Raw genomic sequence first — 115,343 nt, 5'->3', positions numbered from 1 at the left:
CACTGCTGCCTGCATTTATCAATCGGCTACGCCTGATCCTGGTGGATGTGCTCAGCTTTGCATTCTGCGCCTTCTTTTGCTGGAAATCGTGGACTTTGTTCCATGAGGCCTGGGTGGACGGGCAAACTACGTCTTCCACCTTCGCACCGCCATTGTGGATACCGTACGCAATGATGGCGCTCGGCATGACATTGTTGTCTGTACAGATACTGGTGCAGGTTGCTGCTGCGATCACGGCCAGCAGCGCGGCATCCAAGGCAAGGGGGCACGCATGAATCCGCTGACCCTTGGTGTCTTGTATGGCATCGTCACCCTGATCGTGATGTTTTCCGGCATGCCCATCGCGTTTGCGCTGGGTGCGGTTGCCACCGGCTTCATGTACTTCTTCATGCCTGCAGCCTCACTGGATACCATCACGCAAAACGTGTATGAAGAGATGGCCTCTATTACCTTGCTGTCGATTCCGCTGTTTATCCTGAAGGGGGCCGCAATAGGTAAATCGCCGGCCGGACGCGACCTGTATTCCGCCATTCATGCATGGCTGCATAAGGTACCGGGCGGCCTGGGAATAGCAAACGTATTTGCCTGCGCGATGTTTGCGGCGATGGCGGGTTCTTCTCCTGCGACTTGCTCGGCGATCGGCTCTGCCGGCATTCCGGAAATGCGCAGGCGTGGATATTCGCCCGGATTCGCGGCAGGTATTATTGCGGCCGGCGGTACCCTGGGTATTTTGCTGCCGCCGTCCATCACGATGATCCTTTACGCAGTCGCTGCCGAGCAATCGCTAGGGCGCTTGTTCCTGGCGGGTATCGGGCCAGGGATTTTGCTGGTGCTGCTGTTTTCCGGCTATGCGGTTTACCGGGCACGGCGCGAATATAAAATCGCCTATGCGGCATATCAGCAGGGTGGTGAAAAATCGGCCTACCTGGACGACGAGCATTTCAATTTTTCTCAAAAAGTGGAAATGCTGCCGCGCGTATTACCTTTTGTGACCTTGCTGATCGGTGTCATGGTTGCCTTGTACGGCGGTTATGCAACGCCTTCGGAAACTGCAGGCCTGGGCGCATTGCTGGCCATGGTATTGATCGCGATTGTTTACGGCGTATGGCGTCCCAAGCAGATTTCGCCTTTCATTACGTCGACCATCAAGGAATCAACGATGCTGCTGTTTATCATCGGCATGTCCTTGCTGTATTCGTATGTGATGAGTTATCTGCATATCAGCCAGTCGGCCGCGCAATGGGTGGTAGATCTGCACTTGTCCAAATGGATGCTGTTGTCGGTGATTTTGTTGATGGTAATCGTCTTCGGTTTTTTCCTGCCGCCGGTGTCCATCATCCTGATGATGTGCCCCATTATCCTGCCGCCGTTGAAGGTTGCCGGTTTTGACCTGATCTGGTTCGGCGTGGTGATGACGATAGTGATGGAAATGGGCCTGATACATCCGCCTGTGGGCTTGAATATCTTTGTGATCAAGAATATTGCACCGGATATTTCCCTGAAAGAAATCGTCTGGGGCGTGTTTCCTTTCCTGCTGTTGATGCTGGCTGCTGTCATCCTGCTGTGCATCTTTCCGCAGATTGCCACCGCCTTTCCTGACATGTTAATGGGAGTGAAATAAATGAATGCGCCTGCAATCTGGGATACCCTGCAGCAGAACAGGGCAGTACGTCTGAAGAAAGCGCAGCAGCAGTTGGGCGATGGCTTGTCCGGGAAAATATTCCCGGCGGGACGTATCGCCGACCTGCTGCATGCTGTGCTGGAACCGGGCGACCGCGTCTGTCTAGAGGGTAATAACCAGAAGCAGGCGGATTTTCTTGCCAAGGCTTTGGCCGGGCTGGATAGCACGAGAATACATGATCTGCATATCCTGCAATCCGTGCTGGCCTTGCCCGAGCATCTGGACATATTTGAGAAAGGCATAGCCTCCAGGCTGGACTTTTCGTTCTCCGGCCCACAATCTGGACGGCTGGCAAAGCTGGCATCTGCCGGTAAACTCAATATAGGCGCGATACATACCTACCTGGAGTTGTATGCCCGTTATTTCGTTGACCTGACCCCAAGGGTTGCGCTGGTTGCTGCCCAGGCGGCAGACCGGCAGGGCAATCTTTACACCGGCCCGAATACCGAGGATACGCCCACCATCATAGAGGCAACCGCCTTCAAGGGCGGTATCGTGATCGCGCAGGTAAATGAAATCGTCGACAAGCTGCCTCGCGTCGATATTCCTTCAGATTGGGTAGATTTTGTGGTGCAGGCACCCACGCCGCATTACATAGAACCCTTGTTCACCCGCGATCCGGCGCTGATTTCCGAGATACAGATATTGATGGCCATGATGGCGATCAAGGGCATCTACGCTGAATACCAAGTGGAGCGGCTGAACCACGGTATCGGTTTTGATACCGCGGCCATAGAGTTGTTGTTGCCTACCTATGCTGCATCACTGGGGCTGAAAGGCAAGATTGCCCGTTACTGGGCGTTGAACCCGCACCCGGCCCTGATACCTGCAATAGAGGCGGGTTTTGTCGAATCCATCCATTCTTTTGGCTCGGAACTGGGTATGGAAGACTATATCCGCGCACGGCCAGATATTTTCTTCGTTGGCGCGGACGGCTCCATGCGCAGTAACCGTGCCTTGAGCCAGGCCGCTGGCCACTACGCCTGCGACATGTTCATCGGCTCCACCCTGCAGATCGATTTACAGGGGAATTCGTCGACGGCAACGCTGGGTCGTATCGCCGGATTCGGCGGCGCGCCTAACATGGGTGCGGACGCTCGCGGACGCAGGCACGCCAGTGCGGCATGGCTGAAGGCAGGGCAGCAGGCTCGCGCCGGCAAGAACCAGATTCCCCGGGGGCAAAAACTGGTGGTACAGGTCGTGGAGACTTTCCGTGAGCATATGCAACCGGCTTTCGTAGAAACCCTGGACGCCTGGAAGCTGGCGGAACAGGCCAATATGGCCATCCCTCCGGTCATGATCTATGGCGATGATGTGACCCACATACTGACCGAAGAAGGCATCGCCAATCTGCTGCTGTGCCGCAGCGACGAAGAGCGCGAGCAGGCAATACGCGGCGTCGCTGGCTATACGCCGGTAGGGCTGGCGCGGGATAGACGCATGGTGGAAAACCTGCGCGACCGCGGCATTATCCAGCGTGCCGAGGACCTGGGCATAGACAAGCGCAGCGCAACACGCGATTTGCTTGCGGCAAAAAGCATGAAAGACCTGGTACGTGCATCGGGTGGCTTGTACCAGCCGCCGAAGCGCTTCAGGAACTGGTAGTACCAGTAGTAATAGGTTTTGCCGGAAATACGTCAGCAAGTATGGGAGTCATAAGATGGAAAGTCTGCTATTTAGGTTTGAACAAGGGCAGCGCAAAATAGCGCAGGCCTCGCAATTGGTTGGTGTCGTCAGCTCAGGCAATCTGGAAGTGTTGATCGGTCCGGCGGATCTGAACTCCGGTTGCGAAATTTCCGTGCAAACCGCCGCTCTGGGTTTTTCTTCAATCTGGCAAGCCGTAATGGAAGATTTTCAGTCACGCTGGCAACTGGCTGACATACGCATAGAAATCAACGACATGGGTGCAACCCCAGCCGTGGTCAGCCTGAGGTTGGACCAGGCAGTGGAAGCCTATCTGGAGCATGGCAAATGAACGCCTCATCTCATAGCTACCTGGAAGCGACAGCCAGACAGCGTGTCCACGCCTTGCTGGACAGCTTCGAAGAATTCTTGCCGCCATCCCAAAAACTGATCAGTCCACATCTGGCGCAATTGAATGCGCCGGCCTCGTTTGACGACGGCGTGGTGATTGGCGAGGGTCGGCTGCAAGGGAAAACTGTGTACGCGGCGGCCCAGGAAGGCGGCTTCATGGGCGGCGCCGTCGGTGAGGTCCACGGCGCCAAGCTGGTAGGGCTGATGCGGCGCGCAATAGTGCAGCGCCCGGATGCAGTATTGATGCTGCTGGATACTGGAGGCGTACGCCTGCATGAAGCCAATGCGGGCCTGATTGCTGTATCCGAAGTCATGCGCGCGGTGCTGGACGTGCGCGCAGCGGGCATTCCTGTCATCGTGCTGGTAGGCGGCAGCAACGGCTGTTTCGGCGGTATGGGTATTGTTGCCCGTTGCACCAATGCGATCATCATGTCTGAAGAAGCACGGCTGGCGATGTCGGGACCGGAAGTCATAGAAACGGCAAACGGGGTAGAAGAATTCGATTCGCGTGACCAGGCACTGGTATGGCGCACCACTGGCGGCAAACACCGCTTCTTGTTGGGCGACTGCCAGATGCTGGTAGCCGATGATATCAATGCGTTCAGGCAGGCAGCGCTGGACGTGCTGGACAAACTCGCGCATGCCAGCGTTGAATTGAGCCTGGATGAGCTGTCTCAGGAACAGGCGATGCTGGAGCAGCGGCTGGAAAACTACGGGGCATTGCACGAACCCATGGAGATCTGGGCTGCCATGGGTGTGCCGGCTCCGCAGCAGCTTGCGATGCTGGAAGCGGATGCCTTCATGGCCATGGCAAGTCAATACGGGCAAGGGAGGCCGCTATGAACTGGAATACTCTTGCCACACTGATGTTTCCGCAAGGATTTGAGATCACCGAGCGCAATAATTTTCTATCCGGCACTGCCCAGGTGGATGGAGCGACCGTGGCAGTCATCGGTACCACGGAACATACTCCGATAGGGATAGAGATTGCCCTGGCGCAGGCGCAGGCGGTGCTCAAGACCGTGCGCGAGCACCCGCAGAGACCTATCGTCATCATGGTGGATACTCAGGGGCAGCGCTTGCGGCACAGGGATGAGATGCTGGGTATCAATAGCTACATGGCGCATCTGGGGAAATGCATACAACTGGCGCGCAACCAGGGCCATATCGTGATCGGCCTGGTTTATGACCAGGCGCTTTCGGGCGGTTTTATTACTAGCGGCTTGATGGCGGACGCCTGCTATGCATTGCCGGATGCAACTATACGCGTCATGGGCTTGCCTGCCATGGCACGCATTACCAAGGTGCCGGAAGAACTGCTGATTGAGCTGGCCAAAGAGAATCCGGTATTCGCTCCCGGCCCTGAAAATTATGTGCGCATGGGCGGCCTGCATGCGATCTGGGATAAGGATTATGCGTCACAGCTGGCACAGGCCATACGCGACGCCGGCAGCGTGGACCAGCGTGCCGCACTGGGCTTGCAGCGCGGCGGCCGCAAGTGGGCACAAAGAGTGATGGACGCCATCGTGGATGGGCATGATGTTGCAGAGGCATGACCTGGTTTATTTGTCCGGTGATGGCTGGCAGCAACTAGCCATGCGGGCTAGCGAAGCCGACTTGCCGGTGATACGGCGGTGGCAGGGGGCGGACTGGCCTGTCATTGTACGGCGCCACGAGGCGTCTCAGCGGGAAGAGGGTAGTCTAGCGCCGGACCATAAAATCAGCCTGGGACTGGCGTTGCCGCCGGACCCGATAGACGGCAGCAAACGAAGAATGGCACTCAGCATTGGGGCGCAGCATGTCGCCAGGCGGCAAAGACCTTTATCCCTGCTGGATGCGGCTCCCTCCGCGCCAGAACGCTGGAGGGAGGCCCTGGCTCTGCTGGATGCGGCGGCTAAAGAAAGAGGCTTTTGCCTGCAGGTGTTTGGTTCGCTGGCTATGCAGCGCCTGACCGGCATGCAATATCTGACACCCCGCTCGGATATCGATATCTTGTTCCGCCCAGACTCTTCCGAGCAGTTGCAGGCGGGATTGGATTTGCTGGCCGACCTCAGCAATCGCCTGCCTTTGGATGGCGAAGTGATTTTCCCTGGTGAGCAGGCGGTTTCCTGGAAGGAGGTGGCCGCAGGAATTGCCGCTACGGGAGTAAATGGCACTCGTGTTTTGTCCAAATGCCTGAATAGGGTAAGCCTGCAGCCCCTGTCATCACTGCTGTTAAACCTTGACGGAGGCTAAGGTGCAAATCTCTGCAATGCACAAGGCTTTATTCGTGATGCCGGAAGCAGCGGCATTACCGCGTAAGTTATTTAAATCCAGACGGCTACAGAACTTGCGCACTGACCGGACTTTCGCCGGGCAAGTGTCCCGGGTTGCATTGCGCAGCTTGCATGCCGAGCTGCTGCTGTATCCAAAGCCCGGGCTGGTGTCTCCGATTGACAATGGCAGCCATCTGGATATGACGGCGGCAACTTTCGTGCGCAGCCTGTTTTCCTTGCGGCGCTATTTCGCCGACGTCACCCTGGCAGGAATGCAGGCCCGGGACTTTGAAGAATTGAAGCTGCTCGGCATCCAGGCCGAAAGGCGTATGCTGCGGGCGACCGCAGGCATCAATACTCACCGTGGCGCAATATTTTCTTTGGGCATGCTGGCGGCGGCGATTGGCAGTTGCAAGGCGCAAGGCATCACGCTGACTGCAGCAGCGGTCAGAGCAGTGCTATTGATACAGTGGGGCGAAGCGCTCGCCGCGCACACCGAGCCTGTGACCTCCGAGTCGCATGGTCGCGCGGCTGCAGAGCGGTATGCCGCAAGCGGTGCCAGGGAAGAAGCTGCAATGGGCTTTCCTTCCATCTTTGAAGTTGCATTGCCGCGCCTGCATGCAGCAATCGATGCTGGACGCGGCATGGAGGAGGCGCAGATGGACGTGCTATTTGCGCTGATCGCCCATATCAGCGATACCAATCTATACCATCGCGGCGGCCTCGCCGGTGCAGTTCTGGCCAAGGCTGCGGCACAGGAATTTCTGGACCAGGGGGCGACAAGCAATCCGCAATGGCGGGAGACCGCGCTACAGGTGCACAAGCTGTTTGTGCAGCATCGCCTGTCGCCCGGCGGAGCGGCTGATTTGCTGGCGGCCACCTGCATGCTGCAGCAATGCATCTCGCAAGCGGTGGCGGACTAATGTCCCGGCTGGCCATATTGTGTCCCGGGCAGGGAGCGCAATATCCACTGATGTTTGAACTGGCCCGCCAGGACGAACAAGCCCGGTCCTTATTGCAAGAGTGGGATTTGCAGCAATACCTGGACCTGCCGCTGCAGGAAATTTTGGCGGACGACAAGCTGATATTCCAGAATACCTATGCGCAGCCTTTGATTGTTGCCGCAAGCCTCGCCGCGTGGTCCGCATTGAAGAACAAATTGCCCGCGCCCAGGCTCGTGATGGGCTACAGCGTAGGCGAGCTGAGCGCATACGCTGTAGCCGGCTCCTTGTCTGTCAATGACGCTTTGGCACTGGCTACAGTGCGGGCAAAGCTGATGGATAATGCAAGGGCGCAGACAGGTGCGCAGCACATGCTGTCGGTGGGCGGGCTGGCATTTGGCAGCCTGGCAGAGACATTGCAGCGGCATGGCTTGTATGTCGCCATTATCGTCGGAGATGCCAGTTTTATCATTGGAGGGCTGACGGCATCCATCATGCAAGCCATTCCCGATTTCCATGAGCTTGGCGCGGAGACCTCCCTGATTCCGGTGGAAATTGCATCGCATACGCCGCTAATGCAGGCCGCTGTTCCCGGCTTCCAGAAGGAATTGGAAGCGAGAGTATTTGGTGATCCTGGCATTCCTGTCATGTCCGGCATAGGGGCTGAATTGACATTCAGGCAAGATGCCGCAAAAACTCAACTGCTGAGGCAGTTGACGGAAACCATACGCTGGGCCGATTGCATGGATAGCTGTGCAGAGCAGGGCATTACCGTCGCCCTGGAGCTTGGGCCTGGGGCAGCCTTGTCATCCATGCTGCAAAAGCGACATCCCGGCATTGCCTGCCGCTCGGTGCGGGATTTTCGCAGCCTTGCCGGCCTGCTTGCATGGGTTGACAGGTTTTATCCCTGAACTCCGCGCTGGTAGAGTCTTATTGTCAGGCTAGTCGTAAATTAGCCCTGTAGTCACCTTCAAAAACTCGTACTCCGCGGTTTCCTGCGATATCATAGGCAACGGACAGGCATGGCCTATGACAGAGGAAATTTGTGACCCCTGAACTTCAGATGACTGAGCCTCAGACTTTTTCGCGCAAGCTGCAGCTTAGGCTGGTTGCCGGAGTAGTTATTATCAATCTGCTTGTCTTTTGCCTGGCGGGATTTTCGCTCTATCAAAGCTGGGACCAATTCCAGCAACGGGCAATCATAGAATCCAATAGCCACCTGCAAATCCTGGAGCGGGATATTACCAGTTCGCTGGATAGGGTGGACTTTGCCTTTCTGTCCGTATCTGATCAATTCGTGCAGCAAAGCGGCAATGCTTCTTACGACCAATCTGAATTAAGCAAAACGATTGCCCGTATATTTGCCAGGCAGCCAGACCTGGAGGCGCTCAGGATTGCGAATGAAAAAGGCGATGTTCTGGTCGGCAGCGGCAAGCTGAGTACCCAGGCTTTCAATGTCGCCGATCGCGACTACTTCAAGCAGCTACGCGACAATCCTCAGGCAGGGCTGGTGATTACCAAGCCGTTACGCGGAAAAGTCGGCGGCAAATGGGGAGTGATACTGGCGCGGCGGCTACACCATCCTGACGGCAGTTTTGGTGGTGTCGTCTATGTTGGATTCCTGCTAGAGCGTTTTCAGCAAATTTCAGCGGGAACGGCGCCGGCCAATAACGCGGTACTCAGCATCTATGACGATAATCTTGGATTGATGATCCGCCGTGAAAATGGCAAGGAAAGCGAAATCCAGATTGGCAATAAAGCCGATGCGGCATTGTTAAGCGATCAATTCTCAAAGCAGGCAGGACAAGGGGTGTTCTTTGCGCAGCACGATGCAAAGGAAAGCCTGAATGCCTACCGCAAACTGGCTAAATATCCGTTTTACCTGCGTCTGGAAACAAAAAGTGAAGACTATTTGCGTGACTGGTATAGCCAGGCACGATGGGCATTTGCTGTCATATTTGCTTTTTTTGTGGTGACCAGCGTGTTTTGCTGGCTGCTGTCCAGGCTCTGGGTGCAGCGGGAGCAAGTGATGCAGGACCTCAGTATTGCGAAGACTCAGGCCGATAGCGCCAGTCGCGCCAAGAGCGAATTTGTCGCCAACATGAGCCATGAAATACGCACTCCGATGAACGCAGTGCTGGGCATGGCGCATTTGCTATCCCAGACGCCGCTGAATGCCGGCCAGAAAAAATATCTGGATATGATCAGCGCGTCGGGACAGTCCTTGCTGACTATCCTGAACGATATCCTGGATTTTTCAAAGATAGAGGCAGGCCGGCTTGACCTTTCCAACGCCAGCTTCGATCTGGGAGACGTGCTGAATATGCTGGCGACCATCATGACCGTCAATGCGGGGGAGAAAGAGCTGGAGCTGGCCATAGGCACAGAACCCGGCGTGCCGAGAACCGTCATCGGCGATGCGCCCAGACTGCAGCAGATACTGATCAACCTGGTGGGCAATGCAGTCAAATTTACACAAAAGGGCGAAGTTTCCCTGCTGGCGCAGAAAGTCTCGGAGCAGGATGACATTATCACGCTGAGATTTTGCATACGCGACACCGGCATAGGCATGACGGCAGAGCAGCAGACCAGATTATTTTCTGCATTTTCACAAGCAGATACCTCTACCACCCGTATTTATGGCGGAACGGGCCTTGGCCTGGCTATATCGAGAAGGTTGGCGGAACTGATGGGCGGCACGATAGAAGTAAGAAGCGAGCAGGGGAAGGGTAGCGAATTCATTGCAACCATTCCTTTTAAACTGGCAAAAAAAATGGCGGCAGAAGGCAGTACTACGAAGCCGGCACTGCGCTTGCTGGTCGTGGATGACAATGCCACCAGCCGCGACTACCTGAGCAAGACGATTCATTCCTGGGGCTGGGAAGTAGATGATGCCGAGTCCGGCGATGAGGCTTTGGACAAGATACGTGCCTGCAAGGCCGAGCAGCGGTATTACGATGTTGTGTTGGCCGATTGGCAAATGCCGCATATGGATGGGCTTGCCACGATGCAGGCGATCAAGCTGGCTTTGCCGGAAGAGCATATGCCTGTCATCATCATGGTCAGCGCCTTCGGCCGCCCCAAGCTGGCGCGTACAGACGCTGTAGTAGAAGCAGATGCAATCCTTATCAAGCCTGTTACCAGTTCCAGCCTGTTTGATATCGTGCATGAGGTATTGACACGCAAAGTGCACAATGGCAAGGCCCCTATTGTGCAAGCCCCCGCCCTCGTAAATGCAGGCAAGCTGGTGGGTGCGAGCCTGCTGCTGGTCGAAGATAACAGCTTGAACCAGATCGTGGCAACAGCCATGCTGGAACAGGAGGGTGCTAACGTAAAGGTCATGCAGGATGGGCAGCAGGCAGTGGACCTGCTACGCACCTCCGCCGGCGACTTTGATCTGGTGCTGATGGACGTGCAAATGCCGGTGATGGACGGTTTCACGGCCACGCGTTTGATACGCGGCGAATTGAAGCTGACTCTTCCTGTGCTGGCCATGACGGCAGGAGTCATGGAGGCAGAGCGGGAGCGCTGCATTGCCTCCGGCATGGATGATTTTATCGCCAAGCCAATAGACCCGGAAAAGATGTTTGCCATCATTTCAGCACATCTTCCTGCGGCGGCGACCAGGCCTGAAGGTATGGCTATTGCAGATGTCACGGCAAAGGATGCAGAGCCGGATAACGTGGAAGACCAGCATCAGCTTGAACAGGTTTCCTATCTCGATCAATTATATGAGATGGTCAAGAATAATCCCGCTCATAGCGAGCAGATGTTGGACGTGATGCGCCGCATATCGGAGCATGGCCCCGGTTCGATGGAGCAGGCCCATCTTGCGTGGATAGACGGCCGGCGTGATGATGTTTTGCGGATATTCCACGCGATGCGAGGCTCAGTAGGGACACTGGGCAACTTCCGTTTTGTTGATGCGGCGCTGGAGCTGGAAGGGGCTATTCGCAGTCAGCAGAATGAAAAGGTCAACAGCTTATTTGCAGTGGTGGAGAAAGAGTTGAGCATGACAATCGACACCGCCAAGGTCTGGCTGGATAAGCATGAAAAGAAAGCCGGATAAGCTTTCTGGGTGTCGGCGTGCAACCTGAAAATTTTACTTGTCCAACTCCGGGTAGTGGCGAAAAATGCCGTCTTCGTTGAAATCTATGCGCCGTTCCGACTGTAAATACGCTGCTATCCTCGGCCGGATGGCGACATCGTCATGCACGGCAATCAAACCCGGATAGTTTTGTTCCAGCTTCGCCATAGTTCGCGGGAATGCGTAACGCAAGCCTTCCACCACCTGGAATATGGACAGGTCTACATAGGACAGGCGCCCACCCACCATATAGCGCCCGCGCCTGGTATTGGCATTTAACACCTGTTCGAAGTAATCCAGGAATTTGGGGATGCGGTATTTCTTGAAATCTCCCGCGCGCTTTACTGCCGCCGCTTTCTGGTCTTCATAGTATAAATTTGTCGCAATGGGGTGGTGGGTATCGTGTACCTCGGTAATCAGATCTGCAATTGTCAGTTGCAACTGATGCGCCCACAGTTTTCCAGCCTCGTCTTTTGGGGCCAGTCTGAGGCGAGAACCGAGGTAGAGCAGGATGTTCGCGGTCTGGCCGATAAGAGCCTCGCCGTGCTTTAGAAACGGCGGAGTGAACATTGAGCGCTCCGTTGCGCTGTCTTCCATAAAGGACATCATGGCCGGTATGCCCATGCCGCCGCGTTTTGGCATGCGAGCGATATCCACATATTCCACTGCGGCCTCTTCCAGCGCCAACCTGATAAATTCTCCGCGCCCTTGGATTCCGGGCCAGTAATATAGTTCAAAGATCATCGCTGTCCTTCCTTTCTTCTGCCGAAAAAGCGGATGCTTTTACAATCGTTTCGAAATTTGACGTCAAGTAAAAAGTAGCCAAGGCATGTAAGTGTGTGTAATTAAAGCTGCGTTGGATCCGCAGGAACCTATTGATATCTTGCTGCCAGCATAGACCAGTTTGCCTGCCAGATATGCGAACTACAGCACATAGCTGCACGAAACAAGGCATTTTTACCGGGCATTATGCCGGCACACATCTGGAAACATCTCTGTACAAAACCACACACCCCAATTTTGTCGAGAGCCTATTATCAAGTCGCTGCCTGCAGGTTTGCATCAGATAAATAGCTCGGGGCTGCTTCAAATTACGCTGGAAGCGTTTGGATCTTTTTGCCGGATTTAATTTGCAGCACCCTCTCTTTGAAAAAGGTTAAATATGATAAACAGTAAAGTACTCGTGTTGTTGGCGGCGACTGCCCTGACTGCGTCGGCATATGCGGAGGATTTGTATGTAGTAGGCTCCGTCGGCCAATCCAAATTTAATGGCGCGAATCAAAGCACTTCCGACGCAATATTGAATAACAGCGGTGGCGTAGTCCAGTCTTCGGATCTGAAGGACACCGATACCGGATTCAAATTGCTGGTAGGGCACCAGTTTACGCCCAATTTTGCGTTAGAAGGCGGCTACGTCGATTTGGGAAAATCCAAGTATAGCGCGGCACTGAGTGATGGCGCAGTGTCAGCCAATTTCAAAAGCTCAGGCGCCGTGATTGACGCTGTTGGCATACTTCCTCTGTCCAATGAATTTTCGCTGTTTGGCAAGGGTGGCCTCTATTATGGCAAGACTTCTCTTGATGTGTCCAATAGTTCTGCCGCCGCAGGAACGGCATACAGCGGTCTGGACAGCACATGGAAAACCTCATTGAATTATGGCGCCGGCTTGTCGTATGCCATCAATAAGAATCTCAGCGTGCGCGGCGAGTACGAACGCTTCGCACGCCTGGGTGACAATATCGAGACTGGGGGCAAGAGCAACGTCAATTTGCTGTCCGTCGGGCTAGTCGCGAAGTTCTAGCAAGTGAAATAAAAGCCGGCAGCCCTGATGTCAGGGGTGCCGGCTTTGATTGGGTGTAAAGAAAAAGGGGGGAGGCAGGTGGCTTAGTTCACCAGCTTCCAGTTGCCGTTTTCTATGGTCAGTAGCACGCGGGCATTGTCTTGCAAGCCGAAATGATCTTTAGGCGTGTACTTGATCAGGCCCTGCGTAATTGCTACGCCGTTGGTAGATTCCAGGGCTTCCTTCAGTGCTGTACGGAAGGCTTGTGTACCTGGTTTTCCTTTTTTCAACGCCAACGGTACGACATGCTGCAACAGCAGGTTGGCATCATAGCCATGGGCTGCGAACTGGTTGCGAGTGCCGGCGCCGAATTGTTTTTCATAGCGCTCAACAAAATCTGTGGCAATTTTTTTGCTCGGATGGTTGTCGGGCAGGGCTTCAGGCATGACTGCCAGGCCGGCCACGACGAAAGAACCTTCCACATCCTTGCCGCCCAGCCGTATCAAATCACGTGATGCAGCACCGTGGGTCTGGTAAATTTTTCCTTTGTAGCCGCGCTCTATCAAGGCCTTGTGCGGCATCGCGGCACCGCTGCCGGAAGCTCCCAGCAGTATCGCATCCGGCTTTGCCGACACCAGTTTTAGTGCCTGCGCCGTGACGGAGGTGTCTGCTCGGGCAAACCGTTCTGTCGCCACCGACTGCAAGCCGGCTTGTTTGGCCAGCGCTCCGAAATCTTTTAACCAGGCTTCGCCGTAGGCATCAGAAAAACCGAGGTAGGCGTAGGTTTTTACGCCGGTTTTTTTCATATGCTCGATAATTGCGCCAGCCATCAGGGTAGTAGATTGCGCTACGCGGAAAGTCCATGCGCCTTTGCCTTCAGCTAGTTCAACCGGCGAGGTGGATATCTGCACCGTCTGGCCTTCCGCTGCAACATCGGATAGTGCGATGGACGCTGGCGTAGCGGTAGAGCCGACGATCACGTCAACTTTATCTTCAGTGATGAAGCGGCGTGCATTCTTGTTGGATTGGGTCACATCCGACGCATCATCCAGGATAATGACTTTCAATTTTTCGCCGGCGATGCTTTCGGGCCACATGCTTATGCCGTTTTTGGTCGGGATGCCGAGGCCGGATGCAGGGCCGGTCAAAGGCAGGCTGACGCCTATGGTAATGTCCGCCAAAGCCGGTAGGCTGGCCAGGCTACCGGCCACAACCAGCAACTGTGCAATCAACCGGGGTTTATTTGATTTTTTCATGCATGTCTCCGTTTCTGTTTTCTGAGGAACAGCTAGATTTGCCGCCATTTCCCCTAAGGGGATATTGTTATTTGTTATGTAGCATAACAGTTATTTACTATAACGGCATACCGCTTGATATGCAAGACGGCATGGCGCATGGAGTAAGTCGGCCCGGTGGACTTAAGCTTATATTGTCTTGCGGAAATCAGGGCTGATCTTCCGATCCTGTGCCGAGCTTGCGGAGCAGGCGGCGCAGTTCTTGTTTTTCCGTCGAATTCAACTTATGTGAAACCTGTTCGTCGTGCGCTTCGACGATCTTCTTGTATCTTTTGATTTCCTTATGCCCGAGCTTTGTCAGATGCAGATTGTAGGATCTGCGGTCTTCCGCAGCCTGCCGCTCTACCAGGCCATTTTTTTCGAATCCATCGATGATGGCGACTACCCCGGAACGGGCAATGCCCATCACTTCAGCCAGTCGGGTCTGGGAAATGCCGGGATTATTTTCTATGATGACCAGCGAAGAAAAGCGTTGCGGCGTAATGTCCTCGGCCGCGAGTGCCCTGGCAAAGTCTTCATAGATAGTGAGCTGGGCCCGGCGCACCGCATAGCCGACCAATTGATTCAGAATGTCATAATGGATGCCTGGAATGCGTGCATTGAAGGATGACATTTCCATTGTTGAAGGGGAAGTAACTTTTTTAAGCATCGTTTTGTTGCTGCGCAAGTTTTTTTCCTTTGTTTGTTCCGGCATGTGCCCGTCCCGATTGGTTGACTCGACGCCATTGTAGCGCTATCACAAGCACAGGATAAATGAAGACTTGTTCAGTGTTGCAAGCAGCTTGCGATTTTTCAATTTTTGTTTCATAGTACAATTGTTCTATCATATAACAATATTTACCAAAAGCTTGTAGGGGACAAACATGAAAGTTGCAATTGCAGGAGCGGGAATTGGCGGCTTGGTATTGGGGCTGATGTTGAAGGAACGAGGCATAGAGGTAGAGATATTTGAAGCTGTCAGCGAGATCAAACCGCTGGGTGTCGGCATCAACCTGCTGCCGCATGCCAGCCAGCAGCTCTGCGAACTAGGGCTGGAAGACTGCTTGTCACAGCAGGGTATACAGACCTCCAGCCTGACGTATTTTAATAAATTTGGACAGCAGATATGGTCCGAGCCTCGCGGCCGGGCCGCAGGCTACAGCTCCCCGCAGTTTTCCATCCATAGGGGCGAATTGCAGATGAGCTTGCTGGAAACAGCAATAGCACGGCTGGGCCGTGAGCATATCCATCAGGGCCATGCGTTTGCATCTTTCATCCAGGATGGACAAAAGGTCATTTCGCGCTGGCTGCGCAAGGATGATAATTCGGCAATTACTGTTGAGTCCGATGTGCTGATCGGTGCGGATGGCATACACTCGGCTGTCAGGAAATTTCTATACCCAACGGGGGACTTGCCACGTTTTTCCGGCCGCATGCTATGGAGGGGGATTACCGAAGCGCCACCTTATCTGGATGGCAGCAGCATGTTCATGGCAGGCTATCAGGATCAGAAGTTCGTTGCCTATCCTATTTCAGAGCCGTTACGGCAACAAGGCCGATCCTTGATCAACTGGATTGCGGAACTGAAGGTGCCGAATGGCGAGTTGCCCAAGACCGATTGGAACCGCAAAGTGGATAAAAGCGTGTTCAGTCCCGCTTTTTTGGATTGGCAATGGGATTGGATAAACATTCCGGCACTTATAGCAGATGCTGCGGAAGTCTATGAATTTCCGCTAGTAGATCGCGATCCCTTGCCGCGCTGGACGTTCGACCGGGTCAGCCTGCTGGGTGATGCTGCGCATCCCATGTATCCAATAGGATCCAATGGCAGTGCCCAGGCGATACTGGATGCTCGCTATCTGGCGGACTGCCTGGCAAACGAAGGCGACATCTTGTTTGCATTGCGTGAGTACGAGGCAGAGCGACTACCGCGTACGACGGGTATCGTTTTGCGCAACCGGATGAATGGGCCGGAACAGGTGATGCAGATGGCGGAGGAGAGGGCTCCAGGGGGATTCCAGCATATCAATGACGTGATTCCCCAGGAAAAGCTGGAAGAAATTTCTATGAAGTACAAGCGTCTTGCCGGGTTTGACAAAGACAGCCTGCGTAATGCGGGTAATGCGGGTAATGCCGCCAAGCCCTGACTCCCAGAAAAACCATCTCGGGTGATCAGGGGAAACGCGGAGAAATTAAAACGTAACAGTCACTGTTACGCTATCGGTGTAGCTGCCGGCAGGCTTCAATTGCAGTGCAGGTATTTTTCCGTATACCGTGTAGTTTTTGCTAAAGAGGCCTGCCACGACAATCGACAGGCTCTCATTGTAAATTGAACTGCCGCCGGTTCCGTCGCCCCAAAGTATGGTGCGGTTGGAGTCCTGATAGAGATTATAGGAGATGCGGGTAGTACCTGCCTTCATCTGCCTGTCCAAAAATGTACCGTTTCCAGCGCTGATGGTAATGGTATAGGTAAGGGTTCCCAAGCCCGAGGCAAGGCAACCGAAAGTAATGGATCCCAGACCGGTCGTATCGACAGCGCTGCTGGGGTCATAGCTGCCGAATGCGACACCGGCGGTGCTGACGCCGCACAGGCTGACGGTGACAATAGCCTGCGCCTGCTGTGCCACCAGACAAGCAATTGACAAAATCGTCAGCCGTGCTGCTCGTATCATTTTTTGTCTTCCTTGCATATATAGGGGCCCAACACCGGAAACCCCTCTGGTGTTTGTTCGGCGTTGATTTCGATGTCACACCTGAATTTGGAGGTGTCGATAGAAACGATGGCTGGAAAACTGGCTTCCGAAATAAAGACCCGCCCGCGCAAGGCAACCAGACTCACCTCTGCGGTCTGGTCCGCGCCTATGATGGTAACAAAAGTACCAGCCGGCAGAGGCTCACCGCTTTCATCCGTCAGGATGATGGTCGCACTGCGATTTTCTTTTGCCTTGAATTTTAATAACACGCCGGATCTGGAAATCGGCATGACGAATCTCTCTTCCAGCTCCAGGGACATTCTCAAGGGCAGGGAGTCGCCTTCAAGATGTATCTTGTTGTCTTCATACGGTATCAGGTTGGGGATGAAACCGACGCCATCCCTGTCGGTACGGGCCACCCAGCGATTATTGGCATAGATGTCGACAGGCTCCTTGATGGGCACCTCCACGACCCCGAAGCTGTCAGTAATCCAGCGTGATGCCCTCAGATGCCCGCCCATAAATGCAAGACCTCCACGCGCCGTGACTTCGACATTATTCTGGCCTGACAAGTGGTTTGCGCTGACGGACACATCACCCAGTTGTCCAAGATAATTAACTCCTATATCGCTGGTGGGATAGTCAAAAAAACCCTTGCGCAGCCGATATCCCCATCCGCCCTCTATCGGTGCCGTACGCTGGTACAGGGTTTCGAAGCCCTGTGTTCCATTTTGCCTGTTGACAGTCATTTGCAGCAGGCGATAGTTTTCCATCGGGATGATATACAGAGCATTTACAGTAAGATCCCGGGTATCCGTCAGCGACTTGATCAAGCCTACATTCAGTATGCTGCCATTATCAAAGTTAACATTAAATCCTGCGTTGAATGTCGCTACATTCGGCCGGTCGCGGTTTTTTTGTTTGAAGTAACCCACGGAAAAAGCCATTCTTCGCGAAAAAGAGATGCTGTCCTGTAATTGCATTTCCAGCGAAGAGGCCAGATCGGTATCGTCCGGCAAGGTTTGCCAATATCTTTTCCCCACCTTCTGCACCCGGACGGAAAAATTGTTGAGCATGTTTTGCTTGTCGTATTGGATGAAAGTCCGGCTGTCGTTACCGGACCTCGCATGGCTGTACCCGAGGCCGGAGCTGACGATGCCGATATCCTTGATCGCATAGGTCAAAGCGAGACCCAGTGTTTGTTTTTCCCGCATTACATTTGCGGTACCTTGCAGGGTCAGTTGGCTGGAGTAGCCGTAACGCATGCTGCCGGACCCGAAAACTCTTCCATAGGAATCGTCCCGTGTTCCAAAGCCGTCATGCAGGGCTCCAACTTCTACGGAATAGTCCTTGACACCGGCGCGCAATAGCTGGGCGCTGTTGATATAGCTTTGCGTATACAACTGCTGCCTGCCCAAGACATCCCTGACGACCATTTGCACGTTTCCCTGGCCGGTAAAAACGGGCAGGTTATTGATCGCGAATGGCCCGGTATCGACATTTTGGCGCAGGCGCAAAACGTTGTCGATGTAGATGTCCACAACGGAGGGGGAGGTCGCCGTGCCGCGCATCAGGGGGAGCGGGATATATTGATAGCCGGGGTTGGTTGCAAACTTGGTTTTCCATTGCAAGCCTCCGAAGTAATACTGGCGCGCGAAAGGACTTGCAGCAGTTACGCTGTCGCCTAATACCAGTACGCTCATTTCTTCCGGGAAGTCCCGGCTGTACTGGCTGTCCAGGCGATACAGGGAATTGCTCCCGTTTTGGCTACGCCCTACAAAACGGCTGGTGAAAGTGCCGGCTCCGTCAAAGGCACCGAGTTCAAAAATGCCCGACAAGCCGTTCCTGCCTGAATTGTTCAGGTAATCAAGGTCATAGTTAAAAAATCCGCCGATGTCAGACGGTGTACTTCCCCGGCGTTGCGAGAGGCTATGCAGGTCGTACGTGGAATTGGTGAAGGCACTGCTGGGAGCCGTGATGCTCAGCGTCTGCGTATCTTGCTCTATCTCTGTATGCAGTGAAGGCACGCCATCCAGAAAATAGTAATTTTCGTTATAGCGCCGCACTTCGCTTAATCCATTGTTGGTTGATGGAATTTTCAACCTGGCTTCCTGAAAAAGACTTTCTGGAGCAAGCAGGCGATGGTCTGTCGTTTGCACGAACCTGATTACACCCGACATCTCCTTATCATTCACCGTTACCGATAGCAATAGTTCCTGTTTTTGATAGTAAGACTCTTCCGCTGCAAAAAGTGGAAATAAGATGAAATAGAGGCTGCCTATAAGAAAAAATTTACTCAGCGCCTTGAACGAGAATTTCCTTTCTCTCTCCATCTTCAGTCTGGATTTCCAATCGATATTTAGCGGAAAGATTCTGTGCTGGTGCGACCGGCCACTCTTTATGCTGGCCTGGAAGTACATAGGTTGGCGTGGATACTTTGAGCAAGGGCTTGGTGCCGTCCTCCGTCAGGCTCACGGCGTTTATCTTGGCGTGGATGTTTCCGTCGTTAGCAGCAACTAGCATCAGGTTTTGACCTTGTTTTTTCAGCTTCCATATAAGCTGTTCATCTTTTTCTTTTGGCGAGAAAAAAACAGGCAGGCTGAAGCGCAACAGGGTACGAAGCCCGTTGGTCGGCGCTTCCGTGGGCACTTCCTCCACTACCAGGCGATAGCATTTTTCGATGTTATGATTGCGGTCGCCGGATGTGCGTAATCCGAAACGTACGTACTGGGTTTTATTGGGAGGGAGCAAAAAGATCGGCGGGTTGACCAGCAGGTCATCGGTGTCGGTCAGAACTTCCTTGTAACCGTCGGTAGTCCAGTCCAGCACATTGATCTGCAAGCGTACGGGCTGATCCGTCGGATTGGATATCTGCATTACTGCGACAGCGTCGCTTGCATTCAACTGGAATTTAACCGGATTGATGTTGAATGCCGCGGCACAGGCCAAGACCGCTTGGCATGCCAAGAGAAAGAGCAGCACATTCAAGAAAAATTTTCGCCCTGACTTCTTCGTTCGGGCATAAAAGGCAATCAGCATAGCCTGGTCATGACGCAGCACGAGTGCCGCCAATACTCTGGACATCATTCTGCTTATACGCATGGATTGAAGTAAGGAGCCCACCAGCATGAACGCACAGCCGCTCAAATCAATAGGTGACGGTGACAACCACAGAGTCGGTAAAAGTACCTATCGCTCCGGGGGATTGGCCAGACGGAATACGTGCGTACACAGTGTTGTTTGCGGTAGCACCCGTTCCGACAATCGATACACCCGTCAGGGCGGTATTGCCCCAGGTGGTAGTGCGGCCAGAATCCTGGTACAGGGAATAGTTCAAGAATACCGGGCTACCGCCGCCGCTGGATAATCGCCTGAGCGGGGTGATATCGGTAGAACCGCCCGCCGCATGGGCACCTTGTCCAAGGGTGATGATGGCGGGCGCCAGCAGGGTGCAACTGGTGGTAACGGTTGCAGTCACGTCTTGATTTGCTGACACGTTCGCGCTGACCGGATCATACGTGGTGGTGAAGCCTGTTGTACTAACTGTGCAACTATTGCTGATGGTTACCGTATTGGTCATTGTTGCTGTGACGGTCGCTGCATTCAAGATCTGACAGGTGGAAAAAATTGCCAGGGCTAGTGTGATTTTTCTTAGTTGTTCCGCCTTCATTTCCATCCTCCATTGTTATGCGAGAAATGTAATGAGTTCATTGAATACACTTTTGATAACTTATGTAACTGTTAATGTTGACAGGACTGAAAGCCAAATTGCTATTTTTCTCCTATAGTGGAAACAGGATAAATGCATCGGCATAATTAACAACAATTTAACGTAAATTGAAAAAATAATAAGGATTTCTTGTTAAAAATATTCTAGTATGGATATAGCGGGATTGTTAATTTGATAAATCTACTTGCGATGGGGGCACAGATGCATAGCTGGCAAGAAGAACAAATACAGTTGTTGCTGGACGCACAAACTGAAGCGGGCTTTCTTAACGCTTTATCGCAAATTGCGGATGAATTGGGCTACGACTACTGTGCGTACGGCATGCGCATGCCTCTGCCCTTGTCCCAGCCGCGCGTCATTATGCTGAGTAGCCAGCCTCAGCAATGGCAAAGGCATTATCTGGACGACTACTATCATTCGGTCGATCATGAAATCCACGACATGCACTCAATCACGCCCTATATCTGGTCGGGGGATGAATATGTCGGTAGTGCCAAGTTCTGGCGAGATGCCCGAACGCATGGACTGGAAGCTGGCTGGGCGCAATCCAGCCACGACGCCAGGGGCATAGTCGGCATGCTGACTTTTGCGCGCTCGCACTCCCATTTATCCTTCAAGGAATTGCGTAACCGGGCATTGCAAAAATCCTGGCTGGCGCAGACCGCGCACGAGGCATTTTCGCGCCTGCTGGTGCCCAGATTCTTGCCTGAGGCCGAGACGCAACTGACAACCCGTGAAGTGGAGGTTTTGCGCTGGAGCGCGGATGGCAAGACCTCAGGCGAGGTTGGCAACATCATGTGCATTTCCGAGCGCACGGTCAATTTCCACGTCAACAATGCCCTGGTCAAACTGGGGGCCAGCAATAAAACAGCAGGCGTCATCAAAGCGGCGATACTGGGTTTCTTGTGACTTTGTAATAAAACTTACATACAGTCGCTATTGTTACGAATATTACGAATGTTACGAATAGATGCACGGGCAGTAAACAGTTTGATACATTTATCCACTGTTGGCGGTACCATGCCTGTCTTGAATTCGTCTTTGCAGCGCTCCATTTAGTAAGCATCCGCAGCTTTCTGACTGCGGGAATAGCTCAAGGAGTGCGGTGATGATCAAGAACACTATTTTTCGTTCCTTTGCTGTAATGGCATTGGCTTCTGCCATGCTGTCTGGCACTGCCATGGCAGCGGATGATCCCACTCTGCATCAGGTTTATCAAGCCGCAGAGTCCGGAAAGATGGCTGAAGCGCAAGAGATGATGCAGAAGGTATTGCGCGACCATCCAAATAGCGGCAAGGCCCATTTTGTCGAAGCAGAACTGCTAGCCAAGCAGGGGCGTTTCTCCAGCGCTGAGACCGAATTGGCTACAGCAGAACGGCTGGACCCAGGCCTGCCTTTTGCCAAGCCCGCTGCAGTACAGGATTTGAAGAGCCTGTTTGCAAAAGCACATACACAACAATCCGGAACGCTGTCGCCGGTGTACACACCATCTCAGGTATCCAGCCAGAATAATGCAGGCACAAGCATGCCTTGGGGCATTATTATCCTGGGCGCCGGCGTGATCGCCTTGATTGTCTTTTTTGTGCGCAGAAATAACGGCAGTCAGCAGGTATATGCAGGTGGCGGCAGATATGGCTCGGTGAATCCCATGCCGCAGCCAGGATATGCCCCCGGTACATATGGTGCTTATCCGCAGCAGGCCACGTCTGGCGGTATAGGTTCCGGCATAGTAGGTGGGCTGGCGACAGGAGCTGCGGTTGGTGCCGGCATCGTAGCGGGTGAAGCCTTGATGCATCACTTCACTGACGGTGACAGAAGCGAGCGTTCGTCAGGAATGGCTAACCAGTATTTGAACAATAACGATACGCCGGTGGACCTGACGCGCAATGATGATATGGGTGGCAACGACTTTGGTGTTTCCGATGCGTCATCCTGGGATGACGGCGACAGCAGTGGAGGCGACTGGGATAACTAAAAATATCCCCGCATCCGCTGTGAGGGAGTAGGCCTCTTTGCAGCGGATAAAACCTCCGCCGCAAAAACAAAAGCGCACTTAAAAAAGTGCGCTTCGTTTTTATTCTGTGGGGTGGCTGATGGGACTCGAACCCACGACAACAGGAATCACAATCCTGGACTCTACCAACTGAGCTACAGCCACCACTGATTTACTGCCAACTTCTTTTCTTGATTTTGCTCCAAGAAAGCAAAGAATTATACGATGCTTTTGCGAATCTGGCAAATGAAAATAGGGAAATAAGTTAATAAATAGAGCGAAAACGGGCTGAAAAATAAGTGCTCGCGAGAATTTGCACAATCCTTAGGCAAATTGCACTGCCTGCACCATTTGCTTGGCGTTTTTCATCTTCAGCAAGTTGTTCAATGCATTGCTCATGTCTGAAGGTGAGCCGGTAGTATATGCGCGCATATCCGCTACACCTTCTGTAGCGGCCAGCCTATCATTGACATGTAATAGCTTCGCCAGTTGGCGAGCTACTGCTTCACCGGTATCGATGATGCAAACAGCGTGCTTTTGCCCGCCGGTGCGCGGGATCATTTGTTCTATTACCCGTTCTATCAATGGCCGTACAAAAGGATAATGCGTGCAACCCAGCACCAGCGTATCGGCACCTTGCTCAATCAGTGGATGAATATAGCCCTGCAAGAGCAGGGCAGTGGCCTGCGACTGTAGCTCGCCTTTTTCTATCTGGTCTGCCAGCCCCACACAGGCCTGTGGTAAAAACTTTACCTGGTGCGCCTCACTTAACTGATCTCGTAGCGCGATAAATTTTTGACTTTCCAGGGTTCGCCTGGTAGCCATGACGCCGATCAGCCCGGTATTGCTCGCGGCGATGGCAGGCTTCAGACCCGGCTCCACGCCAACTACGATCAAAGAGGGATAGGTGTGCCGGATAGCCGCAATTGCCGCAGCGGTCGCGGTATTGCACGCAACTACCAGCGCTTTCACGCCTTGCGCCAGCAGGAATTGCGCGATGCCCAGCGAGCGCTGCACGATCACAGCTTCAGGCTTGTCGCCATACGGCGCAAACGCGGAATCAGCAAAATACAGCAAGGATTCATGCGGTAGCTGCTGGCGGATGTGCTGCAGTACCGACAGGCCACCTACGCCGGAATCAAAAACGCCAACCGGCGCATTTGCATGCAGCGGTTGGCGCACTGGGTCTATTGCTGATGCGGAGCTGGACAACATCAAACCAACATCAAGCGACTGCGACAGGGATCTTGCCTATCTTGGCCTGCCATTCTTTAGGGCCAGTGTTGTGTACTGAAGTACCGGTGGAGTCCACGGCAACGGTGACAGGCATATCAACCACATCGAACTCATAGATGGCTTCCATGCCCAGATCGGCAAAGCCGACGACCTTGGCGGTCTTGATCGCCTTGGAAACCAGGTAGGCGGCGCCGCCGACAGCCATCAGATAGGCCGATTGGTGTTTCCTGATCGATTCAATCGCCACCGGACCGCGTTCCGCCTTGCCTATCATAGAGATCAGTCCGGTTTTTTCCAGCATCATGTCGGTGAATTTATCCATGCGGGTAGCAGTGGTCGGGCCGGCCGGGCCGACTGCTTCATCACGTACCGGATCCACAGGTCCCACGTAGTAGATCACGCGGTTGGTGAAGTCCACCGGCAGGGATTCGCCCTTGGCCAGCATGTCCTGGATACGTTTATGCGCGGCGTCGCGGCCGGTCAGCATCTTGCCGTTCAACAGCAGGGTCTGGCCTGGCTTCCAGGACGCGACTTCTTCCTTGCTCAATGTATTCAGGTCAATGCGCTTGGATTTTTCCGTGTCGGCTACCCAGTTCACATCAGGCCAGTTGGACAATGATGGTGGTTCCATGTAGACAGGGCCCGAACCATCCAGCACAAAGTGGGCATGGCGGGTTGCAGCGCAGTTAGGAATCATGGCGACAGGCTTGGAAGCCGCATGTGTAGGATGCATGCGGATTTTCACGTCCAGCACAGTCGTCAAGCCGCCCAGGCCTTGCGCGCCTATGCCCAGCGCATTGATTTTCTCGCACAGTTCTATGCGCAATTCTTCGGTCTTGTTTTGCGGGCCGCGCTGCAGCAGCTCATACATGTCGATGTCTTCCATCAGCGATTCCTTCGCCATCAACATCGCTTTCTCGGCGGTTCCGCCTATGCCTATGCCCAGCATGCCGGGAGGACACCAGCCGGCGCCCATGGTTGGCACAGTTTTCATGACCCAGTCCACCAGCGAATCGGATGGGTTCAGCATGACGAACTTGGTCTTGTTTTCCGAGCCGCCGCCTTTGGCTGCAACCTGCACGTCAACGGTATTGCCGGGCACCAGCTCCATGTGGATTACAGCCGGTGTGTTGTCCTTGGTGTTCTTGCGCTCAAAGTGCGGGTCCGCCACGATGGAGGCGCGCAAGACGTTGTCAGGGTTCGCATAACCCTGTCGCACGCCTTCATTGACTGCGTCGGTAATGGAGCCACTGCCGAAACCTTCGAAACGTACTTCCATGCCTATTTTAAGGAACACGTTGACGATACCGGTATCCTGGCAGATAGGGCGACGTCCTTCCGCGCACATGCGGGAGTTGGTCAAGATCTGCGCAATTGCATCTTTTGCAGCCGGGCTTTGTTCCGTTTCATAGGCTCGTGCAAGATGGGCAATGTAGTCGGCCGGATGGTAGTAGCTGATGTATTGCAATGCAGCGGCTACAGATTCAATGAGGTCTGCTTTTTTGATGACTGTCATGATAGTGGCTATATGGCTAGGGGTTAAAACTGAATAGTGGGCGGCAATGCGGCTTAGTGGGAGTCGCCAGCCTGCTGGGTTTTGGTAACTATGTAGTCGCAGTAAGCGATTGCCAGTGCAGACAACAGGAAGGCAACGTGAATCACGGTTTGCGCAATCCAGGTGTTGTCGCCCTGGGGGCCGGGATTGATAAAGGTCTTCAGCAAATGAATGGACGAAATGCCGATGATAGCCATTGCGAGCTTCACTTTCAGCACAGACGCGTTCACGTGCGACAGCCATTCGGGCTGATCCGGATGGCCGTCAAGGCCTAGTTTGGAGACGAAGGTTTCATATCCGCCGATGATGACCATGATCAGCAGATTGGAGATCATCACCACGTCGATCAGGCCCAGTACCACCAGCATGATTGTGGTTTCCGTCAGCTTGGTCGGCTTATCGACGAGGTTGGGGAAATTGGAAAGAATGTGCTCCAGCGCTACCTGGTTGCCGAATGCCGCCTTGATCAGATCGATCAGCTCATACCAAAAATGATAGACGTAGACGCCTTGGGCAAGGATTAATCCCAGATACAGTGGCAATTGCAGCCAGCGGCTCAGGAAAATCAGGTTTGCCAGCGGCGACAACTTGGAAAAGGCTACTTTTTCGGACATGGATATGATTTCGGCCGCGAGTCCAACCGATGTCTATTTTGAATCAAGCCGCCATTTTACACGGCTGGAGCCAATTCCTGCAGCAAGACTGTAAACGATAGATGGGAGATAATAAAACCAGGCGGCCATCAAATGCCAAAATTGAAATAAAACGCTGCTTGCTGTATCGTAGTTCTTTGTCGATGGCCTAGCGTAAGGCCTAAGTAAGACTGCCGGAATATGGTAGTGTCAATTTGCACATGCCCGTATTTCACGCAATTTGAAGCAGGTTCAGGCGCATTTGCATTGCTTATTATTAAAACAAGTTGGAGATAATCATGTCAGACCTAGAAACGGCAAAGCAGGAGTCCCGTGTGTTTTCACCACCTGCCGCTTTTGTCGCGAATGCCAATATTTCCGGGATGGATGCCTACAATGCGCTGTGCGCTGAGGCTGAAAAGGATTACGAAGGTTTTTGGGGCAGGCTCGCGCGCGAGAATCTGCAATGGCATAAGCCATTTACCAAGGTACTGGATGAAAGCAATGCGCCAAACTATAAATGGTTTGAAGACGGCTTGCTGAATGTTTCCTACAATTGCCTGGATGTGCACCTGAAAAACGGCAATGCCGACAAAGTCGCATTGATTTTTGAGTCCGATGCCGGCGACGTAAGCAAGATCAGCTACAAGGACTTGCATGAAAAAGTCTGCAAGTTTGCCAATGGCCTGAAATCACGCGGCATCAAAAAAGGCGACCGCGTAGTGATCTATATGCCGATGTCGGTAGAAGGCGTAGTCGCGATGCAGGCTTGCGCACGCATAGGTGCAACGCATTCTGTCGTGTTCGGCGGTTTTTCCGCCAAGTCCCTGCAAGAACGTATTGTGGACGTGGGTGCGGTAGCGGTAATTACAGCCGATGAGCAAGCACGCGGCGGCAAACATTTGCCTTTAAAATCCATCGTTGACGAAGCGCTGGCCCTGGGTGACTGCGAAAAGATCAAGGACGTCATTATCTACAAACGTACAGGCGGCAATATCAATTTTGTCGCCGGCCGCGATTTGTGGATGCACGAGCTGGTTGCCCCGCAATCCAATGTCTGCGAGCCTGAGTGGGTCAGTGCAGAACATCCTTTGTTCATTTTGTACACTTCCGGCTCCACCGGCAAACCTAAAGGCGTGCAGCACTCGTCCGGCGGCTACCTGCTATGGTCACTGCTGACGATGAAATGGACTTTCGACATCAAGCCCACCGATGTGTTCTGGTGTACCGCCGACATAGGCTGGGTGACGGGTCACAGCTATATCACTTACGGACCGCTGGCAGCCGGCGCAACTGAAATCGTATTCGAGGGCATCCCTACGTATCCAAATGCGGGACGCTTCTGGGACATGATACAGAAACATAAAGCAACGATTTTCTACACAGCACCAACGGCCATCCGTTCGCTGATCAAGGCAGCCGATGGCGATGCCAAGATCCATCCTAAGCAATATGACCTGAGCTCGCTGCGTTTGCTGGGTTCGGTGGGCGAGCCTATCAATCCGGAAGCCTGGATGTGGTACTACAAGCATATCGGCGGCGAGAAATGCCCGATTGCAGATACCTTCTGGCAGACGGAAACCGGCGGCCACATGATTTCGCCTTTGCCTGGCGTAACGCCTATGGTACCGGGCTCCTGCACCTTGCCGCTGCCGGGCATCATGACTGCAATTGTGGATGAAACCGGCCATGATTTGCCGAACGGGCAGGGCGGCATCCTGGTGGTGAAAAAACCATGGCCATCGATGATACGTACCATCTGGGGCGATAACGAGCGCTTCAAGAAGAGCTATTTCCCTGACGAGCTGGGCGGCACCATGTATCTTGCCGGTGACGGCGCGATACGTAACAAGGATACTGGCTATTTCACCATTACCGGCCGGATTGACGATGTACTGAATGTATCCGGCCATCGCATGGGTACGATGGAGATTGAATCCGCGCTGGTTGCCAATCCCCTGGTGGCGGAGGCAGCGGTAGTCGGCAAACCGGATGACACCACCGGGGAGGCAATCTGTGCCTTCGTGGTGCTGAAACGCAGCCGCCCGACCGGTGACGAAGCCAAACAGATTGCGACAGAATTGCGTAATTGGGTTGCCAAGGAAATCGGCCCTATTGCTAAACCCAAGGAAATTCGCTTTGGCGACAATCTGCCGAAAACACGCTCCGGCAAGATCATGCGTCGCCTGTTGCGTGTATTGGCCAAGGGTGAAGAAATCACTCAGGATATCTCCACGCTGGAAAATCCGGCCATCCTGGAGCAATTGAAACAGGCGCAATAAATCGCGTGAGTAAGTGAAAAGAGAGGGCATGCCCTCTCTTTTTTATTGCGCAGGATTCTTCTCGGCAGCACCTGCAATATCCTGGGTCTTGACCAGGGTTTCCAGTAGCCAGCTACCCGCCGGCCCCAGGCCGCGGCGACGCGACCACACCGCATCGACCTGCACGCTCTTGGGCCAGCCCATGCCTTTTAGCTCCACCAGGCTATCTGCAGCGAAACGCCGGCGTATCCAGCTCGGCAATTCCACCCATCCAAAACCCAGCTCCGCCATTTCCATCAGCAACAGATAGCTGGAAGAAGACCAGGCTTTTCCACGCCTGCGCTGAATCACATCGCCGGCATAGGTGTTCAGCCTCAGCTCTCTGTGACGATGCAGCGCAGCAGTGCTTAGTTGCGGCTCGGCCGCTAGCGCATGCTGTTTACCCACGTACAGGCCTATGCTGGAGTGCTCGGCAATCGACTGAAAGCCGATATCCGGTGGATAGTCGGCTTGCGCGGCCACCAGCCCCAGATGCGCGCGCCCATCCTGCACCAGCGCAACGACGTCAGTGTGTTCGGCAACCATGCATTCCAGTTCCAGATCCGGATACCGGCGCTCAAAATCCCCCAGCACCAGTTCCAACGGCACCTGGTAGGTATCCGATACTACCAGTGACAGATGCGATTCCAGGCCCTCTGCGAGGCGATTGGCAGCGCGTTCCATCTTGTCATTGGCTTCCATGATTTGCTGCGCATGGACCAGCATTGCCTTGCCATGTTCGGTCAGTGTGGGACGGCGCGTGCTGCGGTCAAACAGACTCAGGCCCAGATCAATTTCCAGGTTTGCGATCGCTTCGCTGACGGTTGATTGCTGCTTTCCGAGTTTGCGCGCGGCGGCGGAAAAGGAGCCAAGGCTGGCGGCTTCGGCAAACATGGTCAGGGACTCTAGGGAGTGGCGCATGGCGGTTTTCGTCTTTAGCTTGAAATATCGGTTTTTCCGATGATAACCAACTTCATCATATCAAAAATATCGTTGAAAATGCTGTCAATCCAATTGAAAGCATAGGAGATAGATATGACAATGCCGTTAAAGACGCCGCAAAATTTCCACAGAAGCATGTGGGAGCGTTCTTTTCACGCAGTGCTGTTTGAGATAAGCGCAATTGCGATCAGCGCGCCCCTGCTAGTCGGCGTGATGGGGATAACGCTGTCGGATGCAGGCATGCTGACCATCTTTGTGTCGCTGATCGCCATGTTATGGAATCTGGTCTTCAATATACTGTTTGACCGCGCACTGCGCCACTGGCAATTGACGCGGAATATGAAGGCGAGGGTAGTGCACGCAACTGCATTTGAACTGGGTCTCTTGCTGATGGTCGTGCCTCTGGCGGCATGGTGGCTCAATTTGAGCCTGTTGGAAGCGTTTGTACTGGATATAGGCTTGATCTTATTCTTTTTACCGTACACGCTGATTTTTAACTGGGCTTACGACAATTTAAGGGCAATATTGCTCAGGCACCGCAGTGCTGCGGTTTTGTGAAAATAAAAAAAGCGCAGCTATAAGCTGCGCTTTTTTCTTTGCGGTCGCTTGTTACAGAGATCAGCGATTCGCGCGCGACATGAATACCAGCCGCTCAAACAGGTGCACGTCCTGTTCATTTTTCAGCAACGCGCCATGCAACGGCGGCACTGCAGCTTTATTGTCTTTGCTACGCAGTGCTTCAGCAGGAATGTCTTCCGCCAGCAACAGCTTCAGCCAGTCTATCAACTCAGACGTGGAAGGTTTTTTCTTCAAGCCGGCAACATCCCGTACTTCATAGAAGGTCTGCAGCGCTTGCGCCAGCAGATCGCTTTTCAGCTTAGGGAAGTGCACGTCAACGATCTTCTCCATCGTATCCTTGTCCGGGAACTTGATGTAATGGAAGAAGCAGCGGCGCAGGAAGGCATCCGGCAATTCTTTTTCGTTATTGGACGTGATGATGACCAGAGGGCGGTGTACCGCCTTCACCATTTCACGGGTTTCATACACATAAAATTCCATGCGATCCAGCTCCCGCAGCAGATCGTTAGGGAATTCAATGTCGGCTTTATCGATTTCGTCGATCAGCAATACCACAGGTTCGTTGGCGGTAAATGCCTGCCACAACACACCCTTGACGATGTAGTTGTGGATATCCTTGACGCGCTCATCACCCAGCTGCGAATCGCGCAAGCGCGAAACCGCATCATATTCATACAGGCCTTGCTGGGCCTTGGTCGTTGACTTGATATGCCATTGCAGCAGCGGCATATTCAAGGCCGCCGCCACTTCTTCGGCCAGCATGGTTTTACCCGTGCCCGGTTCGCCTTTGATCAGCAGGGGGCGTTGCAGCGTCAATGCAGCATTGACGGCCAGTTTCAAATCATCGGTCGCGACATAATTTTGTGCGCCATCAAAGCGGGGAGCCTGAGTCATGGTATGCGGGCAAAAAAAGTAAAGTTATCCGAGTATAAGCGAGAACCGGCAATCTTGTGAACGAGTGTTCTATTTTGACGACGAGATGCAAAGATTGTAGAAAATTTACTGGATCGTGATTCTGCATATTTGTCGTAAAAATCTGCTTTCCACGCCACGAAATTCCAATTTGTATAGCTTTTTTGAGCTGTCAAGCTGCTATTTTTCAACAATTTTAGGTTTAATCAGCTAGAATATTGTGTTGGATCAAATCGCTTCGTTTGCTAATTCTATCCCTGCTACTATGAAAAAATTGCTTGCACTTCTCGCTCTGGCGGGCATTGCCCAAGTCGCTAATGCGGCTGAAATCGTCGGCGACGCCAAGGCTGCTGAAAACAAAATCGCAATGTGTATTGGTTGCCATGCCATTCCAGGTTACAAGGCAAGCTTCCCTGAAGTGTTCCAGGTGCCCATGATTGGCGGTCAATCTGCCAAGTACATCGAAAGTGCATTGAAGGCGTATCAGAAGGGTGACCGCAAAAACCCGTCCATGCGTGGTATTGCAGGCAGCCTGAGCGACCAGGATATTGCCGATCTGGCCGCTTACTACTCACAACAAAAATAAGAAAGGGTGCTGATAATGAAGAAAAATATCTTGTTGGCAGCGTTGTTGTCTGCAACTTCCCTGATGGCGTTTGCAGGTGGCGATATCGAAGCCGGTAAAACTGCAGCAGCGAAATTCAATTGCGCCTCCTGCCATGGCGCGGACTTTAAAACGCCTATCGATCCATCTTATCCAAAGCTGGCTGGCCAGAACCAGGATTACCTGGCGCATGCATTGAAAGCTTATCAACGCGGTTCCGACGGTCCTAACGGCCGCGGCAATGCAATCATGGGTGCACAGGCTAAAGCCCTGAATGACAAGGATATCGAGAATATCGCTGCTTATTTCCATAGCCTGCCAGGCACTCTGGTCTTGAAAAAATAAGCCAAACCGCCTTTGCAAAAAAGCCACGATCATCGTGGCTTTTTTATTTTCCGGAGGGGATCGACCGCTGCCGCGCTAGCTGGCCCTCTGTTTCAGAGACTCTATATAGGCCGCACCATCCGGCGGCAGACCCGTGCGCTGCGAATTCCACAGCATCTCGCCCAGGCATTCCATGATCTGATGGTGTGCTTCATGCTCGGAATTGAATTTATTCGCCAGCTTCTGGAATGCGGCACGCACTCCCGGCGGCTGGTCCACCGATATCTGCTCAGCGATGGTCAGATGCATGGACAAATGCAAAAATGGATTGCTCTGGCCGGCATCAACTGAATAAGTCGCTTCCAGCGCGGCTTCCACATCCTGCAGGTCTCCCTCATATTCCGGATGGTGCAAGATCCAGTCCGAGGCGATCATTTCCATCGGTGTCAGGATTTCTCTGGCCTTGGACTTGCGGTAGGTTTCGCAAAAAAAACGGCGTACGTCGTGTTGGCTGGGTGTAAACATCAAATTTATCTAAAAGGCAGTTCAGCCGGTATTGTAAGGTGATTTGAAGATACAGGCTTGAAGTGTCATCAGCCGGAACAAAGCGGCAACATCAGGTATCATCCGCAGGGTATAAAATTGCAGCACAATTTGTTATGGCATTTATGCCTGAATTCCACTGGAGATATCTATGTTAAGCACTGAACACCTGGGAACCTTGTTTACCAACGCGCGCTCGCATAATGAATGGCTGGACAAGCCCGTCACTGATGCGCAATTGCATCAGATCTATGACCTGATGAAATGGGGACCGACATCCGCCAACTGCTCTCCAGCCCGTATCGTTTTCGTTCGTGGCGATGCAGAAAAAGAAAAGCTGGTTGCCTGTGTATCTGCAGGAAATGCAGACAAGACCCGCGCAGCGCCGGTAACGGCCATCATAGGCATGGACATGGCTTTTTACGACAAGCTGCCGCAACTGTTCCCGCACGCTGATGCGCGCTCGTGGTTCGTCGGCAACCAGCCCATGATAGACGCAACCGCATTCCGCAACTCTTCGCTGCAAGGAGCGTACTTCATGGTCGCCACCCGCGCACTGGGCCTGGATTGCGGCCCCATGTCCGGCTTTGATGCAGAAAAAGTCAATGCTGCCTTTTTCGCCGGCACAACGGTGAAAGCCAATTTCATCTGCAATATCGGCTACGGCAATGCAGAGAAATTGTTCGCACGCTCACCACGCCTGGCTTTTGACGAAGCCTGCAAGATTGTTTAAACGTTCACGGTAATCGCAGCAAGACGCCTGGACAAGTTCAGGCGCCTTTTGGCACCGGCGTTTTCTGCTTGAACTCGCACAGGTCCGCAATCATGCAATTCCAGCATTTGGGCGTGCGTGCCAGGCAGGTGTAACGGCCATGCAGGATCAGCCAGTGATGGGCATCCATCCTGTATTCGGCTGGCACCACCTTCATCAGCTTTTCCTCAACAATCTCCACATTTTTTCCCGGCGCAATTCCGGTGCGGTTCGATACGCGGAAAATGTGCGTGTCCACGGCGATAGTAGGTTCGCCGAATGCCGTATTCATCACGACATTGGCTGTTTTGCGACCCACGCCCGGCAAGGCTTCCAGCGCTTCACGCGTGCGCGGCACCTGTCCATCATGCTCTGCCATCAGTATGCGGCAAGTCTCGATCACATTTTTAGCCTTGGTGCGGAACAGGCCTATGGTCTGGATGTACGGAATCAAGCCGTCCACCCCCAGCGCATAAATGGCCTGTGGCGTATTAGCGACTGGATAGAGCTTGCGCGTGGCTTTGTTTACCGACACATCGGTGGCCTGCGCCGATAGCAGCACCGCAATCAGCAGTTCAAACGGCGTGGTGTACTCCAGTTCCGTGGTTGGATGCGGATTTTGAGCTTTGAGTCGTGCAAAGATGGCCTGTCTGATGCTTGCATTCATTTTTTTTCTTCAGGTTTTGCTAGATTGTCGTTTTCCAGTTTCTTCAGCCGGGCACGTTCTATCGCCGCGGCGATAATGGCTTTCTTGCGCTCTTGCGCCTGGACTTCTTCCGGTGCAAGCGCTGGCTCGGCACTGATAGTCTTCAACTTGGCCGCAGCTTTCGCGGCCAGCCTGTCGTCGTTCTCCTGCTTTTCACGCTTCAGCCTGTCCTGCCTGAAGTGAAATTGCCGGCGTGCCTGGTCTGCCTGCTGCTGCGTCCATGCATCCCAGCCAGTCTTGCCATGCGTAACCTCAACCATGCTGATGCAATCTACAGGGCAGGGCGCCACGCAAAGATCGCAGCCGGTACATAAGTCCGGCAATATCGCATGCATTTGTTTTGGCGCGCCGAGGATGGCATCCACCGGACAAGCCTGGATGCACAGCGTACAGCCTATGCAATAGGCTTCGTCGATTACTGCGACTGGCCGCACGCGCTCATGGCCGTGCGTTATATCCAGAGGAATGACAGGCTTGCCTAAAACATGGGCCAATCGGGCCACGCCTTCCTGGCCGCCAGGAGGGCATTGATTGTAACTGGCACTGCCATCGGCCATTGCTTCTGCATATGGACGACATGCAGGATAGCCGCACTTGGTGCACTGAGTCTGCGGCAGCAGGTTTTCTAGTTGATCGGCGAGTGAGAGAGGCACGAGGTGAGGCTTTGGCGGCTGCTAAAACCGCTATTATCCCTCCAAACCAAGCTTCTGTCCCCTAAGTTCTTGGCGAGGGCCAGCTGAATAACTTCCGTAAAAATTAAAAAGCCGCATGTCTTTGCGAGACTTGCGGCTTTCATGACTAGCAGTTACAGATCAGGAGTGGTCTTTAATGAACTGGCCGATTTTCGGTGCAATCACTTCGCGCCAGCGGCGGCCGGAAAAAATACCGTAGTGCCCGCATTTTGGCGCCACAAAGTCCTGCTTCATATTGGCAGGAATTCCGCTGCACAGATCGTGTGCTGCCTGGGTCTGGCCGGCGCCGGAGATATCGTCCAGCTCGCCCTCGACGGTGAACAGTGCCACGGTCTTGATATCCTGCGGACGCACCAGCTTGCCTTCAACTTTCCATGTACCCTTGGGCAAATCGAAATCCTGGAAGACAGTCTTGATCGTTTCCAGGTAGTAGTCGGCAGGCATGTCCAGCACCGCATTGTATTCATCATAGAACTTGCGATGCTGTTCAGCGGACTCATCATCCCCCTGGATCAGGTGCTCGTAAAAGTCATAGTGGCTCTGCGCATGGCGATCAGGATTCATCGCCACAAAACCCGCGTGCTGTAGGAAGCCCGGATATACCTTGCGGCCATGGCCAGGATAATTGGCGGGGACACTGTAGATCACGGTATTTTCAAACCAGGAAAATTTCTTCTCGGTCGCCAGATTGTTCACTGCGGTAGGCGATTTGCGTGGATCTATCGGCCCACCCATCATCGTCATGGTCTTAGGCAACTTTGGATCCTTGGCCGTGGCCATCAATGAGATCGCAGCCAGTACGGGAACGGTAGGCTGGCACACTGAAATAACGTGTACGTCCGGTCCCAATAAACGGATGAAGTCCTGCACATAGTAAATATAGTCGTGCAGATGGAAATCGCCTTCGCTGAGCGGCACCATGCGACCATCGGTCCAGTCGGTGATATACACATCATGCTGCGGCAGCAGGCCGCGCACTGTATCACGCAACAGCGTCGAATGGTGGCCAGACAAAGGCGCAACCAGCAACACCTTCGGCTGCTTCAGCTTAGACATGTCTTTGCCCGCAAACGTTTTCCTGAAATGCAGCAGTTTGCAGAATGGCTTGACGACAGCCGTGGTCTGTACGATTTCCACGGTTTTGTCATCCACGGTGGTGGATGTAATGCCGAATTCTGGCTTCTCGTAATCCTTGCCCAGGCGGTATACCAACTCATAAGCAGCGGCGATGCGCTGTGAATAGGGGGTATGGGCCAGCGGGGAAACAGGGTTGGAAAACAGCTTGGACGAGGCTTCCGCCCACTGTGTCAGTGGGTTCAGAAATGCACGATTCAGTTCATGTAATTGATAAAGCATATTCGTAACTTTCAGATGGGGTAGCGATCCGATTCGAATGAATTTTCTACCTTGTTGCAATGCATCATAAACCAGATTCATTTTTTTGTCGCAAAGCGACACTACAACATGAATGTCCGTTGTGAAATACTGTTAAATTCCCTGAGGAAATGCTAATGAATTATTAAAATGCAATGAATATGCATTTTTAGCAAGGAACTGAGAAGTGAGTCGGCATTGAGAGGTGCCGTCAGAGCGAAAGCTAGCATGGATGTCCCGGTCTTATATTTTGTATAAATTATATTTTGCCGCTGCAATTCTAATATATCTGGCTTACTTCTTACTTACTTATTATTGCTGTTGAGCCTCGCCTGAAAAATATTCATCGATAGGCGGTTCGAACAAAGAGATACGGCATGAAAAAAAGCGGCGAAAGCCTGGAGGAGGGCGCGGCTTGCCATGAGGGCTAGCCTGAATGTTCGTGCACCTAAATTGCTAAAGTTTTTTTGACCTTCTTGATTTAGCGCCCGCCCCCAAACTCTGAGGAGCGATTCCAAGGAGTGACGAAGCTTGTGGCTAGCGCATATCCATAAAAGCATAACTCAATGCGAGCGCTGGATAAACCATCTTCTCATTTTCACCACACATAAATTCACCTGCCGTGACTATTTTTAGCGATTGCAGTTACATGTTTCTCCGCAAATGCATTCTTTGATACAGTAAGGACATGCGCCTCAGGCAACAACACAAACAGAGTCAGGTTTAACATGCGTGCGCAGGGAATAAAAACATTCTTGCTCCGACCTAAGGTCATTGTCATTTTCGTGCTTCTGGTATGCTGTGGCGTGCTCGCGCTGCTTATCAGGAATGAATTGCGTACCTCCGCTCAGCAGGCGCATTTCTTTTCCAGAGTTGCCGGCGAAAGTAAATTTTCCGTTGATACCGGACCCAGCAACGCGATCCGGTTTCCGCAAAAAGCGCCATTTGATGAGCGGCTCGGCTATTCCGATCTTCCTGTCTTCCTGAATCGCCTGCAGGCCAAGGAATTTACCATCGCCAGCCAGGCGCGCATCTCGCCTCGCATGGCCGATCTGGTCGACCGCGGCTATTTTGCACCTTACACGGAAAAGGTGCAGGGCGGCCTCAGCATCCTGGATTGCCGTAACGAGTCGCTATTCCAGGAGCGCTATCCCAAACGCATCTATTCCCGCTTTGACGATATTGCGCCGATACTGATCAACAGCCTGCTGTATATAGAAAACCGCGAACTGCTGGATTCCCAATATCCAACGCGCAATCCCGCAGTGGAATGGGATCGTTTGACGCTGGCCGTGATGAACAAAGGCATGCAGGTATTCAGCGGCGACGCGAGAACTCCGGGCGGCAGTACGCTGGCAACCCAGATCGAGAAATACCGTCATTCGCCGGAAGGGCGCACCTCCTCGGCAAAAGAAAAGCTGCATCAGATGGTGTCGGCCGCGTTGCGGGCTTACCAGAATGGGGAGGATACATCGGCCGCAAGAAGGCAGATCGTCGTCAACTATCTGAACACGATGCCGCTGTCTGCAAAACCCGGTTTTGGCGAGGTGAATGGGCTGGGGGACGGCTTATGGGTCTGGTATGGCAGAAGCCTGGGTGACGTGAATCAGCAGTTGAAGTCACTCACCCCGGCCAGCAAGGATGCGGGCGACAGTGCGCAAATGTACAAGCAGGCGCTGAGCCTGCTGATTTCGCAGCGCAGACCCTCCTACTATCTGGATGGAAATGAGGCAGAACTGGAGCAGATCACGAATAGCCATTTGCGCCTGCTGGGCAGTGCCGGCATCATCAGCCCCGCACTGCGTGATGCGGCGCTGAAAGCAAAGCTGAACAGAAATACCCAAAAATTCAATGCGCCGCCAGTCTCCTTCCTTGCGCGCAAGGCGGCTAACACGGTGCGCAATCATCTGGCCGGCTTATTGGGTGGCAGCCGCCTGTATGATCTTGACCGCCTGGATGTTGATGTGACCAGCACACTGGATGCGCCGGTGCAGGAAGCGGTAACCGGTTTATTGAGGGAGTTGCGCGATCCCGAAAAGGCCGCGGCTGCTGGCCTGAACAGCAAACAATTACTGGATCGCGGCGATCCTTCCAAGGTGGTGTACAGCTTTACGCTGTACGAGCGCGGCGCCGACCGGAATTATCTGCGTATACAAACCGACAATTTCGATCAGCCGCTCAATATCAATGAAGGCACAAAGCTGGACCTCGGCTCCACGGCCAAGTTACGCACGCTGGTCACCTATCTGGACCTGATGGAGCATCTGTACCAGCGCCTGGCGGGCATGAGTAAAGAAGAGTTGCGCGCAGTGACGGTGGACAAAAAGGATGTGCTGTCGCGCTGGGCCATAGAGTATTTTCTCAGCGCCCAGGACAAGAGCCTGGCCACTTTGCTCAAAGCCGCGCTGGATCGCCGCTATTCCGCCAATCCAGGCGAGCAATTCATGACCGGCGGCGGCATGCATACCTTTGACAACTTCAAGCATGAGGATGACAACCAGATCATGGCGGTGCGCGACGGCCTGCGCAACTCCGTCAACCTGGTTTTCATCCGGCTGATGCGCGACATCGTCCATCATTACATGTTCCAGGTGCCAGGCTCCTCGGCCAGCCTGCTGCAGGATGCCGATGATCCGCGTCGGGCCGCCTACCTGTCACGCTTTGCCGACAAGGAGGGCAAGGTCTTCATCCGCCGCTTCCTGACCAAGTACCAGGGTAAATCGGCGCAGCAGGCAGAGGACCTGCTGTTTGAGAACATCAAGCCTACCCCGGCCAGGCTCGCTTCCACCTTGTTCGGCATCCAGCCTGACGTCAGCCTGGAGCAATTCAAGAAATTCATCAATGACAGGCTGCCGGAGGATAAAGATCTCGGCGACAAAAAACTGCAGAAGATGTATCAACAATATTCACCGCAGCAAATGTCGCTGGCGGATCGTGGCTACATTGCGCGGGTTCATCCGCTGGAATTGTGGCTGATCGGTTATCTGCGCAACCATCCTGAAGCTACCCAGGCGCAAGTGATGGAGGCCAGTGCAAAAGAACGGCAGGAAGTGTATTCCTGGCTGTTTTCCACCCATCGCAAGCATGCGCAGGACAAACGCATCCTGGATTTGCTGGAGCAAGAGGGCTTTCTGGAGATACACCAACAATGGAAGCGTCTCGGCTACCCATTTGAGTCCCTGGTGCCTTCTTACGCGACTGCGCTCGGAGCCTCGGCAGACAGGCCGGCTGCACTGGCAGAGCTGATGGGCATCCTGGTAAATAATGGCGCACGCAAACCGAATATGCGCATCAAATCCCTGCATTTTGCCAGCGCCACCCCGTATGACACCTTGCTGCAGTTCGCTCCCGGCAAGGAAGAACAGGTGCTGGCTCCGGAAGTTGCCCAGGCAGTGCTGGCAACCATACGCCTGGTCGTGGAGGATGGCACAGCGAGACGTGTAAAGCAGGCTTTTGTCAGGCCGGACGGCAGTTTCGTTCCCGTCGGCGGCAAGACCGGTACCGGCGACAACCGTTTTGACACTTTCGGCGCGCATGGGCAGTTGATAGAATCGCGCGTGGTCAACCGCTCGGCAACCTTCGTCTTCAATATCGATCAGCGCTTCTTCGGCACCATCATCGCTTATGTGCCTGGCTCCCAGGCAGCCGATTATGACTTCACCAGTGCTTTGCCGGTGCAGTTACTCAAAATTCTGGCGCCTACGCTGATGCCGCTGGTCGATGCCGGTAGCGACGAGGCGGCTGCGAGCACGGAGGCTAAAGCGGGGGCGCAGCAGTGTATACATTAAACCGACGGCCATAATTTTGCTGCTTTCTTGCGGCCTCAGCATCTCGTTTTTAGTTATTCCCTCCGGCCAGTTTTTTGGCGCAAGCTGTGCTACTTCGTCTATACTTTTCAGCTTGTCACGCTTTAAAGCACAAAGCCCATGCACTACGCCCTAGACCTTCGCACTTTCATCTTCAGCCATTACTTTTATACTGGCTTCAGGATTGCTATTGGCGTGATAGGGCTGACTTCTATAGTACTGGCTTACGCAGACTTGCCGACCGCGATGACAGTCTGTATCGGTGCCTTGTGCACCAGTCTGATGGACATGCCCAGCCCCCTGAGGCATAAATTCAATGAGATGCTGTCCAGCGTGTTGCTATGCACTGCGGTGACGCTGATCGTCAGCCTGTGCGCGCCCATCAACTGGCTGCTCAGCGTGATGCTGGTCGTGATCAGCTTCCTGGCCAGCATGATGGTGGTCTATGGCAAGAAGATGATGCCCTTGCAGTTTGCGGCCTTGTTCATCATGACGCTATCGATGGAAAACGAGCTTAGCGCGCGCCAGGCCTTCCTGCACACAGGCTTGTTCCTTGCCGGCAGCCTGGCTTACATGACTTACTCGATGGTCGTATCCTGGTTTTTGCGTCGGCGCATCAAACAGCAGGTGCTGGCCGAGGCGCTGTTTGAAGTAACCCGCTATATTGATATCAAGGCCGGTTTTTATGATACCAGCACCGACCTGAACGAGCAGTTCAACCTGGCCGTAAGACAGCAGATCATCATTGCCGATAAACAGCAAGCTTCCCGCGACATGCTATTGCGAGGCAAGCAGGACGAGCAGGATGCGGTTTTGGTACAGGTGCACTTCAGGATGCTGGATCTGTACGAACTGGTGCTGGCAACGCATACCGACTATGTCGTATTACGCCGCTACCTGTCCGACACCGAGGTCCTGGATCTCATGCATCAGATGGTGGACAAGGCTGCGCGGGACATTGAATCTGCTGCCTACGCTGTAACGCGCAAGCGCGTATCGCATAGCGAAGTCAATTACCAGCAGGATCTGGACGCCATCGAACGCTGCGTCATCCAGCTTGAACAGGACTGCCGTGAAGGCAAACTCCCGGAAGAAGCATTGACGTCATTGCGCTCATCGGTGAACAAGATACGCGACGTGATCGATATGATCGCCCAGTTGCATCTGGCAACGCAGGCACCCGTTGCTCCAATGCCGGGCCAGCCCGATGCGGACCTGACACCTTTCCTGACGCAGCAGAAATATGCGGTGGGCGTCATTTTGTCCAGTATGAGTTGGACCTCTCCCACGTTCAGGTTTTCACTCAGGGTGGCGATGGCAATCACGGTAGGTTTGCTGATCGCCGATCATTTGCCGTATGCGGCGCACGGCTATTGGATCGTGCTGACTATCGTCATTATCTTGAAGCCCAGCTTCAGCATGACCAAGCAAAGGCGCAGTGATCGCCTGATCGGTACCGTGATAGGTTGTGCCATTACTTCGGTAGTGCTGCATTTCGTGCATACTCCGGCCATTCTGCTGGCCTTCCTATTTCTGGCCACAGCCGGAGTGCCAGCCTTCCTGTATGTGAAATACCGCTACGCGGCGGTTGCGGCAACCATGCAGATTCTTTTGCAGATCAACCTGCTGGTGCCCACCAATGCACATGTCGTCAGTGAGCGCCTGACGGATACCCTGATAGGGGCAATCATTGCAACCGTCTTCAGCTTCATCCTGCCAAGCTGGGAATACAAAACCTTACCCCAGCTTGTGAAAAACGTGCTGGCAGATAATCAACGCTACATCATCGCTGCCCGCGACCTGCTGGAAGCGCGGGTAAATGACGATTTCGTATACCGTATCAGTCGCAAGCGCCTGATGGACAGTCTTGCCGGCCTGAGTTCAGCGCTGGTGCGCATGCTGGACGAACCGGAGAGCAAGCACAGGGCGGTGGAGGACATTAATTTATTCGTGGTGCAGAATTACCTGGTCATCGCGCATGTGGCTTCGCTCAGATTGCTGATGCGCAAACACGCAGCCAACCAGCCAAGCGCCTATGTAAAAGCCATGCTGGAAGATATCTTCTCCCAAGTGTGGAATAACCTGGCGCGTGCGCAGCAAAGATGGGACGCGATCATGCCTTCCAAGACTCCGGCGGTTGATTCAAAGGTGGAAGGGCATTTCGACGTAGACTATGCTCTTGATGCGCTGGCGGACGACGAGGCTGTGCAAGCCTGGTCCGGGCGGCGCCTGATGCAGCGGCGGAATAAGCTGATCGCAGAAGACGCTAACAGGATTGTCATTCACAGCACGGCAATCGCGCATAAGCTGATCAGTAACGAGGATTAAGTTTGCACCAAACTAAAAAGGCACCGCGATTGCTCGCGGTGCCTTTTGTTTTAAGCGAGAAAAGCTTAATCGAATACCGGTGTTTCCACACCCAGGATTTTGTGCAGTTTCGGCGAGGTTGTCGTGTACTGCATGTGGATTTTCTTTTCAGGGAAAATATACGGTGCAGCGCCGAAAGCGGCGAGGGCAGCCTCGTGGAAGCCGGACAGGATCAATTTTTTCTTGCCCGGATAGGTGTTGATGTCGCCAACTGCAAAAATGCCTGGCACATTGGTTTCAAACTTCTCGGTATTGACCACTTTTAACTGTTTGCGCTCAATATCCAGGCCCCATTCCGCGATAGGCCCCAGTTTTGGAGACAGGCCGAAAAATACCAGCAAGTTATCCAGCGGCATGCGGCGGGTAACCCCATCCGCACCCGTGACCTTGATCTCGGTCAACAGGTCATCCTTGGTTTCTATGCCGGTAACCTGGCCTATCGTCAATTGCATTTCGTAGTTGTCGCACAGCTCTTTCATCTTGGCCACAGATGCTGGTGCAGCACGGAAATCATCGCGACGATGCAGCAGCACGATGGACTCGGCCTTGCCTGCCAGCGCCAATGCCCAGTCCAGCGCGGAATCGCCGCCGCCACAGATCACCAGATTCTTGCCGTGAAATTGGGAAGGATCCTTGACGCGGTAGAAAACCTGTTTGTTTTCAAACGCATCAATGCCTTCCACTTTCAATGTGCGCGGCTGGAACGAACCAACACCGGCAGCGATGAAGATAGTCTTGGTGATGAAGCGCGTGCCCTGCGATGTTTCCAGGTCAAAACGGCCGTCTTCACGCTTTTGCACCAGCGTCACTTCCTGATTCAGGTGAAAGGTCGGCTCAAACGGTTCAATCTGTTTCAACAGATTGTCGGTCAGCTCCTGCCCGGTGCAGACCGGAACTGCAGGGATGTCATAGATGGGTTTATCCGGATACAACTCCACACACTGGCCACCAACGACAGGCAGTGAATCGATCACATGTGCTTTGATTTCCAGCAGGCCAAGTTCAAAAACTTGAAACAGGCCTACCGGACCTGCGCCTATGATGACGGCGTCGGCTTCAATCGGGTGTGCCGATTGTGCATTGACAGCGGAAGTGGTTTGCTTGGTATCCATACGACAATTTGTTCCTGATAAATGCTATTTCAGACGGTACAGGCGATAACGGGCCAAGGGCTTTTGCCCCTGTAGAACCAGCTATCGATGTTACGATTTGCGCTAAGACTTTGTACAGCACTATTGCGAGTGCTTATCGTTGCAGGTATTGCAGCTTATCTTTGACATCTTTCCAGTCGTCTGCGTCAGGCAAAGGAGCGGTAGTCTTGGTAATCGAAGGCCATTTGGATGTCAGCTCAAGATTGATCTTGATGTAATCTTGCTGATCCGCTGGAACATCTTCTTCAGCATAAATGGCATTGACCGGGCATTCAGCGACGCAAACTGCACAATCGATGCATTCATCCGGATCGATTACCAGGAAATTCGGTCCTGCACGGAAGCAGTCCACCGGACATACATCCACGCAATCAGTATAGCGGCAGCGGATGCAGGATTCGGTCACAACGTGGGTCATAACGTTCCAATCTTAAGTATTCTGGGTGTTCGATGCAGCAATGGATAAAGCTATAGCTGCAAAGCATTGTATTTTAAGGCAATTTCGGTCAACTCACAAATCAGGCTTAGATAAATTACGAATAAGCAAATACGCCTTGGGCATGGGCGACGGGGCCGGGCTTCCGCCAAAGAAGCTCATGGCAGATATTGTGCAAGTTGGCAAAAGAGTATTTATTGCAGAGGCTAGCCTCGCGCCTGATGCCGATTGTGGACTGGAGTCGCGCTAACTACTTGATTTTGTTGAAGGATAAGCTGGCCTGACGAAAAACTGGCCGATGAATAATTTGCCACCTTGCCTGAATACAAATCATCAGAGGCCGCCGCTCATTACGAATAGGATTCAGTTAAACTATTTTCATTGAGCTTTTATCTGAATTTGCCGATTGAAAGCTTCAGTCGGCCCTCCAAAAATCGATACACCAATAGTTCACCCACAATTCACTAATAACCCACCCTAGAAAGTCAAACAATGAAGCCTGGTATTTTGGTCGCGCGCGCGGTCTTTCCTGAAATTATTGAGCGCCTGTCACTGCATTTCGAGGTTGAAGCAAATCAGGATGACATTTTGTTCACGCCTGACCAACTGGTCGCCAAATTGCAGGGCAAGGCCGGCGTGATGTCCACGTCCAGTTCCCGCTTTGATGCGGGCATCCTGGCAAGGCTGCCGGATTTAAAGATTGTCGCCAATATGGCGGTAGGTTATGACAATATCGACGTTGCTGCATGCACCGCCGCCGGCGTCATGGCCAGCAATACTCCAGATGTGCTGAATGAAACCACTGCAGATTTTGGTTGGGCCTTATTGATGGCGACCGCGCGCCGCATCACCGAATCCGAACATTGGCTACGTGCCGGTAAATGGCAAAAATGGCGCTATGACTATTTTCTTGGCGCCGACTTGCATGGCTCAACCTTGGGCATTATAGGCATGGGCAGGATAGGGCAGGCGATAGCACGCCGCTCCATGGGTTTTGATATGCAGGTGATTTACCACAATCGTTCGCGCCTGAGCGAAGAACAGGAAGCGCGCGCCAATAACGCCCGTTACGTCGGCAAGGAAGAGTTACTACGCACGGCAGACCATGTGGTGCTGGTCTTGCCCTATTCCGCACAATCGCGTCATACGATAGGCGCGGCAGAGCTGGATCTGATGAAGCCAGACGCAACGCTGGTGAATCTCGCACGCGGCGGCATTGTCGATGATGTTGCGCTGATCGCGGCCTTGAAGGCAGGGAAAATTGCAGCAGCAGGCCTGGATGTTTTCGAGAATGAACCCAAGTTCCATCCCGACTTTTTGGGCCTGGATAATGTCGTGCTGACACCGCATATCGCCAGCGCCTCTGCACCAACGCGCAAGGCAATGGCCAATTGCGCGGCGGATAACCTGATCGCCGCCCTGGGTAATCAGCGTCCACCCAATCTGCTGAATCCGGAAGTCTTGAAGTAAAAGGAGGGGCGTCCTGGCGGCTGCCGGGACGCTGGACCCTCGTTCCCGAATCAGCCCTGCAGATCAGTGATCAGATCCACGTACTGCTGCATTGCCGCTTCCTTGTCCGTACCTGCCAACGCGCTCCACGCATCGTATTTGGCACGGCCGACCATGTCGGTAAAGCCTGGACGATCGCCGCTGGCATCGCCTGTGCTTGCCTGCTTGAACAGTGCATAGATCTTCAACAGGGTCATATTGTCAGGGCGCTCAGGCAAATTTTTGGAATCCGCTTGCGCTTGGATGAATTGGTCTTGCAGGCTCATGGTCTACTCCGTGAATAAAAATTAATGCAGGCCCGACCATAGCATAGTTATTTTTATCACTGAAGCGCGGCACTAGAGGATTTACTCAAGCGAAAAAGCCGAGGCCAAATAAATAGAGCGCAGTGTATGCGCTCTATAAGTTCCATCTTTTTGCATCCCGGACATCGGGATTATCTGACCGGTTAATGGATGGTCGGTTCAGCGCCACAGCATTTCTTATATTTCTTGCCGCTGCCGCAATCGCAGACGTCATTGCGTCCTACTTTGGGTGTTTCGCGCTTTACGGTCGCGATGCCTGATTTGCGCAAGGGAGCCCAGAAACGGCGGATCTCAGGTATGGCTGCTTCCAGCTCGACTGCCAGCTTATGGCATTTGAGCGGCGTGTCGACCAGGACCATTTCCTCTTCCTCGATTTCCTCCGCACCCAGCAAATAGATAGGGCGCAGCATCGGAGCAACGTTGGAATCACGTATAGGCTGCCAGGCTTCATCGCGCAATTGCATGCCTTCCCAGAAGCCCCAGGCCCATGTTTCACCGTCTATCAGTTCCTTGCCATCCTGTTCTGTGACCAAGAAGAGTGGTTCAAATTCCTGCGGGGCGACTTCGAAGGTAATCGCAATTTCGTTCATGAAACGGGCGATCAGGCCGGTGATGCGCTCCATTTCCTTTTCATTCTTGAAATCCGGCTCACCATCATCCGGCAAGCCCCAGACCAAAGGCAGCCACTCTGCCATGGGAATGACTTCAGGCCCGATTGCAATGGCGGTCAAGTATCCGTGCAGCGCATCCATGGTCATGCCGTCGTCGCCGACACGGTCTGACATCAGGAATTTATCCAGTTCGTTGAATTCTTTATCGGAAAGGGGTTGGTCCAGATGCATGGCTAACTCTTGGGTAAGGTGTAAATACCGGCAGTTTAACTCTTTGTCATTGATTGCGCGAGTTGGGTGCTTAAGAAAGTACAAGTTGCCAGTAGAATAGCGCCATGACTGAAACTCTACCTCCAAGCTCATTTGCCGGCTTGAGCCCGGACAGCGTGATGGACGCCCTGGACTCGCTGGGCAATCCGGATTTTCGCTGCGATGGACGCCTGCTCGCATTGAATAGTTATGAAAATCGCGTGTACCAGTTGGGAATGGAAGACGGACCGCCCCTGGTTGCCAAATTCTACCGGCCGCAACGCTGGTCCGATGCGCAGATACTGGAAGAGCACGCTTTTGTGCAGTCTCTTGTAGAGCAGGAAATACCTGTCGTACCGGCCCTGGCGGCGGCGAACGGACAGACGCTGCACAACTATCAGGGTTATCGCTTTTCCCTGTTTTCCAGGCATGGCGGCCGCGCTCCGGAACTAGATGACCCCGATACCCTGGAATGGCTGGGCAGGTTTATCGGCCGCATCCATGCTGTCGGCGCTGCACAGGCTTACCAATCCAGGCCTGCGCTGGATATATCCAGTTTTGGCCGCATCCCGCTGGATTATCTGCTGGCGCATGACTTTATTCCACCTGACCTGCTAAGTGCCTATAAAAGCACCGCCGAGATGGTGCTGGACGGCGTAGCACGCAGTTATGAACATGCCGGCGACGTGGCGATGATACGCCTGCACGGCGATTGCCATATGGGCAATGTACTGTGGACCGATGCCGGCCCGCATTTCGTGGACTTCGACGATAGCCGCATGGGGCCGGCGATCCAGGATTTGTGGATGCTGCTGTCCGGCAGCCGCGCAGAAATGACTGGGCAAATGAGCGACATCCTGTCCGGTTATGAAGATTTCATGGACTTCCATCCCCGCCAATTGCATCTGGTTGAGGCTCTGCGCAGCCTGCGCCTGCTGCATTATTCGGCATGGCTGGCGCAGCGCTGGGATGATCCTGCATTCAAGCAGGCTTTTCCCTGGTTTAACACCCAGCGCTACTGGCAGGATAGGGTACTGGAGCTGAGGGAGCAGATTGCATTGATGGACGAGCCTCCGCTGAGTCTGTATTGAGGCGCCTGATGGCCGCCAATTGAAGACAACTATTGGCGTCTCGCACACCCGTCCGTTTTTGATTGTCGACGCTATCCGTTACAATAGCGCCAATCGCAATATCCCAGCTATCCCAGTATTTCCCATCCTTTAGCAAAATCAAGCCCAAATATCATGACCCAGGACGAACTCAAGCAGGAAGTTGCACGCGCCGCCATTCAATATGTTGTAGAGAATGAAATTATTGGCGTAGGTACCGGCTCAACAGCCAATTTTTTCATCGACGAGCTTGCCAAGATGAAAGACAAGATCAAAGGCGCAGTGGCATCGTCTGAAGCGACAGCCGCGCGTTTGCGCGCGCACGGCATTGCCGTGCTGGACCTGAACGATGTGACTTCCATGCCCGTGTATATCGATGGCGCCGATGAAGTGACGCACCAGGGCGCCATGATCAAGGGTGGCGGAGCCGCATTGACGCGCGAAAAAATCGTCGCGTCGGTGGCCAGCAAATTTGTCTGTATCGCTGACGGCTCCAAGCTGGTCGATTTGCTGGGCAAGTTTCCGTTGCCGGTGGAAGTGATCCCTATGGCACACGCCGTGGTCGCGCGCAAACTGGCCGAACTCGGCGGCGAGCCTCGCCTGCGCCTGAAAGACGGCCAGCCTTTGCTGACCGATAACGGCAATGTGATTATTGATGTGCATGGGCTGCAGATTGCCGACCCTCTGGGCATGGAAGCCGCAATCAATAATATCGTCGGCGTCGTCACAGTTGGCCTGTTTGCCAAACAGGGCGCTGATATTTGCCTGCTGGGTACGCCCGAGGGCGTAAAGACGCTGAGCTTCTAAATACTGCGCTACTAAATACGGAGTCATTGCAAAGCGGCCCAATGTTTTGCCAGTGTCTAGAACAAAAAAGCCCGCTGCACATGGTGCCAGCGGGCTTTTTGTTGCTGCCGAATCTCTTACTCTGTCGGAGGCACATATCCGGTAGCGGCATCCGCGCCATCACCGAAGAAATGTTTTTCCATCTGTGTCGCCAGGTATTTGCGGGCGCGCGTATCGGCCAGATTCAAGCGGTTTTCGTTGACCAGCATAGTCTGGTGCTTCAACCAGGCAGCCCAGGCTTCCTTGGAAACGCTTTCATAGATTTTTTTACCCAACTCGCCTGGGTAAGGAGGAAAGTCCAAGCCTTCCGCTTCTTTATCCAGTTTAATGCAATGTATTGTACGTGCCATTTTACCAACTCCTAAGTCTTAGCGTTTTTACTGAGCTTGCTGAAAAACTCGCCGCGCCAGGCGATTCTGCAGCAGCTTCTGCGGTGGCGATTATAACTGTTTAATCAGCACCAGGGATTTGCGCTGCCAGTTATACATTTTTTGGCGGTCTTTCGGCAGATCGTCCACGGTGGCACTGACAAAGCCGCGCTTCAAGAACCAGTGTGCGGTGCGTGTCGTCAATACAAACATCGAATGGAAGCCCGCGCGGCGTGCACGCTTCTCCATATGCTTCAGTATACGCTCGCCGTCGCCCTGGCTTTGCACGTCCGGGTTCACCGTCAGGCAGGCCATCTCCGCCATTTTTTCTATAGGGAAAGGATACAACGCTGCGCAGCCGAAGATGACGCCATCATGCTCGATGACGGAGAAGTAGTTGATTTCCCGCTCTATCAACTCACGGCCGCGTTTGACCAGCGTACCATCTGCTTCCAAAGGCTCAATCAGCTTGATGATGCCGCCAACGTCTTCAATCGTTGCTTCGCGCAGGCTTTCCAGATTCTCATGGCTGATCATCGTGCCTACGCCATCATGTGTGAACAACTCAAGCAAGGCCGAGCCATCCATCTGGTAAGGCACGATATGCACCCGCGGCACGCCGCCGCGTGAGGCCTTGACCGCATGTTCCAGATAAAATGCCGAGTCCGCGGGCAGGTAGTTCGCTTTTAATTCTGCATCTGCCTGCGTGGACGACAATTCGCGCAACTCGTCATTGTCCCTGTCCAGCATCATCGGCGTTTCACTGATGAAAATCAATTTATCTGCCCGCAACGCGGTTGCCGCAGCGACAGCCACATCTTCCATGGTCAGATTGAAAGCTTCGCCTGTCGGTGAAAAGCCCAATGGAGACAGGAGTACCGGGCTGCCGGCGTCCAGAATGCGGTGCATCACGTCGTAAGCGACCTTGCGCGCAATCCCGGTCAACTGGAAATCAACGCCATCGACAATGCCGATAGGCTTTGCAGTAACGAAGTTGCCGGAGATGATGCGGACCGCCGCATGTGCCATAGGAGTGTTCGGCAAGCCCTGGCTGAATGCGGCCTCGATATCAAGGCGCAATTCACCGGCGGCTTCCTTTGAGCATTCCAGCGCTGCGGTGTCGGTGATCCTGATCCCGTTATGGAAACGTCCTTCGACATTTCTCAGTGCCAGTTGCTCGGCAACCTGAGGCCGTGAGCCATGCACAACCACGATCTTGATACCCAGGGCCTGCAGCAGGGACAAATCCTGCGCCAGCACCGGCAGTGCGCCTGCCATGACCAGTTCGCCGGGAAAGGCGACCACAAATGTCTTGCCGCGAAAGGCGTGGATATAAGGTGCGACCGAGCGCAGCCATTGTACGAATTGAACGGGATTTTCCATGCGGGCATTATAATCTGAGATAGCTGATTTGATTGGCGGTCGTGGCCCCACGGTGACATAAATCCCTCAAAAATAGCCGCTCTATCCGCTTGTGAAGCACGACTGGCGGTCACGCTGTAGCAAATTGACACGCAAACATGCTTAACAGCGGGCGAATTGAGGTGTGCGGACGAAAAATCTGGGATAATCCGCAGCGTTATGTCGAATACTAAAACACCCCAAAAAGCAGTGACCGATTTGCGCCAGTTGCGCGACTCACTCAGGCAAAAACAGGCAAATGCTGAGCCAGTAACGGCGCAGGCCGCTAAACCTGAAAATAAGCAGGGCATTAAGCCGAGCGGTCAACAAGTTCCCCAAAAGCAGGGCCAGCCCCGGCCCAAAGCCCAGAAAAGCGAACCAGCAGAAAACACAGCGGTAGGGCCTCTGCGGAATCCCTTGCCGCCCATCAGTTTCCCTGAAGAGCTGCCGGTATCCGGTAGACGGGCCGAAATTGCCGAAGCGCTGCAAAAAAACCAGGTCATCATCGTCTGCGGCGAAACCGGTTCCGGCAAGACCACGCAATTACCGAAGATCTGCCTGGAGCTGGGGCGAGGCCAGAAGGGCCTGATCGGCCATACCCAGCCGCGCAGGATCGCGGCCTCATCCACCGCCAAGCGGATTGCACAAGAGTTGAATTCGCCCCTGGGCGAACATGTGGGCTTCAAGGTCCGGTTTACCGATACCTTGACCAAGGGCGCTTCGGTCAAACTGATGACCGACGGTATCTTGCTGGCAGAGACTCAAACCGATCCTTTGCTGAAGCAGTACGATACGATCATCATCGATGAAGCGCATGAACGCAGCCTGAATATCGATTTCCTGCTCGGCTACCTGAAGCAAATCCTGCCAAGGCGCCGCGACCTGAAGCTGATCATTACATCAGCAACCATAGATGCCCAGAGGTTTGCCAATCACTTTGGCGAAACCATTCGTACCGCCGAAGGTGAAACAATCAAGCCGGCTCCGGTTATCGAGGTATCCGGCCGCCTGTATCCGGTGGAAGTACGCTACCGGCCAATCCAGGATACTGAAAAAGACAAAGAACGCGACCTGATGACGGCGATTACCGATGCCGTCGATGAGCTTTGCCGTATCGGCTCCGGCGATGTGCTGGTATTTTTGCCGGGTGAGCGAGAAATCCGCGATACCGCCGAGGCGCTGCGCAAGCACCATCCGCCGCACGTGGAAATTTTGCCGCTGTTTGCCCGCTTGTCAGCGCAGGAGCAGGAAAGAGTCTTCAAGGTATCCAATGCGCGCCGCATCGTGCTGGCGACCAACGTGGCGGAAACCTCGCTGACAGTACCCGGCATACGCTATGTGGTTGATGCCGGCCTGGCCAGGGTCAAGCGCTATAGCTACCGCAACAAGGTGGAACAACTGCAGATAGAAGCAGTGGCGCAATCGGCGGCCAACCAGCGTGCCGGACGTTGCGGCCGGGTTGCAGCGGGTGTCTGCATACGCTTGTATGCGGAACAGGATTTCCTGCAAAGGCCGAAATTTACCGAACCGGAGATTCTGCGCTCCTCGCTGGCGTCTGTCATCCTGCGGATGAAGACGCTGCATCTGACCGACGTGGAAAGTTTTCCTTTTATCGAGCCACCATTGGGCAGGGCGATTGCGGATGGCTACCAGTTACTGCAGGAGCTGGGCGCCGTTGACGACAATAATCGCGTTACCGTGCTTGGCCGTCAATTGGGCAAGCTGCCGCTGGACCCAAGGGTAGGGCGCATGATCCTGGCTGCCAAAGAAAGCCAGTGCCTAACCGAAATGCTGATCATTGCATCTGCCGTATCGGTGCAGGACCCGCGCGACCGGCCACTGGAAGCGCAGGCTGCGGCAGACCAGGCCCACAAGAAATTTGCCGATGAAAAGTCGGAATTCCAAAGCTATCTGAAAATCTGGAAATGGTTTGAAGACGCAATAGAGCATAAGAAGACCAATCGCCAGCTGATGGACAATTGCCGTGCCAATTTCCTGTCGCAGTTGCGGCTGCGGGAATGGCGCGACGTGCATAGCCAGTTGCTGACCATCGTCAAGGAGCAGGGCTGGCGCCTGAATGAGTTGCCGGCGACGTATGAGCAATTGCATACTGCCTTGCTGACCGGCTTGCTCGGCAATATAGGCTATAAGTCAGACGAGGAAGCGCATTATCTGGGTGCGCGCGGCATCAAGTTCTTTATCTGGCCCGGTTCCAGCCTGGCCAAGAAGGCCGGCCGCTGGATCATGGCAGCTGAGCTGGTCGATACCACACGCTTATACGGCCGTTGCATCGCGCAAGTACAACCGGAATGGCTGGAGCGGGTAGGCGGCCATTTATTGAAAAAATCCTATGGCGAACCTCGCTGGGAAAAGCGCGCCGGCCAGGTGTCGGCTTTTGAGCGCGCGACGCTGTACGGCCTGGTTGTGTATAGCCAGCGCCGCATACAGTATGGTTTGACACATCCGGCAGAGGCGCGTGAGATTTTCATCCGCGATGCTTTGGTCGCAGGAGAACTCGATACCCGTGCGCCATTCTTTGCGTTTAACCAGAAGCTGGTGCGCGAGATAGAAAACCTGGAACACAAGTCTCGCCGCGTGGACGTGCTGGTGGACGAAGAGCTGATCGCCGCTTTTTACGACAAATTGATTCCAGCGGACGTTTGCAATGCGGTCCAGTTTGAGCAATGGCATAAAGAAGCGACCGCGCAAAATCCCAAGCTGCTGTATCTGAACCGCGAAGAATTGATGCGGCATGAAGCTGCCGGCATCACTACCGACCTGTTCCCGAAAAGCATGCAGGTTTCCGGCGTGCCGCTCATGCTGAGCTACCACTTCGAGCCGGGCAGCCCACGCGATGGCGTGACCATGACGGTACCGCTGTTTTCGCTGAACCAGGTGGTGGCGGATCGCTGCGAATGGCTGGTGCCCGGCATGCTGAAGGAAAAGGTACATCTGCTGCTGAAGTCCTTGCCCCAGAAAATACGCCGGCATTGCGTGCCCCTGCCAGACTATGCCGCCGGCTTTTGCGAGCGCAATGAGTTTGGCAAGGGCAACTTCCTGGATGCGGTAATAGCCGACATCCGCGAGCAAACCGGCCTACTGACCAAAAGCACGGACTTCAAGTTCGAGACCCTGCAAGCGCATCATTTCATGAACTTCAAGGTTGTCGATGAACATGGACGGCAACTGGAAATGGGGCGCAACCTGTCTGCGCTGCGAGCCGAGTTCGGTGGCCAGGCGCGTGAAAGCTTCCAGCGTATTGCCTCGGCTGAAAAACTGAGCCTGCTGGATACTGCGGCAGGTAAATCTCAGCCTGATGCTGGCAAGCCTGCCGGCACCAAGCCGGCGGTGATCCCTGCCGCATCTGGAAAAGCGCCGCAGCAAAAGATACAGCAGGAAAACCTGACTGCCTGGACCTTTGATAGCCTGCCGGAATTGCTGGAGATTCAGCAGGGCAAGCAAACGCTGATCGGCTACCCGGCGCTGGTAGACAAGACTACGCATTGCCAGATTGAAGTATTTGACGATCCTGATGAGGCAGCACGCGTACACCGCATAGGTTTGCGCCGCCTGTTCGCCCTGCAATTGAAGGAGCAGGTGAAGTTTTTGGAGAAAAACATCCCCGGTCTGCAGCAAATGGGCATGCAGTTCATGGCCCTCGGTTCGCAGGAGGAATTGCGTGACCAGATCATCCAGGCGGCCCTGGAACGTGCCTGCCTGCAAGAACCTTTGCCAAAGAATTCCGGCGAGTTCAATATCCGGCGGGAAGAGGGCAAGTCGCGCCTCAACCTGCTGGCCAATGAAATTGCGAGGCTGGCTGCGTTGATACTGGGTGAATATCATGGCTTGCCCAAGAAACTGCAAGGCTTGAAAGCACATGCGCAGGCCGCGGGCGATATGCAGGCGCAATTGCAGGCCTTGGTCGGCAAGCGTTTTATCGCGGAGAACGACTTCACGCAGCTATCGCATTTTCCGCGCTACCTGAAGGCAATGACCGTGCGTATGGATAAGCTGCGAGCCGATCCCGCACGCGATGCCAAGCTGATGGCGGAGTGGCTGTCTGTTGCGCAGCCATGGCATCGCGTGCCGAAAAAGGGCGAGCAGAATGCCGATCCCAAAATGCTGGAGTTTCGCTGGTTGCTGGAAGAGCTGAGGGTGTCCCTGTTTGCGCAGGAACTGCGCACGCCTATGCCGGTGTCGGTGAAACGGCTGCAGAAGGTATGGGAATCGATGCAGCGTTAATTATTGCTGCAATAAAAAAAGCCCCGCTCAGTCAAGGAGCGGGGCTTTTTACTTAGAAGCTGCTGCGAAATTAGGCTGGCTAGGCGCGACGACGAAGACAGTACGGGTAGTACGGCGAGGAGGAGTAACAACGCCAGCGTAATTTCGCAACAGCTTCTTGGAACTGCTTATTTACGCTTTGCCTGAATTGCTTCGATCTGGTCCATAATCTTGTTCATGCGCGCGAATATCGCCTGATAAGGTGCTGGGGTCGCCATATCGACGCCGGCTGCCTTGACCAGTTCATACGGATAAACAGAACCGCCTGATTTCAGGATATTCAGGTACTTGTCCTTGGCGCCCGGTACACCCTTCAAAATCTCATCCGCAAACATGGAGCCGGCAGCGATGGAAGTCGCATACTGGAACACATAGAAGCGGTTGTAGAAGTGAGGAATATACGCCCACTCAATCGCATACAGGTCGTCGATCTTGACTACGCCTTCCTTGTCGCCGTGGTAGCTTTTCAGGATGTCGCCGTAGATTTTGGTGATGGCATCGCCAGTCAGCGATTCACCTTTGTCCACGCGTGAATGCACTTCGCGCTCGAAATCGGCAAACATCGCCTGGCGGAAGAAGGTGCCACGCAGATTTTCCAATGCCGAGCCCAGATACAGCAGGCGCTCGTCATCGGTCTTGGCGATCTTCAGCATATGATCCAGCAGAAACACCTCATTCGTCGTCGATGCTATCTCTGCAGTGAAGATAGGGTAATCGGCAGTAATGAAAGGCTGATTCTTGTTTGCCAGGTAGGAATGCATTGCATGACCCCACTCGTGCGCCTCAGTCGATACCGACTCATAGTCGTCATTGTGGTTCAGCAGCAGGTAAGGGTGCACATCGTAGGCGATACCGTTCATGTAGGCGCCGGAACGCTTTTTAGGACGTGGATAAACGTCCATCCAGCGCTGGGTAACGGCCTTGGTCATTGCCTGCACATAGTCGTCGCCCAAAGGCTTGACCGATGCCAGCATCAGTTGCGTACTTTCAGCGATAGGATATTTCAGGTCGCTATGCACCAGCGGAGGATAGATGTCGTAGTAACGCATCTCCTTCACACCCAGCATGCTGGCGCGCAGTTTGAAGTAGCGGTGCAAGGTAGGCAGGTTGGCGCGCGTTTGCGTTACCAGCATGTTATACACGCCGACCGGCAGTTTGTTGGCATCCAGCGCCTGCGTCAGGGAATCAGGATAGTTGCGCACCTTTGCGTAAACGGAATCCTTTTTCAGCATTTCATAGAAAGTCACGCCGTAAGTGCGTTCGAACTCTTTCCATTTGCCCCAGAATGCGTCGAATACCAGCTTGCGGTCTTCACGGTTATTTGAAGAACGGTACTTGGTGTAGGCAGCCTGGTCGATGACGACTTCCTTGCCGTCAGACAGCTTGACCTTGGGCCATGGCATGTCGGAACTGGACAGCGTGGAATAGACGGTTTGTCCGGTATTGGTGGCCATGCCAAAGGTAGCAACCAGTTGCTCGCCTTTTTTATCCAGCGTGTGTGAAGCACCACGCAGGATGTCATCCATAGGATGCGCATAGATGGAAAGGGATTTATCCTGCGCCAGATAGGACTTGACCTTGGCCGCGCCCATCGTCAGCACTTCCGGCCGCATGAAGGAACTGGCTTCCTCTACTTTGCTGCCGAGGATTTCCGCGCGCTGGTTCAGGTCCAGGCCTGGCGTGCCGCCGGTGTCCTGGTCATGGAATTGCGATGCATAACTGGCCAGACGGGCGTAACGTTTCAGCAGGTCCGCGTTCAGGTCCAGGCAAGCCTTGAAACGCTTGACTGATTCACCGAGGTGGCCGCTGCAGCCGGAAATTTCTTTCAGCTGGGCTTCCAGCTTGGCTGCGTCCTTGTCCCAGTCGGCGCTGGTCGCGTACAGGTCTTGCAAATTCCATTTATCGGCTTCTGTCTCCGCGAAGGCCGGCAATGAGGGTAGCGCAATGGCTACAGAGAATAGACTGGAAATGAGATACTTATGCATGGCATCTTTTCTGTTCTGGAAGTTGATCGGAATCACAATCACCTCATGCCTGCAACATATTATTTATGCAATTACTTATACTGTATATATTGCAAGGCTGGGAAGAGGCTGTAACTTCGGCAGTATTGTGAGCTAAAAGTTCACAAGTTTGAATAAGTCTTGAAAAAAAATTTTCTTTTTCAATTCGGCAACAATGCGCCAACAGCGTTTCCAGCAGAAAAACCTATACGACAGGGATAAAACGCATCTTGAAATTGCGTCCCTTGATGTTGCCCTGGCTGAGCTTGTCGTAGGCTCGCTGGGCAATCTTGCTGTCCAGCGCCACATAGGTCATGAATTCAAAAACATTGATCTTTCCGACCTGCTCCTTGCTCAAGCCCACGTCGCCCGTCAAGGCGCCCAGCAGATCGCCGGGCCGCAGCTTGTCCTTTTTGCCGCCCATGATGCACAGGGTCACCATCGGCGCCTGTAAGGCAGCGCCTGCGGCAGGCTCCAGGTCTGCCAGATTGGACCAGAGTACCGGACCTTGCTGGTAGTCTTCAATCAGCTTGACCCATTTCTTTTCGCTGGGAGACGCCAGGCTTAGTGCCAGACCTTTTTCACCGGCGCGGCCAGTACGGCCGACTCGGTGGATGTGCACTTCGGTATCCTTGGATACATCCACATTAATCACTGCGCCCAGCGTCTGGATATCCAGGCCCCGCGCGGCGACGTCGGTTGCGACCAGCACCGAGCAGCTCTGGTTGGAGAACAGTACCAGGATCTCATCGCGCTCACGCTGCTCCAGGTCGCCATACAAGGCCAATGCGCTGAAGCCTTGCTGCCGCAACTCGTCCGCCAGCTCCTGGCAATGGATCTTGGTATTGCAAAAGGCCAGCGTGGATACCGGGCGGTAATGGTTCAGCAACTGCGCTACCGCCGCGTTGCGGGTTTCAGGGGTGACGGAATAAAAACGCTGCTCTATGCGGCTGGCATCGTGCTGTGCCTCGACTTTTACTTCGACAGGATCTCGCAGGAATTGCTCACTGGCACGGCGGATGTCGTCGGCGTAAGTGGCGGAAAACAGCAGGGTCTGGCGACGTGGCGAACAGGCGCTGACGATAGAGTGGATGTCATCGTAAAAACCCATGTCTACCATGCGATCAGCTTCATCCAGCACCAGGGTCTGTACCGCATTGAGCTTGATCGTGCCGCGGCTGATATGGTCTATCAGGCGGCCAGGGGTTCCGACGACAATATGCGCACCATGTTCCAGCGACGCAATCTGCGGCCGCATCGGCGCGCCGCCGCACAGCGTCAGTATCTTGATGTTGCCGGCAAAGCGCGCCAGCCGGCGCAGCTCATTGGATACCTGGTCTGCCAGTTCACGCGTCGGGCAGATCACCAGGCCTTGCACGGCAAAATAGGTCGGATTCAGCTTTGCCAGGATACCGATGCCAAAGGCGGCAGTCTTGCCGCTGCCGGTCTTGGCTTGCGCGATCAAGTCCTGCTGCTGCAAGATGATTGGCAGGCTCTGCGCCTGTATCGGCGTCATTTCCTTGTATCCCAGGCTATCCAGATTGCTGAGGAAGGCCGGCGACAGTGCGAGAGTGGAGAAAGAAGTTGAATTGTCCATGATAGTGTCGCCAGCCTGGTGGGCAGAGTGTGATTAGGGCTAGGGGCCTCCGGCAATGCGGACGGCTCCGGTTCCAGCAATGGTATTGCAAAGATGCCTGGATTGGTACAATTTGTACAGTTGATACAGCTTAGTTTTTTGCCCAGACAGGCAGGCCGGTCAGGTCAATATTCTCGTCATTCGTCCATAACGGCAGGCCACTATTGTCCGTGGGCTCCAGCAGTTCCAATTGTTCCTGCGCTTCCATCGTATTTTTGCGGGGAGCATGCGCACGCTTATTGTTCATGGAAGTATTGAATTCTGGCTCCATGCCGGGCAATTCCAGGGTTTTGCTATCTTGTATATCTCGCATTTCAGGCACATAAGGCAATTTAGGTCTCACTGTTTACACGAACCCGTATAAAACAGTGGCCAGAGATAAGGCAATTGTGCAGCGGATAGAATGACGCAGGATAAAGCAGTGCCGTCTATTATTGACTCAGCAGCCCAATATATCCAGGCTGCTGATGTGCCGTTAAGGCTTGTTTGGTTGCGGGGGCAGGATTTGAACCTACGACCTTCGGGTTATGAGCCCGACGAGCTGCCAGACTGCTCCACCCCGCGTCTGAAGGGGCGAATTATATAGAGCTATCTACGTAGCGACAACATATATTTGTAAATAATTTTCAAATGACTTTGCAGCGGAAGTTTTTCTGCCGATTTCTGCGCATTTCCGGTGGCTACGGAGTAAATGCTATAGTGGCGCTTATCTCACTTGCATTCATATCGCGCCATGAAGAACCATCTGGTAGTTGCGGTCGCCTATGACCAGTTATGCACATTTGAATTCGGTTGTACGGTGGAGCTGTTTGCTTTGCAGCGCGCAGAGCTGGATATGGAATGGTATCGTTTTGCCGTCTGTGCGGCGGAGCCCGGCAAGATCAGGGCGGCCGGAGGTATCACGGTGGAGGCGCCATATACCTTGAAACTGCTAGACAAGGCCGACACCATTATTATCCCCGGCTGGCGCGATGCGGACGAACAACCACCTGAAGCCTTGCTGAAAAAACTTCGCGCTGCCTACCAGCGTGGTGCACGCATTTGCAGCATCTGTTCGGGAGTTTTTGTATTGGCTGCCGCAGGCATATTGGAGGGCAAGACCGTGACCACGCACTGGCGCTATGCCGACAAGCTCGCCAGGCGCTATCCGGGACTGGAAATCAAACCGGATGCGCTGTATGTAGATCAGGGGCAGATCATTACTTCTGCAGGCTCGGCGGCCGGCCTGGACATGCTGCTGCATCTGGTGCGCAAGGATCATGGCGTGAAAGTCGCCAATCTGGTGGCGCAAAGACTGGTGATTCCTCCGCATAGGGAGGGCGGGCAGGCGCAGTTTGTGCCAAGGCCCGTGGCGTCGGACGAGGAGGGCCGACTGGCAAAACTGATGGACGCCGTCCGGGCTCAGCCAGCCTTGCCGCATACTTTGCAGTCGCTGGCCAGCCAGGCTGCGATGAGTCCGCGGACTTTGCAGCGCCAGTTTCAGCTTGCCACTGGCCTTGGCCCTTATGAATGGCTGATACGGGAGCGTGTCGCAATCGCCAGGGAATTACTGGAATCTCCGGCGACACCCCTGCAACAGGTGGCAGAATTGTCCGGCTTCGGATCGGAAGAATCCTTGCGCCGGCATTTCAGGCGCATCGTCAAGACCAGCCCCAGTGCATATCGCCTTCAGTTTACCGGTACGTCGGCAGAGCGGGCGCCGCAGGGATAGTCGGCGAGCCAGTTAGTGCGAAGACCGTAGGCAAGCCCGGCCTTCGCTGGACGGACTCACGGTGCCGCTGGCACCACGATTTCAATCAGGCCGGTATCGACATCATAGACCATGCCCGTAATCTCAAGCTCGTCCGAGAAGTCCGGGTTGGCCTTCAGCGCTGCGACATCGATGGCAACAGATGCATACGGATCTGTGATGGCCAGCGCATCCAGTGCTTCGCCTTGGGCCACGCCCATATGCTCTGCCAGCAAAGCCGGTGCGTGGTGATAGCAGCCCGCGATGCCGCACTTGGTATGATGCAAAACGATGAAGTTCCAGCCGCTGCCTATGGCCTCGCCGCCGGCTTTCGACACCGTGCGCAAGATGGCCATCGTTTCCAGTAGTGCCGGATTGACGCGTCCACCCACGTTGCGAATGATGGCCGCTTCGCCGGGCTCCAGTTTCAGTACGTCCATAGGATCAACGCGAGGATCGACACAGCCCAGTATCAGGGTGCGGCGCGACGGCAATATCTTCATTCCGGCAGAAAAGGTAGTGGCCGCGAAATCGGCATTGCGCTGAGCAAGGCTAGCTATGAAATCCATGATTCCCCCCCCCTCTATCAGATCAGGTTTGCACTGCGCTGTGGCAGGCGAGTGGCCATTTTGGCTTGCAGGCCTTTGGGGTCGGCAAGAAAAGCCTCGTAGATCGCCTTCGTTTGCGCGCCGGCTGCCACCTCGTCGCTGATTCCGTTCTGAATGGCGTCAAGTGCGTCGGCCACCAATTCCTGCGGTGTCATGCGCGGTTCGGGCAGGCTGGCGCCCATGGCTGTCTCGGTTTGCACCGCCAGCACACCGACAAGCTGCGTGCCTTGCGCTGCCAGTTCAGCCCGCAAGCTGCGGGTTAGCGACAACGCTGCGGCTTTGGAAGCGGAATAGGTCGCCGCCATGGGCAGGCTTACCAGCGAGAGCATGGACAACATATGCACAATGGCTCCGCCGTTCTTTGCCAGGATGGGTGCAAAGGCCCGCGCCAGGGCCAGGGGGGCGAAATAGTTGACTTCCATTTCGCGGTGTGCGGCATCCATATCCGGCGCGGAGATGGCACCGTCGAATGCGGCATAGCCGGCATTGCTGATCAGCAGGTTGACATCGGACGCCACAGCGGCGGCAGCAGCCACCTGGTAAGGATCTGTGACGTCGAGCGGTAGCGGCACCAGGCGAGGGCCGCCTTCCTTGAGCAGTTCTCTGAGCGAGGCAGTGTCGCGTGCAGCGACGTAGATTTTTGCCGCACCGCGCGCCAGCAATTCGCTGACGTAGGCGCGACCTATGCCGCGATTGGCGCCGGTGACCAGGACGATGGAGTTTTCGATATTCATGATGGATGTTCTTTCCTTGAGGTTGACAGACTGGAGATCGGTAGTAGGCGTTATGCCGTGAAACTGAATCCAGTATTGTTCAATTCGGGAAAGCGCGGTAGCCGCTGGTTTGGGCTAACACTTATCCTGGTGCAGCATGAATGGCGTCTAGCCCTGGCCCTTGGCGAATTCCGCTTCAATAAATTCAACGAAGGTGCGTGCAGCCATGCGTGTGGCGCGGCCCATGGGGAAATAAGCATGCACGGGCAAATCCACCATTTTCCAGTCCGGCAACAACTGCACCAGCGCACCGCTGCCCATATCCGTACGGCATGCCCAGGATGTGGTAGAGATGATACCGAGTCCTGCCACTGCGGCGGCAAGTGCGCCGGCCGTGTCGTTGACCGACATTTGAGGACGCAGGTCGATGGACTCCTGCTTGCCTTCCCGTTCGAATTGCCAGGAGGTCGCATGCGCGCCCGCCGGGCCGCCGACAATGCGGTGTCGCAGGATGTCTTCGGGACAGAGCGGCGTTCCATGGCGTTCCAGATAGCCTGGCGAGGCTGCGACCACGCGCTGCATGATTCCGATAAGGCGGGCGGTGCCCGACATATCGGGCAGGGGGCCGACGCGGACGCCGACATCCACCGCCTCCCGTATCATGTCCTGGCGTTTATCATCCAGCATGACTTCCATCTGCAGGTTGGGGTGGCGTTCCGTGAATGCCGCCATGCGCGGCAGCACCACGCGTATGGCCAGCGTAGACGGCATGGCGATGCGCAGCGTACCTCGCAGTTCACCGGTTTCACGTATGCTGTTTTCCGCGTCTTCAAGACTGGCCAGGATGGATTCTATGCGGGAAAGGAATTCCATTCCTGCTTCGGTCGGAACGACGGCGCGGGTGGTGCGGGCGAGCAGGCGCGCGCCGAGGCTGGCTTCAAGCTCAGCGATCATGCGTGACACTTGCGATTGAGCAAGGCCACATTCGCGGGCTGCGGCTGAAAAGCTGCCTAGCCGCGCCACGCGAGAGTAGAGCTTATAGGTCTGAACGTCCGTCATTTTCGCTCCTGGGGCGCCGATTGATGCTGCCGGAGTATGAATCCTAGCACGCTTTGCATGGCGCCCCGGGGCGGGAACTTAAACCGCCGTCGCGTTCAATACGGCGATGTTGGCTTGAGCGAACTCACCCACGGTCATCGAAGCCTTGCCGGTAATAACTTCAATGTTGTTGTCTGCGCCTGACATGCGGCCGACGTGGTAGTCCGCCATCGCGCCGCGCAAGTGCTGCACAATATAAGGCGGCACGCCCACCGCTTCAATCGACGTGCAGTACTCGTCTATCGGCAAGTCCTGATGGACAATCTTGCGGCCCAGGGCTGTGCTGAGTTCGGCAGCCATCTGCTCATGGTTCATCTCGACAGGGCCTGACAAGTTGATTGTCTTGCCGATGTGGGCCTCCGGATTTTTCAGGATGGCGGCAATGGCGCGGCCCTGGTCTGCACTTGCGATAGGCGAGTGACGCCCCTTGCCGGTGGGCATGCGCAATATGCCTTGCTGCAGGAAGGGCAATTGCCATGGGTACATCAGCCACTCCAGAAAGTAAGTCGGGCGCAGATGGATCACTGGCACACCAGACCAGTTGAAGACTTCCTCAGCAAGAAAGGTGTCTCGGCAGGAGTCGCTGGCGGATTCGCGGTTGGCTGAGCGTTGCGACAGGTTAAGCACCGCTTTCACCCCGTTTTCCCTAGCCGCCTGTGCAAAGTAGGCTGCAGCCTGGATCAGGCCGGGGGCAACTGGATAGACGAAATAGGCGGCATCTACCTCTTTCATTGCGGCGCTGATGGAGTTCAGGTCAAGAATGTCTCCCACCACCACTTCGGCGCCCATGCTGGCCAGAGCATCGGAGCGTGCGTCGAGTTTGCGCACAAGGGCGCGCACCTGCAGGCCCAGGGTCAGGGATTCCTTGACAGCAGAACGGCCAGTGTCGCCAGTGGCGCCGGAGATCAGTACTTTGGTAATCATGATAATTCCTTTAATAAAAAGAGAGGGATTTGGTACCGCGGTTCAGGCGGCGTTGATATCGCATTGGGCTACCGTATGGCATGCTGGAATGCACGTTGGCGGTGAAGCTGGGATTCAGTATCGGGCTTTGGCTGATAGGCCGGTAGCCGTCATTTTCGGCTTTCACTTATCTTGATCAAGCATAAATGGGCTGTGTTGCGGGCTGTATTACGGGCAGTGTTGCCGATAACACCGGCATGCCGGCGGTTTTGACGAGCAGCTAGCTGAGAGGCTTTGCTGCACAAGGGTTCATGCAAGCGATCTCAAATGAACAGAAAAACAGAAAATGCTCACTTGTATGGGTGCATTTTGGTTCGCAAGGGGCAGGTGATACTATTTCGAACAAATTTCGATTTGCCAGTGATTCTGGAAATTCCCATCCGTGTATCCCCATGCCGTGGGTGAGAAGACTGGGGAGGCTGGGGTGGCATGATGCGAACCTGCAGCACGCCATATTCCAAACGCGCGCAATCTACATATAAAGCTACCACTGGCCATTAGCGACTATTTTTAAGAATGCATACCTATCGACCGACCACTCGCGTCTTGACCGTGCTGGAACTACTGCAGAGCCACGGGCGCATGAGCGGCGCCGAATTGGCGCGGCGCCTGGACGTGGATGGACGCACGCTGCGGCGCTATATCGTCATGCTGGAAGAGCTGGGCATTCCTATTACCGCCGAGCGTGGCAGGTATGGCGGCTATGCGCTGATAGCCGGCTTCAAGCTGCCGCCGATGATATTCAACGATGACGAGGCGCTGGCCTTATCCATAGGCTTGCTTGCTGCTCGCAGCCTGGGAATGGCAGAAGCCGCGCCAGCAGTTGCAAGCGCGCAGGCAAAGCTGGAAAGGGTAATGCCTCCGGGGCTGGAAAAACGGGTGAGGGCGGTCCATGAAACTGTCAAATTGGACTTGCCGCGGCCGAACGCACCGGGCAGCAATGATGCGCTGGCCGGACTTAGCAGCGCGGCCCAAATGCGGCAAAGAGTTCGCATGCGATATATGTCTGCCACCGACGAACTGACCAACAGGGATGTTGATCCTTATGCGCTGGCCTATCAAAACGGCTCATGGTACGTGCTTGGCATGTGCCACCTACGACAAGACCTGCGCTCATTCCGCCTGGACAGGGTATTGGACGTTGCCATCATGGAGCAAAAATTCCAGCGGCCGGAAGACTTTGATGCAGTTGCTCATCTTAATTTCTCCATAGCAACAATGCCCAGGGCGTTTGCGGTAGAAGTTTTGCTGAAAAGCGATTTGAAAACCGTCAAGGAAGAATTGTTTGAATGGATGGGCGTGCTGGAAGCCGCCGATGAAGGGGTGATTCTACATAGCCAGACCGAGGATCTGCACTGGTATGCGCGGGAACTCGCGCGTTTGCCTTTACCATTTGAAATACGGCACCCGCCGGAACTGTCCTTGGCGTTGCGTGATTGCGCAATCAGCTTATTGGCGATAGCGCAGGCCGCAAAATGAGCGCACACTAGCTGTCAGATGCTGCAGTGTGTCATCCTATCCCGTCGTTTTTTCGAATCAAAATCTGAATAAACCCCGGCAATATAAAGATAATTCCAGAGAACAACAAAACTGTCATAGATTACGGGCATAATAAGTCGTTTGTTTGCATTTATTTCACACCCATGTATCTGTATGCCCTTGATGAGGAAGTAGAACGTCTCAAAGCTGAACTAGCCACGCTGGCAGGTCCGGCGCGGCTCGACTTGCTTGTTGCTACTGCATGGCATCAACGCCAGCGCGATAGCCGGGCGGCAACCCAGTTGCTGGATGAGGCCGAGACCCTGTTGCGCAACAGCTCATTGATGCCGGACCAGCGGCGCGCTGTACGTGCGCGCATTGCGCTTAGCCGCGCGGAAATCGCGGCATTGCTTGGCGAATTCAGCAAGGCGGAAACTTTGTTGACGGAAGCAAAGGCCGGCTTCAACGCGGTCAATGATATCGTCGGAGAAGGCGATGCCTTGCTGGGCGAGGTCGTCATTGCCCTGGAGCAGGGGCAGATGGAAAACGCGATGCGGGCTGCCAAAGCAGCTGTGTCCAACTATGACAGGGCAGGCGAATCACTCAACCGCTTCCTGGCCGAGGCCTGGTATCTGTATCTGGAATCTTTTTCAAATCCACAGGCGGTAGAAATCAAGCTGCAGGAGCTGCAGGCCAATACTGTGGAGCCGCGACATCCCGCACTGGAAGCCCTGATCACTGCAGCCAGGGGGGAGATATTATTTTCGCCAGAACTGACGCGCTCCGCCATCCTCTTCTACCACGCCAGTGAACTGGCGCGAGAGGCCGGCCTTGTGCGCCTGTCTATCATGGCGTCGGCCAATGCCGGGGCAGCGCTGCAAAAACTGGGCGACTTTGATGAAGCCGCAGCTTGCTACGACTGGGCGGTTTCCGCCGCCCGCAAGACAGGATGGCCCGCGCTGATAGGCTTTAGCCTGATGCGCCTGGGAGAATTGCTGCGTCACCTCGGCCAGCTTGAGCAAAGCCATGTGGTACTGCAAGAGGCCCTGCAGGGATTCAATATCACCAAAAGCGGCATCAGCAAGGCGGTGGCGCACGGCGAGCTGGCACACACGCTGCTGGAGCGCGGCATGCCTACCGAGGCTGCGGAAATGTTCGATGTCGCCATTGCCTTATACCGGGAGGCTGGATCGCGCAATAGCCTGGCCGAGCACCTGATCTGCCAGGCACGCGCACTTTCATCCGCCGGCAAATCCGGCGAGGCCCTGGATGCGATCGCCGAAGCCCGCACACTGATCAAGGAACTGGATTACGCCGCGCTGAGCGTGGACCTGCGTGAAGCGCTGGCGCAAATCCACAGGCAGCATACCTTGCCGCTGCCTGCCGGCATGACAGCGCCTAATCCCGTGCTGCATTATCTGGAAGAGGCTCTGAGGGTTGGGGCCGAGATAGAGGGATGGCTGGCGCCGTCCAAGCTGCTGCTTGCACTGGGTGAGGCCTGGTCCAACATCGGCGACGGCAAAAAAGCGTTTGACTATGCGAAGCAAGCGATTGCTGCCGACCAGCGCGAACGCAACAAGCAAGCGAGCAACTGGGCCACGCTGATGCAGGTGAGGCATGAAACCGAGCGCGCGAAAGCCGCAGCGGAGCATCACCAGCAGCTTGCAGCGACGCTGACCGAAACCTCGCACACACTGGATTTGCTTAGCAAAATCGGCCAGGAGCTGACTGCCAACCTGAATCCTGAGAATGTATGCAATGCCTTGCACCGCCACCTGGGTACTCTGCTGGATGCGTCGCACCTGTCCATCTGGCTGCTTGGTCCTGACGGAAAAGCGCTGGATCTGTGCCACCACGTAGAGAACGGTGTTGTCGTCCCCGACTACAACGCAGCCTCTTATAAGGATGCCTACAATGCGCGGCGCTGCATCGCTGAATGGCAAGAAGTACTGCTGGACCTGGATGCGACCAGCAACACCGGCGAACAGTTGCCCAGTGCTGCCGACTCTATACAGATCCGCACAGCGCTGTTCGGCCCCTTGATCGTCGGGGAGCGTGTGCTGGGTGCGATGTCGATCAAGTCCGGCAACCAGGATGCCTACGGCGAACGGCAGCGCCTGATTTTCCGTACGCTTTGCGCCTATGGAGCCATCGCGCTGGATAATGCAAACGCACACCGGGATCTGCAGGAAACCAAAAAGAAGCTGGAGCAAGCCTTACGCGAACTGGAGGATGCCAGCCTTACCGATCCTTTGACCGGCCTGCGGAATCGCCGCTTCCTGGCGCAAAACATAGAAGCAGACGTGACTATCAGCGTACGCAGCTACCAGGACAGCATGGCGACGGGCGCCAGCCTGCCCAAGGATGCCGACTTGTTGATGTTCCTGGTCGATCTTGATCATTTTAAACAAGTCAATGACAAGTATGGGCATGCAGCAGGCGACGCTATTCTGGTACAGATCAGGCAACGTTTGCAGCAAGTATTCCGCGATTCGGACTATCTGATACGCTGGGGTGGCGAGGAATTCCTGATCGTGGCACGCGGCGTTTCACGCGAGAGCGCAGACGAATTGGCTGCACGCGTATGTGCGGTAGTGGCAGACCAGCTCTTCACGATAGATGACCACACCAAGCTCAGCCAGACATGCTCGGTGGGATTTGCCTGCTATCCGTTTGTCACGAGCCAGCCGCGCGCGGTCAATTGGCAAGACGTGATAGACATCGCGGATATTGCCCTGTACACAGTCAAACACGCTGGCCGGAACGGCTGGGTCGGCCTTTTCGGCGAAGCCCATGCCTGGCCCGACCTGCTTTTGTGCACACTGAAGGCCGACCCCAAGAAGGTCATCCTGAACCAGGAGCTGCGCCTGGCATCCAACAAAACGGAAGACGAAATCAGGAGTGCGCTGGACCTGATGGCGCCGGCAATCGCGTAAAACCTGACAGGTCCAGTAGATATTATTAAATTTTAGATTTACACTGCAATCAAGCGCCGCACTGCGGCCGGCATTTAGACAATGGCGACGCTATCAAGGGTCGCCTTTTGCTTTTTTGAACAGATCAGCGAGGGAAACGCGCTCTATGGAATATGAAGTCATCGATACCCAGATATCGCCTGAAGGGCGCATGGATGTGCTGTCCAAGGCGGAAGTCGCCAAATTACTGGATAACAGCCACGGTGGGCTCTACAACATCTTCCGCAATTGCTCGCTGGCGGTGCTCAATGTAGGCAGCGGCCTGGATGACGGCAAGGAATTGCTGGAGCGTTACAAGACTTTCGATATCAGCATTATCCAGCGCGAGCGCGGCATCAAGCTGGATGTAAGAGGTGCTCCGGCGATTGCCTTCGTGGATGGCGTGCTGATCAAGGGCATACAGGAGCACCTGTTTGCGGTCCTGCGCGACATCATCTTCGTCAATGGCGAAATAGCGTCCAATCCCAAATTCAATCTCGATACCAGCGAAGGCGTCAGCGACGCAGTTTTTCACATACTGCGCAATGCCAACGCAATCCGCCCGCTGGTCAATCCGCACCTGGTCGTGTGCTGGGGAGGGCATTCCATCTCCGGCGCCGAATATGACTACACCAAGGAAGTCGGATACCAGATGGGCTTGCGCGGACTGGATATCTGCACCGGCTGCGGCCCAGGGGCAATGAAGGGCCCGATGAAGGGTGCCACCATAGGCCATGCCAAGCAGCGCATCAGCACCGGCCGCTACCTGGGAATCACCGAGCCCGGCATCATTGCGGCAGAGGCGCCGAATCCTATCGTCAATGATCTGGTCATCCTTCCGGATATAGAGAAGCGCCTGGAAGCTTTTGTCAGGATAGGGCATTCCATCGTCGTATTTCCAGGTGGTGCGGGTACTGCAGAGGAGATCCTGTATATATTGGGCATCCTGCTGCATCCTGACAATGCGGACATGCCGTTACCGCTGATTTTTACCGGCCCGGAAAGTGCTGCGGATTACTTCAGGCAAATTGATCAATTCATCGGCGGCACACTGGGGTCGGAAGCACAGGGGCGTTACAAGATTATCATCAACGATCCTGTGCTGGTGGCGCAAGAAGTTGCTGCAGGCATACGGCAGGTGCGTGAATACCGGAAATCAACCGGCGACGCCTATTATTTCAACTGGATGTTAAAAATTGATACAGAGTTTCAAAGACCGTTTGAGCCCACCCATGAAAACATGCGCAATCTTGCGTTGCACAAGAACCAGCCCAATCATTTACTGGCGGCAAACCTGCGGCGTGCATTTTCCGGCGTGGTTGCAGGCAATGTCAAAGACCAGGGCATACGCGCGATAGAAAAATTCGGCCACTTCGAAATACGCGGCGATGTGCAGATCATGGAGGCTATGGATGCTTTACTGGCATCATTTGTTGCGCAAAATCGCATGAAACTGCCCGGTAAGGCATATACCCCTTGTTATCGCGTCATAAAATAGGATAATGGGCAGAACTTGCTTCAGGGCTAGGGAGTTGCGTGAAGCGGAAGCAAGTGTTGGAAATAGACTGGCGAGAAGATGAATCAAGACCAGGAATTTACAAGGTAACCAACATCAATCGGAAAGACAAAAAATGAGCACAGTACAACAGGAAGTGGATGAACGCACCAATTTGACCGGCTCCAACAAGTTTGAACTCTTATTGTTCAGATTGGGTGCCGATGCCACTGGCGACCGTTCCGAGCTGTTTGGTATCAATGTGTTCAAGGTGCGCGAAATCGTCGCCATGCCGACTATCACCGCAGTTGCAGGCGCATTGCCGCACATGCTGGGCGTGGTGAATCTGCGCGGGCAGGTGATTCCTGTCGTCGATCTCCCCTCCGTCGTCGGCTGCAAACCGAAAACCGGTTTGAATATCATGCTGGTGACAGAGTATGCGCGTACGACACAGGGCTTCGCAGTGGAGTCGGTCGAAGAAATTGTCCGTCTGGACTGGAGCCAGGTATTGTCGGCAGAATCCAGCGGCGCAGGTGGCGGCATGGTCACCAGCATCGCGCGGCTGGATGGAGATATAGAAAATACCCGCCTGGCCCAGGTGCTGGATGTGGAACAAATACTGCGCTCGATTACTCCTAGCGACGGCAAGGAAGTCGATGCGGCGAATATGAAGAAATTGCTGCTCAAGCCGGGTACTGTGATCTTGGCTGCGGATGATTCTGCGGTAGCGCGCGGCCTGATAGAGCAGGCATTGACTGCGATGGGCGCCCCTTATGTGATGACCAAGACCGGCAAGGAAGCCTGGGAAAAATTGCAGGCCATCTCCGCTGCAGCTATCGTCGAGGGCAAGACAGTGCGCGATAAGGTCGCCATGGTGCTGACGGATCTGGAAATGCCGGAGATGGATGGTTTTACGCTTACCCGTAATATCAAGCAGGATGACCGCTTCAAGTTTCTGCCGGTAGTCATTCATTCTTCCTTGTCCGGTTCCACAAACGAGGATCACGTGAAGAGCGTGGGAGCCGATGCCTACGTCGCCAAGTTTGTGGCGGAAGAACTGGCTGCCACGATACGTGAAGTGGTCAGCAAGTAAGTCTGGAAAATACGCCCGAAAATAAGGCATACGCAAGACATAAAAAAAGAGCGCCAGCTTAAAACTGGCGCTCTTTTTTATTCAGTAACTTTTAAGTGTTCTACATGCTGCCGCTCAGCGATCTGAAGGCGCCTGGGCCGGAACTCGCTGCCAGCCGGAAGGGCAGGTTTTCACGGACGGATAATAGCCGTCCGGATTATGGCAATAGTACCAGTCGCTGGTTTGTCCCGGCTGCACGCTGGAAGGCGCGCTTGTGCTGTAGGTAGGGCCACTGATGGTTGCGGACGGTTCCACATACACGGTGGTCGGGCCAGGGCTGACGACGACTTCCGGATAATAAGAATACGGGTAATAAGCCGGGCCATAATACAAAGGGAAAGGATTCAGATAGAGTCCAAAACCTACGCGTGGACCATGATAATATCCGCCGCCGTGATAATAGCCGCCATGGCCGCCCCAACCGCCACGTCCCGGTGCTGCCCAAGTTACACTCGCTGTTGCCGCACTCAGGGCAATGAGTATCAGCAAGCTCGATTTAATCCACTTCATCATAAACCTCTGTCAAAGACGTCCCTAGGACACATTACATTCTCATATTGTAGTGTAGTTCGGAAATATTGACATGCTTGCCCAATTTACAGCTTGTAACCAATTGTTTAGCTGCGATACATGCACTATCCGCAAGACAACAATCAGGATTGAAATGATTGCGCCGGCGCCGATTTGGGATACCAGCGGGCATACGCGCGCAACTGGTGCTTGTCGCGATCCTCTCCCTGTGGCAACCAGTTCTGGTGTCCGCAGGCGGCACGGGCCAGAAAATCCAGCCAGACTGTATGACTGCGAAGGACCCGCTGCAAGCGGTGACGGGCGACAGGATTAAACATGCCCTGCCGGGAAAATAGTTGGCGCGGATTTTTCTTTACCCACAACCAGGAACCCATTTCCAGCGTCAGCGGCAAGAATACCTGGCCGGCGCCGGCGGAGTCCAGATAGAGATAATCCCAGACGTCGCCATGGGTCAGGTATTGGCGGCTTTGCGGTTCAAAAATATAGTTGTGGTTCGGGTAGCTTTGGCTGAACAAGTCTTCCAGTGCACAGATATCAGGCAAATGCAGGATGGGGTTCACCGTATGGGCGTGTGGGAACCAGATGCGGTCGCGCAGGCCAAAACCGGAGTGGCAATCCAGTGCAATACTGAATCGTCGGCTCAGCAACTCTTTCCGCACAACCCTGCAAAGTGCTTCATTTTCCACCTCCATCGGTGCGCCGGCAGCGCCACGGAACCAGGGCAGGTGATGGCTGATCCTTTGCCCGCCCAGTAAAAAAGGTACTTTATCCAGTGCATCGACAGGGGCATTTCTCATCAGGTCGATGCCACGGGGATTGCAGCGTGTCGATTGATACATGCCCCCGGGGTTGATGAGGGGCATAAAAACCAGCCTGACCCGCTCCAATTGCTGGTGTAATAGATGATCCCAGCGCAGACGTTCCAGCAAACTGCCGAGGAAACTGAGCAAGACCTGAGTGCCTATGCGCTCGAGTCCATGAATGCCGCCAAAAAAGCCGACTGCGGGAACATCCTTGTCCGGATTGCCCATCGCAATTGAATAGACAGGCAACTGTCGCTTGCCCATGGATATCTCGCACTCCGTCTTGACGTCCAGATGCAATTCTTTAGCTTGCCCAACCGCCTTCTGTATCAATCCGATCAGACGCTCAAGCTCTAGCAGTTCAGGGAGTTTATGTTCCAGCATGGCGGTAGCGAGGCGATTCCTTTTCAGGTATTCGGATTCTTACTATCATCCTCGCATTCCATGCATAAGGCTATCCCGGCGATACCTTTGCAGCGGTTTTTGCCACGTATTTCGATGCACTTCAATCCAAATTCAGTCCGAAATTTTGCCTCGCATCGCTTTAATCATGCTGCGATTGCTTTTTCCGTCCAGGCGCCTGGTTTGCGAGCCGCGGGTGGGCCTGGTTGGCCGCCGTGTTTTCGGCAGCGTCGCAACGCTCGCGATCAGCTCGTGGAGCCGCAGCAGTGCTTCCTCCTTGTTCCTGTCCTGGCTTCTTTGGGTCTGAGCCTTGATGATGACCACCCCGTCCTTGGTGATACGCTGGTCGTTCAGTTTCAACAGCCTTTCCTTGATTGTTTCAGGCAAGGAGCATGCAGCAATATCGAATCGCAGATGGATGGCGCTGGAAACCTTGTTGACGTTTTGTCCACCGGCTCCCTGCGCGCGGATCGCGGTCAATTCGACTTCATGCTCGGGAATAGGGGTAATCATTTAGTTCAATCCGGTTTTTCGTCTTATTTTTCGTTTTATTTTCCATCTTAAGCCCGCATTTTATAGGCTTTGCAGCAATTTTCCGGCCGATAGCCGCTTTTATAGCAGGTGAGGGGCGTATTAAGCGCTTCCCATGCCACTTTTAGCCTGCATATCTTGTTACACTCCGTTGTCCGCAAATTTTCGGATTATTTCGAAGTCAACATTTTCAATGAAAACCCCAAAAAGAGTACAGCCGCTGGTCGACGAGGGGCTGATAGACGAAGTCCTGCGCCAATTAATGAGCGGCAAGGAAGCGACCGTGTATGTCGTGCGCTGCGGCGAAGAAATACGCTGCGCCAAAGTCTATAAAGAAGCCAGCCAGCGCAGCTTCAAGCAGGCGATCTCTTACCAGGAAGGGCGTAAGGTAAAGAACAGCCGCCAGGCGCGTGCGATGGAAAAGGGGACGCGCTACGGACGCAAGATGCAGGAAGAAGTCTGGCAAAACGCCGAAGTTGATGCCTTGTACCGTCTGGCCGCCGCCGGAGTGCGCGTACCTCGGCCGTATATCTGCTTTGAGGGCGTATTGCTGATGGACCTGGTGACCGATGCCGGCGGTAATGCGGCCCCGAGGCTGAATGACGTCGTGCTGACCGAAGCGCTGGCGCTGGATTACCATGCGCAATTGCTGAAACAGGTGGTGCTGATGCTGTGTGCCGGCGTCATTCATGGCGATTTGTCGGAATATAATATCCTGGTAGACGAGCATGGCCCGGTCATCATTGACTTGCCGCAGGCAGTGGATGCCGCAGGCAATACCAGTGCGGAGATGATGCTGGAACGCGATGTGGCCAACCTGGCCAATTACTTCAGCCAGTTCGCGCCGCAACTGGCGAGCAGCCAGTATGGCAAGGAAATCTGGAAACTGTATGTGGCTGGTTTATTGCAGCCCGACAGCATATTGACCGGCAGGGTCAAGCTGGACCATAGGCCTGCAGATGTCGGCGCCGTCATGAGAGAGATGGAAATTGCCCGCCGCGAAGCCGAGGACGAACGTTCCCGCTTCCAGCAGCATGGAATATGATTAATATAGTAATGCCCCTGAAATGGGCTGATTGGAGTTGAAGAATGACCTACGAAGAATACCTGGACGAAGTGACCACCTTATTGACAGAGATGTACAAGCTGTCCGATGAGGCGGCGATCAAATACGTGATGCGTGCGCAAGCGGCAGACTATTTTACTCTGCACGACGACGACCCAGCGATGCGCACCCAGGAACGTGCGATCCAGGACGCAAAAACCGTCTTTGAGCAAAGAAATAAGTCCCGCCCCGAGATATATCGCAAAAATAAATCAAAATAAGGCAAAAATCCGGGATAAAAAATCCAGATTGCTTGTCTATACACTCTTGCGGCCCGAACCTTGCCGGTATCGGGCCGCATTCTATTCAAGAAGCGACTATACATAAATCAATAACACCCCCTGAAAGAAGCCATGGCACGTTTCCGTAAGCTGTCCCGTAAATTACTCCTCGTCCTGCCCATCTCCCTGTCTTTGCTCTCCTTGCCGGTCTTCGCCGACAGCTCCACGCAGTCTTCTGCGGACGCGGCCGAAGCATCCAAGTACGATTTGCGCGAGCACTACACCAAGTACGAATACCGTATTCCCATGCGTGACGGCACCCGCCTCTTTACGGTGGTGTATGTGCCCAAGGACAGCTCCAGGTCCTACCCCTTCTTGGTCGGCCGCACGCCTTACGGTGTCGGCGTTTATGACCAGGGGCAATCTCACTATGGTGTGGATTACTATCCTCCTGCACTAGGACCATCCCGCGATTTTGAAACCAGTGGTTATATTTTCGTCAACCAGGATGTGCGCGGCCGCTACATGTCCGAGGGAAGTTGGCAGGAAATGACCCCGCATCAAAAGGCCAAACGCGAAGCAGGCGAGGGCAACGAAAGCCAGGACATGCACGACACCGTGGAATGGCTGCTGAAGAATGTACCTAACAATAACGGTAAGGTCGGCATCTGGGGAATTTCCTACGGTGGCTTCTACACCTCGGCCAGTATCATAGATTCCCACCCTGCGATCAAAGCGGCATCACCGCAAGCGCCTGTGACGGATTTGTATATGGGTGACGATTCCTATCACGGTGGCGCCTTCATGCTGGCTGCCAATTTCGGCTTTTATTCCGCATTCACCAAAGAGCAAAATCCAACGACGCTTCCCAAGCGCTGGGACGGTTTTGACTTTGGCACGGAAGACGGCTATGAATTTTTCCTGTCTAAGCTGACGCTGCCAAACATCACCGGTACGCTGACACCAAAGCAGCGCGAACTGCTGATGCCGACCATAGAGCACACGACCTATGATGACTTCTGGAAGACGCGTAATATTTCGGCCCACCTGAAAAATATCCACGCCGCCGTTCTGACGGTTGGCGGCTGGTATGACGCGGAAGATGTGCAGGGTCCATTTACCACCTATCGCGCCATCAAGAAGAACAATCCCGGAATTTATAACGGCCTGGTCATCGGCCCCTGGTCGCACGGAGGCTGGGCTCGCGGTGACGGCAAATCCCTGGGCAACGTCAGCTTTGACGCAAAAACCTCGGAATACTATCGCAAGAACATCGTATTCCCATTCTTCGAGCAATACCTGAAGGGTGGCAAGGATGGTGCAGCGAAACCTCAACCGGAAGCACATGTATTTGAAACCGGCACCAATATCTGGAAGACCTACGCCGCCTGGCCGCCTCAGCAAGCGCAAAACCGCACCCTGTATCTGGGCGCTAACGGCAAGCTGAGCTGGCAACAACCGGAAAACAGCGGCTCCGCCTACGATGAATACATCAGCGATCCGAAGAAACCTGTGCCTTTCGTCGGCTACACCACTAATTCCGTCCCTAAAGAATACATGGTATCAGATCAGCGCTTCGCGTCCACCCGCCCGGACGTACTGGTGTACCGCAGCGATGTACTGGAAGAAGATGTCACGCTGGTTGGACCGGTCATACCTAAATTATTTGTGTCGACTACCGGTACCGACGCAGACTGGGTCGTGAAACTGATTGACGTTTATCCGCCAGAGTACCCAGCGGTAAAGAATAGTGCCGAGAGGGGCAGCGACGTGCCTCCGCCGTCATTGACGATGGCCGGTTATCAGCAACTGGTGCGCGGCGAGCCTTTGCGCGGCAAATTCCGTAACAGTTTTGAGAAAGCCGAAGCCTTCACGCCGGGCAAGGTGGAAAGCCTCAGCTATAACATGCCTGATATCAATCATACCTTCCGGCGCGGTCACAGGATCATGGTACAGATACAAAGCTCCTGGTTCCCGCTGGTAGATCTGAATCCCCAGACCTTTGTCGATATCCCGCATGCAAAACCCGAGGATTTCCAGAAGGCGACACAGCGGGTATTCCATGCGCCGTCCCAGTATTCCGGCATAGCGGTTCAGGTATTGCCGACTGCAAAATAAGCGCATGAACGCACCATAAATAAGAAATAAGATCAAACAAAAGGGAAAACATGAAACATAACAATAAAATCATCTTCCGCCGTAGCCTGCTGGCAAGTCTGCTATGCCTGTCATTTTCCAGCTACGCAGCCACTTCTAATAACCTGGTGCTTGAGTCGCAAACCATGGACAAGAGCGTGGATGCCTGCACGGATTTTTACAAATATTCAAACGGCAAATGGCTGGCGGAAAATCCTATTCCTGCGGATCGTTCGCGCTATAGCGCGTATGACGAAGTAACCGAGCGCAATCTGGCTGCGCTCAAGGGTATCGCCGAGGCTGCGGCTGCCACACCTGACAGCGGTAGCGCTGCATCCCGCCTGGTAGGCTCTTACTACCGCAGCGGCATGGATGAGGCCCGGATAGAGGCTGAAGGCTTTAAGCCCTTGGCCGCCGAACTGGCGCAGATAGATGCCATCAGCGACCGCAACCAGTTGTTACCGTTGATCGCCAGGCAGCACCAGATAGGCGTCGGCTCGTTGTTCAATTTTTACATCGACCAGGACGCAAAAAAGACTACGCGCTATATCCCTCAGTTGGTGCAGGGCGGCCTGGGCTTGCCTGACCGCGACTATTACCTGAAGACTGATGCGAAGACCGTCGAGATCCGCAAGCAATACCTGGCCTATGTGGAAAAAATGTTTGGCCTGCTTGGCGATACACCGGAAGCAGCAAAGAAAAATGCCGCCGCGGTGATGGCGCTGGAAACACGTCTCGCCAAGGCATCCATGACCAAGGTGCAGTTGCGTGATCCCCTAGCCAGCTACCATTTGCTGGATTTGAATGGCCTGAAGAAAGTCGACAGCAAAACCGCCTGGAATGTGTATTTCCAGGATCTGGGTCTGGCTGATCCGGGACAATTCAATATAGGGCAACCCAAGTTTTTTGCAGAAGCAGGAAAAATGCTGAATGGCCTGCCTTTGTCCGACTGGAAGACTTATCTGCGCTGGAATCTGGTCAACGCCAGGGCCAAGGATCTGTCTACTGCCTTCGTCAACACGAATTTTGATTTCTACGGCCGCACGCTGGCGGGCACCAAGGAGTTACAGCCACGCTGGAAACGCATCCTGACCAATATTGATGCCAACATGGGCGAAGCCATGGGTGAATTGTATGTCGCCAAATTCTTCGGCCCTGAAGCAAAGGCCGGTGTGCTGGAAATGGTCGGCAACATCAAGGATGCAATGCGCGACAGTATCGGCAAGCTGGAATGGATGTCTGACACAACCAAACAGCAGGCGTACAAAAAGCTGGATACGCTGGTCGTGAAGATCGGCTATCCAGATACGTGGCGCGACTATAGCGCATTGAAAATCGATACTGCCTCGTTTGCCGGCAACAATATGCGCGCTGCGGAATTTGAGTTCAAGCGTAACCTGGCCAAGTTGGGCAAACCCATCGACCGCAACGAATGGGGCATGACTCCACCGACCGTTAATGCCTACTACAACCCGACCATGAATGAAATGGTATTCCCGGCGGGTATATTGCAACCGCCTCTCTACCATGTGGGTGCCGATGCGGCTGCCAACTACGGCAATACGGGTGCCACGATAGGCCATGAATTGACGCACGCCTTCGACGATGAAGGTCGCCAATACGATGCACAGGGCAACCTGAAGAGCTGGTGGAGCAAGGATGACGAGAAAAAATTCCTGGTGCGCGTAACGGCCATAGAAAAGCAGTTTGATGAGTTCAACCCTATCGACAAGCTGCACATCAATGGCAAACTGACAGCCGGCGAAAACATCGCTGATCTTGGCGGCATGAAGATTGCACTGGCAGCGTTGCGAAAATCCCAGGCACGCAAGCCTCAGCCTGCGGAAATCGACGGACTCACGGTCGAGCAACGCTTCTTTATCGCCAACGCGCAGAGTTTCCGCGGGTTGATGCGTGATGAAAAGCTGCGCTTGCAACTGGCTACCGATCCTCACGCGCCGGAGAAATACCGCGTGCTGGGACCGATCGCCAACATGCCTGAGTTTTCTCAGGCGTTCAACTGCCCAGCCGCAAGTTCGCCGCTGAGGCCGGACGGTAAACGCGTCAATATCTGGTAATAGCCGTTGTTTCCCCCTCCGTAGCTGCCGGTTTCAGCGCTACGGAGGGCGTGATTGCAACACCGGACATCCCCGGCAGTTCGGCAAGCTTGTACAATTCATATCCTATACAAAATACCTGCGGGATAAGAATTGCTCACCACCTTCCTTCTGTTGGGCCTTGCCATCGGCGCAGCCTGGTTAAAGCCCATCCCGATTACAGCCCGATTTTCTTTGCATCCCTGGCTGCTGGTATTCAGCCTCAGCGTCATTAGTGGTCTTTTTGCCAGCATACTGAACATTGCAGCAGTAGCCGCCTTGGTAATCTTCACCGTTAGCGCCTATCTGGTCGTGCGTCCGCAAGCCCCAAGGACCCAGCGGGTACTCTTTGGCGCAATAACTACCATGATTGCATTAGCACTGGCCATGCATAAATTGCCGGGCTTCAATAATCCAGTTTTGCTCCCTGACAGCCGATTCTCTGCCAATGCCGAATTATTCAGGCAATACGCCAATTTTGATAAAGGCGCCGTGGGCTTGGTGCTACTGGCTTTCCTGTGCAAGCGAAGCATGTCCTTTGCCGAATTGGGCGAAGCCTTTCGCCGCGCGCTGCCAGTAGCTGGAATGACTATCGTACTGGTGATGGCAACCGCCATTCCTATAGGCTGCCTGCAGCCGGACTTCAAGCTGCCTGCCTTTACACCAATCTTTTTGCTGACTAATTTGTTCTTGACCTGTATTGCGGAAGAAGCATTTTTCAGAGGTTTTTTGCAAGACCGGCTAGGTAGGACACTGAAAAAACTACGATGGGGTGGGGTAGTCGCAATCGTGGTTTCTGCCGTGCTGTTTGGCCTGGCACATGCGGGAGGCGGGATGAAATTCGTCCTGCTGGCGACTTTGAGCGGCATCGGCTATGCGTATGCCTATCAGATCACAAAGAAAATCGAAGCGGCGATCCTGGCGCATTTCCTGCTGAACGCTGTACATTTTCTGTTCTTTACCTATCCTTACCTGCAACAAGCTTAGCGCAGGCGAACCGGAGACCCGCCACTCCTTTTTTTCGATAACGCAATCACGCTCCGAGCTGCTCATGCAGTTCGTAGCTCATCACAGCCAAAAAGGCGACCAGGCCGAGGTACAGCACGCCGTAGTTCACGCGGGTATTAATCGGCACGTCATAATAGCCTTCCGGCATTCCTGAGCCGGCGTCCTTCGACAGCGCCAATTTCAATTGCGGATAAGCCATGATCGCGATCAGGATCAGCATAGGGCTGGGCCGATACAGGAACATTGCAATCAACAAGGGTACGCCCGCCAGCCAGACTTTGGGCGAGATGATTGCGGTGATCCTGCCGCCATCCAGCGGTGAAATCGGGATCAGGTTGAACAGGTTCAACATGAAGCCGGAATAAGCAATTGCCATCACCAGACTGCTGTCATTGCTGCGGGCATACCAGTAGCAGGCGATTGCGCCAAGCGTGCCGGCAATAGGGCCTGCAAAACCGATATAAGCCTCGGTTTCTACATCATGCGGAAGCTCTTTCAGCTGTATCCAGGCACCGACAAAGGGAATGAAAGTCGGCGCACCGACATCCAGCCCGCGCTGGCGCGCAGCAATATAGTGTCCCATTTCGTGCACAAAGATCAAAAGCACAAAACCCGCAGCATATTGCCAGCCAAACACCCAGGAATAGGCGATTAGCGAGATCAGCATGGTGCCGCCGGTTAGCCACAGTTTGCCCAGCTTACCCGCAACAAAGAGCCAGCCTAAAAGTTTTAACATCCAGATTTCCTGACAGACGATTTTGAGATAGGACAGCTTTGGTTGAAGATTACCGGAGCCTGCGCCGCATGACTCATAAAGGCAGGCTCCCGCAAAACACTCAGGCCTGGTTGCTATCCGTATCGTTTTTCTTGCGGCCAAAAAATTTGGCGACCGCGCCGCCTATGGCGACAATGCCGACGAACAGCAGTTTCTTGGCTGCCAGAAGCAGCGCGAAGATTTTGCCGAAAAAGCCCAGTTTGGCAGCAACTCCGCCGGCGACCAGGGCTGCCAGCCCATATTCAGCCACCTTGTCTGTACTGCTGTCAAAGTCATTGTAGCTATTGCCTTTGGTGAACTCTGTAAAGGCAACCACATTCTGCATCTCTTGCCTGACTTGTCCTATCTGATCCATGCCGGCCACCGCGTTCAGCACCAGTACACCTTTGCGGCCCAGCACACGGATATTGTAATTCAACGAATGCTGAGCAGTTTTCTCTACTGCCAGCTCCTTGGCCCAATAGAATTTGTGCGTCGTCTTGTCATAGCTTGGGCTTTCAGCCCAGCCAACCAAAGTCATTGCATCGTAGCCCAGCTTCTTGCGCTCTTCATTTGCGGCCACAGTGGACTCCTGCATGTCTTTCAGCAGCTCGTCGTATTTGATGCTGTCTGCATCATTGTCTTTGATATGGCCGTCTTCGCTATAGGTAATGATGACGCCCCAGCCGTTCGCGCTGAGCGGGCTGACATCAGCTGGGAAAAGCATGCCTAGGCTCTTTGCTCCTGGTGGGTTGCCCCAGGCATCGACCAGCACGCGTTCTGCATCATCCGGCCCCAGATAGCGGAAGGAGGGCGGCAGGTTCAAGGTCGCAATACCGCCGGGGAGTGTGATCTTGCCTTGCTGGAATTTGAGCGAAGCCTCGAACTCGGCGGCGCTCATTGTTTTACCGGATTCGCTTGCAACGGCGGAACTCGCAGGCGCGTCTGCAGAGTAAGAGACAGGTGTCAGCAGCATGGCCAGCGACAAGGCAGCCGCCAGTTGTGATTTTTTGAACATGGATTCCCCGGCTTTCTATGATTTTTTAATGGATGCTGATTTCCTGTTTTCGCCAAGAAATCAAAATTTGTTGTGTTTTTTAAATTTTAAAGACACAACATATTACCTTGAAATTAGTACAAGGCAATAGAAATCGATGACAGGGAGAGGGTAACAAGCGGGAGGAGGAGGACTAAGGTTTGCATACCTTAGCCCTGTATGGTGCGGGCAAATGTGCGTGTTAGATCTTTTCCATTTCCTCAGGATCGAGCGCAATCACGTGGGTTTGCAGCAAGCCATGCTCGTCATGCCATTCCTTTATGACGCAAGGCTGGCCATATTCATCGACATCCACAATCTTGAAAAAATTGCCTACCATTGATTCAATCAAGATGCGCTCATCAATGGGAAAGCTCTTGATGAATTGCTTGCTCAGCGACACGATGCGGATGATATCGCCTACCGTTACCGCCTGGCCTTTGCTGTCCGTCATTTTTGGGTCTTGCATAGTGTTATTTCCTGTTGATTTTTATTTGGGACGGTGCGCATCTACCAGCGCACCAGAGACGGAGACGCCTATAGGGTAATCGGGTATGGGATTTCCCGGCCCGAACCATTGCGCGTCAGCGATCTCATTTTGATCCAGCACGATATCGCCGGATACGTATTCTGCAGTGAAGGCGATCATCAGCGAATGAGGAAAGGGCCATGACTGGCTGCCGAAGTATTGCAGATTCTTCACGCGCAAGCCAACTTCTTCAAATACTTCCCGGTGAATTGCTTCTTCTATCGATTCTCCTGCCTCCAGGAACCCAGCGAGCGGCACATAGCGCGTGGTCGGCGAGGCTGTGTGCTTGGCCAGCAGTATATGCTCTCCCTTTTTGATCAGCACCATCATTGCCGGCGAGATGCGTGGATAGGCAAGCATGCCGCAAGCCGGGCATTTGAAACAGCGTTCCCCCGCAGCCAGCTTCATCGGCGTACTACAGGTGCCGCAGTATTTATGGGAACGTGCCCATTCGGTAATTTGGAAAGCGCGGCCGGCAAGCCCCAGCAAACCATCCTCCATTTCCCCAAACAAGGCGCGAAATTTGGTGTAGGCATAGCCTGCAGGAGCTTCCGCCTCTTTCGCTACCCAACTGGTACGGCAATAACGCTGGTCAAGAAGGCCCAGAGGGTGGATATCGGTCTCCACCAGGCCCAGACCCGCGCAGATATCCAGATCAGGCAAGCCGAGATCAGCGGTGCGAACCAATAGCTCGTCGCCGCGAAAAATGAAGGACAAGGTATCGGAAGCCGGCTCTTGCGGGTGCAACAACAGTTGAAATTCGGGCGGAGTTTTAAGCATGATCGTCTAGGAAGTTGGAAGGGCAGGTCCGAGAGTTCTACACAATTGACCAGTTGCCTCTATCATACCTTTGTCCTATGGAATCCGCATTGCAGGCTTTGCGGAAAATTCAGGTATTGTCAAAAGGATTCCTGACGGTATGCACCTGCGATGTGGGCAAAACTTCAGGCAATGGCATGGATTCCAGCTTGGCGATAGCCTCGCCCAGCAGAGCATGCAGTTGCCGGGCCAGCGCCAATCCACGCTGATCGGCCGTCAGATCGACATCTCCATAGAGACTGATGCGGTCGAGCCGATTTTCTATCGTCAGCCCTGCCAGGGAAATACTGTCGGCTTCGTTTGCGTAAACGTCGAAATTATTCATGTTCATCCCTTCATCCAATGCCGAAGAACCTTGTAGATCAAGCCTGCAAAGGCTGCCAATAGCGTATATACCTTGTCCCAGGCTGATTCCGGTGCAGGTTTGTGTGCATGCGGAGCTGGTTTTTTTGCGGTATGCCCTTCGCTGTGCGGCGTCGGCTTGGGCAACTCCATCGCCGACTCTTTGATGTCCCGGGATAGCCCAGGCAATACATCAATGCCTATCGTCTTTTCCAATTGAGCGACTGAAATCGCGGTATAGCTCTGCGTGCCGTCGTTGGCAACAAAATAGGCACCCGCCCTGTGTTGCCTTGGGCTATATACCACCTTATAGACATGGGTGGGCACCATCACATTGCCGATTTTTCTCAGATCGCGACCGATGAAGGCTGGCCCGGTCACCACATATAGATCGCCTTCCGCTTTTGCCAGGCGGCGCACCGAAGCCTCTATACCCTCCCAGATATTCCTGTTGCTATCCGGATTCTGGGGAATCATGTTGGCAAGGCTGAAGCTTTCGTACTGGGCGCTGCGCGTGGGCATGTCGCCATTGGGACTCAGGTGGCCGCGATCGAAACCTGTTCTGGCGTAGTCGCTCAATTCTGCCCGTTGCGCGACGGGCAGCTCATTTTCCGGATGGAAGTTGTTTTCGCGGCTGAGCTCCTGCGCGCGCTCCAGGTTTTTTCTTTGCAAATGCTCGGCGGACCACAAGGGCGTCCGCGTAAGACCTGAATGCATCACGGCGAAAGCTTCATAACATAGCTCCCGCGTATTCCGCGACAGTGCGTGATTCAGGAATTCGGGTTCTTTGCCGGCGACAAAGTGGGAAGGGCACTGATTGGCGTTTGAGTGGAGAGAAGGAACAGCAATAGAGACAAACAAAAGCAGGGAATACAGTTTATGCATGCAAATCAGTGAATACAGAACGAGCCGCGCATTCTATACGGCCCGACTCCGTATGGCTAGGACTTATACTCCACACACCGGGATAAAAATCGGAAGACAGGATGGGTTCAGGATGGATTATCAGCGCCCATTTTTGCTAATATATCCGCATCCCGCATCAAAATTAACAAGCTCCCCATTTCAGGAACCTGAATATGCCCACCCCATCTTCCGGCACGGTCTTCCGCCTGCGCATTCTGCTCAGCCTTTGCTTGTTGGCTGGTCTCGCTCTTTTTTTTCAGCTTCCCGCTATTGCAGCGGCCGGTCCCAGGCTGGTAGTAGTGCTGGTGGTGGACGGCTTACCGCAAGACCAGGTGCTGAAGTACCGCGACCAGTATGGGCAAGGAGGATTTCGCCGCCTGCTTGAGCAGGGGGCCTGGTATGGAGACGCCCATCAGGCGCATGCCGTCACTGTCACAGCGGCAGGGCACAGCGCAGTACTGACCGGGACCTACCCCTATCAGCACGGCATTATTGAGAACTACTGGTCGGACAGGGCCACGCTTAAATCGATATACTGTACTGAAGACTCCGCATATACCTATATCGGCGAAGAAACCAAACCGGATAGCGGCACATCGCCTGCAAACCTGCGCGTCAATACCTTGGGCGACGAATTGCGCAAACAGACAGCAAACCGGGCCAAGGTAATCACTGTTTCAGGCAAGGACCGTGGGGCCATACTGCTGGCGGGAAAAGCCGGCACCGCTTATATGTATATGGGAAAAAGCGGCCATTTTGCCAGCAGCACCTACTATATGAAAGAGCATCCGGAGTGGCAAAAACGCTTTACGGCTGCCAATCCGCAAGACCGTTTCTATGGAAAAGAATGGCGGCCTCTGCTGGAGGACGTGGCCTATGCAGGAGATGCGCCTGACGGCAGCCCCGGCATGAACCAGGGTGGCTTTCCGTTCAGCTACAGCAGTAAGTCGGGCAAGCCGGATGCTGAATACTACGGCAAACTCTATACCGGCCCCTATCTGGATGAGCTGACACTGGAATTCGCCCGCGCGGCGATAGATGGTGAAAGGCTCGGACATAACCCCGCCGGTGTTGCAGATATTCTCGGCATCAGCTTGTCCAGCCATGATTATGTTAACCATGCATATGGCCCGGAAAGCCGCATGTCGCACGATCATATGTTGCGGCTGGATAAACTGCTGGCTGCTTTTTTCAGCGACCTTGACCAGCGTGTAGGATTGGACAATACCCTGATCGTACTGACTGCAGATCACGGTTTTGCCAATACGCCGGAATATTCTCGTAGCCTGCACAGGGATGCAGAACGGCTGGATCCTAAAAAGATGATGGATATCCTGAACGACTATCTGAACAAGCAATTCGGCGTCGCCAAACTGGCGGTCAAATGGTTCCATCCCAATGTCATGCTGGACTATGCCGCGATGGAGAGGCAGGGCTTGAATCCTGAACAGGTGGAAAAAGCGGCAGCCCAATTCCTGCAGGTCTATCCGGGTATCACTAATGCATTCACCCGCAGCCAACTGAAGGCCAAAGCCTTGCCTAAAACCCGGCTGGGCATGCTGGTGCAGCGGGGGTGGAATCTGGAACGGTCCGGCGATATCGTGCTGGTGACGAAACCCTATTGGTATTTTTCCAGCGAAAGCGCCCGTGGCGCAACGCACGGTTCGCCCTATGCATACGACACCAATGTGCCTTTGATGCTGATGGGCGGTCCCTGGATCAAACCTGGGAAAATCGCTCCTTACGCGGAGGTGGTGGACATTGCCCCGACCTTGGCCAAGCTATTGCATGTCGCTCCGCCAGCCACCAGCGAAGGCAGGGTACTGAGCGAGGCATTGAAAGCGGGCGTGCTGCAATAAAGTGATAGCTTGCCGGCACAAAATAGTCCTCGTATCACTGCGTATGCATGTGTTGCAAAATGTAAGACTGAGGCAATAGTCGATTGCAAAGTATAAACTTATGAGTAGTGCGCATCCGCTGTCGATTCAGCCTGTGTGGCCTGTGCTCTCCAACAAAAGTCAACATCAGCGAGAATTCATAATGAACAAACTTCTTTTCAGCTTGCTGGCACTCCTGGTGACAGGCACTGCGCTGGCAGGTGAAGCTAAAGTGACGTGGCAAGACCCGGACCACTATACCGATATCAATCCCACCAACGAAACCAGGGCCGGTTTTCGCGCCAGGGTATTCAAGGGCCTGGATGAAGTCTTCGACAGCCTTGCGAAGGAATTGCCGGATGGATACAAGTTACAGGTAACAGTGACCGATCTGGATCTGGCTGGCGATGTTAAGCCGATGCGCGGGCCGGGTGGCCAGGACATACGCGTCGTCAAGGACATAGACTGGCCAAAAATGTCGTTCAGCTATGTCCTCAGCGATAGCCAGGACAAGCAGGTAGCCGCCGGCAATGAAGATTTGAAGGATATCAATTTCAGATCCAGCGTCAAAATCAATACCGGCGGCAGTTTCTATTACGAAGAAAATTTACTGAAGGACTGGTTCAAAAAACAGCAGGAAAAGAAGATTTTTCCGGTGCGATAAGCCCGTCTTTTATTCCCAAATAAAAAGCCGTTCAGTATCTGCTGAACGGCTTTTTCTATTCCAGGCGATGCCCGGGCAATGCCCCGGCAATGTTAACGTGCATCAGGGCTGGCAGAGCTTGCTGTCTTTATAAGCAGCTACAAAGTCATCAAAACTGCCACGATCTTCTTTCTCTATCGCCAGCTGTTCAGACAATGAATCATTCGCCAATTGCTCAAAATAGGCATGCTCGGCTGCGGTAGGCGGTTTTGCTTTGAAGTAGCGGGCATGTTCCTCGCTCTGATGCAGGCCGAAACGCGCAAAAGAGTTTCCGTGCTGCGCCAGCGCGCGCATTACTTCTGCAGAGGGTGTCAATTCAGGATTCGCCAATTTCGCTTTTTGCCTGTCCATGCTGACGGTGTGTTCTGTACCGCCATGCTGCGTGTCCAGCATGGCTGCAATCGGTTGTATGCGTTGGAGTAACTCTTCACCCCAGGCTTCCAGTGTGATTTCCTGACCTTCACGCTCCAGTTTCAGGCCGGGACAGCGACCATCTTTCACTGTCGCTGCAAAGTTCCTGGCATAGGCCAGGCTTTGATCGGCATCAATCGCCGGGCTGTCCTCCAGCGCACAGAACAGCAGGAAAGCGTCCAGGAAGCGCGCAGTTTCCAGGTTCACGCCTACCGGATCAAAAGGACTGACGTCAAGGCAGCGGATTTCCACGTATTGCACGCCACGCGCGCACAAAGCCTGGATAGCGCGTTCGCCGCTGCGTATGACGCGCTTAGGACGTATCGTCGAATAATATTCATTTTCGATTTGCAGCAGATTGGTGCTCAGCTGTATCCACTCGCCATCCCGCTTGATGCCGAATTTTTCATACGGCGGATAAGGCTTGTTAACTGCATTGGTCAGCCTGTTGACGTAATCATCCAGGCTATTCTCCTGGGGCGTCAAACCGGATTGCGCGTCGTTCTGGTAGCCGAGGTCGCTCATGCGCAGACTGGTGGCATAAGGCAGATACAGGGTATCTTCCGACAGCTCCTCCAATTTGTGCTCACGGTTGCGCAGGAAGCTGCGCGACACTGCAGGCGAGGATCCAAACAGGTACATCAGCAGCCAGCTATGGCGGCGAAAATTGCGGATCAGGGCCAGATAACTTTCGGATTGAAAATTCTTGGCCGAACCGGTTTGTCCTTCCTTGGCCTGCAGCAGTTGCCACAGGGATTCCGGCAGCGAGTAGTTATAGTGTATGCCCGCAATGCATTGCATGGCTTTGCCGTAGCGCAGAGCGAGGCCACGCCGGTACACATGCTTGAGCATGCCTATGTTCGATTTGCCATACCAGGCAATTTCAATATCTTCCTCAGGCGGCAGAGGGCAGGGCATGGACTCGCTCCATAGCAGCTCGTCTCCCAGTTTACTGTAGGCAACGCGATGTATGGTCTCCAGCTTGTCCAGCGTCAAAGCAATATCAGACTCTGCGGGAGTGATGAACTCCAGCAGGGTTTCAGCGTAATCGGTCGTGATCTGCGGGTGGGTCAGCGCAGAACCCAGTGCAACTGGATGGGGGGTACGTGCCAGTTCACCCTTGCTTGTCACGCGCAGGGTCTCTCTTTCTATACCACGCAGGCCTTGTCCCAGTAGTGGGAGATGTTCATCAGTGGCCAGTAATGCCAGGCGGCTGGTCAATTGACTATTCATAAGCTTTTCCCGTATTTATATGCTGCATATTCAGTGGACGAGAGATTAACCGAAAATGAGAATTCGCGTACTGGAGTGGTCAAATTTGCAGTGTCGGCCTGGCTTGACTTCTCTGCAAATTCAATAAACAAAAGGCAACTTAAGCTAAGCTAGGGCAGATCGGAAGTGGGGGCCTTCAGCGGCATTTCCTGTGGCTTGGGCAGCGACAGCCAGATCCGGTAAACCAGTAGCGCTACCTGCGCATCGTCGGCCGCATATTTGATCTGGCGTTCGCTCAGATCTGCAGCCGCCCAGTTGGAGGTAGAGGTTTTCTTCGATTTTTGCAATTTCATGCCAAAGTATTTGGCAACGGCCGTTTTGGCCCCCATGTCATTACGCTTATGCTCCCGCATCGTTTTGGACAAATCCAGTACTCCGGCGACCTCTATACCCAGGCGCGAGCGCAGGCGCCGGGTATCCTCGCTCAGGCCGAAGCCCACCTTCAATATCGTTTTGGATTCCAGTATTGCCTTTACCGCAGACAAATCGCTGATGCGTAGCACAGGAAACAAAAAAGCCTTGGTATCTGTGGCGAGCTGTATCAGATGCGGGCCTCCGGAATCCTGGCCCTTTAAAAACGTGGGCTTGGATTCCGTATCAAACCCGACAATGTCCGCCTGCTCCAATAACTTGCAGGCTCTTTCCATGTCTGCAGCGGACGTGACGACCAGTACGTCCTGAGGCTGTATGCCAGGATAAGGGGGGAGGGATGCCTCGGTGGAAGTTTCAATGCTCATAGGCATATCATGACACAAAAGACCACTCATCTATTTCATGAAAAGAAGGTGAAAAAGTAAAAAAAGGCCGCATTTCGCGGCCTTTTCGTCTTCTACATTTACCTGGTGCTTGGTGTTGCTCGGGGTTGCTTAGTGTTTCACGCTAGACGTAGGCACGTGAGGTGCGCGCCCGGTAGCCAATAAAACCAGTTTCTTCAGCAGCCTGTATACCAATCTAACGAAGATCAGTGCCAGCAGCGCTTCAATCAGGGTCAAGACCAGTGCAACAGCAGTGTTCCAGCGTTCTGCGCGCCTGTGGAATTTTGCGATAGCGTGATCCCGGGCTATTTCTATGCTGTCATAGAAAGTAGGCACCACCAGCAATGTCAGGATAGTGGAGGTAATCGTTCCGCCGATAATCGCAACTGCCAGAGGCCGGTAGAATTCGCCGCCTTCGCCCAGCGCGAGTGCCACCGGCATCATCCCTGCAATCAGTGCGAACGTCGTCATCAGAATAGGCCTCAAGCGCATGCGGCCGGCATACATCAGCGAGTCTTCACGATCATATCCCTCGGCTTCACGCTTGCGCGCGCAGTCGAGCAGCAGGATCGCATTCTTCGCCACCAGCCCCATCAGCATAATGACGCCGATGAAACTCATCAGGTTCAGCGTACCGCCCGTCAGCAGCAAGGAAATAACCACGCCAATCAGGCTAAGCGGCAGCGATAACATGACCGCGACCGGCGCCGTGAAAGAACCAAACTGCATAACCAGGATCAGGTACATCAAGCCGATCCCGGACACCAGGGCGATCAGCATCTCAGTAAACAATTCCTTCTGGTCACGAGCAGCACCACCCAACTGAATACCGAAGCCTGGCGGGAAGTCGATGGCTTTCGCCAGTTTCAACGCATCCGCTGTCACCTCTCCGGGCGAACGGCCCTGGGCATTGGCAGACACTGCAATCATGCGCTTGCCGTCCATATGCTGGATCTGGGCGGGACCTTTACCCATGGTAATGGTCGCGATCTGATCCAACGGCACCATCATATTGCTGCCGCCTACTGCGATAGGCAAATGCTCGATATTTTCCGGTTTGACCCGGTCATCCGGATGCAAGCGGACGGCAACGTCGCGCGACTCGCCATTCGGATCAACCCAGTCACCCACCTCCACACCGGCAAATGCAACCCGCAAGGCCTGGGCCGCATCATTGACCGAAATTCCCAGCGAGTTGGCGAGGCCACGGTTCAGTTCTATTTGCAGCTCATCCTTGGGGTTCAATTCCGACAGGCCGACATCCACAGCGCCAGGTACCTGGTTCAGCTTTTCCATGAAATCGCCGGTAATCGCCATAAGGCGGCGCGAGTCGGGGCCATAGAACTGGATTTGTACCGGTTTGCGTGCGCCGTTATTCAGGTCATCCAGCACTACGAATTCGCCGCCTATCATTTGCGCCATCAATTTGCGCAAATCAACCGCAATTTGTACTGCACTGCGCTTGCGCTTGGTGCTCTTGCCGATGTCCACATATACCCGGCCGCCTGCGGCGTTGACGTTGCTGTTGGTTGCCACGGCCTCGGGCAAGGTGCGCGCCAGTTCCGCTGCTTTTTCCACCTTCATGCGCGCGTAATCAAGACTGGCGCTGGATGGCGTCCGGACGTCAATTGCAATCGTGCCGAAATCGGAGGTCGGCAAGAAGCTGGAGCCGCCGAACTTGATATGCAGGCCAACAGCAGCGACCAGGCTGAGGCCGGCAATGATCGCCATCCACCTGCGATGGTGTAAGGCCCAGGCAATCACATTACCGTAGCGGTCTGCCTGATGATCAAACCAATGATTGAAGTGGGATAGCCACAGGCTAATGCCTTTCTTCGGCTCCAGATGATGGCCGACCGGGTCACCCCAATAAGCGGAAAGCATAGGGTCCAGAGTAAAAGAGATGAACAGGCTGACCAGCACCGAGCTGGCGACCGTCAGCGCGAATGGGCGGAACCATTCACCGGAGACGCCGGGCATGAAGGCAACCGGGATGAACACGGCAATAATCGAAAACGTGGTCGCTGCAACCGCCAGGCCAATCTCCTTGGTACCGGCGCTCGCCGCGGTGCGCCTGTCACTGCCCATTTCCATATGCCGGACAATGTTTTCCCGAACCACAATCGCATCATCGATCAGCACGCCAATGGCAAGCGACAGCCCCAGCAGGGTCATGAAGTTCAGCGTAAAGCCGCACAGCCACACCGCAATAAAAGCGGCAATCACGGAGGTAGGCAGGCTCATTGCCGTGATCAGCGTAGAGCGCCAGGAGTTCAGGAACACGTACACTACAAAGATCGTCAACACGGCGCCAAACATCAATGACTCGATCACGTTGTTCAGGCTGCTTTCTGCATCCTTGCCGCCATCCTGCGTGATTTCCAGTGTCGTGCCCTTAGGTAAAGTCTTGTTAACCTCTTCGACCAGGGTACGGACTTTATTGGCAACTGTCACCGTACTGGCATCACGCGAGCGAGTAATGGAAATACCTACGTTCGGCAAGCCATTGCGTACGCTGAAGCTGTTCAGTTCCGCAAAGCTGTCAGCCGTCGTCGCCACCTGGGCCAGGCGTATCACTTCATCGCCGCGGCGCTTAACCACAATCTGCTCGAACTCTGCCGGAGACTCAATGCGGCCGACAAGACGTATGCTTTGCTCGTCCAGTGCCCCACGGATCTTGCCCACTGGCGCCGTCGTATTCTGGTTGCGCAGCGCATTCACTACTTCCGTGATGGAGACATTGTATTCACGCAGTTTTTCCGCGCGCAGCAACACGCTCAGCTCCCGCCGCAATGAACCGCCTACGTCAACCGTCGCAACGCCGTCAATACCGCGGAACCTGTCGGACAAGTCATCCTCGGCCAGGCGCGAAATTTCGGCGTGTGATTGCCCCTTCGAGGACAATGCCAGCTGCATGATAGGTTGCGCCGACGGATCTATCCTCTGCAGGATGGGTTCCCGCATTTCGGTCGGCAACTTGTAGCGCACGGATGCAATCGCATTGCGTACCTCGTCCGAGGCCTCAATCATGTTCTTGCTGAAATTGAACTGCAGGACTATGCTCGCGCTGCTTTCGCTGGCCGTGGAGCGCATCTGATATACACCGGTAATGCTCTGCAGCGATTTCTCAATGCGATTGATGATTTCCCGCTCTACCGTTTCCGGCGACGCGCCAGGGTAGGGCACGCTGACGACCAGTACCGGCAAATCCACGTCCGGGCTCTGATTCACGCGCAGTTTTTTCAGGGCCAGCAGCCCCAGGCACATCAGCGCGATGATGATAACGATCATCGCGATAGGGCGCTTGATACTAAAATCGGATAGGAACATGATTTATTTCCCCGCTGTGCCGGAAGATGCGCCACTGGATGGCATCGCTGCCGCTGCAGTAGCCGCCGTCGCTGAAGGCGCCAAGGTAATTTTCTGGCCGTCTTTCATCGTTGACACAGGATTACGCACCACCTTGTCGCCGTCTGCCAGTCCACTGCGTACAACATAATCGCCGCGGCGCTGGTCGCGCTCCCCCAGTGTCAGGCTGATCTTGCTGACCACGCCGTCCTTGACACGCCATGCGAAGGATTTATCGCCATTACGCACCAGCGCTGCCTCCGGTATCATCAACGTGGAAACTGTCGCTGCCTCTATCCGGCCTTCAGCATACAGGCCGGATACTTTCGGCTGTTTGCTGTCGGTGAAGTTGACCAGTACTTCCACCTGGCGCGTTGTGGCATTGGCTGCCGGGTCAACCCGCTTGACTTTGCCGGTAAACAACTGCTGGCCGTAACCATTCACTCTGAAATCGACAGGCTGCCCTATCTTCACGCTGCTGATCCTGTCTGCAGACACAAAGCCCTCAAAACGCATGCTATCTGGATCGATTACCTTGACCAATTCCTTCCCTATCGCGGCCGTATCACCGGCAGAGACTTTACGCTCACTGACGATGCCTTCAAACGGTGCGCGGACTTCAGTGCGTTGTAATTGCTGACGCGCCTGTGCTGCACGGGCCTTGGCGCCGACCAGATCGCTTTGCGCATTATTGCGGCGGATTTCCGCGTCTTCCAACTGCGAAGTGGAGGTCATGCCTGAGGCGCGCAGGGTCTTCAGCCGCTGGAATTGGCGCTCTGCCTGGTCCAGCGTCTGTTCTGAGGCACGCACGGCCGCTTCTGCAGAATGCAGGCTGTCGCGTATGGAGGTATCGTCAAGGCGCACCAGCAGATCGCCGCGTTTAACTGCTTCACCGTTTTCCTTCAGCACTTGCAATACCACGGCGGAAACCTCAGCACGCAGATCGGCGCGGCGCTCAGGCTGCACGGAGCCGGTAATCACAGGGCCTGAAGATAAGGAGTTGTTTTGAACGGTAATCAAATCCTCAGGGGAGATCAGCAAAGCGACAGCACTGGCCGAGGCGGAAGCCGTTTTTGCGCTTGCACTGCCATCTGCACTTTTCCCTTCTTTATCGGCTCCTTTACTACACGCGGCAAGGGAAAGGGTAATAGCGACGGCTAACAAAGTCTGGCGCAACATTTATGATCTCCATTTATATAATGAGAGTGATTAGAGCGGTAAAAGTAAAAGAAGTTCAACCGCAGACGCGAAAGTGCCCATGAGTCCGATAAACCATATCTATCGGCCAGCAAGACTACTTATGTTGAGGGGGGGTTATTATTTTATGTAACACGCTGGAACGCACTATATGTTTTTCTTGTGCTTTATTGTCCTGAGCAGCGCATCGTGATTTTGATGCTATTTGAGCGCGTTGACAAGCAATTCTGATAAGAAACTTATCTGGTGACGCTGCATCGCGGCAAATTTGTCACAAACAGCTTGAAACCTCACGGAATCGTTCTTTGAGCAGCACTTTCGCAGCCCCATTTTAGTCGGGTGCCGAACTAATCCGGACGCGGGTAGCTTTCGCACAGCTTTACTCTTCGCGGCCTGGATACGGAGGCGCTGTTTACCGCTGGGTACAGGCCTTCGCGGTTGAGTTTCACTACCCTATAACTTATACTCCGGGGCGCGTGACACAATCACCGACCATATCGCTTGCCGGCTACACCCCGTCGGCAGATCGATGAGTATTTTGCTATTTTTTTTTGCCATTAACCCTTATTACTGCGGCAAACATCGCACCGTCCGACCAGGGCTGGCGATATTGATCCGCGCGGAGCCATAAGCATGACCGCTTTCATCTTCAATGAACTCAATTTCGACAACCACGAGCAAGTAGTGTTCGTCTCAGAAGCAAAATCCGGACTGAAAGGCATTATTGCCGTCCACAATACCAACCTCGGCCCTGCGATGGGTGGTTGCCGTATGTGGAATTACGCGTCCGAAGCACATGCAATTAATGACGTGCTGCGCCTGTCGCGCGGCATGACCTACAAAAACGCCGTTGCCGGCCTGCCTATCGGCGGCGGCAAGAGCGTGATTATCGGCAATCCCAAAACTGACAAAACCCCGGCCTTGTTTGAAGCCCTCGGTGAAGCGCTGGAGCGCCTGGCCGGCCGCTATATCACAGCGGAAGACGTCGGCACCAGCCCTGCGGATATGGCTTATGTCGCCACCAAGACCGGTTATGTTGCCGGCCTGGGCGACAGCGGAGATCCATCCCCATTCACGGCGCTGGGTTGCTTTGTCGGCGCACAGGCGGCCGTCAAGCACCAACTGAAGCGTGATTCCATGGAAGGCCTGGTTGTCGCACTGCAGGGTCTGGGCCACGTAGGCTACGATTACGCGCGCCGCCTGCACGCTGCCGGCGCCAAGCTGATCGTTGCCGACATTGATGAAGCAGCACTGGAACGTGCCCGCACAGAGCTGGGCGCGGAAATTGTTTCCACCAGTGCCATCTACGACGTACAGGCAGATATCTACGCGCCTTGCGCGCTGGGCGCTACATTGAATCCAGACACGCTGGACCGTCTGAAGGTCAAGATCGTTGCCGGTGCCGCCAATAACCAGTTGGCCACGGCTGACGTCGGTGACCTGCTGCGCCAGAAAGGTGTGCTGTACGCGCCTGACTTCGTCATCAATGCCGGCGGCATCATCAAGGTATGCTACGAATACCTGAATAAGCCGCAAGCCGATGTCGAAGCGCACGTGCGCGAAATTGGCGACACACTGGCCGAAGTGTTTACCCGTGCCGACCGCGAAGGCCGCTCTACCAGTGTTGTGGCAGACGAAGTCGCAGAAGCGCGTTTCAAGCGCTGATTCGCAAAGCGAGCTTGTAAGGTAAATAAAAGATGAAAATAGCCGCCGGATATCCGGCGGCTATTTTTTTATACTACTGCAGTAGTTGTAGAGTCTTGGTAATTCTGCCTTCGCCTTTTTCACCAGCACCTGATCCGCTGTTATAGCTTTCCTTGCGCAAGGTCACGAGCCTGTCGCCGACCTGCGAAAATACGTGATCTTCGTTATTCACCATATCAAAGCTGATGACGAGGAGCGCCCGTCCGGATATATTCAACCGGGAGCGACTGGCCAATGGAGTACCATCGGCGGCAATCCAGATTTCCGTTGTGCCTTCGAATTTCTTGACGTACTTCTTATCCTTGTCAGCTTGCTTATCCAAACTTGCCTCAAAACTCAGCACACGCGCCGGTTTGCCGTTCCAGTTTTCAGCCCGCTCACCCTTGAAAACAAGCTTCTCCAGGGACAGAGACAGCGCGTTGGAGGCATTGGTCATGCCCCGAAGTTCGCTGGAATTCAATTCCCTGAGCGCCGTCAGAGTAGGGGTCTTGGCCTTTTGATCTTTCTCCTTGGCGCGCTCCTCCGCCTCCATACGCGAGAGCACATCACGGCTGTAGAGTATCTGCATGCCGCGCGAATTGTCCTCTATCGCAATGCTGGCGAGTCCGCTGCTCTCGTCCAGGTCCTTGCCTTCGCCGTGTTTGCTCCAGGTCTTGAACTCCACCGTGGCTTTGATTGGAGCCTGTCCCTGCAACCTTCCCAGCGCTGCCTTTAAATCGGCCAGCCCATCTGCGTGAGCAAGACCCTGTGCCGTGATAAACAGGCCGGCAGCAAGCAAGCCTTTTCGTACTAGCATGTGAATTGAAGCGCTGTGCATCATTTTCCTTGTCGGTTTATTTGTGTTGATTGGAACATGATTGTTCATTTAGGTTCCATTGCGGATGGCATCGTTCTTTCTTTGCCTCTTGAATAGAGATGCTGCGCAGGATTTTTATGTTGAAATTCACCGTCATATCCGGTAGTCTCCGCGCTTCGCTGGAATTTCAGCAAGGCTGTCTGATTTTCTGTATCACCTGGCTTCACCAAGATTTCATTCATGACCGTACTCATCGCAACCGACGTTTTTGGCATCACCCCCGCAGTACACAGTCTGGCGCGTAGCCTCGGTCGCAAATGCAGGCTGGTTTCACCCTTCAGCGATATCGCAAGCGCATTTTACTCGGAACAAAAAGCCTACCAGGCTTTCCTGGCTGAAGGCGGAGTTGCCCGCTATGCCGAAAAGATCCAGCATCTGCTCAAGGAGCAGGGAAGCCATATTCATTTTGCGATAGGCTTCAGCGCCGGTGCTTCGGCTCTATGGCTGGGCAGCACCTCACCCGTGTTCCGGCACCTGCAGATGATGAGCTTGTTTTACGGCTCCCGCATCCGCGACTATACCGATATCCAACCCGTATGCCCAAGCCGCCTGATTTTCGCGGAAAAAGAAGCAGCATTTGAGCCGGGCCTGCTGGCAGCCGAACTAAAGGATAAGGGACACACCGTAGAACTGGTAAAAAATACCGCACACGGTTTCATGAATCCTTATTCGGGTGGATTTTGTGTCAAATCGCAGGCACGCTACCTTGCGGAGCTATCGCAAATGCTGGATACCGAGGAAGCGTCGCATGGCGAACTAGCCTGAACGCACGAATACAGCGGCGAAGAAGGCTACAAGCAGGGCCTAAAAGAAAAGGCTTAAACGATTTACGTTTAAGCCTTTTTTATATTCAGGCGACCCGCTGAGCAGGCTCACCATATCACTTATACCTCAATTACGCGGGCTTTTTCTCGCGCGCAACCCAGTACAAAGTCAGAATAATCAGCGCATAAGGAATCAGGGACAGCGCATCCGCATTACCGCCTTCAAAGAACGGATTGTTCTTTGTCGACCATTCGCCTATCGCCTTGTCGAAATTAGTCAGGATGCCAGCGGTGAATGCAATCACGATACCGGCCAGTGCGCCGCCTGCGATGTAGCCGGAAGCCAGCAATACGCCGGAACTGCGATCGCCTGCCGCCTGCTTTTCTTCTTCGTTCAGGTGCTTGTTATGTTCCAGCTTGTTGTTACGGCGATCTACCCACCAGCGTATCATGCCACCCACGAACAACGGAGCAGAGGAAGACAGAGGCAGATACACGCCAACCGCAAATGCCAGCGATGGTATTCCGGCCATTTCCAGCACCAGGGCAATCATCACGCCGAACAACACCAGCGACCATGGCAGTTGGCGATCCAGGATGCCCTTGATGATGTAAGACATCAGCACGGCTTTCGGCGCATCGTATTTCTTTACTTCGCTGCCGTCAGGGCGCTTGTTGTAGGCGCCGTTGATGCCCGGGTCAACCAGGTAGACCACTTTGCCTGCATTGTCGACAAAATACTTGCCGGCTGGGCCGCCCACGGTATCCATTTTTTGCCAGACTTTATAGGTGCCTTTGTCTTGCTCGGCTTGAGGGCCTTGCAACTGGCCGCTTTCAGTCAGCTTGGACACATCCGTGCTCAGGTTCGGTGCGACTTGCGCAGCAGGTACATACACTGTACCTGCATCATTCAATTTCAGCAGGATAGGGCCGAGGATCAGCGCGGAAGACAAAGCACCGGCCAGGATTGCATACTGCTGGTATTTCGGTGTAGAGCCAACCAGGTAGCCTGTTTTCAAATCCTGCGAAGTCGTACCGGCATTGCTGGAAGCGATACAAACAATAGCGCCCACAGACAAGGCCGTCACGTAGTACTGGCCACCGGTCCAGCCCATGATCAGGAAGATCAGGCAGGTGAACAGCAGCGTTGCCACGGTCATGCCGGAAATGGGGTTGGATGAAGAACCGATTTCACCCGTCAAACGGGAAGAAACAGTAGCGAACAGGAAGCCGAACACCAGGATCAGCAAAGCACCCAGCAAATTCATGTGCAAAGGTGTGGCAACAGTGATGATGGCGATGATAGCCAGGCAGCCGATCACGACCCATTTCATCGGGATATCCTGGTCGGTACGCAACGGAGCAGAGATGGTCGCTGCTGCGCCTTTACCCATGCCTGCCAGACCGGCAGACAGGCTGCGCCAGATAGTCGGCATCGCGCGCACCAGGCTGACCAGGCCGCCTGCAGCAACCGCACCTGCACCTATGTACAGAATATAAGCGCTGCGGATATCGTGCGGCGCCATTTGGCTGATCAGCTTGGTGCCGGGGCTAACTGGCACGCTCAGCGCATCGCCGAAAAACTTGATCATAGGGATCAGCAGCAGGTAAGACATCACACCACCGGCGGCCATGACGGAAGCAATACGTGGGCCGATGATATAACCTACGCCCAGCAACTCAGGCGACACTTCGGCGCCGAGCGAGCCGCCTTTCAGCGGTGCGCCAAACGCGACTTCCGGCGTATCTTTCCAACCCTTGAATGCCACGTTGAATATTTTGTACAGCAAACCTATGCCGAAGCCGCCGAAAATGATCGCGGCACGTTTGCCTGCATCATCCTGCGCACCCGGCTGTGCTGTTTCGCCGGCCGCTTCACGCGATGTTGGCGTTGCTGCCGCCATCAATACCGCAGCGCAGGCTGTACCTTCAGGGTATTTCAATTCATTGTGCTGCTCGACGATCATCGTGCGGCGCATAGGAATCATCATCAGTATACCCAGCAGGCCGCCTAGGCCGCCTACCAGCATTACCCGCGAGATTTCCAGGTCAAAACCCAGGATCAGGATGGCAGGCATTGTCACGCCCAGGCCGAAGGCCAGCGATTCACCTGCGGAGCCGGCTGTTTGCGTAATGCTGTTTTCCAGAATGGTGGAATCCTTGCCGCCCATCTTATTAAACAGACGGAACAGGGTAATCGCGATAACGGCCACGGGGATGGACGCGCTGACGGTCAAACCAACCTTCAGGACCAGGTACAGGGACGAGGCGCCAAACACCATGCCCAGGATTACGCCCATCAGGAGCGCCCGGATGCTGAGTTCGGGGATTTGCGCCGAGGCCGGGATATACGGGCGCACGACAGGAGAAGACGTTTCTTTTGGCATTTATAAACCTTATTATTTAGGCAAAAGCAGGCTGGCGGACATCGTGAGTCCACCTGGCCTTGACCGGGTAGCATAACAAAACTGCCCTGATGCTCTCTCAAATCACCGGGACAATTTTAGTCGAGCATTATGCTGCTTTTTGCTCGCGCTGCGCAATGGTATAGGGGTGTTGATTGTGTTGCAACGCGCAATAAGGAGGGAATACCCTATTAAATCTCTTTTTCTGCTCAAAAACAGGGGATTCGGTGGTTTTATGTGCGTTTTTTGCTCAGGCGCCGAGCAATTCTTCGTGCTTTTCTATCTGAGGGAGAACGGTGATGGCCCGTATCACCGGATTTCTCCAGGCAACACCTGCCAGCAGCAGTGCCGACAAGCCGGCAAAGCCCAAGGAATAGCGCAAGCCGATATGCTCTCCCATCCAGCCGCCTATCAAGGCACCCGGTCCAGCGGGGATCAGGATCAGCCAGCGCATGGTGCTGGTCATCCGGCCCAATAGCCGCTCCGGCGTTACAGCCTGGCGCAGTGCCAGAAAGTTAATAAAGATCAGCACGCCGCCTATGCTGAAGCACACCAGCATGAACGCAAATGCGAATACGCCAAACGCATTGGCCGGAGCAATCGCCAGCGAAAACCAGCCGATTCCACACACGGCGACTCCAGTCACCAGGCAAGGACCGGGGCCAAGATGGCGGCTGATACGATTACCGAAAACGCTGGCAATAATACTGCCCAGGCCCATACCCATGTAGCACAAGCCCACCGCCTGCTCGCTTAGCCCAAGCACGCGGGTAGCAAAAAGGATCTGCACAACTAACGCAGCGTTATAGCATAGCTGCCAGCCGCCCACCGTCGCCGCCAGCGTCAGCAACAGGCGCTTATTGCGTACGAATTGCACGCCGGCCTTCAGATCACGCCAAAAATGCGCATCTTCCCTTACCGGGCGAACTTCCTTCACATCTATTCCACGCAAGATGGTCGCCGAAGTCAGCAACAGAACGGCATCTGCCAGCAGGGCCAGCGGTGCTCCCAGTAATTTGATCAATGCGCCGGCAGCTGCCGGGCCGGCAATCTCCGATCCGGATGTGGCCAGCGCATTTTTTGCGTGCGCCTCGACCAGCCGGTTGCGCGGCACGATTTGCGTCAGCACGATCTGCGCGGCGCTCCCAGCTGTGGTGTTGACCGCACCAATGATGAATCCGACCACATACAGCCAGCTCATACTAAGCCATCCCAGCCAGGCAGCCAGCGGCACCGTCGCTACCGCAACGGAAATCGTGCTCTCGCCTATGATATATACCGGCAGCTTGCGTATGCGATCCAGCAATACTCCGGACGGCAGCGACAGCAGAACGAAGGGCAGGGTTTCCATGAATACCAGCAAGCCCATCTGTGTCGGACTGGCATGCAAGAGCACAGCGGCTGTCAGCGGCAGCGCCAGCATGGTTACCTGCGCACCGAAGGAGCTGATCAGTATGGAAGTCCACAAGCGGCGGTAGACGAGATCGCGCAGTAGATCGTTGGAGGGGAGCCTGAATTTGTCTCGAAGATTTATTTTCATTTTTACTACTGCAGTTGCTTCCTGCCGATATGTCATGCACAAGGCAGGGGACTGAACCCTTGTGGGGCTACGCCCTTGATATATTACCTAAACAACGGGCTTATCACAATGCCACGCCCCATCTGATTACTAGTAATGTGCTGCTGTTTTTAATCATACTCAATTGATTTGCCGGGCCGCTTGCCTGCATAATGCACGCCTTTGCTGTATGAACGCCCCGATGAAAGCCCCCATGTTTGAAAAGCCCATAGTAATGATCGACTTTGAAACCTCAGGTATGAGCCCCGATCAAGGCGGGCGCGTGACCGAGGTCGCGGCTTTGCGCATTGTCGGCGGCGAAGTAGTGGACAGGTATGTGTCGCTGATTAATTGCAATATACGCATTCCTTCTTTCATCACCCAACTGACCGGCATCACGCAAGCAATGGTGGATCGCGCGCCGCCGGTGTCAGAGGTCATGCCTGCACTGGTAGATTTTATCGGTGACGCGACACTGGCCGCACATAACGCCAGTTTTGACGAAAAATTTCTGCTGGCGGAAAGCGACAGGCTGCGCTTGGCTCCGCGCCATGATGGCCTGGTGTGCTCGGTAAAGCTGTCACGCCGGGTATTCCCCGGACTGGATAGCTATTCTCTGGGCCGCCTGGCTTCCTCCCTGGGCATACGCTTTAAAGGCACCGCACACAGAGCAGAAGCAGATGCCGAAGTTTCTTCAGCCTTGTTAATCAAGATAGGTGCGCATCTCCGCGAGCACTATGGAATAGCATCCGTAGACCCAGGCCTGCTGCAGCAGATCAACAAACTCAGTGCAGCCAAAGTCACCGCCTTCATGGAAAAGCGTCCATGGATAAAATCGGAGCCCGACATGAAACCAAAAACTGCTGCTACAAAACGAAAATCCGTGCAGCGCTACCGCCATTACAAAGGCGGCATTTACGAGCTGGTGTGTGAAGCGACACAGGAATCAGACCTGAGCCCCGTCATTGTGTATAAAGCGCACAACGGCACTATCTGGACTCGGCCAAAAGACGTATTTTTTGAAATGATCGAAGTCGAAGGCCAGCGTATGCAGCGCTTTACTCCGATTGAAGATTGAGCAGCCGCAGGATTATCCGGGCCTTCCGCTCAGTGCTGCGCTTTTCTATAAATTGTATTGCGCGACACCCCTAAAGCACGCGCCGCGGCAGACACATTGCCCCCATGCTCCTGCAGGGCTTTCTGGATAGCGTTCAGCTCCATATCCTGCAATTTGCCCGTTGCAGCCTGCAGTTCGGGAGCTGCATCCTTGACGGCAGACTGGTGCGGCACCGACAAGCCGGCCTCATCCAGGAAATCTTCCGGCAAATGCTCATGCCGGATTTCATGTGCGTCGCCGCTCATGATGACGGCGGTGCGCAGCAGATTGCTTAGCTGCCGCAGGTTACCCGGCCACGGGTGTTGCTGGAATAATTGCATCACCTCCGGCGAGATGCTATAGCCGGGCGCTGCCAGCTCGTTCAGCATTTTCTTGATCAACGCAGCAATGTCCGTACGCTCCCGCAAAGGAGGCAGTTTCAGTACCAGGCCGTTGAGCCTGTAGTACAAGTCATCCCGGAATGCGCCCTTGGCTATCTGTTCCCGCAAATTGCGGTTGGTTGCGCATATGATGGCAATGTCCACCGGCGTGGACTTATTGCTGCCCAGCGGCGTCACCATCCTCTCCTGCAATACCCTGAGCAAGCGTGCCTGCATATTCAAAGGCATGTCACCGATTTCATCCAGGAACAGGGTGCCTCCGTGGGCCTGGAGTATCTTGCCGATATTGCCTTTTTTTCTCGCCCCAGTGAAAGCTCCGTCTTCATAGCCGAATAATTCGGACTCGATCAGCGTTTCAGGAATCGACGCACAATTGACGGCAATGAAAGGCGCCGCCGAGCGGGGTGAATCCTGGTGGATGGCTTGCGCCAGCAATTCCTTGCCGGAACCTGTTTCACCGGTAATCAGCACGGGGATATCGCGGCCCAGGACTTTGCTGACCTTTTCCACCAGCGCCGCAAGGCTGGCGTCGCCAGTCCTTAAGCTGGCCAGACTGGAGCCGGTGGCCGTAGCTAGTTTCGCAGGCCGGGCCGCAGGTTTGACGAGATCGGACGGAGCATACGATGCAAAACTCTGGCTTAACTTGAGTTCTGCACGCGCTGACACCCGCACTCCGCCTGGAACGGTAAGACTCAGGAACTGCGGTATAGCGGCCCGATAATGGTCAAACAGGGACGATACCGGCAAGCCGAACAAGGAGCTGAAGGTATGTGACTGCAGGGCAGCCAGCGGCAGGCCTAGCTGAAACAGCGCGCTACGATTCGCGGACAGGAAACGCCCGCCGGGCGTAAATGATGCGATGCCTTCCATCAGCGTTCCGATGAATTCCGGCCGGCTATGGAAATGCAAGGTAATGGCATCTTCAAACGCGGCTGAAAATAACTGGTTTTCTATCATTTGCGCAGACATGCGCACCAGCGCCATCGTGTGCTTATGGTAGCTGCGATAGTCGCCGGTTACGTCCAGCACTCCGACCACATTGCCCTGGTGGTCAAAAATGGGCGCTGCCGAGCAAGTCAGGAAGTGATTCACCGCCATATAGTGATCGCCGGCATGGATCAGGGTAGGGGCCTGTTCGGCCAGGGCGGTACCTATCGCATTGGTTCCCTTGCTACTCTCGGCCCAGTTCACGCCGGGCTGTATCGCCACCTTTTCTGCCTTCAGCAAAAAGTCATTATCCCCAAATGCATGCAGGATGTGTCCCTTGACGTCGGTCAGCACCACCATGCTGTGCGTATCGGATATCTGCTCATACAGGGTTTCCATCACCGGCAGCGCATACGCGTGCAAGGTGCGATTCTGCTCTATCGCAAGGCTCAGTTCTTTATGGCTGAGGGCAGTGAAATCCGGCTCGGCGTGCACATCAAGCCCGAACGCCGCAGATCGTTGGCGAGATTCCTGAAGCAGGTCAGGGTGGGTGGTCTCGGAAATAAAGTTTGCCGATTTGCTGGGTACTTGCAGCGTTGATTGCACACTGCTATTGCCTGGCTCTATTGCTTGGCGCATTTCTCGGCTCCATGGAATGGATGGTTTTTTGGATAATGTAACACCTGTTCAAGTTTGGCGCACGTCGTGCACACAGGCTCTGTTGCAAGTGCCTGCCCAGCAATAGAAATTAACTTGGCACGGCAATTGCAATTTATCTATCGATGTTAGGTAGATCAAGTAAAAGTGTTTCAAATTGGAACAACACCAAGCTGTTCAACAAAAAAACGGAGATAAAAATGGCGATAGGTTTCAATCTCAACGGCAAGCCTGTAACGGTGACTTCAGAAGCAGATACCCCACTGCTGTGGGTCATACGTGATGAAATAGGGATGACCGGCACCAAGTTTGGTTGCGGCGCAGCATTGTGCGGTGCCTGCACCGTGCATCTGGACGGAGAGCCTATCCGTTCCTGCCAGACTCCGGTATCGGCGGTTGCAGGAAAAAAAGTGGCCACCATAGAATCTCTGTCCAAAGACAATTCCCATCCTCTGCAAAAAGCCTGGATTGCCTATGATGTACCGCAATGCGGCTATTGCCAGTCGGGCCAGTTGATGAGTGCCGCCGCTCTGCTGGCAACCAACAAAAACCCCTCCGACACCGACATCGACAATGCGATGAGCGGCAATATCTGCCGTTGCGGCACTTATAACCGTATTCGCGCCGCGATCAAGTCTGCCGCTGCCGAAATGCAAAAAAACGCCAGAGCGGCCTGAGGAGAATACGATGACGACAACAAGACGCGATTTCCTGAAAGTTTCAGCCATCGCCAGCGGCGGCCTGATCATGGGCATAACTTTGCCCGGCACGGTCGGAGAAGCACAAGCGGCAGGAACTCTATATACCCCGAATGCCTGGGTGCATATTGCCGACGACAATACCATCACGCTGATTTCGGCGCGATCTGAAATGGGGCAGGGGGTATATACCTCCATGCCCATGCTGATTGCGGAGGAATTACATGTCGATATACGCAAAATCAAGGTAGACATCGCCCCTCCGGGCGCAGTGTATGTAAATGCCCTGCTGGGAGGGCAACTTACCGGCGGCTCCACTTCCGTCAGGGATGGCTGGGAAAAACTGCGCATAGGCGGCGCCCAGGTCAGGATGATGCTGATCACTGCTGCGGCCCAAAAATGGGGCGTGGACGAGGCCAAGCTGAGCGCTGACAACGGCGTGGTAAAAGGTCCCGGCGGCAAGCATGCGACGTATGGAGAACTGGCGCAGGCCGCTTCCAAGCTGCCGATTCCCGATGCCAAGTCTGTCGTACTGAAAGATCCCAAGGACTTCAAGATCGTCGGCAAGGCAACCAAGCGCCTGGATACCCCACGCAAGGTCAATGGCACCGCAGAATTCGGCATTGACGTAAAACTGCCCGGCATGGTGTACGCATCGCTGGAACAATGCCCTGTCATCGGCGGTACGGTAAAGAGCTTTGATGCATCGAAGGCGCGCGCGATGCCCGGCGTAATTGACGTCGTGCAAATCCCCGACGGTGTTGCCGTGGTGGCCAACAGCTACTGGCGTGCAAAAAAAGCCCGTGAAACCCTGACTGTTCAGTGGGACGAGGGCAGTGTTGCAAAATTGAGCAATGCGAGCATGCTGGCCGACATCCGTGGCGCTTCTGCGCGAGAAAAGAAAATCAATATCAAGACTACCGGCAGCGATGTCGACGCAGCGATCAAGGGTTCCGCTAAAACCTTGCAGGCAGAATACGTGTCTCCCATGCTGGCGCATGCCACGCTGGAGCCGATGAACTTCACTGCCGACTATCGCGATGGAAAAATCCTGTTGATAGGGCCAACCCAGTTCCAGCAGGGCGCGCAAGGCGCTGTTGCCGCGGCTCTGGGTATCAAACCCGAAGACATCACACTGAAAACCACCTTCCTCGGCGGCGGATTCGGCCGCAGGCTGGAACTGGACTTCATTGTGCAGGCGGCGCAGATATCCAAGGCGGTGGGCAAACCGGTCAAGCTCTTGTGGACCCGCGAAGACGACACCACGCATGATTTTTACCGGCCTATGGCAGTCAATCGCCTGGCAGCGGGGCTGGATGCAAGCGGCAAGCCGACTGCATTGAAGTTTGAATTGACATCGCAATCCATTACCCAGCGTGCTTTTGGCCTGCCGAAAGAAACCCTGGACCCGTTTATGGCGGAGGCAGCGGTAGTACCTTACGACATCCCCAACATGCAGGCGGATATGTACATCCACGATGCCGGCCTGCGGGTCGGCTACTGGCGCTCCGTCAGCCATGCGCTGAACGCTTTCCCTAACGAAAGCTTCATTGATGAAATGGCCAATGCGGCAGGCAAGGACCCCTATGCCTATCGTATGGAACTGCTGTCCAAGCAACCGCGCTTTGCCAATGTGCTGAAGCAGGCCGCAGAAAAAGCCGGCTGGGGCAAACCACTGCCGGCAGGCCACAAGCTCGGCATCGCGCTGATGGAGGGCTACGATACCTATATGGCGCAAGTGGCCGAGATTTCCCTGAATAAGGACAATGAAATCAAGGTGCACAAAGTGACTGTGGTGGCTGACCTTGGCCGCATGGTGAACCCGGATACTGTCGATGCACAAATCCATTCCAGCATCGTGTTCGGCTTGTCGGCGGCGCTATACGGCGATATCACATTGGAAAACGGCCGGATCCAGCAGACCAATTTCCACAACTATCCCGTCATCCGCATGAACGAAACGCCGAAGATCAATGTGACCCTGATCAAGAGCACGGAGAAACCCGGCGGCATAGGTGAGCCGGCAACAGCGCTGATAGGTCCTGCGGTAGCCAACGCACTGTTTGCGGCAACCGGCAAACGGATCAGGAGTCTGCCACTGACACCGGAGAAAATCGCCGCTGCCTAGTTCTGCGCTCACCCCTGCACAGAGGCTGTTCTCAAGGTAAGATACGCGCACGGCATGCGAAAGCATGTTGTGCGCCGCTGTTTCATTTATTTGGGTGACCATGGATAGTATCGATCTGGAAGTACTGAAAACCTGTGACCAGTGGCTGCAAGCCGGTCTCAAGTGCGAGCTGGTGACCGTGATCAAGACCTGGGGTTCCAGCCCACGTCCGGAGGGCGCCACGCTGGCCTTGTGCGAGGATGGGCGGGTAGTCGGCTCCGTGTCAGGCGGCTGCATAGAAGACGATTTGATCGCCAGGGTGCATGAGCACGGCATACAGCGTACCAAACCGGAAATAGTCACCTACGGCATTACCGCAGATGAAGCGCATCGCTTCGGCCTGCCGTGCGGCGGCACCATACAATTGGCCATAGAGCCGTTGAATTCCGATAGCCGCATAGCGGAACTGTTGCAGAAGCTGGCGCAACACGAGCTGGTAGCCCGACGGCTGGATCTGCACACTGGCGAGGTCAGGCTGGGTCAGGCTGGGCCCGGCATGAGCCTGCAGGTATCGGATGCGGCGCTGACCAGCATACACGGGCCGCGCTGGCGCCTGCTGATCATCGGCGCAGGGCAGCTATCCCGCTTCCTGGCAAGCATCGCCTTGGGCATGGATTATCATGTGACCGTCTGCGATCCGAGGGAAGAATACCGCGACGGCTGGCAGGTAGAAGGTGTCAGGCTGGTGCACGCAATGCCGGATGACCTCGTGCTGGAAATGAAGCTGGACAGCCGCAGCGCTGTCGTCGCCTTGACCCATGACCCTAAACTGGATGACCTTGCCCTGATGGAGGCTTTGAAGTCCGATGCTTTCTACGTCGGCGCGATCGGCTCCCGCATTAATAATGCCAAGCGCCGCGAAAGACTGAAAGAATTCGATGTCAGCGAAGCGGAACTGGCCAAACTGCATGGCCCTATAGGCATATACATAGGCAGTAAGACACCATCCGAGATCGCCATTTCCATTCTGGCGGAAATGACCGCCGTCAAAAATAACATCCATTTGCCGGATGAAATCAAAGTAGAGGGCGCCAAGCAGGCTGCGGCGCAAAGCCCGTCAGAAACCCACTGCGTTCTCGCCAAATAGGTAAATATAGGCAAATTGCCGGCGGATTTAGCCAAATTCGCCGGTACGGCTTCAAATTTTCGCCTTTTTTCGCGTAAAATCTCACCCAAAATCAGTTTTTGGCACCATCCTCGTGCCTTGCAAACTGCATCTCTCTTCGCAATACCAATCGAGTAAATACCTATGAGCATCAAAGCAGACAAATGGATACGCCGCATGGCGGAGCAGCACGGCATGATAGAACCGTTTGAACCAGGGCAGGTACGCGAGCAGGACGGACATAAAATAGTCAGCTACGGCACTTCTTCTTATGGATACGATATCCGCTGCGCCGATGAGTTCAAGATTTTTACCAATATCAACAGCACCATCGTTGACCCGAAAAATTTCGATGAAAAATCCTTCGTCGACTTCAAGGGCGATGTCTGCATCATCCCGCCAAACTCCTTCGCGCTGGCGCGCACGATGGAATATTTCCGTATTCCGCGTAGCGTATTGACGATCTGCCTGGGTAAATCAACGTATGCCCGTTGCGGCATCATCGTCAATGTGACGCCTTTTGAACCCGAGTGGGAAGGCTATGTGACATTGGAATTTTCCAACACAACGCCATTGCCGGCAAAAATTTATGCAGGTGAGGGCTGTGCCCAGGTATTGTTCTTTGAGAGCGACGAGATATGCGAAACCTCGTACAAGGACAGGGGCGGCAAATACCAGGGTCAACACGGCGTAACCTTGCCCAAGGCCTAGTTTCATCAGCCAGGTGCGGGATGCGCTCCCGGGCCTGGCAAAAGTCTTATCTGCGGCCAGGGCATTACCGCTACACGCTGGCCTTTACAGCTACTGATAGCTATATGCCTGGGAATTGATACTGGTTGGCCTGCCTGCAATCATTTCTGCCAGCAATGCAGCACTACCGCAAGCCAGGGTCCAGCCCAGCGCACCATGGCCCACATTCAGGAACACATTCGAGACCGGCGATTTGCCTATGATAGGCAGACCGGTAGGCGTGGCCGGACGGAAACCTGCCCACGGTGACAGGCTGCCACTGTCAGACAGCTCGCCACAGCCCGGGAAGAGTTCCCTGGTACCGTTGACCAGTTCATCCACGGCACGCTGCGGTATGCTGCGATCCATGCCCAGGATTTCCACGCGTCCAGCGACGCGCAGGCGATTTCCCAGTCGGGCATACACGATCTTGCGCGACAAATCGGTAATCGACACTTTTGGCGCTGCATCTCCAACATCTTCAGCAAGCGGTACCGTAATGCTATAGCCCTTCAGTGGATAGACCGGCAGCGTAAAGCCCAGCTTATGCGCAAACGCTGTGCTATCTACACCCATCGCCAGCACGAAGCTATCTGCCTCTATGCTTTCCTTGCCTATGCTGACAGCCTGCAAGCGATGATCCTTTATGTTCACTTCGCTGACGTGCGAACCAGGTAAAAAACGGAATTCTGGCGACGGCTTCATTGTTTCCAGCAATTGCGAGCAAAACTGCGCGCAATCTCCTGCCTCTTCGCTGGCCGTGTATACACCGCCGGCCCATTGACGCTTCGATGCGGCAAGTGCCGGTTCTAACTCCATGCAGCGCTTGGCGTCTATGACTTCTTGCTGGCAACCATATTGCGCCTGAAACTCTACTTGCTTGCGGGCGGACTCCAGTGCTGCCTTGTCGGTAAACATCACCAGCTTGCCGGAGGTCTCATAGGAAAATTCCAGTGGTTTTACCGATTGCAGTTGCGCCAGTTTGTCCCTGCTGAAAAAAGCCAGTTGCAGCAGGTCTATCGTCGTACGCTTGACCTGCTGTACATTGCTGGCAGCCAGGAACTTGATCAGCCAGCTCCATTGGGCCGGATCCAGCCGTGGCTTCAGGGTCAGCGGAGATTCCGAGCTGAACAGGTAATAGGGCCATTTGCTCCATACCGAAGGATCAGCCAAAGGCGCTACATAGGAATAGCTGAGCTGCGCGCCGTTGCCGTAGCTGGTCATCCGCCCTGGCTCAGCCTGTGCTTCGATCAATGTCACCTGATGGCCGACTTGCAGTAATTGATGGGCAGTAGTAACGCCTATGACCCCAGCGCCTAGTACACAGATATGCATGAGTGTTTTCTGGTTGAAAAATTACCATTCCTATCTTACGCAACTGCAGCAAAAATGTCCCATGCCAAATTGGCATACCGCAAGCCTACATAAGTTATGGCTTTGCTTTGCAATGAAGCACTTCTAAGCTAAGCTGGCGATTCGATTTTTCATGCATTCTTTGCATTCTTTGCATTAAGCACTGCTTTCTTATCCGCGACAAATCTATGACGACCACCGATATGCAGGCAACACCCGACTATGCGGCAATCCTGGAAACCATCTGTGCCGAGGTACAGCCCTTGCTATCGCAAGGAAAAGTCGCCAGCTATATCCCGCAATTATCAAGAGTATCGGGCTACCACTTCGGCATGGCTGTATATTGCCTGGACGGCCAGACTTTTGCCATCGGGGATGCGCATCAAAAATTTTCACTGCAAAGCGTGACCAAGCTGTTTGCGCTCGCCCTCGCTTTCTCGCGCGAAGGCGACAGCATCTGGCACAGGGTAGGGCGTGAGCCTTCAGGCAATCCCTTCAACTCACTTGTGCAGCTGGAATATGAGAAGGGCAAGCCGCGCAATCCCTTCATCAATGCGGGCGCGCTGGTCATGACGGACATCCTGTCGTCGCGCTTTGTGCAGTCGGATATCGCCGTATTGCAATTTGCACGCCTGATCGCGGATGAGAACTGCATTGATTTTGATCTGGCAGTGGCGCAATCCGAGCGGGAGACCGCCCATCGCAATTATGCAATCGCCCATCTAATGAAAGACTTCGGCAATCTGCACAACCCGGTGAAAACGGTCATAGACAGCTACTGCCGCCAATGCTCCATCACGATGACCTGCGCTGAACTTGCCAAAGCTGGCGGCTTCCTGGCACAGCACGGCACCATACCCTGGAGTGGGGCCCAGATACTGGATGCCAGCTCTGCCAAGCGCCTGAATGCGCTGATGCTGACCTGCGGCACCTATGATGCGGCAGGGGACTTTGCCTATCGCGTGGGATTGCCAGCCAAGAGCGGTGTGGGCGGCGGTATCCTCGCCTTGGTGCCAGGAGAGCTGGCCGTTGCCGTATGGTCGCCGGGGCTGGACCACACCGGCAACTCCCTGGCCGGTACTTACGCGCTGGAGCGCTTTACGACGCTGACTTCGCGCTCCATCTTCTGACTGAACAAACGGGGATCACCCCAGGAAGCCGATATTACGCGTCGTAAAATTCACGATGTTTGGGAAGACATCATTGATCTGCGTCGCGCTCAGGCCGAACCAGTTGGCCAGCGTGGCGCCATACTGGTCCACCGAGAATTGTGGCAGCAAGCTGCCTGAGCCCACGTCCAGATTATGCTTGAGCCCGGTTACCGGGAAATCGCCATAGATATTGCCGCCCTTGACTGCGCCGCCAACCACAAAATGATGCGAACCCCAGCCGTGATCGGTGCCGTCGCCATTGCTGGTAAAGGTGCGACCAAAATCAGAGGCGGTGAACAATGTCACCTGTTGGCGCAAATCAGCCCCCTGCAAGTTGCCGACCACGCCGTCAAAATAGGCGATCGCATGCGACAGCCTCGCCAGCAAATCGGCCTGTGCAGTTTTCTGGAAGTCATGGGTATCGAAACCGCCCAGGCTGACGAAAAACACCTGGCGCTTCGCACCCAGAGCGCTGCGGCCGGCGATGATCCTCGCCACTGTCTGTAGCTGTATCGCCAGAGAATTGTTTGCCAGCGCACCGGTATTCGGGTTGGTGTATTGGGTAGGATTAGGCACGCCGGATCCACCGGCCGGCGCCATCGCCGGGCTCAACAGACTTTGCGCATTGATGGAGCGGCTAGTAACGGCTGCGTAGTCCTTCTGGAAAACATTGGAACTATCCCCGGTGATGATGGATTTGAATGCGCCAGATGCACTGCTGGAACCAAACAAGGTACCGGTCAGGCCACCGATAGGCACGGCGCCGGATGCGCTGACCTGATATTGATTAATCGTTTTCCCTGCCAGGAATACCGCATTACCCGATGCTGAAATCGCTGTAAAAATCGGATTGCTGTTATTTGCCGCCAGCAGATCGCCCATGCGGCCGCCCCAGCCATATGCTGCGCCTTCCGGCGCATAGGCTTGCCACAAGGATTGCTGGTCGTTGTGTGAGAATAGTTTAGGCGGCAATGGCACGCTGGCTGCCTTGTACTGCGCCAGTGTGGTCGGCATGATCAAAGGACCGACATTGCTCACAATGGCAGCGCGACCGCCATCAAACAGCGACTTCATTTCCACCATATTTGGGTGCAACGCAAAGCTGCGTCCTGCCTGCGTGCTCGATGGCACGATGGGGATGACGCCTCCCGGTGCTCCTACTGCCGGCAGCGCGATAGAACCCGCATCGGTCGTCGTACGCACGCTCAGGTATTGGCTCCATGAGCCGCTATCGGTTGCCAGCACTGTATTGGCGTGGTCATTTGCGCCAAACATGAACAGGCAGATCAATGCTTTATAGTCACCCGGAGCAGTCTGCGCCGCAGCGGAACCCATCGCAGCAAGATTGAGGGCAAAGGGTGCGGCAGTGCCCGCCACCGACAGGGCCGAAGCCATGCGCAGGAATTCGCGGCGCGAAGCATTTGGTGTTGAAGACATAAGGTTCTCCGCTTTATTTCTGTGCTAGGTATTCGGGTGATGCCATGGTCAGGAACACGGCCAGGCTGACGCGGTTCTTGCGCGCCGTATCCACATTGGTTCCTGTCCCCGACGGTATCGTTACAGAGTTGACCGCGGCCAGTATCTGGCTGCGCAGTGTCGAAGACATCTGGCTCGCCATCAGCAACAGGTTGACCCTGTCGACCAGTTGTTCCGGCGTCGCAGCCAGAGCGAGTTCTGCCGTGTAGTCAGGCTTGACGTCACGCGAGGAGCCAGTTCCGTTGGGGATCACATCGCGCATGAAGTTCAGGTAGCCGACTACCGTAGTCTCTCCCGTGATCTGCATTTCCGGCGACACCAGGCCTGCCGCTGCAATACTGGTATTTGGCGGCACATAGCCAGGGCGGTAGAAATTGAAGACAGAAGAAGAACGCATCGGGGTCTGCCCAAGCGCACTCAGCGGATCGTCCAGGTTGCCCATCAGGAAACGTGTAGAGGTGGAGCTGGCATTGAAGGCGCGCATCCAGTTGGCCAGGCGGATAACCGGCTCGCGCAATTTGCCGGTGGTCGCGCTGGAAAGGCTGCTGTCATCGCGGGCTTCGGTATCGAGCAGGATCGCGCGGATCACTGCCTTCATGTCACCGCGTACGTTCTGGCCGTTGTTGTTAAACGCTGCGGCAACCCGCGCCACATACTGCGGGCTGGGGTTGCTGGTCACCAGCCGCTGTATCAATTGCTTACCGATGAAAGGACCGACATTGGGGTGGTTGTAAAGGGTGTCCATCGCTACCTTGAGACTAGCCTCAGGATCCGCCGAGCCTTGGGCGGCAATAGTCACACCCAGAAAGCTCTTGGCCGACGTGGAGTGATATTTAGGATAACTCTGCATCGGCTTCCAGTCGCGGTCCGGATCGGGATTACCTCCGAAAAAGCGCGTATCGCTCTTGTCGGCGCCGGCCCAGCTCCAGCCAGTGAAGACCTTGGACAAGCCGCTGATGTCATCATTGTTGTAGGTTTCCACCGGCTTGCCGTTGGCGAGCTTGACGCTGCCATCCAGATTCAACTGATATAAGCCTATCGTGCAAAGCTGCATCACTTCCCGTGCATAATTCTGGTCTGGAATACGCGAGCCTGACTCCTTTTGATTATGCAAGGAAGTCAGGTAGATGCCCATCATGGGGTGCAGACTCACTGCCTGCAGCAAATCGCGGAAATTACCGAATGCATTTGCTCCCAGCATGTCGTAATACGAGGCGACTCCACGCGGAAAATTCGCAACGGTACTGTCCTGGAAGGACACCACAAAAATCTGCGACAAGGCAAAGGTCACGCGCTGGCGCAATTGGTCATCGCCGGTTACCGCCTGCTGCCAGAAGGATTCAAAGAAGTTGTTCTGGCTAAGCGATTGACCGGACGCCAGCGTTGCGCTGATGCTGTCCATATAGCTGCGGTGCAGCTTTTGCGGCTTCGTAAATTGCGCCTCCAGCCATGCGGAATAAGAACTGGCGCTGAGGGCACTGATATCGCCGCTGGTGGGGCCAAAGCTGGCTTGCGTCAGCATGCGGGCCGCTTGTGCCGCAGTAGGAGGAGGGGCGGAACCTGAACCTCCGGAGCCACCGGGATTGCTGCCGCCGCTTACGGGAGCAGTACCGCCCCCAGAGCCTCCGCCCCCACAAGAAGCCAGTAATACCGTGAGCAAGGCCAACGGCAATGCCCGTGAAAGCGACTTCAACATGGTTTATCCCTGCCTGAATTGAATTTGATGATGTAACGCAAAGTAACATGCGTAAATTTTTTGGGCCAAGCAATAAGTGTTACTTTGCGTAACTATCTCGACCAAATGTAATGTGGACAATCGTCGCCATCAAGAGACAGCAATCCTGTGTCTGGAGCTGCAGCTATAAACAAAAAAAGGGCCTGGGTATGCCCGGCCTCGTTTGTTGTATAAGAATGACAGTGCGGCGAAAAAGAGGGAGATGAGGCCAGCATGCGAGCCGGCCGATAGGGTCATATGGGCAGCGTGCTCAGCCTACTTAGTCCGCCTCAACCAGAGTCTGATGCACAAAGGCGGACAAGACCAGCCTGGATTGCGCATCCAGGTCGTTGAATTGAAAACCATATCGATAGCTGTCTTCATTTTCTATCGCCTCAATGGAGCGCAGAATGAAACTCAAGGTCAGGATTTCGTCATTGCCTGCAGCTCTCACCTTGAACTTGATCACGCCAGAATCGCCGCGCTCGCCGATATTCTTCTTGATTACGCCCGATGCACCGCCGGTACTCAAGTCATTCAGCACAGCGGCCGTGGTTTGTTCGGAATTACCAATCGTCACCGACGCGATGATCTTCACCGTCGCGCGCGAGCCATGCCGTATCACGGTGCTCCTGACTTTGTCCGGGTAAGACAGGTGCAGATAGGAATAGGGGAAGAACACCGATTTCAGTGCCGATGCGCTAAATGCATAGGCGGTCTTGCCGGTGAAAGCGCGGACAATGAAAGTCTGGCCGTCGCGTATCCTGGGCGCGCCGCCGTCTATCATCGGTGCCGACACGACGATGGATTTGCCTTTGAGGAAACCGATCATCTTGACGGTAAAACGCATCGCGGCATTATCCGCCATTTGCAGGAATAATTTTTCGCCGACGCTCCAGCGCACGCTATCCAGTTCTATCATCTGGTCGCGTTTGTCGTCTTCTTTTTCTTCGACCTGAGGCGGTGGTGGCTCTGGCTGCCTGGAAGGAACGCTATTCCAAAGGGAATCCATGCAATAGGCGTTAATCACCAGGCGTTCCAGTTGGTGCTGGTTTTCTATGATCATGCCGGCTTCAAACATCAAATTGCCGTGCATATCGTAGACCGGCCAAGGCAGCGCCTTGCCGACGCTGATGTCAGTCGGTTTAATCGCCGTTAATGCTGGAATATCGCCCATCTAAAGCCCGAGTTAATTTTTATTGGTGGAGTGCTTACAGATTCGAAATATATTCGTCCATATAGTATATGGAAAATATAGCTAAAAGAACATGGGGTTGCGCATCATGTTGCGATTAGCGAACATAAAAAATGCGCTTGATGGAATCAAGCGCATTTTTGCAGACTTTGGTACAAGCCTTGTACCGTATCACTATCCCGTTACTTCGGCACCGACCTTGACACAATCTACATAATAGCCGCGCTTGCCGTCCACTTCTTTCCTGACGAGGCCATGGCAGTCGGTTTCAAAACCAGGGAACTTCTCATTGAAATCGCGCACGAATTTCAGATAGTCGACGATGGTCTTGTTGAAGCGCTCACCCGGAATCAGCAAAGGAATGCCTGGCGGGTAGGGCGTCAGCAGAATGGACGTTACGCGGCCTTCCAGCTCGTCGATGGAAACACGTTCGATCTCCTTGTGCGCCATCTTCGAGAAAGCGTCCGAAGGCTTCATCGCTGGCTGCATATCGGACAGATACATCTCTGTCGTCAGGCGGGCCACGTCATGCGACTTGTAGGCCGCGTGAATACCCTGGCACAGGTCCTTCAGGCCCACGCCTTCATAGCGAGGATTGGCCGCAGCGAATTCAGGCAGGATGCGCCACATAGGCTGGTTCTTGTCGTAGTCGTCCTTGAACTGCTGCAGCGCAGTCAGCAAGGTATTCCAGCGGCCCTTGGTAATGCCGATGGTGAACATGATAAAGAACGAATACAG

99 protein-coding genes, 2 tRNA genes and 1 pseudogene (2 of these 102 only partly in view) are annotated in these 115,343 nt (G+C 54.4%); 47 read left to right on the top strand and 55 right to left on the bottom strand.

What is annotated here, in order from left to right:
* From IEW12_RS01565 to IEW12_RS01520, 10 genes are all read left to right on the top strand, one after another.
* On the top strand, positions 1–275 hold the 3' end of the coding sequence (locus tag IEW12_RS01565) for a TRAP transporter small permease (RefSeq protein WP_188564239.1). The gene continues 298 nt to the left of window position 1, outside the view; the window shows 275 of its 573 coding nt (coding positions 299–573); its start codon lies off the left edge, out of view; its stop codon occupies positions 273–275.
* Positions 272–1,621, top strand: coding sequence for a TRAP transporter large permease (locus tag IEW12_RS01560; RefSeq protein WP_188564238.1), 1,350 nt, complete (start codon positions 272–274; stop codon positions 1,619–1,621). The genes IEW12_RS01565 and IEW12_RS01560 overlap by 4 nt, the downstream gene beginning before the upstream one ends.
* Positions 1,622–3,286, top strand: a complete 1,665-nt coding sequence (gene mdcA / locus IEW12_RS01555) for a malonate decarboxylase subunit alpha (protein WP_188564237.1) — start codon at positions 1,622–1,624, stop codon at positions 3,284–3,286.
* A 55-nt stretch (positions 3,287–3,341) separates the two neighbouring features.
* Positions 3,342–3,656, top strand: a complete 315-nt coding sequence (gene mdcC / locus IEW12_RS01550; protein WP_188564236.1) for a malonate decarboxylase acyl carrier protein — start codon at positions 3,342–3,344, stop codon at positions 3,654–3,656.
* Positions 3,653–4,558 carry a biotin-independent malonate decarboxylase subunit beta gene (locus tag IEW12_RS01545; protein ID WP_188564235.1) on the top strand — a complete coding sequence of 302 codons (906 nt, stop codon included), beginning with the start codon at positions 3,653–3,655 and terminating at the stop codon, positions 4,556–4,558. The genes mdcC and IEW12_RS01545 overlap by 4 nt, the downstream gene beginning before the upstream one ends.
* Entirely contained in the window at positions 4,555–5,271 is a 717-nt protein-coding gene (gene mdcE / locus IEW12_RS01540; RefSeq protein ID WP_188564234.1) for a biotin-independent malonate decarboxylase subunit gamma, read from the top strand. Before IEW12_RS01545 ends, mdcE begins: the two co-directional genes overlap by 4 nt.
* Positions 5,252–5,950 carry a malonate decarboxylase holo-[acyl-carrier-protein] synthase gene (gene mdcG / locus IEW12_RS01535; protein ID WP_188564233.1) on the top strand — a complete coding sequence of 233 codons (699 nt, stop codon included), beginning with the start codon at positions 5,252–5,254 and terminating at the stop codon, positions 5,948–5,950. Before mdcE ends, mdcG begins: the two co-directional genes overlap by 20 nt.
* Before the next feature lies 1 nt (position 5,951).
* Positions 5,952–6,893, top strand: a complete 942-nt coding sequence (gene mdcB / locus IEW12_RS01530; protein WP_229750851.1) for a triphosphoribosyl-dephospho-CoA synthase MdcB — start codon at positions 5,952–5,954, stop codon at positions 6,891–6,893.
* Positions 6,866–7,822: an ACP S-malonyltransferase gene (locus IEW12_RS01525; RefSeq protein WP_229750850.1), complete on the top strand. Its 957-nt coding sequence runs from the start codon at positions 6,866–6,868 to the stop codon at positions 7,820–7,822. Before mdcB ends, IEW12_RS01525 begins: the two co-directional genes overlap by 28 nt.
* A 134-nt stretch (positions 7,823–7,956) precedes the next feature.
* On the top strand, positions 7,957–10,980 hold the full coding sequence (locus tag IEW12_RS01520; protein ID WP_188564232.1) for a response regulator: 3,024 nt from the start codon (positions 7,957–7,959) through the stop codon (positions 10,978–10,980).
* A 33-nt stretch (positions 10,981–11,013) separates the two neighbouring features.
* Here IEW12_RS01520 and IEW12_RS01515 read toward each other — a convergent pair whose 3' ends face one another.
* Positions 11,014–11,742 carry a glutathione S-transferase gene (locus IEW12_RS01515; RefSeq protein WP_188564231.1) on the bottom strand — a complete coding sequence of 243 codons (729 nt, stop codon included), beginning with the start codon at positions 11,740–11,742 and terminating at the stop codon, positions 11,014–11,016.
* A gap of 418 nt (positions 11,743–12,160) precedes the next feature.
* On the opposite strand from IEW12_RS01515, the gene IEW12_RS01510 reads away from it, so the two are divergent.
* Positions 12,161–12,799, top strand: coding sequence for an outer membrane beta-barrel protein (locus IEW12_RS01510; RefSeq protein ID WP_188564230.1), 639 nt, complete (start codon positions 12,161–12,163; stop codon positions 12,797–12,799).
* Between the two features lie 83 nt (positions 12,800–12,882).
* On the opposite strand, the gene IEW12_RS01505 is transcribed toward IEW12_RS01510, so the two are convergent.
* The 3 genes from IEW12_RS01505 to IEW12_RS01495 form a co-directional block, all read right to left on the bottom strand.
* Positions 12,883–14,034: an ABC transporter substrate-binding protein gene (locus IEW12_RS01505; protein WP_188564229.1), complete on the bottom strand. Its 1,152-nt coding sequence runs from the start codon at positions 14,032–14,034 to the stop codon at positions 12,883–12,885.
* Between the two features lie 187 nt (positions 14,035–14,221).
* The gene (locus tag IEW12_RS01500; RefSeq protein ID WP_229750849.1) at positions 14,222–14,686 is read right to left on the bottom strand and encodes a MarR family winged helix-turn-helix transcriptional regulator; all 465 of its coding nucleotides are present in this window, start codon (positions 14,684–14,686) and stop codon (positions 14,222–14,224) included.
* A 28-nt stretch (positions 14,687–14,714) separates the two neighbouring features.
* Positions 14,715–14,900: a hypothetical protein gene (locus tag IEW12_RS01495; RefSeq protein ID WP_188564228.1), complete on the bottom strand. Its 186-nt coding sequence runs from the start codon at positions 14,898–14,900 to the stop codon at positions 14,715–14,717.
* A 36-nt stretch (positions 14,901–14,936) separates the two neighbouring features.
* Between IEW12_RS01495 and IEW12_RS01490 the strand changes: the two genes are divergently transcribed.
* Positions 14,937–16,199 (top strand): flavin-dependent oxidoreductase, encoded by a 1,263-nt coding sequence (locus IEW12_RS01490; RefSeq protein WP_188564227.1) that lies wholly within the window; start codon positions 14,937–14,939, stop codon positions 16,197–16,199.
* Positions 16,200–16,244: 45 nt separating this feature from the next.
* On the opposite strand, the gene IEW12_RS01485 is transcribed toward IEW12_RS01490, so the two are convergent.
* From IEW12_RS01485 to IEW12_RS01470, 4 genes are all read right to left on the bottom strand, one after another.
* Positions 16,245–16,724, bottom strand: a complete 480-nt coding sequence (locus tag IEW12_RS01485; protein ID WP_188564226.1) for a Csu type fimbrial protein — start codon at positions 16,722–16,724, stop codon at positions 16,245–16,247.
* Entirely contained in the window at positions 16,721–18,847 is a 2,127-nt protein-coding gene (locus tag IEW12_RS01480; RefSeq protein WP_188564225.1) for a fimbria/pilus outer membrane usher protein, read from the bottom strand. The genes IEW12_RS01485 and IEW12_RS01480 overlap by 4 nt, the downstream gene beginning before the upstream one ends.
* A gap of 190 nt (positions 18,848–19,037) precedes the next feature.
* Positions 19,038–19,832 carry a fimbrial biogenesis chaperone gene (locus IEW12_RS01475; RefSeq protein WP_188564224.1) on the bottom strand — a complete coding sequence of 265 codons (795 nt, stop codon included), beginning with the start codon at positions 19,830–19,832 and terminating at the stop codon, positions 19,038–19,040.
* Positions 19,833–19,893: 61 nt separating this feature from the next.
* On the bottom strand, positions 19,894–20,415 hold the full coding sequence (locus IEW12_RS01470; protein ID WP_229750848.1) for a Csu type fimbrial protein: 522 nt from the start codon (positions 20,413–20,415) through the stop codon (positions 19,894–19,896).
* Between the two features lie 231 nt (positions 20,416–20,646).
* On the opposite strand from IEW12_RS01470, the gene IEW12_RS01465 reads away from it, so the two are divergent.
* Entirely contained in the window at positions 20,647–21,384 is a 738-nt protein-coding gene (locus tag IEW12_RS01465; protein WP_229750847.1) for an autoinducer binding domain-containing protein, read from the top strand.
* 199 nt (positions 21,385–21,583) lie between these two features.
* Entirely contained in the window at positions 21,584–22,450 is an 867-nt protein-coding gene (locus IEW12_RS01460) for a tetratricopeptide repeat protein (protein ID WP_188564222.1), read from the top strand.
* Between the two features lie 107 nt (positions 22,451–22,557).
* On the opposite strand, the gene IEW12_RS01455 is transcribed toward IEW12_RS01460, so the two are convergent.
* The 4 genes from IEW12_RS01455 to IEW12_RS01440 form a co-directional block, all read right to left on the bottom strand.
* Positions 22,558–22,633 (bottom strand) — tRNA-His (locus IEW12_RS01455).
* A gap of 159 nt (positions 22,634–22,792) precedes the next feature.
* The gene (gene murI / locus IEW12_RS01450; protein ID WP_188564221.1) at positions 22,793–23,683 is read right to left on the bottom strand and encodes a glutamate racemase; all 891 of its coding nucleotides are present in this window, start codon (positions 23,681–23,683) and stop codon (positions 22,793–22,795) included.
* A gap of 10 nt (positions 23,684–23,693) precedes the next feature.
* The gene (locus IEW12_RS01445; RefSeq protein ID WP_188564220.1) at positions 23,694–25,220 is read right to left on the bottom strand and encodes a fumarate hydratase; all 1,527 of its coding nucleotides are present in this window, start codon (positions 25,218–25,220) and stop codon (positions 23,694–23,696) included.
* Between the two features lie 53 nt (positions 25,221–25,273).
* Positions 25,274–25,873: a YqhA family protein gene (locus IEW12_RS01440; RefSeq protein WP_188564219.1), complete on the bottom strand. Its 600-nt coding sequence runs from the start codon at positions 25,871–25,873 to the stop codon at positions 25,274–25,276.
* Positions 25,874–26,190: 317 nt separating this feature from the next.
* On the opposite strand from IEW12_RS01440, the gene acs reads away from it, so the two are divergent.
* Complete coding sequence (gene acs, locus IEW12_RS01435; RefSeq protein ID WP_188564218.1) at positions 26,191–28,173, top strand: acetate--CoA ligase; 1,983 nt, start codon at positions 26,191–26,193, stop codon at positions 28,171–28,173.
* Between the two features lie 42 nt (positions 28,174–28,215).
* Here acs and IEW12_RS01430 read toward each other — a convergent pair whose 3' ends face one another.
* Positions 28,216–29,112 (bottom strand): LysR family transcriptional regulator, encoded by an 897-nt coding sequence (locus tag IEW12_RS01430; RefSeq protein ID WP_188564217.1) that lies wholly within the window; start codon positions 29,110–29,112, stop codon positions 28,216–28,218.
* Positions 29,113–29,232: 120 nt separating this feature from the next.
* Between IEW12_RS01430 and IEW12_RS01425 the strand changes: the two genes are divergently transcribed.
* On the top strand, positions 29,233–29,691 hold the full coding sequence (locus tag IEW12_RS01425; RefSeq protein ID WP_188565583.1) for a multidrug/biocide efflux PACE transporter: 459 nt from the start codon (positions 29,233–29,235) through the stop codon (positions 29,689–29,691).
* Between the two features lie 60 nt (positions 29,692–29,751).
* Here IEW12_RS01425 and IEW12_RS01420 read toward each other — a convergent pair whose 3' ends face one another.
* Entirely contained in the window at positions 29,752–30,606 is an 855-nt protein-coding gene (locus IEW12_RS01420; protein ID WP_188564216.1) for an AAA family ATPase, read from the bottom strand.
* Between the two features lie 283 nt (positions 30,607–30,889).
* On the opposite strand from IEW12_RS01420, the gene IEW12_RS01415 reads away from it, so the two are divergent.
* Together IEW12_RS01415 and IEW12_RS01410 are read left to right on the top strand one after the other, a co-directional pair.
* A complete protein-coding gene (locus IEW12_RS01415; RefSeq protein WP_188565582.1) occupies positions 30,890–31,210 on the top strand; it encodes a c-type cytochrome in 321 nt (106 codons plus the stop codon).
* 15 nt (positions 31,211–31,225) lie between these two features.
* Positions 31,226–31,573 carry a c-type cytochrome gene (locus tag IEW12_RS01410; protein WP_188564215.1) on the top strand — a complete coding sequence of 116 codons (348 nt, stop codon included), beginning with the start codon at positions 31,226–31,228 and terminating at the stop codon, positions 31,571–31,573.
* 75 nt (positions 31,574–31,648) lie between these two features.
* Here the strand turns inward: IEW12_RS01410 and IEW12_RS01405 are convergent, their stop codons facing one another.
* Positions 31,649–32,077 (bottom strand): DUF1841 family protein, encoded by a 429-nt coding sequence (locus tag IEW12_RS01405; RefSeq protein ID WP_188564214.1) that lies wholly within the window; start codon positions 32,075–32,077, stop codon positions 31,649–31,651.
* Between the two features lie 169 nt (positions 32,078–32,246).
* Between IEW12_RS01405 and IEW12_RS01400 the strand changes: the two genes are divergently transcribed.
* On the top strand, positions 32,247–32,828 hold the full coding sequence (locus IEW12_RS01400) for a malonic semialdehyde reductase (protein ID WP_188564213.1): 582 nt from the start codon (positions 32,247–32,249) through the stop codon (positions 32,826–32,828).
* A gap of 37 nt (positions 32,829–32,865) precedes the next feature.
* On the opposite strand, the gene nth is transcribed toward IEW12_RS01400, so the two are convergent.
* The 3 genes from nth to IEW12_RS01385 all read right to left on the bottom strand — a co-directional run bounded on the left by nth (position 32,866) and on the right by IEW12_RS01385 (position 35,600).
* Positions 32,866–33,513, bottom strand: a complete 648-nt coding sequence (gene nth, locus IEW12_RS01395) for an endonuclease III (RefSeq protein ID WP_188564212.1) — start codon at positions 33,511–33,513, stop codon at positions 32,866–32,868.
* Positions 33,510–34,205 (bottom strand): electron transport complex subunit RsxB, encoded by a 696-nt coding sequence (gene rsxB / locus IEW12_RS01390; RefSeq protein ID WP_188564211.1) that lies wholly within the window; start codon positions 34,203–34,205, stop codon positions 33,510–33,512. Before rsxB ends, nth begins: the two co-directional genes overlap by 4 nt.
* A gap of 159 nt (positions 34,206–34,364) precedes the next feature.
* Positions 34,365–35,600, bottom strand: a complete 1,236-nt coding sequence (locus tag IEW12_RS01385; RefSeq protein ID WP_188564210.1) for a polyhydroxyalkanoate depolymerase — start codon at positions 35,598–35,600, stop codon at positions 34,365–34,367.
* 851 nt (positions 35,601–36,451) lie between these two features.
* On the opposite strand from IEW12_RS01385, the gene IEW12_RS01380 reads away from it, so the two are divergent.
* Complete coding sequence (locus IEW12_RS01380) at positions 36,452–39,406, top strand: transglycosylase domain-containing protein (RefSeq protein ID WP_308789105.1); 2,955 nt, start codon at positions 36,452–36,454, stop codon at positions 39,404–39,406.
* A 138-nt stretch (positions 39,407–39,544) separates the two neighbouring features.
* Complete coding sequence (locus IEW12_RS01375; RefSeq protein WP_188564208.1) at positions 39,545–41,752, top strand: FUSC family membrane protein; 2,208 nt, start codon at positions 39,545–39,547, stop codon at positions 41,750–41,752.
* 65 nt (positions 41,753–41,817) lie between these two features.
* Here IEW12_RS01375 and IEW12_RS01370 read toward each other — a convergent pair whose 3' ends face one another.
* Both IEW12_RS01370 and fdxA read right to left on the bottom strand, forming a co-directional pair.
* On the bottom strand, positions 41,818–42,903 hold the full coding sequence (locus IEW12_RS01370; RefSeq protein WP_188564207.1) for an NAD(P)/FAD-dependent oxidoreductase: 1,086 nt from the start codon (positions 42,901–42,903) through the stop codon (positions 41,818–41,820).
* A 133-nt stretch (positions 42,904–43,036) separates the two neighbouring features.
* The gene (gene fdxA / locus IEW12_RS01365; protein WP_188564206.1) at positions 43,037–43,360 is read right to left on the bottom strand and encodes a ferredoxin FdxA; all 324 of its coding nucleotides are present in this window, start codon (positions 43,358–43,360) and stop codon (positions 43,037–43,039) included.
* A gap of 40 nt (positions 43,361–43,400) precedes the next feature.
* Here fdxA and IEW12_RS01360 point away from each other — a divergent pair, with 40 nt between their 5' ends.
* Positions 43,401–43,628, top strand: coding sequence for a hypothetical protein (locus tag IEW12_RS01360; protein WP_188564205.1), 228 nt, complete (start codon positions 43,401–43,403; stop codon positions 43,626–43,628).
* Between the two features lie 242 nt (positions 43,629–43,870).
* Positions 43,871–44,848, top strand: a complete 978-nt coding sequence (locus tag IEW12_RS01355; RefSeq protein WP_188564204.1) for a 2-hydroxyacid dehydrogenase — start codon at positions 43,871–43,873, stop codon at positions 44,846–44,848.
* Between the two features lie 50 nt (positions 44,849–44,898).
* Here IEW12_RS01355 and IEW12_RS01350 read toward each other — a convergent pair whose 3' ends face one another.
* Together IEW12_RS01350 and IEW12_RS01345 are read right to left on the bottom strand one after the other, a co-directional pair.
* Entirely contained in the window at positions 44,899–45,153 is a 255-nt protein-coding gene (locus IEW12_RS01350) for an acyl-CoA-binding protein (protein WP_188564203.1), read from the bottom strand.
* Between the two features lie 182 nt (positions 45,154–45,335).
* Positions 45,336–46,034, bottom strand: coding sequence for a UPF0149 family protein (locus IEW12_RS01345; protein ID WP_188564202.1), 699 nt, complete (start codon positions 46,032–46,034; stop codon positions 45,336–45,338).
* A 104-nt stretch (positions 46,035–46,138) separates the two neighbouring features.
* Between IEW12_RS01345 and IEW12_RS01340 the strand changes: the two genes are divergently transcribed.
* Both IEW12_RS01340 and rpiA read left to right on the top strand, forming a co-directional pair.
* A complete protein-coding gene (locus IEW12_RS01340; RefSeq protein ID WP_188564201.1) occupies positions 46,139–47,143 on the top strand; it encodes a serine/threonine protein kinase in 1,005 nt (334 codons plus the stop codon).
* 153 nt (positions 47,144–47,296) lie between these two features.
* Positions 47,297–47,968: a ribose-5-phosphate isomerase RpiA gene (rpiA, locus tag IEW12_RS01335; RefSeq protein ID WP_188564200.1), complete on the top strand. Its 672-nt coding sequence runs from the start codon at positions 47,297–47,299 to the stop codon at positions 47,966–47,968.
* A 116-nt stretch (positions 47,969–48,084) separates the two neighbouring features.
* Here the strand turns inward: rpiA and IEW12_RS01330 are convergent, their stop codons facing one another.
* Positions 48,085–48,357, bottom strand: coding sequence for an oxidative damage protection protein (locus IEW12_RS01330; RefSeq protein WP_188564199.1), 273 nt, complete (start codon positions 48,355–48,357; stop codon positions 48,085–48,087).
* A gap of 90 nt (positions 48,358–48,447) precedes the next feature.
* Positions 48,448–49,758 carry an amino-acid N-acetyltransferase gene (argA, locus tag IEW12_RS01325; protein ID WP_188564198.1) on the bottom strand — a complete coding sequence of 437 codons (1,311 nt, stop codon included), beginning with the start codon at positions 49,756–49,758 and terminating at the stop codon, positions 48,448–48,450.
* A gap of 198 nt (positions 49,759–49,956) precedes the next feature.
* Between argA and hrpA the strand changes: the two genes are divergently transcribed.
* On the top strand, positions 49,957–54,018 hold the full coding sequence (gene hrpA / locus IEW12_RS01320) for an ATP-dependent RNA helicase HrpA (protein ID WP_188564197.1): 4,062 nt from the start codon (positions 49,957–49,959) through the stop codon (positions 54,016–54,018).
* Between the two features lie 167 nt (positions 54,019–54,185).
* Here hrpA and pepF read toward each other — a convergent pair whose 3' ends face one another.
* From pepF to IEW12_RS01300, 4 genes are all read right to left on the bottom strand, one after another.
* Positions 54,186–56,042 carry an oligoendopeptidase F gene (gene pepF, locus IEW12_RS01315; protein ID WP_188564196.1) on the bottom strand — a complete coding sequence of 619 codons (1,857 nt, stop codon included), beginning with the start codon at positions 56,040–56,042 and terminating at the stop codon, positions 54,186–54,188.
* Positions 56,043–56,265: 223 nt separating this feature from the next.
* Complete coding sequence (dbpA, locus tag IEW12_RS01310; RefSeq protein WP_188564195.1) at positions 56,266–57,657, bottom strand: ATP-dependent RNA helicase DbpA; 1,392 nt, start codon at positions 57,655–57,657, stop codon at positions 56,266–56,268.
* A 130-nt stretch (positions 57,658–57,787) separates the two neighbouring features.
* The gene (locus IEW12_RS01305; protein ID WP_188564194.1) at positions 57,788–58,009 is read right to left on the bottom strand and encodes a hypothetical protein; all 222 of its coding nucleotides are present in this window, start codon (positions 58,007–58,009) and stop codon (positions 57,788–57,790) included.
* Positions 58,010–58,183: 174 nt separating this feature from the next.
* Positions 58,184–58,260 (bottom strand) — tRNA-Met (locus tag IEW12_RS01300).
* Between the two features lie 169 nt (positions 58,261–58,429).
* Here IEW12_RS01300 and ftrA point away from each other — a divergent pair.
* Positions 58,430–59,407: a transcriptional regulator FtrA gene (gene ftrA, locus IEW12_RS01295; RefSeq protein WP_188564193.1), complete on the top strand. Its 978-nt coding sequence runs from the start codon at positions 58,430–58,432 to the stop codon at positions 59,405–59,407.
* Between the two features lie 56 nt (positions 59,408–59,463).
* Here ftrA and IEW12_RS01290 read toward each other — a convergent pair whose 3' ends face one another.
* The 4 genes from IEW12_RS01290 to IEW12_RS01275 all read right to left on the bottom strand — a co-directional run bounded on the left by IEW12_RS01290 (position 59,464) and on the right by IEW12_RS01275 (position 62,768).
* Complete coding sequence (locus IEW12_RS01290) at positions 59,464–59,994, bottom strand: carbonic anhydrase (RefSeq protein WP_188564192.1); 531 nt, start codon at positions 59,992–59,994, stop codon at positions 59,464–59,466.
* Between the two features lie 17 nt (positions 59,995–60,011).
* A complete protein-coding gene (locus IEW12_RS01285) occupies positions 60,012–60,767 on the bottom strand; it encodes an SDR family NAD(P)-dependent oxidoreductase (RefSeq protein ID WP_188564191.1) in 756 nt (251 codons plus the stop codon).
* A 147-nt stretch (positions 60,768–60,914) separates the two neighbouring features.
* Positions 60,915–61,805 carry a LysR family transcriptional regulator gene (locus IEW12_RS01280; RefSeq protein WP_188564190.1) on the bottom strand — a complete coding sequence of 297 codons (891 nt, stop codon included), beginning with the start codon at positions 61,803–61,805 and terminating at the stop codon, positions 60,915–60,917.
* A 78-nt stretch (positions 61,806–61,883) separates the two neighbouring features.
* Positions 61,884–62,768, bottom strand: a complete 885-nt coding sequence (locus IEW12_RS01275; protein ID WP_188564189.1) for an NmrA family NAD(P)-binding protein — start codon at positions 62,766–62,768, stop codon at positions 61,884–61,886.
* A 555-nt stretch (positions 62,769–63,323) separates the two neighbouring features.
* Here IEW12_RS01275 and IEW12_RS01270 point away from each other — a divergent pair.
* From IEW12_RS01270 to IEW12_RS01255, 4 genes are all read left to right on the top strand, one after another.
* A complete protein-coding gene (locus IEW12_RS01270) occupies positions 63,324–64,286 on the top strand; it encodes a helix-turn-helix transcriptional regulator (RefSeq protein WP_188564188.1) in 963 nt (320 codons plus the stop codon).
* A 164-nt stretch (positions 64,287–64,450) separates the two neighbouring features.
* The gene (locus IEW12_RS01265) at positions 64,451–67,222 is read left to right on the top strand and encodes a diguanylate cyclase domain-containing protein (protein WP_188564187.1); all 2,772 of its coding nucleotides are present in this window, start codon (positions 64,451–64,453) and stop codon (positions 67,220–67,222) included.
* Between the two features lie 145 nt (positions 67,223–67,367).
* Complete coding sequence (gene ppnN, locus IEW12_RS01260) at positions 67,368–68,738, top strand: nucleotide 5'-monophosphate nucleosidase PpnN (RefSeq protein ID WP_308789104.1); 1,371 nt, start codon at positions 67,368–67,370, stop codon at positions 68,736–68,738.
* A gap of 133 nt (positions 68,739–68,871) precedes the next feature.
* Positions 68,872–69,828: a chemotaxis protein gene (locus IEW12_RS01255; protein WP_188564186.1), complete on the top strand. Its 957-nt coding sequence runs from the start codon at positions 68,872–68,874 to the stop codon at positions 69,826–69,828.
* Between the two features lie 114 nt (positions 69,829–69,942).
* Here the strand turns inward: IEW12_RS01255 and IEW12_RS01250 are convergent, their stop codons facing one another.
* The 3 genes from IEW12_RS01250 to arfB all read right to left on the bottom strand — a co-directional run bounded on the left by IEW12_RS01250 (position 69,943) and on the right by arfB (position 72,116).
* The gene (locus tag IEW12_RS01250) at positions 69,943–70,380 is read right to left on the bottom strand and encodes a hypothetical protein (RefSeq protein ID WP_229750846.1); all 438 of its coding nucleotides are present in this window, start codon (positions 70,378–70,380) and stop codon (positions 69,943–69,945) included.
* 140 nt (positions 70,381–70,520) lie between these two features.
* On the bottom strand, positions 70,521–71,585 hold the full coding sequence (locus IEW12_RS01245) for a M14 family zinc carboxypeptidase (RefSeq protein WP_188564185.1): 1,065 nt from the start codon (positions 71,583–71,585) through the stop codon (positions 70,521–70,523).
* A 132-nt stretch (positions 71,586–71,717) separates the two neighbouring features.
* A complete protein-coding gene (gene arfB, locus IEW12_RS01240) occupies positions 71,718–72,116 on the bottom strand; it encodes an alternative ribosome rescue aminoacyl-tRNA hydrolase ArfB (RefSeq protein WP_188564184.1) in 399 nt (132 codons plus the stop codon).
* A 211-nt stretch (positions 72,117–72,327) separates the two neighbouring features.
* Between arfB and IEW12_RS01235 the strand changes: the two genes are divergently transcribed.
* The 5 genes from IEW12_RS01235 (at position 72,328) to IEW12_RS01215 (ending at position 78,679) form a co-directional block, all read left to right on the top strand.
* Positions 72,328–73,179 carry a PA4780 family RIO1-like protein kinase gene (locus IEW12_RS01235; protein ID WP_188564183.1) on the top strand — a complete coding sequence of 284 codons (852 nt, stop codon included), beginning with the start codon at positions 72,328–72,330 and terminating at the stop codon, positions 73,177–73,179.
* 44 nt (positions 73,180–73,223) lie between these two features.
* Positions 73,224–73,460, top strand: coding sequence for a hypothetical protein (locus IEW12_RS01230; protein WP_188564182.1), 237 nt, complete (start codon positions 73,224–73,226; stop codon positions 73,458–73,460).
* 132 nt (positions 73,461–73,592) lie between these two features.
* Positions 73,593–75,578, top strand: a complete 1,986-nt coding sequence (locus IEW12_RS01225; protein WP_188564181.1) for a CocE/NonD family hydrolase — start codon at positions 73,593–73,595, stop codon at positions 75,576–75,578.
* A gap of 50 nt (positions 75,579–75,628) precedes the next feature.
* Positions 75,629–77,674, top strand: a complete 2,046-nt coding sequence (locus tag IEW12_RS01220; protein ID WP_188564180.1) for a M13 family metallopeptidase — start codon at positions 75,629–75,631, stop codon at positions 77,672–77,674.
* A 132-nt stretch (positions 77,675–77,806) separates the two neighbouring features.
* Positions 77,807–78,679: a CPBP family intramembrane glutamic endopeptidase gene (locus IEW12_RS01215; protein WP_188564179.1), complete on the top strand. Its 873-nt coding sequence runs from the start codon at positions 77,807–77,809 to the stop codon at positions 78,677–78,679.
* 46 nt (positions 78,680–78,725) lie between these two features.
* Here IEW12_RS01215 and IEW12_RS01210 read toward each other — a convergent pair whose 3' ends face one another.
* The 6 genes from IEW12_RS01210 to IEW12_RS01185 form a co-directional block, all read right to left on the bottom strand.
* The gene (locus IEW12_RS01210) at positions 78,726–79,436 is read right to left on the bottom strand and encodes a site-2 protease family protein (RefSeq protein WP_188564178.1); all 711 of its coding nucleotides are present in this window, start codon (positions 79,434–79,436) and stop codon (positions 78,726–78,728) included.
* Positions 79,437–79,536: 100 nt separating this feature from the next.
* Positions 79,537–80,472: a DUF2167 domain-containing protein gene (locus IEW12_RS01205; RefSeq protein ID WP_188564177.1), complete on the bottom strand. Its 936-nt coding sequence runs from the start codon at positions 80,470–80,472 to the stop codon at positions 79,537–79,539.
* 220 nt (positions 80,473–80,692) lie between these two features.
* Positions 80,693–80,959 carry a hypothetical protein gene (locus tag IEW12_RS01200; protein ID WP_188564176.1) on the bottom strand — a complete coding sequence of 89 codons (267 nt, stop codon included), beginning with the start codon at positions 80,957–80,959 and terminating at the stop codon, positions 80,693–80,695.
* Between the two features lie 21 nt (positions 80,960–80,980).
* Entirely contained in the window at positions 80,981–81,799 is an 819-nt protein-coding gene (gene nudC, locus IEW12_RS01195; protein WP_188564175.1) for an NAD(+) diphosphatase, read from the bottom strand.
* Between the two features lie 109 nt (positions 81,800–81,908).
* Positions 81,909–82,169 (bottom strand): hypothetical protein, encoded by a 261-nt coding sequence (locus IEW12_RS01190; protein ID WP_308789103.1) that lies wholly within the window; start codon positions 82,167–82,169, stop codon positions 81,909–81,911.
* The gene (locus IEW12_RS01185) at positions 82,166–83,065 is read right to left on the bottom strand and encodes a DNA/RNA non-specific endonuclease (protein WP_188564174.1); all 900 of its coding nucleotides are present in this window, start codon (positions 83,063–83,065) and stop codon (positions 82,166–82,168) included. Before IEW12_RS01185 ends, IEW12_RS01190 begins: the two co-directional genes overlap by 4 nt.
* 194 nt (positions 83,066–83,259) lie before the next feature.
* Here IEW12_RS01185 and IEW12_RS01180 point away from each other — a divergent pair, with 194 nt between their 5' ends.
* Together IEW12_RS01180 and IEW12_RS01175 are read left to right on the top strand one after the other, a co-directional pair.
* The gene (locus IEW12_RS01180) at positions 83,260–84,945 is read left to right on the top strand and encodes an alkaline phosphatase family protein (RefSeq protein ID WP_188564173.1); all 1,686 of its coding nucleotides are present in this window, start codon (positions 83,260–83,262) and stop codon (positions 84,943–84,945) included.
* A 181-nt stretch (positions 84,946–85,126) separates the two neighbouring features.
* A complete protein-coding gene (locus tag IEW12_RS01175) occupies positions 85,127–85,627 on the top strand; it encodes a DUF3016 domain-containing protein (protein ID WP_188564172.1) in 501 nt (166 codons plus the stop codon).
* Positions 85,628–85,729: 102 nt separating this feature from the next.
* Here IEW12_RS01175 and gshA read toward each other — a convergent pair whose 3' ends face one another.
* The 4 genes from gshA to IEW12_RS01155 form a co-directional block, all read right to left on the bottom strand.
* Positions 85,730–87,310, bottom strand: a complete 1,581-nt coding sequence (gene gshA / locus IEW12_RS01170; protein ID WP_188564171.1) for a glutamate--cysteine ligase — start codon at positions 87,308–87,310, stop codon at positions 85,730–85,732.
* A gap of 149 nt (positions 87,311–87,459) precedes the next feature.
* Positions 87,460–88,086, bottom strand: coding sequence for a 3'-5' exonuclease (locus tag IEW12_RS01165; protein ID WP_188564170.1), 627 nt, complete (start codon positions 88,084–88,086; stop codon positions 87,460–87,462).
* Positions 88,087–88,215: 129 nt separating this feature from the next.
* Positions 88,216–91,434, bottom strand: coding sequence for an efflux RND transporter permease subunit (locus IEW12_RS01160; RefSeq protein ID WP_188564169.1), 3,219 nt, complete (start codon positions 91,432–91,434; stop codon positions 88,216–88,218).
* 3 nt (positions 91,435–91,437) lie between these two features.
* Positions 91,438–92,631, bottom strand: a complete 1,194-nt coding sequence (locus IEW12_RS01155; RefSeq protein ID WP_188564168.1) for an efflux RND transporter periplasmic adaptor subunit — start codon at positions 92,629–92,631, stop codon at positions 91,438–91,440.
* 651 nt (positions 92,632–93,282) lie between these two features.
* Here IEW12_RS01155 and IEW12_RS01150 point away from each other — a divergent pair.
* Complete coding sequence (locus IEW12_RS01150; protein ID WP_188564167.1) at positions 93,283–94,314, top strand: Glu/Leu/Phe/Val family dehydrogenase; 1,032 nt, start codon at positions 93,283–93,285, stop codon at positions 94,312–94,314.
* Positions 94,315–94,387: 73 nt separating this feature from the next.
* On the opposite strand, the gene IEW12_RS01145 is transcribed toward IEW12_RS01150, so the two are convergent.
* Complete coding sequence (locus IEW12_RS01145; protein ID WP_229750844.1) at positions 94,388–95,218, bottom strand: hypothetical protein; 831 nt, start codon at positions 95,216–95,218, stop codon at positions 94,388–94,390.
* On the bottom strand, positions 95,215–95,391 hold the full coding sequence (locus IEW12_RS01140; protein ID WP_188564166.1) for a hypothetical protein: 177 nt from the start codon (positions 95,389–95,391) through the stop codon (positions 95,215–95,217). Before IEW12_RS01140 ends, IEW12_RS01145 begins: the two co-directional genes overlap by 4 nt.
* Between IEW12_RS01140 and IEW12_RS01135 the strand changes: the two genes are divergently transcribed.
* The gene (locus tag IEW12_RS01135) at positions 95,390–95,974 is read left to right on the top strand and encodes a dienelactone hydrolase family protein (RefSeq protein ID WP_188564165.1); all 585 of its coding nucleotides are present in this window, start codon (positions 95,390–95,392) and stop codon (positions 95,972–95,974) included. The two genes, IEW12_RS01140 and IEW12_RS01135, sit on opposite strands and share 2 nt — an antisense overlap.
* Before the next feature lie 130 nt (positions 95,975–96,104).
* Here the strand turns inward: IEW12_RS01135 and IEW12_RS01130 are convergent, their stop codons facing one another.
* Both IEW12_RS01130 and IEW12_RS01125 read right to left on the bottom strand, forming a co-directional pair.
* Positions 96,105–98,360, bottom strand: a complete 2,256-nt coding sequence (locus tag IEW12_RS01130; RefSeq protein WP_188564164.1) for an OPT family oligopeptide transporter — start codon at positions 98,358–98,360, stop codon at positions 96,105–96,107.
* Positions 98,361–98,628: 268 nt separating this feature from the next.
* Positions 98,629–99,918, bottom strand: coding sequence for an MFS transporter (locus IEW12_RS01125; RefSeq protein WP_188564163.1), 1,290 nt, complete (start codon positions 99,916–99,918; stop codon positions 98,629–98,631).
* 232 nt (positions 99,919–100,150) lie between these two features.
* Here IEW12_RS01125 and IEW12_RS01120 point away from each other — a divergent pair.
* Positions 100,151–100,759 (top strand): annotated as a pseudogene (locus IEW12_RS01120) (3'-5' exonuclease); the annotation flags it as partial.
* Entirely contained in the window at positions 100,748–101,014 is a 267-nt protein-coding gene (locus IEW12_RS28720) for a DUF1653 domain-containing protein (RefSeq protein ID WP_308789121.1), read from the top strand. The pseudogene IEW12_RS01120 and the gene IEW12_RS28720, both read left to right, overlap by 12 nt.
* Positions 101,015–101,043: 29 nt before the next feature.
* On the opposite strand, the gene IEW12_RS01115 is transcribed toward IEW12_RS28720, so the two are convergent.
* Entirely contained in the window at positions 101,044–102,999 is a 1,956-nt protein-coding gene (locus IEW12_RS01115) for a sigma-54-dependent Fis family transcriptional regulator (protein WP_188564161.1), read from the bottom strand.
* Positions 103,000–103,217: 218 nt separating this feature from the next.
* Here IEW12_RS01115 and IEW12_RS01110 point away from each other — a divergent pair, with 218 nt between their 5' ends.
* The 4 genes from IEW12_RS01110 to dcd all read left to right on the top strand — a co-directional run bounded on the left by IEW12_RS01110 (position 103,218) and on the right by dcd (position 107,698).
* Positions 103,218–103,694, top strand: a complete 477-nt coding sequence (locus tag IEW12_RS01110; RefSeq protein WP_188564160.1) for a (2Fe-2S)-binding protein — start codon at positions 103,218–103,220, stop codon at positions 103,692–103,694.
* Positions 103,695–103,704: 10 nt separating this feature from the next.
* Positions 103,705–105,843 carry a xanthine dehydrogenase family protein molybdopterin-binding subunit gene (locus tag IEW12_RS01105; protein ID WP_188564159.1) on the top strand — a complete coding sequence of 713 codons (2,139 nt, stop codon included), beginning with the start codon at positions 103,705–103,707 and terminating at the stop codon, positions 105,841–105,843.
* Positions 105,844–105,943: 100 nt separating this feature from the next.
* Positions 105,944–106,969, top strand: coding sequence for an XdhC family protein (locus tag IEW12_RS01100; protein WP_188564158.1), 1,026 nt, complete (start codon positions 105,944–105,946; stop codon positions 106,967–106,969).
* Between the two features lie 162 nt (positions 106,970–107,131).
* Complete coding sequence (gene dcd / locus IEW12_RS01095; RefSeq protein ID WP_188564157.1) at positions 107,132–107,698, top strand: dCTP deaminase; 567 nt, start codon at positions 107,132–107,134, stop codon at positions 107,696–107,698.
* A gap of 90 nt (positions 107,699–107,788) precedes the next feature.
* Here dcd and IEW12_RS01090 read toward each other — a convergent pair whose 3' ends face one another.
* Complete coding sequence (locus IEW12_RS01090; RefSeq protein WP_188564156.1) at positions 107,789–109,051, bottom strand: D-amino acid dehydrogenase; 1,263 nt, start codon at positions 109,049–109,051, stop codon at positions 107,789–107,791.
* Between the two features lie 206 nt (positions 109,052–109,257).
* Here IEW12_RS01090 and IEW12_RS01085 point away from each other — a divergent pair, with 206 nt between their 5' ends.
* Complete coding sequence (locus IEW12_RS01085) at positions 109,258–110,199, top strand: glutaminase (RefSeq protein ID WP_229750843.1); 942 nt, start codon at positions 109,258–109,260, stop codon at positions 110,197–110,199.
* Between the two features lie 15 nt (positions 110,200–110,214).
* Here IEW12_RS01085 and IEW12_RS01080 read toward each other — a convergent pair whose 3' ends face one another.
* The 4 genes from IEW12_RS01080 to IEW12_RS01065 all read right to left on the bottom strand — a co-directional run.
* Complete coding sequence (locus IEW12_RS01080) at positions 110,215–111,657, bottom strand: DUF1501 domain-containing protein (RefSeq protein ID WP_188564155.1); 1,443 nt, start codon at positions 111,655–111,657, stop codon at positions 110,215–110,217.
* A 13-nt stretch (positions 111,658–111,670) separates the two neighbouring features.
* The gene (locus IEW12_RS01075) at positions 111,671–113,392 is read right to left on the bottom strand and encodes a DUF1800 domain-containing protein (RefSeq protein WP_188564154.1); all 1,722 of its coding nucleotides are present in this window, start codon (positions 113,390–113,392) and stop codon (positions 111,671–111,673) included.
* Between the two features lie 298 nt (positions 113,393–113,690).
* Positions 113,691–114,587 (bottom strand): flagellar brake protein, encoded by an 897-nt coding sequence (locus IEW12_RS01070; RefSeq protein ID WP_188564153.1) that lies wholly within the window; start codon positions 114,585–114,587, stop codon positions 113,691–113,693.
* Between the two features lie 192 nt (positions 114,588–114,779).
* Positions 114,780–115,343, bottom strand: partial view of an arginine/lysine/ornithine decarboxylase gene (locus IEW12_RS01065; protein ID WP_188564152.1) — the final stretch only. The gene runs 1,707 nt beyond the window's last position; 564 of the gene's 2,271 nt are visible here — the last part of the coding sequence; its start codon lies off the right edge, out of view; the stop codon is at positions 114,780–114,782.

The organism is Parundibacterium terreum (genome assembly GCF_014636315.1).
Classification (GTDB): Bacteria; Pseudomonadota; Gammaproteobacteria; order Burkholderiales; family Burkholderiaceae_D; genus Undibacterium; species Undibacterium terreum.
The sequence above is the reverse complement of the archived record's forward strand: the minus strand, read 5'-3'. Positions and strand labels throughout refer to the sequence as shown.

Excerpts from the sequence above, each read along its gene's own strand:
- IEW12_RS01560 (WP_188564238.1), top strand. The coding sequence starts at position 272 with ATGAATCCGCTGACCCTTGGTGTCTTGTATGGCATCGTCACCCTGATC.
- mdcA (WP_188564237.1), top strand. The coding sequence starts at position 1,622 with ATGAATGCGCCTGCAATCTGGGATACCCTGCAGCAGAACAGGGCAGTA.
- mdcC (WP_188564236.1), top strand. The coding sequence starts at position 3,342 with ATGGAAAGTCTGCTATTTAGGTTTGAACAAGGGCAGCGCAAAATAGCG.
- IEW12_RS01545 (WP_188564235.1), top strand. The coding sequence starts at position 3,653 with ATGAACGCCTCATCTCATAGCTACCTGGAAGCGACAGCCAGACAGCGT.
- mdcE (WP_188564234.1), top strand. The coding sequence starts at position 4,555 with ATGAACTGGAATACTCTTGCCACACTGATGTTTCCGCAAGGATTTGAG.
- mdcG (WP_188564233.1), top strand. The coding sequence starts at position 5,252 with ATGATGTTGCAGAGGCATGACCTGGTTTATTTGTCCGGTGATGGCTGG.
- IEW12_RS01525 (WP_229750850.1), top strand. The coding sequence starts at position 6,866 with ATGCATCTCGCAAGCGGTGGCGGACTAATGTCCCGGCTGGCCATATTG.
- IEW12_RS01515 (WP_188564231.1), bottom strand. The coding sequence starts at position 11,742 with ATGATCTTTGAACTATATTACTGGCCCGGAATCCAAGGGCGCGGAGAA.
- IEW12_RS01510 (WP_188564230.1), top strand. The coding sequence starts at position 12,161 with ATGATAAACAGTAAAGTACTCGTGTTGTTGGCGGCGACTGCCCTGACT.
- IEW12_RS01505 (WP_188564229.1), bottom strand. The coding sequence starts at position 14,034 with ATGAAAAAATCAAATAAACCCCGGTTGATTGCACAGTTGCTGGTTGTG.
- IEW12_RS01500 (WP_229750849.1), bottom strand. The coding sequence starts at position 14,686 with ATGTCATCCTTCAATGCACGCATTCCAGGCATCCATTATGACATTCTG.
- IEW12_RS01495 (WP_188564228.1), bottom strand. The coding sequence starts at position 14,900 with ATGATAGAACAATTGTACTATGAAACAAAAATTGAAAAATCGCAAGCT.
- IEW12_RS01490 (WP_188564227.1), top strand. The coding sequence starts at position 14,937 with ATGAAAGTTGCAATTGCAGGAGCGGGAATTGGCGGCTTGGTATTGGGG.
- IEW12_RS01485 (WP_188564226.1), bottom strand. The coding sequence starts at position 16,724 with ATGATACGAGCAGCACGGCTGACGATTTTGTCAATTGCTTGTCTGGTG.
- IEW12_RS01475 (WP_188564224.1), bottom strand. The coding sequence starts at position 19,832 with ATGATGTCCAGAGTATTGGCGGCACTCGTGCTGCGTCATGACCAGGCT.
- IEW12_RS01470 (WP_229750848.1), bottom strand. The coding sequence starts at position 20,415 with ATGAAGGCGGAACAACTAAGAAAAATCACACTAGCCCTGGCAATTTTT.
- IEW12_RS01460 (WP_188564222.1), top strand. The coding sequence starts at position 21,584 with ATGATCAAGAACACTATTTTTCGTTCCTTTGCTGTAATGGCATTGGCT.
- murI (WP_188564221.1), bottom strand. The coding sequence starts at position 23,683 with ATGTTGTCCAGCTCCGCATCAGCAATAGACCCAGTGCGCCAACCGCTG.
- IEW12_RS01445 (WP_188564220.1), bottom strand. The coding sequence starts at position 25,220 with ATGACAGTCATCAAAAAAGCAGACCTCATTGAATCTGTAGCCGCTGCA.
- IEW12_RS01440 (WP_188564219.1), bottom strand. The coding sequence starts at position 25,873 with ATGTCCGAAAAAGTAGCCTTTTCCAAGTTGTCGCCGCTGGCAAACCTG.
- acs (WP_188564218.1), top strand. The coding sequence starts at position 26,191 with ATGTCAGACCTAGAAACGGCAAAGCAGGAGTCCCGTGTGTTTTCACCA.
- IEW12_RS01430 (WP_188564217.1), bottom strand. The coding sequence starts at position 29,112 with ATGCGCCACTCCCTAGAGTCCCTGACCATGTTTGCCGAAGCCGCCAGC.
- IEW12_RS01425 (WP_188565583.1), top strand. The coding sequence starts at position 29,233 with ATGCCGTTAAAGACGCCGCAAAATTTCCACAGAAGCATGTGGGAGCGT.
- IEW12_RS01420 (WP_188564216.1), bottom strand. The coding sequence starts at position 30,606 with ATGACTCAGGCTCCCCGCTTTGATGGCGCACAAAATTATGTCGCGACC.
- IEW12_RS01415 (WP_188565582.1), top strand. The coding sequence starts at position 30,890 with ATGAAAAAATTGCTTGCACTTCTCGCTCTGGCGGGCATTGCCCAAGTC.
- IEW12_RS01410 (WP_188564215.1), top strand. The coding sequence starts at position 31,226 with ATGAAGAAAAATATCTTGTTGGCAGCGTTGTTGTCTGCAACTTCCCTG.
- IEW12_RS01405 (WP_188564214.1), bottom strand. The coding sequence starts at position 32,077 with ATGTTTACACCCAGCCAACACGACGTACGCCGTTTTTTTTGCGAAACC.
- IEW12_RS01400 (WP_188564213.1), top strand. The coding sequence starts at position 32,247 with ATGTTAAGCACTGAACACCTGGGAACCTTGTTTACCAACGCGCGCTCG.
- nth (WP_188564212.1), bottom strand. The coding sequence starts at position 33,513 with ATGAATGCAAGCATCAGACAGGCCATCTTTGCACGACTCAAAGCTCAA.
- IEW12_RS01385 (WP_188564210.1), bottom strand. The coding sequence starts at position 35,600 with ATGCTTTATCAATTACATGAACTGAATCGTGCATTTCTGAACCCACTG.
- IEW12_RS01375 (WP_188564208.1), top strand. The coding sequence starts at position 39,545 with ATGCACTACGCCCTAGACCTTCGCACTTTCATCTTCAGCCATTACTTT.
- IEW12_RS01370 (WP_188564207.1), bottom strand. The coding sequence starts at position 42,903 with ATGGATACCAAGCAAACCACTTCCGCTGTCAATGCACAATCGGCACAC.
- fdxA (WP_188564206.1), bottom strand. The coding sequence starts at position 43,360 with ATGACCCACGTTGTGACCGAATCCTGCATCCGCTGCCGCTATACTGAT.
- IEW12_RS01360 (WP_188564205.1), top strand. The coding sequence starts at position 43,401 with ATGGATAAAGCTATAGCTGCAAAGCATTGTATTTTAAGGCAATTTCGG.
- IEW12_RS01355 (WP_188564204.1), top strand. The coding sequence starts at position 43,871 with ATGAAGCCTGGTATTTTGGTCGCGCGCGCGGTCTTTCCTGAAATTATT.
- IEW12_RS01350 (WP_188564203.1), bottom strand. The coding sequence starts at position 45,153 with ATGAGCCTGCAAGACCAATTCATCCAAGCGCAAGCGGATTCCAAAAAT.
- IEW12_RS01345 (WP_188564202.1), bottom strand. The coding sequence starts at position 46,034 with ATGCATCTGGACCAACCCCTTTCCGATAAAGAATTCAACGAACTGGAT.
- IEW12_RS01340 (WP_188564201.1), top strand. The coding sequence starts at position 46,139 with ATGACTGAAACTCTACCTCCAAGCTCATTTGCCGGCTTGAGCCCGGAC.
- rpiA (WP_188564200.1), top strand. The coding sequence starts at position 47,297 with ATGACCCAGGACGAACTCAAGCAGGAAGTTGCACGCGCCGCCATTCAA.
- IEW12_RS01330 (WP_188564199.1), bottom strand. The coding sequence starts at position 48,357 with ATGGCACGTACAATACATTGCATTAAACTGGATAAAGAAGCGGAAGGC.
- argA (WP_188564198.1), bottom strand. The coding sequence starts at position 49,758 with ATGGAAAATCCCGTTCAATTCGTACAATGGCTGCGCTCGGTCGCACCT.
- hrpA (WP_188564197.1), top strand. The coding sequence starts at position 49,957 with ATGTCGAATACTAAAACACCCCAAAAAGCAGTGACCGATTTGCGCCAG.
- pepF (WP_188564196.1), bottom strand. The coding sequence starts at position 56,042 with ATGCATAAGTATCTCATTTCCAGTCTATTCTCTGTAGCCATTGCGCTA.
- dbpA (WP_188564195.1), bottom strand. The coding sequence starts at position 57,657 with ATGGACAATTCAACTTCTTTCTCCACTCTCGCACTGTCGCCGGCCTTC.
- IEW12_RS01305 (WP_188564194.1), bottom strand. The coding sequence starts at position 58,009 with ATGCGAGATATACAAGATAGCAAAACCCTGGAATTGCCCGGCATGGAG.
- ftrA (WP_188564193.1), top strand. The coding sequence starts at position 58,430 with ATGAAGAACCATCTGGTAGTTGCGGTCGCCTATGACCAGTTATGCACA.
- IEW12_RS01290 (WP_188564192.1), bottom strand. The coding sequence starts at position 59,994 with ATGGATTTCATAGCTAGCCTTGCTCAGCGCAATGCCGATTTCGCGGCC.
- IEW12_RS01285 (WP_188564191.1), bottom strand. The coding sequence starts at position 60,767 with ATGAATATCGAAAACTCCATCGTCCTGGTCACCGGCGCCAATCGCGGC.
- IEW12_RS01280 (WP_188564190.1), bottom strand. The coding sequence starts at position 61,805 with ATGACGGACGTTCAGACCTATAAGCTCTACTCTCGCGTGGCGCGGCTA.
- IEW12_RS01275 (WP_188564189.1), bottom strand. The coding sequence starts at position 62,768 with ATGATTACCAAAGTACTGATCTCCGGCGCCACTGGCGACACTGGCCGT.
- IEW12_RS01270 (WP_188564188.1), top strand. The coding sequence starts at position 63,324 with ATGCATACCTATCGACCGACCACTCGCGTCTTGACCGTGCTGGAACTA.
- IEW12_RS01265 (WP_188564187.1), top strand. The coding sequence starts at position 64,451 with ATGTATCTGTATGCCCTTGATGAGGAAGTAGAACGTCTCAAAGCTGAA.
- ppnN (WP_308789104.1), top strand. The coding sequence starts at position 67,368 with ATGGAATATGAAGTCATCGATACCCAGATATCGCCTGAAGGGCGCATG.
- IEW12_RS01255 (WP_188564186.1), top strand. The coding sequence starts at position 68,872 with ATGAGCACAGTACAACAGGAAGTGGATGAACGCACCAATTTGACCGGC.
- IEW12_RS01250 (WP_229750846.1), bottom strand. The coding sequence starts at position 70,380 with ATGATGAAGTGGATTAAATCGAGCTTGCTGATACTCATTGCCCTGAGT.
- IEW12_RS01245 (WP_188564185.1), bottom strand. The coding sequence starts at position 71,585 with ATGCTGGAACATAAACTCCCTGAACTGCTAGAGCTTGAGCGTCTGATC.
- arfB (WP_188564184.1), bottom strand. The coding sequence starts at position 72,116 with ATGATTACCCCTATTCCCGAGCATGAAGTCGAATTGACCGCGATCCGC.
- IEW12_RS01235 (WP_188564183.1), top strand. The coding sequence starts at position 72,328 with ATGAAAACCCCAAAAAGAGTACAGCCGCTGGTCGACGAGGGGCTGATA.
- IEW12_RS01230 (WP_188564182.1), top strand. The coding sequence starts at position 73,224 with ATGACCTACGAAGAATACCTGGACGAAGTGACCACCTTATTGACAGAG.
- IEW12_RS01225 (WP_188564181.1), top strand. The coding sequence starts at position 73,593 with ATGGCACGTTTCCGTAAGCTGTCCCGTAAATTACTCCTCGTCCTGCCC.
- IEW12_RS01220 (WP_188564180.1), top strand. The coding sequence starts at position 75,629 with ATGAAACATAACAATAAAATCATCTTCCGCCGTAGCCTGCTGGCAAGT.
- IEW12_RS01210 (WP_188564178.1), bottom strand. The coding sequence starts at position 79,436 with ATGTTAAAACTTTTAGGCTGGCTCTTTGTTGCGGGTAAGCTGGGCAAA.
- IEW12_RS01205 (WP_188564177.1), bottom strand. The coding sequence starts at position 80,472 with ATGTTCAAAAAATCACAACTGGCGGCTGCCTTGTCGCTGGCCATGCTG.
- IEW12_RS01200 (WP_188564176.1), bottom strand. The coding sequence starts at position 80,959 with ATGCAAGACCCAAAAATGACGGACAGCAAAGGCCAGGCGGTAACGGTA.
- nudC (WP_188564175.1), bottom strand. The coding sequence starts at position 81,799 with ATGCTTAAAACTCCGCCCGAATTTCAACTGTTGTTGCACCCGCAAGAG.
- IEW12_RS01190 (WP_308789103.1), bottom strand. The coding sequence starts at position 82,169 with ATGAACATGAATAATTTCGACGTTTACGCAAACGAAGCCGACAGTATT.
- IEW12_RS01185 (WP_188564174.1), bottom strand. The coding sequence starts at position 83,065 with ATGCATAAACTGTATTCCCTGCTTTTGTTTGTCTCTATTGCTGTTCCT.
- IEW12_RS01180 (WP_188564173.1), top strand. The coding sequence starts at position 83,260 with ATGCCCACCCCATCTTCCGGCACGGTCTTCCGCCTGCGCATTCTGCTC.
- IEW12_RS01175 (WP_188564172.1), top strand. The coding sequence starts at position 85,127 with ATGAACAAACTTCTTTTCAGCTTGCTGGCACTCCTGGTGACAGGCACT.
- gshA (WP_188564171.1), bottom strand. The coding sequence starts at position 87,310 with ATGAATAGTCAATTGACCAGCCGCCTGGCATTACTGGCCACTGATGAA.
- IEW12_RS01165 (WP_188564170.1), bottom strand. The coding sequence starts at position 88,086 with ATGAGCATTGAAACTTCCACCGAGGCATCCCTCCCCCCTTATCCTGGC.
- IEW12_RS01160 (WP_188564169.1), bottom strand. The coding sequence starts at position 91,434 with ATGTTCCTATCCGATTTTAGTATCAAGCGCCCTATCGCGATGATCGTT.
- IEW12_RS01155 (WP_188564168.1), bottom strand. The coding sequence starts at position 92,631 with ATGTTGCGCCAGACTTTGTTAGCCGTCGCTATTACCCTTTCCCTTGCC.
- IEW12_RS01150 (WP_188564167.1), top strand. The coding sequence starts at position 93,283 with ATGACCGCTTTCATCTTCAATGAACTCAATTTCGACAACCACGAGCAA.
- IEW12_RS01145 (WP_229750844.1), bottom strand. The coding sequence starts at position 95,218 with ATGAACAATCATGTTCCAATCAACACAAATAAACCGACAAGGAAAATG.
- IEW12_RS01135 (WP_188564165.1), top strand. The coding sequence starts at position 95,390 with ATGACCGTACTCATCGCAACCGACGTTTTTGGCATCACCCCCGCAGTA.
- IEW12_RS01140 (WP_188564166.1), bottom strand. The coding sequence starts at position 95,391 with ATGAATGAAATCTTGGTGAAGCCAGGTGATACAGAAAATCAGACAGCC.
- IEW12_RS01130 (WP_188564164.1), bottom strand. The coding sequence starts at position 98,360 with ATGCCAAAAGAAACGTCTTCTCCTGTCGTGCGCCCGTATATCCCGGCC.
- IEW12_RS01125 (WP_188564163.1), bottom strand. The coding sequence starts at position 99,918 with ATGAAAATAAATCTTCGAGACAAATTCAGGCTCCCCTCCAACGATCTA.
- IEW12_RS28720 (WP_308789121.1), top strand. The coding sequence starts at position 100,748 with ATGGAAAAGCGTCCATGGATAAAATCGGAGCCCGACATGAAACCAAAA.
- IEW12_RS01115 (WP_188564161.1), bottom strand. The coding sequence starts at position 102,999 with ATGCGCCAAGCAATAGAGCCAGGCAATAGCAGTGTGCAATCAACGCTG.
- IEW12_RS01110 (WP_188564160.1), top strand. The coding sequence starts at position 103,218 with ATGGCGATAGGTTTCAATCTCAACGGCAAGCCTGTAACGGTGACTTCA.
- IEW12_RS01105 (WP_188564159.1), top strand. The coding sequence starts at position 103,705 with ATGACGACAACAAGACGCGATTTCCTGAAAGTTTCAGCCATCGCCAGC.
- IEW12_RS01100 (WP_188564158.1), top strand. The coding sequence starts at position 105,944 with ATGGATAGTATCGATCTGGAAGTACTGAAAACCTGTGACCAGTGGCTG.
- dcd (WP_188564157.1), top strand. The coding sequence starts at position 107,132 with ATGAGCATCAAAGCAGACAAATGGATACGCCGCATGGCGGAGCAGCAC.
- IEW12_RS01090 (WP_188564156.1), bottom strand. The coding sequence starts at position 109,051 with ATGCATATCTGTGTACTAGGCGCTGGGGTCATAGGCGTTACTACTGCC.
- IEW12_RS01085 (WP_229750843.1), top strand. The coding sequence starts at position 109,258 with ATGACGACCACCGATATGCAGGCAACACCCGACTATGCGGCAATCCTG.
- IEW12_RS01080 (WP_188564155.1), bottom strand. The coding sequence starts at position 111,657 with ATGTCTTCAACACCAAATGCTTCGCGCCGCGAATTCCTGCGCATGGCT.
- IEW12_RS01075 (WP_188564154.1), bottom strand. The coding sequence starts at position 113,392 with ATGTTGAAGTCGCTTTCACGGGCATTGCCGTTGGCCTTGCTCACGGTA.
- IEW12_RS01070 (WP_188564153.1), bottom strand. The coding sequence starts at position 114,587 with ATGGGCGATATTCCAGCATTAACGGCGATTAAACCGACTGACATCAGC.